This is a genomic window from Myxococcales bacterium (genome assembly GCA_016703425.1).
Lineage (GTDB): Bacteria > Myxococcota_A > Polyangia > Polyangiales > Polyangiaceae > JADJCA01.
Map to the genome: position 1 here is coordinate 1 of JADJCA010000030.1, position 115,099 is coordinate 115,099.

The window sequence follows — 115,099 nt, forward strand, 5'->3', positions numbered from 1 at the left end:
CAGGCGATGCGGGAAGCGACGCGTAGTCGATCCCCGTGCGAGCCCGAGGCCGTTTTCCGCGATGGCGCGCACCACGTCGAAGCGAGGGGGCACGCGGTTCTGGCAAACAGCACCGTCCGCCATGCCGCGTTGCTGCAAAAGATCCGTCGACCGTCGCCATCGAGATCCGCCAGCTGGATGCTGAAGCGGTCGATGGCCTGCCGCTCTGACGTGGTCCGCCGTTTGGCAAACCGACCCAATCGATGACGTCGCCGGCCGGATCGAAGTGCCGCGCCGACGCGTCCTAATACCCTGCAATCCCGCGACGCCACGGTCTCCCACCGGCGCCCGGCGGCCCGCCATACGGATCGGAGTGGACCCGATCGCTGGGCCCGCCAGCACCATCGCCGTCCGGGGACGCAGAAGCGATGCGCCACCGGCGCCGCCCGGATCATCCGACCAGACGACGCAGCGGTTGCTCGCTGCAACCACGGCGCGCTCAAAATACGCGGCAACTAAGGCTGATTGCCGTCGCAGCTCAAGAGCTGTTGCTTGCGCGTCGCCGCCGCCGTCATCGAGCCGAGCCCCGCGCAAACCTGCGCCGCCCCGCCCGTCGTGCGCAACGGATAGCCCCACGGGTTTGCGCGCGCGGATACACGCGCGCCGTCCGCACCGCGTCGGCGCCTTGCTCCGGTCCCGTGAGAATGACGAGTGCGTCGAAGCCGCTCCCGCCGTTCGAGAGCGACGTCGAGCCGCGTCCCCGTCGCGTCGCATTGAAAGAGAACGTTTCCGGCGTCGCCGCTGTCCAAGTCAGGAGCTTTGCGCCGGCCCTGCTGTACACCGCCCAACCCCAAGAGCCCCCTTGCGGAAGAAACGACTGTCTCGTGCCAAGGTGCACCTTCGCCGTGCCGCCCCCTGATGAGCACCAGATCGGCCTTTAGCGCGGCCGTGCGCTGGCTGACGTCGCCCCTGCGCAGCCGCCTGCGCCCGCGCCGGCTGCGTCGCCGGCGCCCCGCCAGCTCCGTCGTAAACGCCGGCGGCGGCGCCGGCGGCCTCGCGCGGTCGCCCCGGCAACGGCTCGCCACCAAGCGATCGAGCGACGTCCACGGACACCCCGTTGAAGGCGCGGTGGTGCACCAAAAACACACCGCCCTTCATTGCCTGCAGTAAGTCCGCGCGCCCGTCGCCATCCAGATCGCCCAGGCGCAGGTTGTCGAGCACCAGCCCGTAGGGGCCGAGAGAACGGGGGCGCGCGTCGTCCCGGCCTTCGGAGAGGGGTGGAAACACGCTTGGCCGCTCGGTGTCAGGAAGAGACGCTCCGGCCGTCGCCGTTGAAGTCCGCCACGCGAAGCCGCCTGGTGTCGCTGATGTCTTCCCGCGAAGAGCGACGTCGAAGCCTGCGCCGCTCGACGTCCACGCGCGCATGCCGACCCGTCGCTGGCACATCGAGCAAAAGTCGGTCTTGCCGTCGCCGTTCCACCGCCGGCAACACCCCTGAAGAAGCCCGCGCCCCACGACGTCCACCTGAGAAATCGCCGCCCATCGGCCACACCCGCGGTTGACCGAGACCGTGCCCTTGGAGCTGCGCCATGCCGCCGAGGCCGTCGCCGTTGAAGTCGCCGCTGATGGCCGTGCCTGCAAGAGGTCCGTGACGTTCGGCGCCGTCCCGAGCGGCATCGCCCACAGCGAGTGCTGCCCCGTCCACCCGAAGCGCCTTGGGCGGCAAGTACGTCGTCTGACCTGGTGCCGGGCCGCCGCTTGCCTGATGCGCACCTTGTGCCGACACGAGGCGCGCGCGGCCGCGTTGGCCCGTCGCGCCGTATTCGAAGTTGACGCTACTCGAAACTCTGTGCCCCCTCAAACGACGCGATCGATTGAAGAAGCTGCGTCGTCGTCACCGTCGCGCCAGCCACGTACGCGGCCGTGGCGTCTTCTCGCGGTCGGTAGCGAACTCACCTTCGACGTCGGCGCGATGCCCGCCGCGAGGTTCTCCGTGTACTGATCGTCGTCGGCCAGTAGTCGCCGTTGGCCAAGTCTTGCGCGTAGCGTACTTGATCGCGTTGCCGAAGCGATCGCTCGAGCGCGAGAGTGCCCAGCCGCGCATCTTCAACGGTCCCGGCGACGCCTACGACCGCGATGCGCGCGTCCGACGTCGTGCCGTACTCCGAGCTTCTGCCCGCTCATCGTCTCGACGATGAAGCTCTCGCCGACTCCGCCGAATGCGCGAGAACGACTCGCGCGCCGTGCGGTATTCGGCGCCGTCCACGTTGTACCGGCCGTTGACGCCTTCACGAGCCGCCGCCCGTCGAGGCAAACTGATCGCTGCTCGCTAAAGGTGACGTCGGCGCCCACGCCGTCCTCCGCCACCGCGCGGGCACGGCGCGATGACCGATAGGCCCGACAGCGAGAAGCCCTGACCGAGAATCCCGTTGGCGCCGTGGCTCGAGTACTGAATCGACAGCGACGGCACCTGGCCGGAGATCCCAGGCGCCAGCGTGACGGGCATCGCGTACGAGACCGAGCCCGCGGCGTGACCTCGAGCTGGCCTGAGCTCGTGCCGGGAACGAGCACTGTCGAGCTGAGCGCGGCTTCGTTGGCGCGTTGCTCGTCGCCGTCGCAGCCCACCGCGAGCGGCACGCACGAGACGATGAGCGCGAGCAGGCCGAGACGGTGCGGGACGAAGAGGCGGCGGGAGCCGTCCACGGGCTCGGGCACGTTCACGTTTACGGGGGGAGGGGGAGAGGTTGACTCTCGTGCTTGAACCTTCTCCACCAACGATTCACTCACGCGTGTGCGGCCCATGGGCCCCACGCTGCAGAAGCGGTGCCCATGGTGCGCCACTAGCGCACCTCGCGTGTCGTCGCGAGTCCACGACAGCGCGATCGCCGCGCGAAGACGACCCCGAGGTGCCGTAGACCGCCTCGGCGTGGACTATGTCGCGCGCGCGCGTGTTCTCACGCGCCGCGTCTTCCGACTGCGTGGGCGCCGCGATGGCAGGGCGAACCCTGCCGATGGATCAGTGCTGCGTCGGAAGCATTCCGTCGCCGATAACGCACGGCAACCGGCCGTGGAGGCTCTCTCAGTGCTTCGGCGCGGAGCTCGCCGGAGCGGCCGCCTTGTCGTGCCCAGCGGGAGCGCCCGTCTGGCCGTGACCCGCCGCGCCGGCGGCGCCGTGGTCCTTCTTCTCCGGACGCGGCGGCATCCCGCCCGGCGCCGGTGTCCCATCGGCCGGCAGGATCTTGGTGCCCTGCGTGTCGCTGTATTGCTTCGTCCGCCACTCGGTGTCGGTGAACGTGAACGCGAAGAAGATCCCAATAAAGCCTAGCGTGCTGACGAGGATCAGCGAGTTGAACTTCGCGTCCCAGCGCAAGTGCATGAAGAAGAGAACGACCAGGGTCGCCTTGACCGAGGCGATCGCAATGGCGACGGCCAGGTTGGCGGGGCCAAGGTGGACGTACGAAACGGCCACCGTGACGACGGTGAAGAAGACGAGAGCGAGGAAGATCCCCGCGTAGAACGCCGTCGATGAAACGTGACTGTGAACGGCGCCGTCGTCTGCGTGCTCGTGGTCGTGATGGCTCATGGGACTCTCGTAGGCGGGTACTTCTGACGGGGAACTTCGAACGGTGACGAAATGCGCCGTCAGTCGATCAGGTACAGGAGCGGGAACAGGTAGATCCAAATCAAGTCGACAAGGTGCCAGTAGAGCGCCGTCAGATCGACCGGCGTGAAGAACTCCTTGGAGAAGTCTCCACGCTCGTTGCGGATGAGGATCCAAATCATGATGCCGATGCCGATGGCCACGTGGATGCCGTGGATGCCCGTCAGCACGAAGTAGATCGAGAAGAAGATGTGCGCGTTCGACGGCAAGTGCGGCACGTGCGCGTCGGCCGGGATCGGCAGCGTGAAGAAATCGTGCTGCGTTCCAAAGAATGGACCCGGCAGGAGGCCGTCGTGGAACTTGTGCCCGTACTCGAAGTATTTGACGACGAGGAAGATGAACGCGCAGACGATGGTGATGAGCAGGTAGTTGCGCGTCGCGATCTTCTGGCTGAGCTGCGCCGAACGGACCGCCATGGCCGCCGTGAAGCTCGAGAACAGGAGCACGATCGTGTTCGCGCCACCCATCACGCGGTTCAACTGGTGCGACGCCAGACTAAACATCTCCGGGTACCAGCTCCGGAAGACGCCGTAGGCCACGAACAGGCCGCTGAAGAAGAGCAGCTCCTGAGCCAAGAAGGCCCACATGCCGAGCTTCGCCGTGTCGAACTGCTGCGTCGGCGTGTCGAAGTGGTGGGCGAGCCACTTGGGGCCGTGATGCCCGTGGTGCCCATCACCGTGTCCGTGTTCGGCCGCTGTTTCAGTTGAGCTCACGTGGTCTCCGTTTCAAGAGCGTGTCGTCGTCGGTCTGAAGGGTTGAACCGCAGGGCTCAGTCCTCGGCGAGCTCGGCGTCGGTTGCGAGGTGGTAGTCGTACGGTCCGCGGGTGATCGTCGGGACCTCGTGGAAGTTCGCGAGCGGAGGGGGCGTCGGTGTCTGCCACTCGAGCGCGCATGAGCCCCAGGGATTACGCGGCGACTTCTTCCCGCTCATTAGCGACTGGATGAGGTAGCCGAGCATCAGGAAGAATCCGACGCCAAGGATGTAGGCCCCGATGGTCGAGATCTTGTGGAAGAGCTCAAACTCCGGGAGGTAGTCGTAGTAGCGCCGCGGCATGCCGCGAGAGCCCATGACGAACTGCGTGAGGAACGTCACGTTGAAGCCCACGAAGACGAGCGCCCAGGCGACCTTCGCCTGAGTCTCGTTGTAGAGCTTCCCCGTCATCTTCGGCCACCAGTAGTGAATGCCGCCGATGAAGCCCATGACCGTTCCGCCGACCATCACGTAGTGGAAGTGCGCCACGACGAAGTATGTGTCGTGAAGGTGGATGTCGGTCGCGACGACGGCCAAGAAGAGGCCCGTCAGTCCGCCAATGGTGAAGAGGAAGAGGAAGCCCAGGGCCCAGAGCATCGGGGAGTCGAGCCGAATGCTCGACTTGTAGAGCGTCGCGACCCAGTTGAAGACCTTCACTCCGCTCGGGATGGCCACGAGGAACGTGAGGCCCGAGAAGACCATCGCCGCGTACTCGCTCATGCCGCTCGTGAACATGTGGTGAGCCCACACAACGAACGAGAGGAGCGCTAGGCCGAGCGAGCTCATCGCGACGGCGAAGTAGCCGTAGATGGCGCGGCGGCAGAAGGTCGCCAAGAGTTCGTTCACGACCGCCATGCCCGGCAGGATCATGATGTAGACGGCGGGGTGAGAGTAGAACCAGAAGAAGTGCTGGAAGAGCACCGGGTCGCCGCCGAGCTTGGGATCGAAGATGCCGAGCCCGAGCGAGCGCTCAAGGATCAGCAGCAGCAGCGTGATGGCGAGGACCGGCGTCGCGAGGACCTGGATGATGGCGGTCGCGTAGACGCCCCAGACGAAGAGTGGCAGGCGGGTCCAGCTCTGCCCCGGCGCGCGCATCTTGTGCACCGTCGCGATGAAGTTGACGCCCGTCAAAATGGACGAGAAGCCCATGACGAAGGCGCCGAGGATCATCGGGATGACGGCCGACGTCGTGGTCGTGCTGTACGGCGTGTAGAAGGTCCAGCCCGTGTCGACGGCGCCGGCGACCATGCTGTAGACGGCGAAACACGCGCCGAAGACGTAGATGTAGAACGACCAGAGATTGAGGCGCGGGAACGCGACGTCCTTGGCGCCGAGCTGGATCGGCAAGATGAAGTTGCCGAGCGCCGCGGGCACCGACGGAATGATGAACAAGAACACCATGACCACGCCGTGCAGCGTGAACATGCGGTTGTACGTGTCCGCGTCCATCAGGGTCTTGCCGCGCGTGAAGAGCTCGGTGCGAACCAGGAGCGCGAACACGCCGCCGATGAGGAAGGCCGTGAGGACCGAGATCAAATACATGACCCCGATGCGCTTGTGATCGAGCGTGATCAGCCAGGACTTAAGGCCCCGCTCACACGTGATGTAGTTCTCGTTCGGATCTGCTGCTCCGTGCGCCGGAGCCCCGCTTGTGGTGGTCGTTGCTGCCATGGTGTCCTCGGCTCGCCTTGTTCCGTTCGCGGTGCGGGCTACTTGAGCGTCTTCATGTACGCGATGAGCGCGTCAATGTGCTTTTCGGTTAGGTTCGGGTAGGTCGGCATGACGGGCTGGAAGCCCGCGACGACCTTGGCGTTGGGCTTTTGAATCGACTCGCGGACGTAGTTCTCGTCGACCGTGATCTTCACGCCGTCAGCCATGGCCTCTTCGCGACCCCACATGCCCTTCCACGTTGGGCCGGGCATCTTGGAGCCGTCAATCGAGTGGCAGGTGTTGCAGGCCTGCTTCTTGTAGAGCTTCTCGCCGACCTCGGCCGTGGGCTCAACCTTGTCGCCCTCTTTCATCCACTTGTCGAACTCGTCTTGCGAGACGACCTTGATGGTCCCGAGCATGCCCGAGTGCGACGTGCCGCAATACTCAGCGCAGAAGATCTGCATCGTGCCGATGGTGTTCGGGGTGAACGCCATCGACGTGTACATGCCGGGCACTGCGTCCTTCTTGAGCCGTGCACCGGGGACGAAGAAGCTGTGGAGCACGTCTTCCGACGAGATGATGAACTTGACGGGCTTGTTAACCGGCAAGACGAGGTCCGCGGCTTCAGCGCGGCCGTTCGGATAGACGAAGTCCCACTTCCATTTCGCGCCGAGGACGCGAACCTCCATGGCTCCCTCGGGCGCCACCGCCATGTGGAGGTAGGCGCGGAAGCCGAGGTGGAAGAGGACGACGATGAAGACCAGCGGGAGCACGGTCCAGACGATCTCGAGGATCGTGTTGTGTCCCGGCGGCTCGGACTTCACGCCGGGCCGCCTACGGTACTTCACGGCGAAATAGATGATCGCGCCCGTGATGGCCGTCGTGAAGACGACGCTGAACCAGTAGATGAAGTTGTACAGCCCGTCGATTTCGGCGGCGTTGGTCGAGAGCTGCGGGGGGAGCTGGAATGACTCGGGGTTGATCATGAGAGGGCGCGCTCGCTCAAAGAGGAGAGACGTGTGTGCTCACGGTGGAGCTGCCGGTCGGGTCTGGGACTGGGACGAGGACGTTGGCGACGGCGGCGCGGCTTCGACGCCGCTCCTGCGCCCACATCAACGAGAGGAAGGCGCCCAGGACGAGCACCGTGAGGGCTCCACCGAGCTTCATGACGCGGGTCGCCATGACGACGTATTTTCCGTCGTGCGGATTGTATTGGTAGCAATAGAGAATCACCTTCTCGAGGGCGCCGATGCTCTTGCCGTTGGCCGCCTCGTAGAGGGCGATGCGAACGTCGTTCGGATCGTATTCGAGGCCGTAGAGGTAGCGGGACATCTCGCCCGTTGGCTTTACGAACATGATCACGGCCGGGTGGCCGTACTGCTGCTGCTCGGCGTCGTACTCGTACTTGAAGCCGATGGCGTCGGCGACGCGATCAATTTCCGGCTTGGCGCCGACGAGGAAGTGAAAGCCGTTGGCCGCTTCCGGCCGGCCGTAACCGGTGAGGATTGCGGCGCGCTTCTCAGCGGCGCGCGCGGGCGTATCGCGGGGGTCGATGCTCAGAACAACGACTTCGAACTCTTTGCCGGCGGTCCACTTCACGGCCTTGAGCGCGGTGGCGGCGGCGCTCTGCACCATGCCGCACAGGACGGGACAGGAGTGGTAGGCGAGCACGAGCAGCGTCGGTTTGCCGCGCCCAACAACGTCCCCGAGGCGCACCGCCTTGCCCGTGTGATCGAGAAACTGAGCACCGGCCGGCAGCGGGACGTCGAGCTTCTCGTCGACGTTCACGTGCTGCAGGACCTGCTTCGCGACACTGCTGGCGCTCGCCGCGGAGGACCACGCTACGACCATGAGGCTCATCACCGCGACCGTAACGAAACGCTCAAGCGCGCTCGTTGAGGCGCGTGAGCGATGTTGGGTCGGGCGGCGAAGCGATGTCATGGGAAAGTCAGACTCAGTGCGCGCCAGCGTCAGTCTTGACGGGCGCCTGGGCGCCCGCGTCCGTCGCGAGGGCGATCTGTCCAGCGTCGGCGACGACGGTAAGTGAGCCCGCGTCTCCCGTCCCGACCGCGCCGCCATCAACGGTCGACGCTGCAGCGTCGACGTCGGCGCTTGCAGGCGGAGCGGACGGCACGGCACGGGGCGTCTTGGACCAGCCGACGAGCGGCCCGTCGTCGTTGGACGCCTGCGGTTGGATGAGCGAGTCACGGCCCTTCGACATGCCAACCATGGCCTTGTCGATGGGCATCGGACCCGCGCCAAGGCGCTGCTGATCCGCGAGCTTCGCGGCTTGAAGCTCCACGGGCGGCAGCGATTTGGCGGCCACTTCGAGGGCCATCATGTCGTGGTAGTACCAATCGAAGATGAACTTCAGCGCCAGTAGAACGATCACGGACGCGAAGGCAATGCCGAGGATAAGGCCGTTGCGGGGGGGGGTATTGTCGCTAGCCACGGGGACTCCTTAGGCGTTCTCGAAGGCCAGCGCGCGCGGCAGGCGCGGGTCGCCGACCGGGATGAGAGACGTCTTCTTCAGCTGGAAGAGGACGACGGCCATGGTGACACCTGCGACGCCGAGCACGCAGGCGAGGTCGAGCCAGTGGAAGGCGAAGCCTTCTTGGCCGTAGTTCGGCATGACGAGCCAGTAGCAATCGACGGCGTGCATCACGAGCAGAAGCACGGCACCGCCGGCCAGCATCGGAAGGCGACGCTTCACGTTGCGAGAGATCAGGAACACGAAGGGCAGGGCGAAGTGCAAGACGACGAGGGAGATGCTCACCGTCGCCCACGGGCCTTCATGCCAGCGCATGTGGAAGAACGGCGTCTCCTCGGGGAGTGCCGCGTACCAAATGAGCATGAACTGCGAGAAGCCGATGTACGCCCAGAACACGTTGAAGCCGAACATCAGCTTCCCGAGGTCGTGGTAGTGCTCCACGGTGATCTCCTTGCGAAGGAGGCCCGACGAGCGGATGCCCATCGTCACGAGGATGAGGACCGCGAGACTCGACACGACCGACCCGGAGAACAGATAGACCCCGAAGATCGTGGAGAACCAGTCCGGCTTGAGCGACATGATCCAGTCGAAGCCGGCGAAGGTGAGCGTGAGCGCAAAGACGAAGGTCGCCGGCGGCGCAAAGCGCTGCATCGCCACCGTCGCCTTGGGGTCGCGCGACTTGTCTTGCGCCGTCGAGAGCTGGAAGAGCCGAAGCGCCATCAAGATCCATGCGGCGAAGTAGATGGCCACCCGCGCGTTGAAGAAGCTCTCGTTCAGGTAAGGCTTCTTGTGCGCGATGAGCTCGCCGTGGGCGATCTCGTGCGGGTCCCCGTGGGAACCCTGATGGGCGCCCGCGTGGCCTTTGGCTTTGGCTGCCGTGGGGCCGCCGTGCGCGTCGTGGTCGCCGCCGGCACCGCTGCCGCCGCCGCCCTTGCCGCCGCCCTTACCGCTGCCGTGGGTGCCCCCGTGTTGCGTGGGAGGTTCGGCGGCCGCCGCTTTCGGGGCCTCACCGTGGGGAGTCGCGCCGCCGTGCGCCTGCGTGAGTTCGGTAGTTCCGACGGCCCCGTTGGCGGCATGCCCGTGCCCACCATGGCCGCCCATCCACGGGAAGAGCTGCTGCCGGCTGATCCAGACCGGAGCGAAGAGCACTGCGAGAGCGATGAAGCCGGTCCCGAAGATCTCCGCCGTGCGGCGCACTGTCACGCTCCACCCGGCGCTCGTCAGGTGCTGCACGAGCACGAAGAAGAGCATGCCGAGGCAGATGCTCAGGCAGAACTGGAACGCGAAGAGGTACGAGAACGCGAACCGCTTCGGATCGCTACCGTAGCCGACGAAGGCTCCCACGATGCCGAGACCACCGACGGCGGCTGCGTACTGCCATGCCTTTGACCAAGGGTTCTTCTCGGGCACGAGGAACGCTTCGCGCTCTGCGGCTCGCTTTTCGGCTTCCGGAGGCATTGTCGGGGTGCCCTTCTTTTGCGTCCCGCTCACTTCTTCATCTCCGCGGCGAGAGGTGCCTGGCTCACTTGGAGCGCCCGCACGTAAGCGACGATGCCCCAGCGGTCGGCTTCGGGGATCTGCGCGTGGTACGCGGGCATGTTGCGAATGCCGTTGGTGATGGTGGCGTAGATTTGGCCGTCAGGCGCGCGACGGAGTCGCTCCTGGTGGAACGACGGCGGCGCCAACATGCCGCGCTTCACCACGAGGCCAAGGCCCGCGCCCGTGCCGTCGTGGCACGGAGCGCAGAAAATGCCGTAGCGCTCCTTGCCTCGCTTGGTCAGCGGCTCCATGCCGCCGGCGCTGCGGACGATCTCTTCCGGCACCGTAAGGACGTAACCGGAGCCGTCCTCGAGGCGACCTTCGCCGAGTCGCGGATCGATCGTCTGGCTCTGCGACACGACGCCTTCGATGCGGGGCCGCATCGTGCGCTTGTCGGCGTAGAACTCGCTCTCGCTCTGCATGTTGTAGCGAGGCTGGTGGTACATGTTGCGGATCGGCACGATGGGCGGATCCTCAGAGGTCTGACCCCGGCAGCCGGAGAGCCCGGCGAGGGCGACGGTGCCGGCCAAGAGCGCGGCAGAGACGTGGCTTCGCTTGTTCATGTCGCGACCTCTTCGTCGTGCACCAACTCGACGGAAGCGGGGTGCGTGCCGAGGAGCAGCTCCTTGGTCTTGTCGAGGCGGAACTTCGGATCGTGCGCCTCCACGGAGACGAAGAAGCGGTCATCGCTGAACTTCTTGAAGTTCTCCGACTCGAAGAGCGGGTGATGATGCCGCGGAAGCTTGTTGAGGCCGAACATGCCGAAGACAGCGCCGAAGGCTGACAGAAGCACCGTGAGCTCGAACATGATCGGGATCATCGACGGGATGCTGAGCGGGGGCTTTCCTCCGATGATGATCGGGTAGTCGACGGCGTTCATCCACCAGATCATGACGAAGGCCGCCGTGGTGCCGGTGAGGCCGCACACGAAGACGATCCAGCCGAGCTTTGAGTCGGGGAGACCCATGGCGCGGTCCATGCCGTGGACGGGGAAGGGCGTGTGCGTGTCGAACGCGGTGTAGCCGGCGTCACGAAGCTTCTCCGCCGCGTGCATGCACGCGCCCGGCGTCTCGTATTCAGCCAGGTAAAGCGCCGGCTTCTTGCCGTCGATGTCGCTGTCACTGGCGCGCTTGAGGGCCTCTTTGGCCGCGTTGGCCATGCCCTCTTTGCGCGTCGCTTTTTGGTCTTCGTGGGACATGGCTCACTCTCCGGGGGCGAGCGCAGGCTCCGCCGCGCCCTCGTGGTGCGTGTCGTGATCGTGACCCGCGTGCGGGTCGGCCTCGGGCAATACGCCCTTGATCTCCGCGATGGCGATCATGGGTACCCACCTGATGAAGAGGAGGAAGAAGGTGAAGAAGACGCCGAGCGTGCCCGCGTACGTGCAAATGTCGACGACTGTGGGGCGGAAGTAGCCCCACGACGACGGCAAGAAGTCTCGATGCAGCGACGTGGCGATGATGACGAAACGCTCGAACCACATGCCGACGTTGATGACGATGGAGATGACGAACATGAGAGGGATGCTCGTGCGGAGCTTCTTCGACCAGAAGAGCTGCGGCGAGATCACGTTGCACGCGATCATCGTCCAGTACGCCCACGCGTAGGGTCCCGTCGCACGGTTGATGAAGACGAAGAGCTCGTACTTGCTGCCCGAGTACCAGGCGATGAAGAACTCCATGCCGTACGCGTAACCAACGAGTGAGCCCGTCACGAGCATGATCTTGTTCATCAGCTCGAGGTGCTTCATCGTCACGATGCTGCGAACGCCGTAGGCGACGCGCGCCACGAGGATGAGCGTCATGACCATCGCGAAGCCGCTGAAGACGGCGCCGGCGACGAAGTACGGCGGGAAGATCGTGGTGTGCCAGCCTGGGACGAGCGACGTCGCGAAGTCGAAGGAGACGACGCTGTGCACCGAGAGAACCAGGGGCGTGGAGAGCGCGGCGAGAATCAGGTACGCGCGCTCGTAGTTCTGCCAGTGGCGGTTGCTGCCGTGCCAGCCGAGGGCGAGGGCGCCGTAGACCTTCTGGCGTGCCGAGAAGTTCTTGGCGCGGTCGCGTAGCGTCGCGAAGTCAGGAACGAGGCCGACGAACCAGAAGAGCAGCGAGACCGTGAAGTAGGTGCTGACGGCGAAGACGTCCCAGATGAGCGGGCTCTTGAAGTTCGGCCAGATCGACATCTGGTTGGGCAGCGGAAGCATGAAGTATGCAATCCAGATGCGGCCGACGTGGATTCCCGGGAAGATGAGCGCGCAGATGACCGCGAAGATGGTCATCGCCTCGCTGAAGCGGTTGATGCTCGTGCGCCACTTTTGACGGAAGAGAAAGAGCACGGCGCTGATGAGCGTGCCGGCGTGGCCGATGCCGATCCACCAAACGAAGTTGGTGATGTCCCAGCCCCAGTAGACCGGCGAGTTGTTGCCCCAGGCGCCGACGCCCTGCCAAAGCAGCCACGATACGGCGACACCGAAGATGCCGGTCCAGCTGAGGGCGACGAGGAACAGGACCCACCAGCCCTTCGGGGCCGCCGTCTCGGTAACCCGTGACACCTGCTCGGTGACGGTGTGGAAGGTCTCGCCCGGTCTTACGAGCGGGCCCTCACCGATCTCTTTGATGGGAAGGTTGGCTGAGCCCATGGTCAGGCCATCTCCTTGTTGAGGTTCCGAACCTTGCCTAGGTAGGTCGTGCGGGGGCCGGTCCCGAGCTCCGCGAGCAGTCCGTAGTTGCGAGCGCTCTTGGTGGCCTCGGCGACGCGCGCCTTGGGGTCGTTCAGGTCGCCGAAGCTGATGGCGTCAGCGGGGCATGCTTGCGCGCAGGCCGCCATGACGTCGCCGTCCTTCATGGGCTTGCCGGCGCGCTTGCTCGCGAGCTTGCCCTCTTGAATGCGCTGGACGCAGTACGTGCACTTCTCCATGACGCCGCGGAAGCGCACCGTGACGTTGGGGTTGAAGAGCATCTTCTGGGTCTCGGGCATCGACCCGTAGGTCGACTTCGCTTGCTGCTCCATGGTGGCGTCGTCGCCGCCGGCGAAGTTGCCGCTGAACTCGAGGTAGTTGAAGCGACGAACCTTGTAGGGGCAGTTGTTGGCGCAATACCGCGTGCCGATGCAGCGGTTGTAGGCCATGTCGTTGAGGCCGTCGGGGCTGTGTGCCGTCGCGTTGACGGGGCACACGTTCTCGCAGGGTGCCTCTTCGCATTGCACGCACGCGACGGGCTGGTACGCGACGGCCGGCTCGTTCTCGTCGGCGCCGACGAAGTAGCGGTCGATGCGGAGCCAGTACATCTCGCGGCCCTTGCCGACCTGCTCCTTGCCGACCGTCGGGATGTTGTTCTCCGACTGGCAAGCGACCATGCAAGCGCTGCAGCCGGTGCAGGCGTTGAGGTCGATGTTCATGCCCCACTTCTGGCCCTTCGAGTAGTCGACCTTGTCCCACAGCGGCAGGACCCGCGGGTTGGGGCTCTTGTACTGAACGAAGTCGGGCTCCTTCTTGTACTGCTCGAGCGTCGTGTCGATGGCGAGCGGGCGGCCCTCCATCGATTGGTGCTCTTGCGTCTGCGTGACTCCGAGATCCTTGATCTGGGCGAAGCCGCGGTCGACGTGCGTGAGCCACTTGCGGCCGAGGCCGCGGACCGCACACTCGCCGAAGTCGAGCGACTGACTTGCCCGCAACGGGTAGACGTCGACGCCGCACTTGTTGCCGAAGCGGCCCGCCTTCTTGCGGCCCCAACCGACGTTCAAGCCCACAACGCCGTCGGCGTGACCTGGCTGAACCCACGCGGGAAGCTCGACGCGGGCCCCCTCACGGATGACCTCGACGGCGTCGCCGCTCTGGACACCGAGCTCTTTGGCCGTCTTCGGCGACAAGAGCGCGACGTTCTCCCAGACGACCTTGGTCATCGGGTCGGGCAGCTCGAGGAGCCAGGGGTTGTTGCCGTGGCGTCCGTCGAAGAGCTTCGGGCACGGCGAGAAGACGGCCTCGAGGCCAGCCCCGCCCTTCGGCGAAGACTTCGCGAGGGCCGCGGAGATGTCCGCCGTGCGCACATCGCCCGGCGCCATGGTCGGCGGCCTGAGCGGCGCGCGATCGCCGACGAAGCCCGACTTGAGCGAGCGCTTCCAGGTGGTCTCGAAGCCGAGGCCACTGTCGAGGGTCGCCTTGACGGTCTCTCGGACGAGCTCGTAGGCCTTCTTCGGCTTCGCGTCCGCGCCAGTCAGCGGCAGCATCATTGCGAAGAGCTCGAGGTCGCTCTTGCCACCATGAAGCGGCTCGATGAGCGGCTGTTGAATCGACCAGGTGCCGTCGAGCGAGCGCTGATCGCCCCAAGCTTCGAGCTCGTGGGCTCGCGGCAAGTGCCACGAGGCGAGCGACGAGGTCTCGTCGACGTGCGACGAGAGGTGAATCGTGTGCTTGGCCTTCTCCACGCGCTGCGCGAACTTCGCATCCGCGGGCGCGTCGTGCGCCGGGTTGCCACCGACGATGATCAGCGTGTCGACCTTGCCGGCTTCGAGATCTTGGCCAAGGGCCATGATGTCTTGCGGCGCGTTCGGCTCTTCCGCGTCGGCGACGGGGACGTAGGAGAGGACGGGACCCACGGCGCCTAGTGCGCTGTTGAGCGCGCAGGCCAGGGCGGGAACGGCCGCCGGCTGACGGGCACCGGCGACGATGACCGCTCGACCGCGATGGGCGAGCAGATCCTTGGCGACGGCCTTGAGCCACTTCTCGGGGATGCCCTCGGTGGGCGCGTCGCCAGGCGTGAGACCCTTGAGATCGAGCCCCTGAGCGGCGAGCTCTTTGGCGAGCGCGCGCGCGTAACGTTCGACGTGGCGCGCCGGCAGGCGGAGTCGGTGATCGGCGTTCGAGCCGGTCGTGGAGTGCACCGGCTCAACCACGTAGAGCCGGCTCATGTTGTCGGCGGGGCCGCGGAGACGTCGGCCCTTGGCGAACGTGCGGCTGGCGCGGACCGAACCTGACTCGGTCTGCAGGAAGTCCGAGTCAAGGGAGAGGATGACCCGTGCCCGGTCGTATTCGACGATGGGGGTGACCGACTGCCCGAGGGCGAGCTTGGTGCCTTCGGCGGAGCTCGACTCGGTGAAGGGCGCCCAGGTGTGGAAGCGAGCGTTTGGGAAGCGAGCGCGGACCTGGCCTCGAACGCGCATGAGCGTCGGCGAGGTGGTCGGCTGCATCAGGACGCGGAGCTTCGCGCCCTTGTCGGCGTCGTGGGCCTTCAAGAGGTCGGCGAAGGCGGCCTCGAATTCAGGCCAAGAGGCCTTCGCGCCCTTCGCCTTGAGCGGCGTGGTGGAGCGATCGGGATCGTAGAGGTCGAAGATCGACGCTTGCGTGATGAGATCGGTTCCGCCGCGGCTCGCAGGGTGCTGCGGGTTGCCCTCGATCTTCGTGGGACGGTTCTCGTGGCTCTCGACGAGCAGGCCCAGCGATTCGCCGCGTCGGCTCGTGACGGTCGCGAAATATTCGCTGATGCCGGGGACCGTGTATTCGGGCGACTTCGTGTACGGCAGGATCTTCTCGGCGGGGCGGCGAATGCAGCCTTCGAGGCCGAAGAGCGCCGTGACGCCGACGCCGAACTTGAGGAAGCTGCGGCGCCCGGCTTCGACGTTGCCGAGCGCTCGCGCCCCGACGTCCGCACCGGACGCCATCGGGTTTCGCAGCGCGAGCTCGCCGGCGGCGCCCTCGGAAGGACCCACGCCGAGGGGGAACTCAGCCTCCTTCGCGGCGAGGTTTCGCTTCGGGTCTTCCTTCTCCTCGAGGCTCCGCCAGAACAGGTTGGAGCCCGACGAGGCTTCGGGAGACGTGTCTTGGAACGTGTACGGACTGCGACGGCTCATCGGTGGCACCCCGAGCAGTGCTGCGGCGGATTGACGCTGGGAGGTTCGAAGCCCGGCGGGTTCATGGCCGCCGTCCACTCCATGTTGGTGATTTGATCTTTCGGCCTGAGATTCGGCTTTGGATCGCGGTGGCAGTCGAGACACCAGCCCATGCTGAGCGGCTGCTCTTGGCGGACGACTTCCATTTGATCGACGCGGCCGTGGCAGCTCGTGCAGCCAACGCCGGCGTTCAAGTGAACGCTGTGATCGAAGTAGGCGTGCTCCGGGAGCTTGTGGACCTTGACCCACTCCACGGGGAGGCCCGTTTCCCAGCTCGCGCGAACGGCGGCGAGGCGCGCCGACTCGGGCTTGACGACCGAGTGACAGCCCATGCACGTCTGCGTGGGAGGAATCATCGCGTGCGCGGCGCGCTCGACGTTGGCGTGGCAGTACCGGCAATCGAGGCCGATCTGACCGGCGTGCAGCTTGTGGCTGTACGGCACCGGTTGCCGCGGGGCGTACCCGACCTGCAGATGCCTCGGCGAAAAGTAGTACCAGACGGCGAATGTCGCGCCGCCGAGGGCCATGGCGAGTCCTGCCGCGGCGATGAAGGGGAGCTTGTTGAGCGATCGCGGGAAGATTTGCATGCCGGTTCCCGTTGGTACCTCGCGTGAGAGCCACCGCGCGCTAACCCCAAGAGGGAGCGCACCGTCCGCGTCGGAATCGACACGGAGACCCGGGATCACCAACCGCGTGAGGCCCGCAGCCGGGCGTCCTTATAGGGGACATTGGCTATCCCGCACAACCCTTTCCGCTGACCGCGTGTGCACGCAAATCTTGCGGGATCCTACCGCTCAAGGACGTTCACCTCATCCTCTGCTGAACGAGGTCGGCGGCCTCCTTGCGGTGGATGGGGCAGCTCCGCGCGATGACCGTCAGACGCACCGGTCCTTCGGCCGTTCGGTCGCGAACGATGACGGCCGAGTCGGAGAGCTCGAAGTCGCTGCCGCGCGCCGCCGGGTCGCCCTTGGGAACGTCGGCGCGGATCGCCATGAGGACGCCCAAGTGGAACTCGAAGGTCGCGGCGATGGGGCCGTCGCGGGTGGCGTCCGTGGGGCGCCACGAGAGGATGAGGTCGTCACCGACCCGCGTGTCCCATTGCCCGAGGCCGGTGGCATCGAAGCGCGCGCGCACGTCCCGCACGGTCATGCCGAGCCGTACGCCCCGTAGCTCCGTGAAGGTCGACGAGCGGCCACGCAGCAGCGCGCCGGCGAGCAGCAGGACAAGCAAGACCGCGGCGGCGATGGCCGGCGCGATCCAGCTACGACGCCCCTTCACGGCCGGAAGGCGACGAGCAACGCGAAGAGCGCCAGGAGGTAGACGATCGAGTAGGCGAAGAAGGACTTGGCCCAGCGATCCTTCGAGGGAACGGGCACGTCAGCACGGCCGAGGCCGTAACATGCCCAACCGAGGAAGACGCAGCCGATGATGAACGCGCCGACCAGGTATCCCTTGCCGGCGAGACCGAGCGGGAAGACGAGGAGGCTCGTGGCGACGAGCGCCGCCGTGTAGTTGACCATCGCGCGCTTGGTCGCGGCGACGCCCGCCTCGTTGGGCATCACCTTGAGGCCCGCCGCCGCGTAGTCTTCACGGCGGAACAGGGCGATCGCCAAAAAATGCGGAATTTGCCAGAAAAACAGCACCCCGAAGAGGACGAGCCCCCCCACGTCGACGCGCGACGTTGCGGCCGTCCAGCCGAGAAGCGGAGGGATCGCGCCGGGCACCGCGCCGACGAACAGCGAGAGATGCGACCGCGGCTTCATCGGCGTGTAGGCCAGCACGTAGCTGACGTTGGCAAGGGCCGCGAGGAACGCCGTCGTGAGGTTCACGCCGATGGCCAAGATCGGGAGGGCGACGATGCTCGCCGCGAGGCCGACCCAGAGGGCCACGCGCGGCGACATGCGACCGGCGGGGAGCGGGCGGTTCCGTGTTCGCAGCATGAACCGGTCTGAATCGCGCTCAAGGAGCATGTTGAGCGCGTTGGCGCCCGAGACCACGAGCGTGGTGCCGATGACGGTCAAGAGCGCCGCCATGAGCGGCACTTTTTCCGGCGCGAGCCAAAGGCCGCCGGCGGTGGTCACGAGGACCATGGCCGTGATCCGGGGCTTCGTCAGCGCGAGCAAGTCACGCAGCGACGTGGTCTGTTCGGCGACGCGAGCTTCCGCCATGGCCGTGCCCTTACCACAACCCGTGGCAAGGGGCACCCGCGGTTCATAGGGCACGCGGCTTAAGGCGTCGCAGGGCGCCCAGGAGGCCGCAGAACGCTACGTCGGCCGCCGGAGCGCCGGGTAGATCGCTCGGTAGCGCTCGTAGAGCGCGTCGTAGCGGGCCGCGTCGGCGGTCGGTTCGAAGGCGCCACCGGCGCGCGCCATCGCGGTCGCCGCGGCGAAAACGCCTGCGTGGAGGCTCGCGCCACCGGCCGCCAGCATCGCGGCCCCGAGGGCGGTCGCTTCTGGCGTCTTCGTGCGCGCGATGCGTCGAGCCATGACGTCGCAGACGATGCGGCAGAAGAGGTCGCTCTTGGAGCCGCCGCCCATCACGACCAACTCGCGGAGCGGGTGGCCGAGGGCACCTTCCACGGCGCGCGTGTGGAGGCGCTGTTCGAAGGCGAGGCCTTCGAGGATGGCGCGGTAGAGGTGCGCCGGTCCGTGCTCGCCGGAGAGGCCCACGACGATTCCGCGAGCGTCGTCGTCCCAATAGGGATTCATGACGCCGTTCCAGTAGGGCACCACGAAGAGACCGTCGGTCCCCAAGGGCAAGCGCGCCGCTTCATGTTCCACCTCGCGGAGCAGCTCCGCCTCCGTCGCGCTGTCGTTGGCGCTCTTTCGTCGCAGCCACTTCTCTGCGAGCCATGACAGCGTGAAGGTCCCGCCCTTGAGATCCGTTTCGAGGAAGTACGTTCCTGGGAGCGCGCCGTAGAGCGTTCGAAAGGCGCGATCGACCCGGTAGTCGCGCAGCGTCCCGTGGGGGGAGCCCTGTTCGGTCGGCCACGTGGCTGCGCAAAGCGCCCACCGGCGCGCCCGGCTCGACGAGGGTCGGAACGCTCCCGCGATCGAGCGACAGGTAGCCGAGCAGCTCGTCGGACCAATCGCGCGCCTTCATGTCGACGAGTCCGAGCGGATCGGCCGACGCGAGCGACGTCACGAACTCGCCCGTCAGGCGCTGCACGAGAAACGCGTGGACGTCGAGAAGGCGAGGGCGCGCGCGCGTAAGCGCCGGCGCCAAGCGCGACAAGAGAAACGACGCCTTGTAGAAGGACGGTGTGACGCACGGCGGTTTGCCCGTCACCGCGTGGAGATGTTCGGCGCCGAGCGTGGTCGTTGCCCGCGCGACCTCATCCTTGCATCGTGCGTCCATCCACACGAGGGCCGGGTGGAGCGGGGCGCCCGCCGCATCGGTCATGACGAAGGTCTCCCGTTGGTGGGCGACGGCCATGGCGCGAACGCGCTCTCGGTCGGGCCCCAACGCGGTCGTGAGCTCGCCGAGCGCTTCAAGGGTTGCCGTCCACCACGACTCGGCGTCCTGCTCCCAGCCGTCAACGCCTCGCGAGACGAGGGCGAGCGCGCGCCGACCTTCGGCGACGGGCGTTCCGTCGAGCTCGAAGGCGATGGCCTTGCAAGCCGTGGTGCTGGCGTCGACGCCGACGACGAGCGGACCGTTCACGAGGGCCCGCCAAAAAACGTCTCGAAGGGAACGGGGTGCGCGGGGCGCCCTTTGGCGACGCCGATCAGATGTCGCAAGAGCGGAAGCTCGCGTGGCTGGAGCTTGCCTTGCGCCTCCCAACCGGCAACGGCCTCCGCCATGACGTCGAGGATTTCGAGGCACTCGAGCGTCGCGCCCTCCATCTTGAGGATGGCGTCGGGAAGCGTAAGGCCAAGGCCGAGCCAACGACCGAAACGGCCCGTCCTTCCTCCGTTGCAGGTGACGTTCAGGTCGCCCACGCCGGCCAGGCCTGCGGCGCTCTCGGCGTGGCCGCCGGCCAGCGTCACCACGCGCGCCATCTCCACGGCGGCTTCCGCGAACACCGCGGCCTCGTGGTTGTGCATCGCGACACTGCCCGCTGCTCCGCCGGCTCGTTCGTGCAAGCCCGCGGCGAAGCCGACGCCCATGGCGAAGGCATTCTTCAGCGCCGCGGAGACCTCAACGCCGACGACGTCAGCGCTAGGAAAGATCCGGTAGTAAGGGCCCCGAGCGAGGGTCGCGAGGGCCGACACGTGGCGAGCGTTGCGGCCCGTCATGACGACGCAGGTGTCGACGCGTCGTGCGAGCTCGCCCGCGATGCAAGGGCCGCCGACGCCAACGGGCGCAAAGGTGGCGCCGCCGCGCTCCGAGAGGACCGTCGCGAGCACATCGGGCAGCGAGACGAGCTCGCGGCCGTTCCACGCGAGGCCTTTGGAGATCATGCCGATGGGGACGTCATCGCGCATGACGTCGCGCAGCTTCTCGCCGGCCCAGCGGACGCCCGCTGAGCTCACGCCAAGGACGATCGCGTCGACGTCGCGGGCCGCGACTTCGAGTTCGTGGGAAGCGAAGGGTGTGATGCCGGTGGGCACGGCGAGCTTCAGCTTTGGGTGCGGTTCGCCAGACTTCAACGCCGCAATGATGGCGTCGTCCAAGTGCGTGCCGACGAGGCGCACCGTGTGGCCCGCATCGACGAGGGGCCAAGCGAAGGCAGTCCCCATCATGCCGGCGCCGAGGATCAGGATGTTGGCCATGGCGCATCTTCGCGAACCGATGCGGCAAACCCAACGAGAAAACATCCCGCGACGGGTTGCCGCACGGGCCGCCGAGGCCTCCCTTCGGCCGTTGACACCGAGGCTCGGGCTTACTAGGAAGTGAGAAGTTCGACTTCCCACTTTATGACCCTGCCCGCGAATCCACAAAAACCGGTAAAAATGTCGGCCCTCGCGCGCCTGAGCGGCGTGCCGGCGGCGACCATCAAGCACTACTTGCGCGAGGGTCTCCTGCCGCAGCCCGAGCTCAAGACGGGCCGGAACATGGCGTTCTACGACCCGGCGCTCGCGGGCCGCATTCGTCAGATCAAGACGCTCCAGCGAGAGCACTTCCTCCCGCTGCGGGTCATCAAGTCGGTCTTGTCGGACGGGCCCTCGGCGCGCGATGACGTGCACGCCCGCGCCGCCATCGCGCAGACGCTCGCGTCCATGGCGTCGTCTGAAACGAGAACGCGAGCGGAGCTGCTCGGTGCCGGCGCAAAGCCCGACGACCTCGCGTTCTTCGAGGCCGTGGGCCTGATCTCCGGCGCGAAGGTCGGCGACGACGTGGTCTACGGTGGCGAAGACCTGGCGCTCCTGCGCGTCCTCGCGGACTCGCGGCGCGCCGGCATCACGCCGGAGATGTTGCCGCCGGAGATCGTCGCGCCCTACGTCCGCGCCATTCAGGAGCTCGTGAAGGTCGAGCTCGAGATGTTTCGCCTCGGCGTCGTTCCCCGCGCCGGCGATCGCCTGGGCGAGGTTACGGAGGCGGCGACGCGCCTCTCAGAGCGCCTTGTCGTCCTCGTGCGTCGAAAGATGCTCTTGCCGATGCTTCAGGCGCTTGTCGAAGCGGAGCTGGTGGATGGGGCTCGTCGTGGCCCCAGTGCTCCGTCGCGGCGCGCGCGAGGGGCGCGGCCCTCCAAGCCCCCGGTCCGACGAACGGAAAGGAAGACCTCTCGATGAACGCTCTCAAGCTCATTCGCCATGGCCTCGCGCCCTGGCTTGCCGTTGTCGTCGCCGCGGCCTGCGCGGCCCCATCGGGCGATCGCGAGGAGCTCGGTGCGGGGGCCCAGAAGCCGCCGGGGGAATTGGCCGTCGCCGGGGACGCCAGCGCGACGCCCGACGCAGCGGGGGCGACCGATCCGTTTGCGCCGCAGCCCGATGAGAGTGAGGGCCTCACGAACGTTGCTGCCGATCTCGACGCCATCCTCGAGCATGGCGCCCTCAAGGGAGCGTGCGACCGCTACCGCGCGGGACAGGTTGATCGCAAGACGACGCTTCTCTGCGGCAAGTGGATGTACTTCTACGAGTCGTTCGGTACATCCGGCGTGCCGTCGGCGATCTTGAAGTTTCTCGCGCAGAACTTCCCCGACGAACTCGGCTACGGCTTTGAGAAGCTCGGGATGATCCTCGACCCGTCGTCTCCCGACAAGTTGCCGCTCGGCCTCGCGCCGACGGCGCCCCTCGAAGGCAAGTTCGAGTCGCTCGCGTTCACGTGTGCGAGCTGCCACTTCGGGCGGCTACCGGACGGCCGCTACGCCGTTGGAGCTCCCAACCACGACTACGACTATGGGCGTCACATCCTCTCGATTTCACTGGCGCCAAGCGTCGGTCTCGGTCGCTCCAAGGCTGCCGACCACGACGCGAGCGCCATCGCCAAGGTGCAGCCGGTGCTCGACAAGATCGCCGGTAGCTTGACGTTGAAGGCGAAGTTTGGCCTCGCCCTCCTTCCGCTCGCGTCGCTCAAGCAGCCGGGCATGAGCCCCGAGGTGGAGCGCCAATACGCGTCATGGGGACCGGGGACCCTAGACTTCGTGATCGCGCCTTTGCCCATCGACGATGGCGTCCACGTCGTCGGCAAGATGATGGGGCTCTGGGGGATCCCGCGTGAAGCGGAGATCAAGTCTTCCGGTATGGCCGACGCGATGCTCGCGTGGACCGGCGACACGGGCTCGCTGGAGGAGTTCTTGCGAGGCTTTGCGATCTTCGGCGGCGTGACGCCACCCACGCCACAGACCTTCAAGCCGCTCGTCGAATACGTGCACTCGCTGAGGGCTCCGGCGAATCCAGCGCCTCCCGCGCCCGCCCTCGTAGCGGAGGGTCAATCGCTCTTCGCGAGCAAGGGCTGTGCGACGTGCCATGACGGTCCGCGAGGGAGCGGCAAGCGCGTCTTTTCGTTCGATGAGATCGGCACCGACCGAGCCCTCGCAAAATGGATCGATCCGACGACGTCCGGCGCCGCGTGTTGCGGTCTGTCTTCGGAGGTGCCGCCGGGCATGCTCAAGCACGGCGTCAAGTCGCCGCGCCTCGTGGGCACATGGGCGCTAAGGCGATTCCTCCACAACGGCTCGGTCTCGCTCGATGAGCTCTTTTGCCTGAAGGATCGCCCAAAGGTGCAGGAGGAGTCGCTCCGCGCGGAAGGGCACGCGTTCACGTGCGACGGACTTACGAAGGTCGAGCGAGAGGCTCTCAAGGCGTACGTGCTGGCGCACTGAATTCGCATCACTGCCAATCGAGGGCCACGTTGTCCGTGCGGAGTCGGTGACCGGGCGTGACGCCGCCGGGCGACCACGTGATGCCTGGGCGAAGCTCGGCCGCGCTGGTCACGAAGCGCGCGTCGAGCGCAAAGTCGACGACGCCGCTCTTGCCGTCGGGGCGCGTCACTTCGCCGTGGGCCGTGCGGGTCGCGAAGTCGACGCGTATCGCGACATGGTGCCAGCCATCGCCCGGCTCGATGGCGATGGCGGCGTGGTTGTCCTGCAAGTAGCCCACGCTGCCCTCGCAGTATTGGTTGATGTAGAGGGTCGCCTGCATGATCGTGGGCTGGATGGCGCAGCCGCTGCCGCCGCCGTAGTTGAACGCAAGCTCGCCGAACTCGACGCTCTTCGTGGTCTGGACCTCGTCGAGTCGAACGTCGTAGGACCACGCGGCGCGCGTCGGCGAGCCGCCTTGGAGCGGCAGGCGAAGGTAGGCGGCCCCCGAGGAGCCGTCGTTCATGCTCGAGAGCAGCACGGCCTCGTCGACGGCGAGAGTTCCCGCCACGAGGAACGGCGCGAGCGCCGGGAGCGAGCCGCTGTCGAAGTCGACGCACGAGCGTGGCGCGGGGCTCCAGGTCGAACAGGGCCCGCTCTTCTTGGCGCCCAGAGGCGTCGGCGGGGCTGCGGTGCTCGGCCCAGACGCGGCGGTGTTCGATGGCGGGGGATCGGTCGCGCCGGTGGCGGTGGCGCCCGACGCCGGCGAGCCGGGCGCTGCGCTCGCGGCGCCGCTCGCGCGACCGGGATCACCCGCACCCGCCGAGCCCGCTGACACGAGTCCGTCCGCATCCGTGAGGACGGTGCAACCACCAAGCGCTAGCGCGGCGGCGGAGGTGACGAGAAGGGCGAGCGGGGCCGGCATGCTCTTGGGTGCGCTTTGGTGGGCCCGAGCTCCACCGCGCGGGCGCAGGCCCTGTCGCAAAGGTCACGCCGCAACAACGCGGCGCAATCTTGGTTCGTTCCGCGGTGGCTCCCCGGATCAAACGGATCCGATGACTGGAGCGCGGCCCACTCGGGGGCCGTGGAGGCCCGTGTGGTTAGAAGAACCCGCCGCCCTGGAGGCTCGGATCGGCGCGGCCGTTTTCGCCAACGGTGGGCGCGTCGACACCGCTCTTTAGCGCCATCAACTGGGCGTCGATGACGTCCTTGAGAACGCCCGTCGCGGCGTCGAGCAGCGGGTTGTGGCCGACGAGATCGGAGGGCCAGTGCATGAACACACGTGGCGTCTTCCTCAGATCATGAGACACGCTGATCTTGACGTAGTCGTCTTCGGGGCCCGAGCGGTCGAGCGCCTTGAGGAGCGTGACCTGACGCCGCGGATTCTCCATCAGGTAGTTGGTCACGTAGGTGACGTTGTTGCAGAGGTACGTGTTGCCGCCGCGGGGAAAGCCGGCGAGCTTCGCTCCCGTCAAGACGTCGCCGAGCTTGAGGTCCCCGTCGCCGACGTCGGCCCTCTCGCGAATCGAGAGCGCGGCCGCGGCCTGCACCGCGTCCCAGGACATCCGAAGGCCGCGCGTCGGCAGCGCGCGTTGGATGATCTCCGGCTCGCGCCCTTCCGGCGCGTAGGGGACGAGGATGTCGGAGCCGTCGGAGCTCCGCATCGCGCGGTTGACGGAGCCGAGCTCGATGTAGAGCTCCTGCCGCGAGCCGGCGACGCCGTTCATGATGACGAGATCGGGCTTGAAGGCCTCCACCTCTTTCGCGATGAGGATCGCGGCGAGGTCCCAGAAGACCGGCAAGATCATCCCGCAGACGTCGACCTCGCCAATCTTGGGCAGACGCATGCGCATGAGCGTGCCGGAGCGTGCCTGCGCGTCGGGCGGGTCGATGGCTCCCGGCTCCGGCGCGTTCGTCATGGGGTACTCGAGGCTCGAGAGCCGAGAGACGATTCGCCCCGTGGCGTTGTCTTGAATGTGCATGAATCGGCCGAAGCCGGTGACGAGCACACGGGGACGAGTCCCCTCTGTTCGGAGGCACTTGGCGGCGTAGCTCTTCGCGAACTGGACGTTGGCTTGGTACTGAGCCCTTGCGAGCGGCGTGCGGTTGTCGATGACCACGGCGTCTTCGCTCTCCTCGTCGCCTGCGCTCGTGGAGGCATCGGCGCAACCGGCGCCGACCAAGGCCAAGAGGAGAAGCGTCAGGGCGGCGCGCATGTGAGGCTGCAAGCACGGACCAGGCCAGCGATCAGGCGTGCCGCGCCGCCGAAATCAGCCCCGCCTCCTCCGCGCTGGTGACACGACGATCCAGCGCGAGGTCGAGCCGTGCGTCGCCCCGTCACCGGCCACCCGCCTCAACATGGATCGATCACGCGGCCCGCACCGAAGCTCGCTTCGAGGGCCTCGGCGGCCGAGAAGAGCGTGTCCTCTCGGTACCGACTCGCGATGAGCTGCACGCCGAGCGGCAGCCCCGCGGGGGTCGACTCGTCGCCGGCGGTGAGCCCCACGGGGACGGTCAACGCGGGCAGACCGAGCACGTTGACGACGCGGAGCGGGCGCTGCGCGGCGCCGCTCGCGCCATGCGCCTCCGGCGTCGTGCAGTCGAAGCCAAGGCGAAACGGCGGCGCGAGGCTGACGGGCGTCAGCACGAGGGGGTACCGCTCCATGAAGACGAGCCACTCGCGCAGGTAGCGGGCGCGCTCGGCCAAGGCTGTCATGTACTCCGGTAGCGCGAGCGGTCGCGTCACGTCGAGGTTGAGGGCGATGGCTCGCGCCAGCTCGGCGTCTCCCATCTTCGTCATGTCAGCGGCGAAGAGCTCACGAACCTCCGCCAGCACCAGCAGCAGAAAGAGCTCGTCGATGCGCTCGAGGTTCGGCGGTTCGATCTCGTCGACCTCGTAACCAGCGCTTGCGAGGGCCGTCGCCGCCGCGCGAACCGCCGCCTCGACGTCCCGATGCACGCGCGATCGCTGGCCGCCGAGCGTCATGGCTACCCGAACGGGGGTCGCCAGCGGTGGCCCCTCGAGCGGCGCCGGTACCCACCAAGGATCGCGGGCGTCGAACTTCGCCATGGCAGCGAGGCCAATGCGGAGGTCTTTGACGTGACGCCCCAAGAGTCCTTGAACGCTCATGACCTGGGCCGTCGGGGGACGCTCCGTCGTGGCGGTCCCGTTGAAGGTAGGCACGCGGCCCATGGTGGGCCTTAGGCCGAGGGTGCCGCAGCAGAAGGCGGGGTAGCGAATCGACCCGCCGTAGTCGTTGCCGTGGGCCAAGGTAGAGGCGCCCGTCGCGACGGCCGCGGCGGCCCCTCCCGACGAGCCGCCCACGGTGCGCTCGCGGTCCCGCGGGTTCCAGGTGCGGCCGTAGACGTCGTTGTTGGTGTCGTAGCGAAAGCTGAAGGCCGGTGTGTTCGTTCGTCCGAGGATGATGGCTCCGGCGTCGCGCCAGTGCCTGACCACGGGATGATCGCTCGTCGCCACCACGGTCTTGAGTGCTGCGACGCCGTTGACGTTGGCGAGCCCCGCTTGGTCGATGTTGTCCTTCACAGTGCCCCGGACCCCCGCCAGGATCGGGGGTCGCTCGCCGCGAGCCAGGGAGCGGTCGAGGGCGTCGGCGTCGGCGAGGGCCGCTTCGCGAAGCGTCACGACGACGGCGTTGGTGCGCGCGTTGACGGCGTCGAGCCGCTCGAGCGCTGCGAGGGCGACGGCGCGCGCGCTGAGTTCGCGCCTCGAGACGGCGCGCGTGATCTCCGCGGCACTCCATTGCCAAGTGGGGCGACTCATGACGCCGTCGTGCCAGTGCCGCGGCCTCGCGTCCACCCCGCTCCGAGGCTGGTGCGCGCCGCGGTGCGGGCGCGTCGCCACGTCGCGCCTCGCGCCATGGATTCGCGCGGTGTATAGCGTCGTCGCATGGATGCCGTGGACTACGAGAAGCTCGGGGTGTTCTACCTGGGACGATTGAGCGGCGAGGCCGGCGAGATTGGGGAGGCCGTGGCGGAGAGCGCCCTGCCGTTCCTCTACGAATCGAAGCACTTGCTGACACACGCCTTGTGCGTGGGCATGACGGGCAGCGGAAAGACCGGTCTCTGCGTGTCGCTCTTGGAGGAGGCGGCCATCGACGGCGTGCCGGCGCTCATCATCGACCCAAAGGGCGATCTGTCGAACCTCCTCTTGACGTTTCCCAAGCTCGAAGCGTCGGATTTCGCGCCCTACTTGGAGGAAGAAGAGGCCCGACGCAAGGGCAAGACCGTGGCGGCGCTCGCCGAGGACGTCGCCGCCGGCTGGCGCGACGGGCTCGCGGCGTGGGGCCAGGACGGAGCGCGGATCCAGAAGCTCCGCGAGGCGTCCGACGTCGTCGTCTACACGCCCGGCAGCAGCGCGGGGATCCAGCTCTCGTTGCTCGGTGCGTTGGTGCCGCCACCGGCCAACGTGCTCGAGGACGCCGAGGCCTTCGCGGGGCTCGTCGAGGGGGCTGCGTCGAGTCTCCTTACGCTCGCAGGTGCACCGTCTGAGCTGCGTGGCCGTGAGCATGTCTTCGTTTCGCAGCTCGTGGCGACGGCCTTCACCGAGGGACGCGAGCTGGATCTGCCCCGCCTGATTCAGGCGGTCCAGAAGCCTCCGTTTGCGCGCGTCGGAGCTCTAGACCTCGAGACCTTCTTTCCGGCGAAGGCTCGGAGCGAGCTGGCCACCCAGCTAAACGCGCTGGTGGCGTCACCGGCGGCCGCGATGTGGGCGCGCGGCGAGCCCCTCGACGTAGGGCGCATGTTGACCGGCGAAGGCGGGAAGGCACGGCTGGCCATTGTGAGTCTGGCGCACCTGTCCGACGAACAGCGCATGTTCTTCGTGACGCGTCTTTTGGGCGCCGTCATCGCTTGGATGCGGCAACGCTCCGGCACGACGAGCCTGCGGGCCATTCTCTACATGGACGAGATCTTCGGCTACTTCCCACCGACGGCGGCGCCGCCATCGAAGCGACCCATGCTGACGCTGCTTAAGCAGGCGCGCGCCTTCGGCCTCGGCGTCGTGCTCGTCACGCAGAACCCCGTCGACCTCGACTACAAGGGACTCGGCAACTGCGGAACCTGGTTCTTGGGGCGCCTCCAAACGGAGCGCGACAAACTCCGCATCCTCGACGGCCTCGAGAGCGCGCTCTCGGGCTCAGGCCACGCCCTCGACCGTGCCGCACTCGATAGCGCCCTGTCATCGCTGAAGAGCCGCACGTTTCTTTGCCACGACGTGCACGCCGCCGGCCCCGTCGTCTTCGCGTCGAGGCACAGCCTCTCGTACCTTCGCGGTCCGCTCGCGCGCGAACAGCTGACGGCGCTGATGAGCGCGCGGCGCGCCGGCGGCGAAGCCGAAGCCCACCAAGCTCCTGCGACCAACGACGCGGGCGGCTTCGTCAAGGACCGACCTGCGGTAGCCAGTGATGTCGCGGAGGCGTTCTTCTCGCCCCGCGTCACGACGGAAGGCGTCGTCTACCGGCCCGGCGTTCTGGCCGTGGCAAAGCTCCACTACGTCCACGCGAAGTCGAAGCTCGACGAGTGGCGCACGTTGGCGCTCGTCGCACCCTTCGTCGACGGCCTGCCGCGTTGGGAGCACGCCACGTCGTTGACCTTGCCGTTCGTCGCCGCTGCTGGCGGTGAGCCCGTCACGGGAGCTCGCTTTGAGGTGCCGCCTCTGGTGAATGGCAAGCTCGCCGCCGCGTGGCAGAAGCAGCTCTCCGCCCACGCGTTTCAGGAGCGCGGCCTCACGCTCTTTGAGTGCGAAGCGTTGGGGGAATGGTCACGGGCCGGCGAGTCGCTCGCTGAGTTTCAGGCAAGGCTCGCGCATGCGCATCGCGAAGCGCGGGACGTTGCGATGGCCAAGCTCGATGCCAAGTACAAGCCCAAGTTTGAGCGCCTCGCAGAGAAGATTCGAGCCGCCGACGCGAAGGTCCAGAAGGAGCGCGCCGACGTTCAAGGACAAACGGTCAACACGGCGGTGGCCATTGGTTCCGGCGTGCTCGGGGCCGTCTTCGGGCGCGGCGTCTTGACGGGCGCCAACGTGTCGCGAGCCGGGTCCGCTGTTCGCAACGCTCAGCGCATGACGAAGGAGCGGGACGACGTGCTGCGAGCGGAGGAGACCGCCGAAGAGCTTCGGGCCAAGTGGACCGAGCTCCAAGGCGAAGCGAACGGCGAGCTCGCTCTGTTGCGGGAAGGCGCGGGCTCGCTCCCCTCGATCGTCGAAACGCGGGTTGCTCCCCGCAAGGGCGACATCGCGGTGGACCGCTTCGCGCTCGCGTGGGTACCGTTTGCGCCCGGCGAAGCGGGCCTCGTTCCCGTCTGGTGAGGCGGGAGGGTGCCTCGCGCTCAGTGCGACGCGAAGAAGCGAAGCTCGGTCCCTAGTGGCGCTGCGACGACGCGCTCGAGCTCCGCTCGCACGACGACGGCCACGACGGGGTATCCGCCCGTCGTCGGGTGGTCGGGCCCAAGCACGATGGGCACGCCGTCGCCAGGGACTTCGATGGCTCCTGCGACCATAGGCGTGGAAGCACGCGGACCGGGTCGCGCACGCCACATGAGCGGCGGACCTTCGAGACGCGCGCCGATGCGGTCCGCACGCGCGCTGACGATGTAGCGCGTCGCCAGGAACTGCGCGAGGAGGTCGGCGTCGCCATCGGGCCCCCCCACAACGCGGACCGCATCGCTCGGTTGAACGCTCGCGGTCGGTGCTCTCGCATCGCGGCCCGACAATTCCGGCGAGCCAACGGGCAAGACGTCGCCGCGCCGAAGGATACGACCTTCGAGGCCCCCGAGTCCCGCGACGAGGAGCGTGCCGCGACCCCCAAAGACCACGGGCACGTCAAAGCCGCCGCGCACCGCGAGGTACCGTACGCGAGCAGACTTTGAAGACCCGACCGCGAACTCCTCTCCCGGTCGCAGACGCGTGGCGGCGTCGCCGTCGGCGGCGACCCACGCTGGCCCGTCTTGCGCGCAGACCATGAACTCGCCGATGACCTCCACGCACGCGTCGCCCGGTCCGTTGCCCACCGCCGCGTTCGCCAAGCCGAAGCGAGACGGGGCGAGGGGACCACCAGGCGGAAGGCCGAGGTGCATGAAGCCGGGTCGGCCCTCGTCTTGGACGGTCACGAGTCCCTGTGCGCGTCGGACGACGAGGGAGGTCACTGGGCCTCGAAGCGAACACGATCGCCGAGCGCGAACGCGAAGGGAACGAAGTCGATGGCGGTTCCGAGGAGGTGCCATCCACCGGGGCTCGCGAAGGGGTACACAGCGGTCATCCTGTCGGCGATGGCCACCGAGCCGGCGGGAACCCGAGCTCGCGGGGTGGCCATGCGCGGAAGGGCCAGCGCCGACTCCAGCTCGCCGAGGTAGGCGAAGCCCGGCAAGAAGCCAACGAGCAAGACCTCATAGACGCTTTGCTGGTGGCGCCGCACAAGCTCGGAAACCGCGAGCCCCAGCGCCGCGGCGCTCTTGGCGAGATCGGCCCCATCGTATCGAACGCGCACGACGTGGACCGGCCGGGCGCGCGGCCCATCCACGCGCGACGCGGCGCGAGCGAGGGCACGTTCCAGGACACCTTGGCGACCCACCGCTCCGACGTGGAACGTCACGCCTATGTGCTCCTTCGTGATGATCACGTCGACGACGCCCGCCTCGGCTCGCAGGGCATCGAGCAACGCCTCGGCGGAGACGCCGTCGGGGCGAGGAAAGCGGAGCATCGTGTCGCCCATGGCAACGGCGCTCACGGCGGCCTCACGGCGGCATCGAGCTCGGCGCGAACGGCCCGGGCAACGCTTAGTGACGACGGCATGTCCCCGTGGACGCAAATCGTGTCGACCTTGCCGCCTCGCACGAGGGCGCGGGTCCGAGCCGCGGCCGCTTCGGGGTCGACGATGAGAGCGCCCGGCTCGCCGCGAGCGATGAGCGAGCCGTCGGCGCGAACACCGCGGTCGGCGAAGGCCTCCGCAAGGAAGCGCGCGCGCGCGTCCGCCGCGGCTCGGGCCAGCGCACCGCGAGCCGGGCCGATGACCGCGAAGGTCGGCCCGAGCAGGCGCCGCGCCACGTCGACGACGAGTGCGGCGAGCGCTGGATCGCCGTCGGCGGCGTGGTAGAGGGCGCCGTGCGCCTTGATCCCCTCGACCGCGAGACCGGCCCCGCTGGCCGCGTCTCGCAACGCGCGGAGCTGCTCCTCAAGGGTCTTGGTCAAGACCGCGGCGGGCAGCGTCATCGGTCGTCGGCCGAAGTGTTCGCGATCCGGGAAGGACGGGTGCGCGAAGAGCCTTGCACCGGCGGCCTTCGCGAGCGAAACCGCGCGCGCGATTGAAACCGCGTCACCGGCGTGGCCACCGACCGCGACGTTCACGATGTCGGCCAGCCGGTAGAGCTCGGGGGACTCAGCCGGGAGCTCGCCCGCGTCGATGTTGAGGAGAAGCACGTCCGTCACGTGGCGCCAAAGATACCTGGCCGCAGCGCGGCGGGAACCTTCTCCACTCGGACTTGTCAATCGAACGGGTCAGCGCGTCGCTCTAGCGATCACGCGCGGCTTAGGAGGCGGAAACCATGGCAGGAGTGAGTGTTGGAGGAGGGGGCGGTGCGAGGCGGGCCCTCGACGCGGAAATCAACGCCGTACCGATGGTCGACCTCATGATGGTGACCATTTCGTTTCTTCTCATCACGGCGGTGTGGTCGAACATGCAGCGGCTCGACGCCACGGCCAACGCGCAAGGCGAGCCGACGCCGACGCCGGAGGTGCCTCAGCGCATACTGGAGGTCGAGGCGAGGGGCGAGAAATTCGTCCTCCGTTGGCGTCGCGGACCCGAGGTTCAAGCGCCCGTCGACGTGCCCGTCGAAGAGCGGGCAGGGCGCTTCCCTTTGCTCGCCGAGAAGGTTACCGAGATGTGGCGCGAGGGCGGCGAGCATCGCGCTGCAACGGACCGAGCCTTCGACCGAGCCGTGCTTAACGTGCCTGACAAGATGCCCTACCACCAGGTGGTGGCGATCATGGACGCCGTGCAGACGCCGCGGCGTCCCGTTGTGCGAGGGACCCAGAGCGTCGACGCGCCCGCCTTCGAACTGGTGATGGGCAAGTAGTCGTTCGTCGCCCACGCGGCCCACAAAAGGCGAAACGCCCGGGGGGACGCCCGGGCGTTTCATGGGCCGAGCGAACTTGTCGCCCGCGCTCGCGTCAGAGCGGCTTGCCGGGCGAATCCTCGACGGGCACGCCGCCGCCACACCCGGGGTAGCTCGCCAACACTGGTGCCTTGAGCGTGTAGGATGCAAGCGAGGAGAGCGTCGTCGCGTCGTTCGCGATGACGCCGCCGTAGCTCACCGAGTACACGACGTTGTCGAGGAAGATGCCGCGACGGACCGAGGGCTCGTAGTAGCCGCCGCAATACCCGCGGTTGACCGTGTTGCCGAAGAAGCTCGTGTGGTCAACGGCGCCGACCCGCTGGATGCCCGCCGCGGCGTCGATCTTGAAGAGCTCGAGCGTGCTCTTCATCGAGGTGGGGCCGTAGCCCGTGAAGGGGAAGGCCAAGAGCTTCTTGTCGGCGAAGTACGTGAACGCCTTGTGGTTGCTCTCCGCTTCCGAGTAGCCGTAGTCGTTCGTGTAGACGAACTTGTGCGACTGGGTCGGCGCAGCGGGGTTGGTGACGTCGAAGATTTGGAGCGCGAGACCGCCGTCACGCCCGATGGTCAAGAGGTGCGTGTCGTCGATGGGGTGCATGTACGAGCTGAAGCCGGGGATGGTCAGCTGCCCGAGGACAGACAACGCGCGTGGGTTCTTCATGTCGATGACGAAGAGCGGATCCTTCTGGAGGAACGTCACCACGTAGGCCGCGTCGCCCACGAAACGCGTCGACATGATCGATTCGCCGGGGGCGAGGTCGCCGACGTCGCCGACGGTGACGAGGGCGCCGCCCTTCTCCTCGAGCGCGAAGACGTGGTTCGCCGTTCGCGGCAGGTTCGCGTTCGGCGGGAGCGTCGTGCCCTTTGCGACGGCGTAGCCGCGTTGCTCGGTGGTGGTGACGCGGACGGCGCCAGCGCGTTCGTCGAGCGAGAACTGGTCCTTGATGTTGCCCGCCACGGTACCGGACGCGACGTAGAGGGCCGTGTCGGGGTTGGCTCCGATGTCGAACTTGTGGAGGTGCGTGAGGTTCATCGAGAGCGTCGTGACGCCGCCGATGGGGGCCGGCATCGTCTGGAGGCCGACGCTGCGTGTCCCGACGCCGCCGGCGGTTCCGCCGCCGCTGCTGCTGGTCGCGTCCGGCGGCGGAGCCACACCGACCGTGGCCGTGCTTCCGCCCGTGACGCCCACGTTCGCGTCGGCCAAGAGCTCGTAGATCTCAGGTCCGATCCAGCCGCGCGACGCGAGCACGAGGGTCTTCTCGTTGGCGTAGACGGTGTCCGCCTGGCCGACGATGGCGGCGGCGTGAACCGCCGACGCGCTGCTGGTCGCGTCAAAGGTCTGCACGTGCGTGAGGCCGTATTGCGTGGTGCCCGGCGTCGGAAGGTAGAAGTCTTCGCAGGCGATCGAGCCGGATTCGACGGCCCCGCCGTTTTTCGTGAAGGTGTAGGGCACCCAGTCGGTCACGGTGCTCGCTTGGATCTTGGCGGCGTTCTCGGAGCGCAGGCCCTCGTACGCCGTGATCCACGCGTCCTTGAGCTGCGCTTCGGTCGGCGTCGAGGCCGGCGTCGGCGTCGGCGTGCCGCCCTTCGTCGGCGTGCCCGGCGTCTCGGGTGCCGGGTAGGTGGGGTACGTCTGCGACTGTTGGACGATGGCCGGCGTCTCCGGGTAGCCCTTGAGCACAGGACCGGGTGCCGCGCCGTTCAGCACCGTCCGGACTTTGCCGGCGATGCGTCGCGACGAGAGGTAGCTGCCTTCGAAATAGAGCTCGCGAGAGACCGTCCCCGCCGCGCCGTTCAAGTCGATAACGGTGATCTTGGTGAGCGGGTTCGACATCCAGCCGGAGCCGCCGGGGTACGGCATTGCCGCGTCGGTCATGCCGCCTCCGGCGTAGGCGTAGTCCTGGAACTGCGAGCGCGGCTTCTTGCCCGCGGCCGCGTAGATGGGCGCGCCATCGACGCGCGAGTAGACGACGACCTTGCCCTCCCATTGGAACATCTCGGTCGGCTCACCCTCGATGTCGATGGCAGAGGCTTCACCGAGCGTCGCGGCGGGCCAGGCGTTGAGGATCTCGAGCTTCTGCCCGTGGATGAGATAGATGTACTTTCCATCGGTCTTGACGAAGTCAGCCTCGTCGACGCCGGCGACCTGCTTGTTCGTCTCGGAGAACGAACTCGCCTTTGATGCGTCGGTGGCAGCTTGCGGCGCGGCGGTGCCGCCCGTGGCTTCAGCGGCGCCGCGGGCGCCCACTGAGGCGTTCAAGGCGATGCCGCCGCCGTAGCCGTACTTGCGGATGCTGCGGATCTGGGCGTCAACGGCCTTGTTCATCTTGCCGAGCGCATCAGCCTTGAGCGACTGCTCGAGGTCCGCGCAGCTCGAGGCGCGGCGGAGGGTCGCGCGAGTCGACGCGGCGTCGCCACCGGGGGTCGTGCTCGAGGAGCCCGAACAACCTACGGCAAAGGCGCTGGCAGCGAGGACGAGTGACATTCCAAGGGTACGCATGGGATAGCCTCCGAACGCTCGTAGAGCAGGCAGCGTGCCACGCGATAGTCCGGAAATGACCGCCAATTTGGATTGCCAGTGTGCCGTGTTGTGCCGTCCGCCGGGAAACCGTGCCCCGCTTGCCCGTCTCGCGGGCGGCTCGCGTCGGCGGCAGGTCGAACCGTTCGCTCTCGTATCGCCCTCCGCGCGCGCGCCAGCGCGACGCCGCTGTCAGGGCGTCGAGCGGGTCCCGGGCGCACAGGCTCGCAAATGATGCGTCGGCATGCTTGATGCTCCGCGCGGCGGCTGCGATGGTCGCGTCCCTTGGGGGCCCCTATGAACGAACGGCTTGTCTCACTCCTCCTCTCCGCTGCCGTCCTGCTCGCGTGCAGCTCGGGCGGCCTCGTGGTCAATGGCAACCTGGATGGCGGCGTCATCGGTACTGGCGCGACGGAAGGAGGAACGCAGTGCGGAGCGAAGAGTCGCTTCTTCAACGGCGAGTGTCGCGCCACCTGCAGTGCAACGACGCGATGCAAGGCTGACGAGAACTGCGTTGAGATCGACAAGCAGCCCGACGGCGCTGTTTGCCTCCCGGTGGTCGACTCGACGCAGTGTGCGTACCTCGGAGACGACAGCCAGTGCGTCGCGTCAGGCGGTTTCTTCCAGTACTCGCGCGGCGGCGGAGCGACGTTCGTTCCCTACCTGTCGACGCCGGGCGCGAACCCAAACGACGTGACCGGCCATGCGGATCCCTATTTCTATGGCACGTCGGCGTACGGTGCCTCCGGCCCGTGCGACGGAAACGCCGACTGGGTCGCCGTCAGCGCCGCCGGCCCCGTCGCCTGCAACAAGCGACACGCCGTGACGCGCTGCCGCCTCCAATACGATCGATGCGTCTTGATCCAAGGGACGACGCAGGAGTTCGTCCAGCCTTAGGGCGCATTCACAACGTGACCGCGCTTCGAAGCGAGGATGAGGGGGCCGCCGCGATGTCACGCGCGTGGACGCTCATCTTTCGAGTCATTGCGCTCGCCGGCGCCCTGCCGCTGGCGCTGACGAAACACCTGCCGTTCGCCGACCTTCCCGAGCACGTCGCGGTGATCGCCACGCTCCGCCACTGGTGGACGCCGAGCTGGCGCTCGCAGGAGAACTTCGTCGTCGAGGGACTGCTACGAACTCAGTACTTTCTCTACGACCTCGTTGGCGCGGCGCTCGCTTTCCCGCTCGGCACCGCGGAGCGGGCGAACTTCGTCATCGTCGTCGCGACGGCCATCGGTTTTCCGTACGCGCTGGCGGCGCTTCTCCGCTCGCTCGGTCGTGATCCACGGCTCGGTCTCTTCGGCGTCCTTCTCTTCTGGAACCGCGCGCTCGCCGAGGGGCTCTTGCCGTTCGTGACGTCGATCCCCGTGACGCTCTTCACGCTCTCGCTCGTCGTGAAACGAGCTCGCGCCGCGGCGCCGCTCGCCAAGGACGGGCTGCGCCTCGCCCTCCTCACGCTGGCGATCTTCTACCTGCACCTCTCGAGCTACCTGCTCTTCGTCCTCGCGGCGGGCGTCGTCGTTGTCGGGCTCAGGCGACCCGACGCGCCCGTGTTTTGGTCCCTCAGCGGGGTGCGCCAACTTGCGAGAGGCTCGTCGTGGCTTGCGCCATCACTGCTCGTTGCCTTGCTCTTCGCGGCGTCGAGCAGCGTGACGCATCCGGATTTGCGTGAAGGCGCTCACGCGGAGACCGTGCGGTTTCTGCCGAAGATGCACCTCTTAGGGCAGCTGCCGCTGTGGATGCACGACTTCTGGACCACGACCTTCGATGACGTCTTCGCGCTCGTCGCTTGGGTCGGCATCGGCACGGCCATCGTCGCCGCGCGTTCGAGCGTGCGGGGCGAGGTGGAGCGCGCCGATGGACGCGTCGCCGCCTCGCTCGTGCTCACCGTCGGGCTCCTCTACTTCACGTTGCCCACGCAGGTGGGCTTTGCGTTCATCCTCGACCTGCGCATGGCGCCGTTCGTAGGCGCCTTCTTCGTCCTGCTCGCGGCGCCGCCGCCGGGCCGCTGGCGCGAGCTCTCGGTGGCGACGGTGGCGGTGGCCGCCCTCGGGCTCGCCGCGACGAGCGCCGTCGAAATGGTTCGGCTCGAGCGCGACGAGGGGCGCCACATCGACACGGTTCTGAGGAACCTGCCGGAAGGCAAGCGACTCTTGTCGCTGATCTTCGACCCTCGTTCTCGCTACACGAAGATCGCTCCGCACCTCCACATCGGCTCCTACTACCGCGCTCGGTACGGCGGCCTCGCCTCGTTCTCGTTCTCCGAGCTCCCCCATTGGCCTGTCCGCTACCGCAAGGGGGCGGCTCCGCCAGCCAAGCCCATCGTGTTTTGGGACTTCGATCCCTGCCAGTATCGGAACACCAGCGACGGGCCGTACTACGACTTCGTGCTCGTGCGAGGTCGCGAGCGCCCGTTCTTCGAGGGCCTGCCCGGCCCGCGCTTTCGGTTGATCGGGGGCGCGCGCGACCTTCGCCTCTACGAGCGCCTCCGCGACGCGCCCTTCGTTCCAGGGACCGATCTCACGGGGCCGTGTGTGCATGCTGACGGCGCCTCAGAGCCGGCGCTGCCATCGGTGTACCCTTAGCGGATGCGCGGCCGCTGGCTCCTCCCGCTGCTCTTCGTCGGCGCGATGACGGCCGACGCTGCCACGCAGACAGGGCGCGCTGTCCGCACGCTGACGCGCCTCGCGGGAGAGGCGGGGCCCAATGAGCGCCTGGCCGTGACGGAACTCTCGCTCGATGTCGGCGACCAATCTGTGCCGGCACGCCTCTACGCGTCGGTCGACGCTCCGGCGTCGGCGCCCGGTATCGTGCTCTGTCACGGGATCCATCGCCTCGGCATCGACGAGCCACGGCTGGGGCGCTTCTCGAGGGCGCTCGCAGCCTCGGGCCTCGTCGTGCTGACGCCGCGCATCGAGGCGCTGACCGACTACCGAATCGACGCGGCGAGCGTGCCGACCATCGACGTCGCGACGCGTACGCTCGCGAGTCGCCTTGGTCGCCCTCGCGTGGGCCTCATGGGGTTCAGTTTTGCGGGGGGCCTCGCGCTCGTCGCCGCGTCGAACCCCGCGACGAGCCGTGGCATCGGCGTCGTCGTGGCGGTTGGCGCGCATGATGACCTCGGTCGCGTGACGCGCTTCTTCGCGGACGGGGCCACGACGACGCCGGACGGGCGGTCCGTCACCATGCGACCGCACGAGTACGGCCCCCTCGTCGTGGCCTACGGCAGCGCCGAGCGCTTCTTCTCCGCCGAAGACGTCCCTCGGGCACGGGACGTGATGCGCCTTCGCCTTTGGGAGAGAGGCGGCGACGCGGACCGCCTGGCAAAGGGGCTCTCCGAGGCAGGGCAACACCGCTTTGGTGAGCTGATCGCCGGCGATCGGGCCGCGCTCGCGCCGCTCATTGCGAAGGTCACCGAGGAGCGCGCGCAAGACTTTCGTGCCGCCTCACCTCACGGCAAGCTCGGCGGGATTCGGGTGCCCGTCTACCTCTTGCACGGCTCCGGCGATTCGGTGATCCCGCCGACCGAGACCGCGTGGCTGGCGAGCGAGGTGCCGGCGACGCAGCTTCGCGATGCGCTCGTCAGCCCCATCATTCAACACGTCGAAATTCACGGCGAGCCGTCGTGGCGCGAGCGCGGCGCCGTCGTTCGCTTCCTCGCGCGTATCCTCGGCGAGCTCGAGACGACGTAGCCGCGCCTTGAGTCGTCCCGTCGATCGTCCGCCTATTGCATGAGCGCGATACGAAAATAGAGCGACCGCTTGGCGCCGCACGGGTGACAGTGCACACGTACGACGCGCAGCATGTCGCCTCCGTGGCTCTCCGCCGCGTGTTCGTCGACGCGCAGCTCGCCGCCGCAGAGCGGGCAGGGGGTCTTCTTCGCCGTGACCTCCACGAGCGACGCCGTGGAGAGCGGCACGGGGCGCGAGGGGGCGCCGCCGGGCAGCAGCGCCGCGAGCCGCTCGCGCTCTCGGACGAGCTTCGTGACCTCGCGCTCCTGTGCGCGGCGCTCGCGGCGGGGCGGTCGCTTCGACATGGGACCTCCTGTAACACGCCGCGTACCACGCCGCGTAGCACACGGCGATGCCTTGGTCCGCGATCACGGCTACGCTCGCGCCCATGGAGACGCGAACCGATCTCGAGGCGACGCTGCGCTTGATGCGACCCATCGTTCGCGAGCGGCTCTTGCCGCTTGAGGCCACCTTCTTTCGCACCGGCAGCTTCAAGGCCGTCGAAGACGAGCTCGGCCGCGTTCGGCAAGAGGTCAAGGCTCTGGGGCTCTTGTGCCCGCAGCTCGGCAAGGCGCACGGCGGCGCGGGATTCTCGCTCGTAGACTTCGCGCGCATCAGCGAAGAGCTGGGGTGGAGCGCGTTGGGTCATGTGGCGTTCAACTGCCAGGCGCCCGACGCCGGCAACATGGAGATCCTCGCGCTCTTCGGTACGCCAGCGCAGAAGGCGGACTACCTCGCGCCGCTCGTGCGCGGAGACGCGCGGAGCTGCTTCGCGATGACGGAGCCCGATCGACCCGGGTCGAATCCCACCGAGCTCGCCATGACGGCGTCGCTCGAGGGGGACGAGTGGCTGCTCTCGGGCCGCAAATGGTTTACCAGCAGCGCCGACGGCGCCGCCTTCGCCATCGTGATGGCCGTGACAGACCCGGAGGCGCCGCCGCACCTGCGGGCCAGCCAGCTCATCGTCCCCATGGGCACGCCCGGCTTTCGCATCGTTCGAAACATTCCCGTCATGGGCCACGCGGGCGACGGCTGGGCGAGCCACGCGGAGGTGCTCTTCGACGGGTGCCGCGTTCCCAAAGACGCGCTGCTCGGTGGCCGTGGCGCCGGCTTTGCGATCGCGCAAGAGCGACTGGGGCCGGGCCGCATTCACCACACGATGCGCTGGATGGGCATCGCGGAGCGCTCTTTTGACCTCATGTGCCGCCGCGCGGCGTCGCGGCACATGGAGCCGGGCTCGGTCCTGGCCGACAAGCAACTGGTTCAGGCTTGGGTGGCCGAGTCGCGCGCGGAGATCGACGCGGCGAAGCTCCTCATCTTGCGAGCGGCCACCGAGCTCGAGGAGGGGGGCGCAAAGGCGGCGCGTGACTCCATCGGCCTCGTGAAGTTCTTCGCCGCCGATGTCCTCTCGAAGGTCGTCGATCGCGCCGTGCAGGTGCACGGCGCCCTCGGTCTCACCGACGACACGCCGCTCGCGTATTTCTACCGCCACGAGCGAGCCGCTCACGTCTACGACGGCCCCGACGAAGTCCACAAGGTGTCCGTGGGACGCCGCATCCTCAAGCGTTACCGCGGTGAGGCCAAGCCGTGAGCCTCGTCGATGAAGCGCGCGCCGTGAGGCCCGGCGAGGAAGTCGACGTCGCGAAGCTCGAGGCCTTCTTGCGGGAGCGAGCGCCGGAGTTTGCCGGCCCCGTGACCGTCTCGCAGTTTCCCGGCGGTCACTCCAACCTGACGTACCTCGTCACAGTCGGGAGCCGCGAGCTCGTCTTGCGGCGCCCGCCCTTCGGCAATCGCGTGAAGAGCGCTCACGACATGGGCCGCGAGTTTCGCATTCTGTCGCGCCTCTCGGCGGTGTTTCCGAAGGCGCCGCGCGCGCTCGTCTACGAAGAAGCGGACGCGGTTCTCGGGGCGCCCTTCTACCTGATGGAGCGCATTCGTGGCCTCGTGCTCCGGGGGCGGGCGCTCCCGCAAGGGGTCTCGCTCGCGGCCAGTGACCTGCGGGCGCTCGGCTTGGCGGTCGCCGACACGCTCGCCGAGTTGCACCGCGTCGACGTGGTCAAGGCCGAGCTCGCCGAGCTGGGGCGCCCCGAGGGCTACGTCGAGAGGCAGGTGAGAGGGTGGATCAAGCGGTACGCCGACGCGCGGCCCGACGACGTGCCCGAAATGAACGAGGTCGAGGCGTGGCTCCAAGCGGCGCTCGTCGCCGGCGTCGGCGCGACGGCGCCTGGCCTCGTGCACAACGATTTCAAGTTCGACAACCTCGTGTTGGACGCCGTAGCCCCTACGAAGATCGTCGGTGTCCTCGATTGGGAGATGGCGACCTACGGAGAGCCCATGACCGACCTCGGCACGGCCCTCGCGTATTGGACGGAGGCCACCGACCCGGAGGAGATGCGCGCGCTGCCTTTTGGTCCCACGATGCTCGAGGGGAGCCTGTCGCGCGCCGACTTCGTCGTCCGGTGGGCCGAAGGCTCGGGGCGTGAGCCCGTTTCGCTGCCGTTCTTCCACGCCTTCGCGCACTATCGAACGGCGGTCGTTGCGGCGCAGATCTACTGGCGCTACCGCCACGGGCACACGAAGGATGCGCGCTTCGCGGCCTTCGCGCCGGCGGTGGGCATCCTGGCGCGAGCCGCCCTTAGGGCCCGCGACGAGCGCTGACGCCACCGCCGCCGATGGCGTTTGGCGGCGCGCCCCGGGCGCGTTCCGCGACCGCTTCTTCGCACCGACCGATCGACGACAGCCGCGCTTCGTGACAGATTGAGGCGCAATGAGGGGCATCGAGGCGCTTGCCACGTTCGCCGCGCTCACCGGGGCGCTGGCTGCCTGCGCGGCGATCGCCGGCATCGACCGCTTCGAGAGCTTCACCCCTGACGACGCAGGTCTCTCCACCGATGGCGCCGCAGTCGATGCCGCTTGCGTTGGCGACGCGTGCCCCACACCGTCGTGCGTGGGACCCGACTGCCCGGAGCTCGTCGTCACGGGCCTCGTGCAGCCGCGCGCGTTGGCGCTCGTCGAGCCGCTGCTCGTGTGGACTGAGCTGGGCGTCGCCGATGCTGGCGCTGACGCCGAGGCTGGCAGCGACGCGGGCCCTGACGCGGGGCGGGGCCGAACCCTGCGAGCGGTGGCCAAGACGGGCGGCGTCCCGAGCACGTTGGCCGAGGCGTTGACACTACCGGCGCTGAGGCAATCGCGCGGCGACGGAGGAGTCACGCTTGCCTTTGACACGAGAGCCGCGGCGAGCTCGCTGCCAGTGTCCGAAGTGAAAGCCGACGGCGGCCTCGCGACCGTCAGCACGACCAACGACTTGACGGCCGCCGCCGCGTCGCCCTCGTGGTTTGCCGTGGCCACGACGTCGAGCGTTCAAGTGGCGCCGCGGGCCACGGGCACCTTGGGACCCGTGGCCGAACCGACGACCGCCAGCGCCATGGCGGTTTCAGGGACGACGCTCTTCGCGTCCTCGGTGGGCGCCACGCAAGTCTTCATCTACGACCTCTCCGTCGTGGACGACGGGGCTGGCACCCTTACGTCTACGGCCACGGCCGTGGGCAAGGCGACGATCCTCCCGCTGCAGGAGTTCTACCTCGACGGCGATCGGCTCTACGTCGCGAACCAAGCCGGGTCCGTCGAGTCGGTGCTCTTTGACGCTGGCAAGGGGCCGACGATCCCGTCTGTCGGCGGTTCCTCGGCGGTCGCCATGACGGCCGACGCGACACACCTCTACGTGGCCACCGCCACCGGGATCTACGCCGTCGAGAAGGCGACGGGCGTCGCGGTCCTTCGCCACGCGCGTCGCGCCTTTGGCATCGCCGTCGACGCGACGCAGATGTACTGGACCGAAGAGGGCGCGATCTTTCGAAGTCGAAAGTGACCGTTCGCCGACCAGCAAGCGCGTCGCTCGTCGCCGCTACGCGCGCACCACGAAGCCCATCCGCGCGCCGCCACCCTCGCGCGCCTCCGCGAAGGCGTGGCCGCCGTGGGCTTCGGCGATTCTCCGCACCAAGGTGAGACCGAGCCCGACGCTGGCGCCGTAGCCGCCCCCTTTTGCGTCGGGGCGCCGGTAGAACGGCTCGAAGAGGCGAGCCTCATCGCCCGGCGCGATGCCCGGGCCTCGATCGAGGAAGGCGATCGACACGTGCTCGCCAGCGCGGGCTATCTCGACGCGGTCGATGCCGCCACCGTGCTTGATGGCGTTCTGGACGAGGTTGGTGACGGCGCGGCCCAGCAGCGTGGCGTCGCCGATGACGGAGATCGCGTCGGGCGCCGAGAGCCGCGAGAGGTCGACGCCTTCGCGCTCAAGGACGCCGCGAACGAGGACCGTCGTGTCGATGGGGACGGGCTTTAGGGCGCTGAAGTCGATGCGAGCGCCGGCCAAGAGATCGGCCACGAGGGCGTCGAGTTCCACGATCTCGCGGTCGATCTCTGGAAGCTTCTGGGGCGCCGTTTCGGCGAGCTCGACAAGCAAGCGCATGCGCGCCAGCGGCGTCCGAATCTCGTGCGATACCGCGGCCAGCAGCGCTCGTTGATCGGCGAGCTGCTTGTCGATGCGGGTCGCGGCCTCGTAGAGCGCGTCGGCGACGATGCCCGTTTCGTCCCGATGGCGCCGCCCTGCGAGGCGTTCTTTGCTCTCGAGGTGGCCGCGACCGATCTCACGGGCCACCTCGGCAACATCGGCGAGGGGACGGGACAAGCGCCGGGCGAGGATGCCGGAGGCGGCCCACAACGTCACCAGCGCGACGCCGAAGCCGAGGAGCGCTCGCTGCGTCGTCGGCAGCATCGCGCCGGTGGGGCACACGTCTGCGCGACCGAGGCGAACGCCGGTGCCGGGGTCGAAGACCTTGACCTGAATGGCGCGGCGCGTGCACACGCCGCCGGCGCTCTCGAGGAGCGCTCCGTTTACGTCGTAGAGCGAGAGGCCGAGCTCGAGGTCGGCGGCGATGCCACCGACGAGGACCCTTCGCCTCGGCGGATCATTCCACACGGCGGCCAACTGGCGGCTCGCGAAGCGGCGCGCTCGATCCACGTCGTGGCGCCATGTCCCCGAGACCCCTGCCAGCTGCATGACCGTGAACACGACGAGGCTGGTCATGAAGATCGTGACGCCGAAGGACACGAAGATGCGCCGCTGCAAGCCGCGACGAAGCGCCCTCGGTACGCGGGTCCGCGCCGGCTCCGGCGCGCAGAACGGCGCCTTCGGATCCGCGCCCGGCGCCCTGTGCCTCAAGGCGCCTCGAGGTCCTTGACGAGGACGTAGCCAATGCCGCGCACGGTCTTGATCCATCGCGGGGACTTCGGGTCGTCGCCGAGCTTCTGGCGCAAGTGCGAGATGTGCACGTCCACGGTGCGGTCGCCCACGCTGACGTCTCCGCGCCCCGCTTCCTCGAGGAGCGCCTCGCGGGGCACCACGCGGCCGGCACGCCTGGCGAGGCCCAGCAGGAGATCGAACTCGAGCCCCGTGAGGTCGAGGGCTCGCCCCTTGAGCGTCGCGGAGCGCGCGCCGGGGTCGAGCGACAACTCGCCGACCTTGACGTCGCTTCGTTCGCGCATGTCAGCCGAGGTTCGTCGGAGGACCGCGCGAAGGCGGGCCAAGAGCTCACGCGGGCTGAACGGCTTGGGCACGTAGTCGTCAGCGCCGAGCTCAAGGCCCACGACGCGGTCGGCCTCGTCGCCGCGGGCCGTGAGCATGACGATGGGGATCGCGTTCTTCTCCCTGATTCGGCGGCAGACATCGAGGCCGTCCATGCCAGGCAAGGACAGGTCCAAGAGCACCGCGTCGAAGCTCGATTGGGACAAGAGCGCGATGCCTCGTGGACCGTCGTGGGCGCCGGTGACCGAGAACCCGTTCTGCTCCAGGTAGCTCGTGAGCAGCTCGTGGAGGCGGACGTCGTCGTCGATGAGGAGGATGCGCGTCATGGTGGCAGCTGGCAGGTGACGGTGGGCCGGTGAGCATCATCCCACGACGCCGGGCCCTGCGTCAGGGTTCGGTGGGGCCCCGCGATCGGGAGCGCAAGGCGGCTTCGGTGCAGACGTCGGCAATGTGACGTTCGAAGGCGGCGTGGCGGGCGTGAGCGCGAGCTCCGAGGCTGAAGAAGCCAGCCCCAAACCCTGCGAGCGCGCCGAATGACAAGAGGCCGATGGCAATGCGTCGTTTCATGGTCGTTGTTCTCCGCTCAGAGCCGGTAGGGATGCGCGTGCTGCATGCCGCACGCTGGCGCACCACGTTCTACGAGGTCGGCGAGGAGCCCGCGCTGGCGTTCGTCGAGGACGCCATGGACGGCGGCGAACGCGTCGAGCGAGGCCTTGCGCATGGCGTCCACGGTCCCCTCGACGCGTCCCAGCGTGGTGCCCAAGAGCACTTCGTCGAAGGCGTCGCTTCGGAGCGCCGTCGCGACCTCGCCGCGGGTGCCGGCGAGTCCCTGGCGCGCCTTCGCCGCCTCGTTTCGGAGCGCCTCCACGGCGCTCACAATGACCTTCTCTTGCCCCGCCGTCGTGTCGAGGCGACGAAAGACGTGGCGCAGGAAGCGATTGCTGCGGGGATGACGAAAATGGCCGTGAACGCCGCCGCGGCGGAACGTCATGGCGAGCCCGAAGAGGCACGCCGCACCGATTGCAAAGCCCAACATGAAACCTCCTTGGCGCGGCCCGTCCACATCGGCGGGCTCGTGCACAGGCCTCATGTTGGGGGGGCCATGTAAAGGTGGCACCACGCGGGGCGTGAAGAAGTGTGAAGACGCACGCGACGTCGGCGGCTCTGAAGCTCTGGCCGGGAGCCGAAGTCATGTACGTTTCGAGGGGTGACCCTCCAGGTGCCCTACCGCTCCGTGCAGCGCGTCTACTTCGACGATCTCGACGCGCTGAACATCCTGCACAACGTCCGCTACGTCCTCTTCATGGAGCGGGCCCGCGGTGAGTTCTTCAATGAGCTGGGCTTTCGCTGGGCCGACGACATCAAGACGAACCCGGACAAGCACCACGTCGTCGCCGAGCATCACATCCAGTACACGTCGCCGTTTCGCGGCGAAGGCGAGGTCGTCGTGGAGCTCATGCCGAAACACCTCGGCACCTCGAGCCTGAAGATCGCCGGCGAGGTGAAGGCCCTCCACGGGACGACGGTCTACGCGCGCGGCGAGAGCCGCATCGTGCGGCTCGACCCGGTGACGAACAAGCCCTGCAGCTGGAGCGAACGCTTTCGCGGCCTCGTGACGCCGCTCGTGCAGGCGCCGTGAGAGCCAGCGCTACTTCTGCCGCGACTTGACGAGGCGGAAGTAGCGCAGCGCGAGCCCCGACGCCTTGGCGGCCGCCGAGACGTTGCCGTTGTGCTTGGCCAAGACCGCGGCCACGTAGCGACGCTCGAACTCCGAGAGCGCGAGGCGTCGTGCGACGGGGAAGGGCGCTCCCTGCGCGACCAAGGACTCGATCCATTCGGTGCCGGTGGCGCTCGGTGGCTCGCGAGCCACGAGGAGCTCGAGGCCCGGCTCGTCGCCGGCGTCGAGGCCGAGGGCCACGTGCCGTGCGACGAGGTTGCGGAGCTCGCGAACGTTGCCGGGCCAAGAGTAATCCGCGTATCGCGTGGTGAGCGCTTGCGCGAGTTGCGCGTCGCCGCCCATCTCGAGGACGAACTGGCGGATCAAGAGCGGCACGTCGCCGTAACGCTCTCGAAGCGGAGGCAACTCGATGCGGGCCACCGCGAGGCGGTGGAAGAGGTCGTCGCGGAAGCGCCCGGCGGCGACCTCCTTGTCGAGGTCGCGGCGCGTCGCCGCGAGGACGCGGACGTTGACGTTGATCTGCTTCTGGCTACCAACGCGTCGAATCTCACCGCGATCGAGCGCGCGCAGAAGCTTCGCCTGAAGCCCCAGCTCCATGTCGCCGATCTCGTCGATGAGCAGCGTGCCGCCGTCGGCTTCTTCGAAGACGCCGGCCCGGGCGCGCTCGGCGCCGGTGAAGGCGCCACGCTCATGGCCAAAGAGCTCCGCTTCGATGAGGTTGCTCGACACGGTTGTGCAGTCGAAGACGACGAAGGGACCGCGCGAGCCGCTCATCTCGTGGAGCGACTCGGCGAGGACCTCTTTGCCGGTACCGGTCTCGCCTTCGATGACGAGGGGCACGCGGGCCTTGGCGAGCTTCTCGCAGAGCGGGAAGAGCCGGCGCATGGCGACGCTCGCGCCGAGCGTCTTTCCAAAGCGCATGGCGCTCGGGAGCGGCGTCTGCTCCGGCACGACGCCCGCCTCGAGGCGCACCACAGTGCTCCCGAAGCGCGCCGTCTCGCCGCCGCGAACGAAGACTTCGACGATGGGCACGCCTTCGACGAACGTGCCGTTGGTGGAGCTGAGATCGGTGAGGCGATAGGTGCCGCGCGTGGTGGCTTCGAAGGCTGCGTGCCGGCGAGAGACGGAACGATCGGTCAGCAAGATCTGGCACGCGGCGCTCGTCCCCACGAGCGTTCGCGTGGGCGCGTTGGCGTCGAGATCGAAGGAGAGTCCCTTGTCGGGGCCCTCGACGACGACCAAGCGGCGGAGCTCGATGGGGCGGCCGGCGGCGACTTGTTGTTCGTAGGTCGCGACGTCCGTCGCGTTCGGATCGGGCGGATCAGCAGTCACGCCGCTAGGCTAGCCGTTCCGGCGCCGCGCCGGGGCGCGAAGGTGCGGCGAAAGCGCCGCTTGCCGGCGCGGTTCGATGGTTCTCTACGGCCGGGGCGCCGCCGGGCGACCGCGCGCGTCGAGCGCGAGAACCGTGAAGATCACCGTCGCGACGGCCGCCGTTACCGCGACGCCGACCGAGACGTTGGCCAAGAGCTGCTGCTGCGCCCCGCGGTCGGCCTCCGCGCGATCGGCGGGGCCGCAGCGGTTGGGCCCGCAGCGAGCGTCGAGCCGGTCGTAGGTGCTCTTCGAGGCGCTGCCAAAACCTACGAAGAGGCCGAGGCCCGCGAGCGCCACGCCGCCGGCCACGATGGCCGCCGGCTCGGCCCATGAGCCACGGCTTGCGGGCACCGGCGCTACTTCTGCCGGTGGCGGCGCCGCGACCGTGGAGGCGCCTTCGGCCGAGAAGGTCATCGCGACCGACGCGCCGGCGCCGAGGGTGGCGCTCTGACGTTGCTTGGCGCCGCTCGCAGCGACGAAGTCCACGGTGACGGCGCCGGGGTCGCGCCACACGACGGCTTCGCCGCCAACCAACGGCAGCGCGCGGCCGTCGACTCTTACGGCGGCGCCGTCGCCTTCGACACGGACGCGCAAGGTGCCCAGGGCGGCGCGGAGGCGTTGCCCCTCGTCGGCGGCGGCGTCGGCCGTGGGCGCGTATTTGGCTTCGCCGAGGCCCACGCGTCGCTTCGCCTCCGCGAGGGCTCGCTCGAAGGTCACGACGGCGTCGCCCTTGCGGCCGAGTTCGCGCTCGCAGCGAGCGATCATGAGCAGCGTGTTGGGGCTCTGGACGACGGCCTGCGAGCGCTGGAACGATGCGAACGCCTGCTCGTAGCGCTTGCCCTCGAAGTGGGAGGACCCCTCGGTGAAGGCCCACCGGGCATCTTCAATGGGCGCGGAATCTTGCGCTCCTGCTCCTCGGCTAGAAGCGAGTACGGCAGAAAGCAGCAGGACCGAGCAGAGGCCACCAGGGCGCCAACGCATGAAACGGCAGCATACACGGCCTGATGCGGCCCGGTTGGCGGTACGTGCTAGCTTGGAATGACGAAGATGGCGGGCCCTTCGCACGCGCTTTTCGCACTGGCGCTCCTCTCCGCCGGGTGTGGACACGACTTCGACGCGCTCTTTGAGGCGGCCGACGACGGGGGCGTACGTGGCGCCTCGCCCGATGGCGGACGCGACGCTTCCGCGGGACGGGCCGAGGGGGGAGCTGCGGCGCTCGGTTGTCCGACGCCGCAGAAGCAGTGCGCCGTCCCCGCCTGCACCACTTCGCCTTGCAACCAGACCTGCGCCGACTGTTGCGCGTGCACGGCGCCCAGCTGCGAAGACCGAGATTGCACGCTTACCTGCGGCAACAACGCCAACTGCGACATGAGTTGTGCCCGCGACGCCGACTGCAAGCTGAGCTGCGACGGTTGCGACGGCCGCCTCGTATGCAACGACAAGGCGAAGTCCTGCGCCGCCACCTGCCAACGGGGCGCGGCCTGCGACGTGACTTGCAGCGCCGAAAATCCCTGCAACGTGACCTGCGACGCCGCGTCGAGCTGCATCGTTCGATGCCAAGACGGAGGAGGCTGCGACCTCACGTGCGCCAGCGGACCAGCGACGAAGTGCGGGAGCAACGTACTCGTCTGCAATCGAGCCTGTCCGTGAGCGCACCGTATCGCGTCCTCGGCCCCATCGCGTCGGGCGGCATGGGTGAGGTCTCCTTGGCCGTGAAGCGCGAGGGCGACGGCTCGCTCAAGGCGCTGGCCGTCAAGAAGCTCCACGCTCATCGCGCCGAGGACCCCGATAGCGTCGCCATGTTCGTCGATGAAGCGCGCATCGCGTCGCGCCTCGTCCACCCCAACGTGGTGCGTATTCGCGACGTCGAGATGGTGCAGGACGAGCTCGTCATCTTGATGGACTACGTCGAGGGCATCACCCTTGCGGACCTCCAGCGCGCGCTCCGCGACCAAGGCAAGACGCTGCCGGTGCCCGTCGCCTGCCGCATTCTCCACGACGCCCTGCGCGGGCTCGACGCCGCGCACAACCTAAAGAGCGAAGCCGGCGCGCCGCTCGGCATCGTTCACCGAGACGTCTCGCCGCACAACCTTCTCGTCGGCAGCGATGGGGTGACCCGCATCGCCGACTTCGGCATCGCCGTCGCGAGCGGTCGGCTCTCGAACACGGCGGAGATCCACGTCAAGGGCAAGCTCCGATACCTCTCGCCGGAGCAGATCTACCGAAAGGGCGTCGACCTCCGGACCGACATCTTTGCCGCCGGCATCGTCCTTTGGGAGTGCCTCACGGGGCAGAAGCTGTTCGGCGCACAAACGGAGGGTGAGACGCTCGCGATGATCTTGCGCGAGCCCATCGCTCCGCCGAGCGCCCATCGCTTCGAGGTGCCGCTGGAGCTCGACGAGGCTTGCCTGAAGGCACTCGAGCGGGATCGCGACAGACGCTACGAGAGCGGTGCCGCGTTCGCGGAGGCTCTCGAAGTCGTGAAAATGGCGGCGCGCGAGGAGGTCTCGCGCGTTGTCGAGGCGTCGGTGGGGGAGCAGTTTCGCGGGCGCCGTGAGCTCTTGCGCGCCGCCGAAGCCAAGGCGATGGAGCCGCCGCCGCCGCCGCCGGCCGAGTCCGCTAGCGCGACGCCGGCGACGACCGCCGCCGCCGCGCGGCGACGAACGGAGATGCTGCCGACGCAAAAGCGTCGGCGTGTCCGCGACGCCCTCGTCGCGTCGGCGCTCCTCGTGGGCGCGGTGGTGGGGGCCTGCGGCGCGCGGCTCGCCGAGACGACGCGCGCCGAGCCCGCCGCGACGCGGCCCGTCGAGTCGGCGCGGGCAGCCCCGCTGCCGAGCGCCGCGCCTGAGGATTCACGGCAGGAGGCGACGTTGGTCCCTTCGCCGTCGGCCTCGCACCCCATCGATCTGGATCTCGAACCGCCGTCGGCTCCGCCTACGCCCCGCAACGCCGAGGCCCCCAAGGCCTCGCGCCCTCGGCCCAAGGCTCCAGCGGGCGTTTCGTCATCGGCGAAGCGTGGTCGCCCGTTCATGCCGAGCGATCTCTGAGCGCGTGCCTATTCGGCGGGGGCCGGCTCGGCGGTGGCTAGCTCCGCGCCCGTCACCTCGGGCAGCCGGCGCTTGCGCACTGCGGCTCCCCGGTCGCGGATCTTTTTGGGCACCGTGTGCAGGTCCCAAACGAGCCCCACGGCCGCGAGGCCACGGAGCACGTAGTACGTGATGTCGATCTCCCACCAGTAGAAGCCCTGGTTCACGGCTCGCGGGTAGTAGTGATGATTGTTGTGCCAACCTTCACCCAGCGTCACGAGCGCCAGGATCAGGCTGTTCTTGCTCTCGTCGGTCGTGGCGTAACGTCGCCGTCCCATCCAGTGGCAGAGGCTGTTGATGGTGAAGGTGCCGTGCCACAGCGCGGTCGTCGAGACGAAGAAGCCCCAGTAGAGAGCCCAAGTGCCGCCCGCGAGCCAGAGCGCCGCCGCCAGGGCGAGAGACGGGACGAGGTGGAAGCGGTTGAGCCAACGGAGCTCTGGGTAGCTGGCAAGGTCGGGGAGCGTCGCCAAGTCCGTCGCTTCGTGCTTCGTCGAGAGGATCCAGCCGACGTGTGACCAGAAGAAGCCGTCGAGCTTGAGCGAGTGCACGTCGCCAGGCTTGTCGCTCAGCTTGTGGTGCAGGCGGTGGTGACCGGCCCACCACAAGACGCCCTTCTGTGTCGTCGTCTGGGCCATGACGGCGAGGACGAACTGAAAGGCCCGACTCGTCTTGTACGTCTTGTGGGCGAAGTACCGATGGAACCCGGCCGTGACGAAGAACATGCGCACGTAGTAGAGCGCCACGGCCAAGAGCAGGCCGGACCAGCTGAAGCCGACCCAGAAGACGCCGAGGACGGCGACGACGTGCACGGCAAAGAAGGGAATCGACGTGAAGAGCTGCGGGCGCTTCGACGCGTCTTCGGCGGCGGCCGGCGCGTGGGCGGATGCGGGGGAGTTCACTCCCGTCACGCTAGGCGGCTCGTGTCAGGATTCGGTCATCCGCGAATCATTTCTTTCCCCACAGCAGGAGTTTTCACCACTCCTTGCGCTGCACGACGGGCAGCTGGAGAGCGCGCTCGCGGTCGAGGTCAAGGTTGCCTACATGAAGGGAGAGGGGCGTCTGGACCCATTTGTAAATGGACTGCACGAACAACCGCCCAAACTTCTTCGCCCACTCGTCGAGCTTTGCCGGAGCGTGCTCCGGGAACATCGACGTAAGCGCCGTCGCCACCTCATCCAGCGCCATCTTCTCGCCCGCGTAGAGCGCGAAACACGCGTCGAGCACGGGGAAGGGCATGAGGTCGCGCTCGTCTTCCATGTCGGGGGCGAGCTCCGCCGACGCGGGCTTCTTGAGCGTCAGTCGAATGGCTTCCGAGCCGGTGGTCTCGAGCAGGTAGTCGAGCATCGCGTTGACGACGGTCTTCGGGACGTTAGCGATGACCGAGAGCGCGCCTTCCATATCGCCCCCGATGGTCGTGTAGCCGGCGGCCTTCTCGCTCATGTTGCTCGTCTGGAGGAACAGTCCCCCGGCGCTGTTGGCCCAGTTCCACATGCGTGCCGCGCGGACGCGCGCTTGGATGTTCTGCTTCGTCAGCGCCGTGAGGGTCTCTCCCTGGCGGAGCATCGCCTCCGCCGCCAGGACCTCGCGCTCCACGGCGTCGTCAATCGCGACAACGGAGAACGGGACACCAAGCTCCTTGCTGGCAGCCTCGGCCGCGGCCTGAGTCTCCGGTGACGAGTAGCGGCTGGGCATAAAGAACGCGCGAAGGATCTCGGCGACCTTCGCGGCACGCGTGTCGGGCCCCAGATGGGCGAAGCGCCGCGCGACGTAGCGGTGGGCGATGAGCAAACACAGGAGGCTGTCGCGGCCACCGGACAGCGCAACGCCGATGGTCTTGAAGGCGCCGGTCTTTTCGAAGTAGTCACCCACGCCGAGCGCAAGGGCGTCGAGGAGCTCCTCGAAAAATTCCGCCCGCGCACCGACGCGCGGCGTCTCGTGGGGAAGAAAGAAGCTGCCCGACGCGGGCCTCGGGTAGCGAAGGAGCTCGCGACCGCTCGTCTCGCCGGTCACCGCGACACGTCGTGCTTTGGGCCGGCCCTCGGCGACGTAGGTCTCTTGATCCGTGCGCCACGTCGTGTTCTCGACGCGCAGGCGCCGCGTCCGATCGAGGTCGACGGTCATCGCCGCGAAGCCCTCGGCGAAGCGGCGGGCCTCGAGCAACATGCGACCGTTTTGCGCGACGTAGCCGCCGCCGTCAAAGACGAGGCCGTCGTTGGCGCCGACCATGTTGGCGTAGACGAGCGTGGCCTGGTTGTCGCCGGAGCGCGTGGCGATCATCTCGCGGCGTGTCGCCACGACGCCGACGCGGAAGGGCGAGGCTGACACGTTCACGACGAGCTCGGCACCGGCATAGCAGCGCCGCCGCATCGGGCCGTCGGGCGACCACATGTCCTCGCAGACCTCGATGGCGAGGGTGCCAAAGTCCATGGCGAAGATGAGATCGCCAAAGGGGACACCGAGCGCCGTGTCATCGAGACCGGGAGCGCCCCGTGCGAGCGTTCGCCCCTCGTAGAAGACGTTGTACGAAGGGAGCTTCTCCTTTGGAACGAGGCCTCGCACGGCGCCACGAAACACGAGTGCGGCCGCGTTGTAGAGCTGATCGGCACGGGCGACGGTGACGCCGAGTATGACGGCGCAGCCGAGGTCCGCGGTGCCGGCGGCGAAGCGAGCGAGCTCGCGGCCTTGTGCGTCGACGAAGCTCCGCCACTGGACGAGGTCTTCTTGCATGTACCCGCCGATGAGTTGCTCCGGCAGTGCGACAACGGTGGCTCCGTCGGCGGCGGCAGCGCGCACCAACTCGAGCGCGCGGTCGACGTTCGAACGGACCGCGCCCACGGTGGTGTTGACGCTGACGACGGCGATCCTGACGAGCCTCATGGCGGCGATACTATCGCAACGGCGCACTCGTCTCGTTCGATCTCCAGGAAGGTCTTGCGGCGAAGGCCACCGCGTGGCCCAATGCGGCCGCTTCAACGATGGATGCCTCCAGCAGCCCGCCACGGCCGCCCGACAGCTTGCGCCAAGTTCGTCGCCTCCCGCTCAGGAGCGCGCGCAGCCTGCCTGGGCCCGAGGGGCATCACGGGCCGTCGGGCAAGCTCACGACGCTCACACTTGCGGCGCTCGGTGTCGTCTACGGCGACATCGGCACGAGCCCTCTCTACACCATCAAGGAGTGCACGAGCGGCGAGCACGGCGCCAAAGCCGACGCCCGAGAACATCTTCGGGATCCTCTCGCTGATCGTTTGGTCGCTGACCATGGTCGTCGCTTTCAAGTACCTGCTCTTCGTGGTTCGCGCCCACAACCGGGGAGAAGGGGGCATTTTCGCCCTCTTGGCGCTCGTCCCGGACGGCCTGAAGCCGAAGCGGCCGACGAGCATCGGTTGGATCGGGGCGCCTGTCCTCATTGGCGCTTCACTGCTCTACGGCGAGGGCACCATCACGCCGGCGATCTCGGTGCTCAGCGCCGTTGAGGGCTTGGAGGTCGCGACCACGAGCCTGAAGGGCGTCGTCCTGCCGCTCACGTGCGCCATTCTCGTCGGAGTCTTCGCCATTCAGAAGCGGGGAACGGCGAGCGTGGGGCGCTTCTTTGGCCCGGTCATGATCGTGTGGTTCGCGACGCTCGGGATCCTCGGCATCACCCATATCGCGAAGAACCCGGCGGTGCTCGCTGCGTTGTCACCGCACCACGCCGTCTCCTTCTTCATGCGGAACGGCACGCACGGCTTCTTCGTGTTGGGGTCCGTGGTGCTTGCGGTCACCGGCGGCGAAGCGCTCTACGCCGACATGGGGCACTTTGGTATCAAGGCCATTCGCCTCGGGTGGTTCGCTGTGGCGATGCCGGCGCTCATCCTTAATTACTTCGGGCAAGGCGCGTTGCTGCTGTCGAACCCGACGGTGCCGCACCCGTTCTACGCCATGGTGCCGAAGGGGCCGCTCACCTACGCGCTCGTTGCCATCGCGACGGCGGCCGCCATCATCGCCTCGCAGGCGCTCATCTCCGGGGCGTTCTCGCTTACGGCCCAGGCCGTCCAACTGGGTTACTTCCCTCGCGTCACCGTGAAGCACACGTCGGAGGAGGCGGAAGGTTAGATTTACGTCCCGCAGATCAACTGGATGCTGATGATCGTCTGCCTCCTCTTGGTCCTCGGTTTTCAGCATTCCAGCCGCTTGGCTGCCGCCTATGGCATCGCCGTCACGGGAACCATGGCCATCACCTCGACCATGTTCTTCGTCGTGGCGCGGACGACATGGCGCTGGCCGCTCTACAAGGCGCTCCCGCTGCTCGTCATCTTCCTCGCTTTTGACGTCAGCTTCTTCGGCGCGAATCTCGTCAAGTTCGTGGATGGCGGCTGGTTCCCAATCTTCGTCGGGGCCGCGTTCTTCCTCCTCATGGTCACCTGGAAGATCGGCCGGGGGCACCTGGCCAACTGGTTCGGCACCCACTCGCTCCCGCTCGACGAGTTCCTCGCGTCGTTGCCGACGCGCCTTCACACGCGGGTGCCCGGCATCGGCGTCGTGATGGCTTCGAACTCGTCTCGCGTCCCGCCCATCATGCTGCACCACGCGCAGCGCATTCGGGTGCTCCCAAAGATCGTGATCCTGTTCACGTCGACCACGGCGCACGTGCCCTTCGTGGACCCCGACAAGCGGCTGGAGACGTCGGCCATCGGGTCGGGCTTCTTTCGGGTCATCGCCCACACGGGCTTCATGGAGCAACCCGATGTGCCGTCGCTCGTGGCGGACGCCCTCGAGCAGTTTGATCTGGAGTGGAAGCAAGAAGACATCACCTACTACCTCGGGCGCGAGACCTTCTTGGCGTCGGGGGCGGGCAAGATGGGGCGCTGGAGCGAGACGCTCTTCGCGTTCTTGGCGCGCAACGCCCAGCCGGCCACGATGTACTTCAACATCCCGCCCGATCAGGTCGTCGAACTCGGGACTCAGATCGATCTGTAGCGCGGTGCTCCTCGTGGCTCCCTTCCGTGACCTGGTGCCGTCGGCGCTGCGTGCCGTCTCGTTCTTCGGTCACGAAGCGTGGCAGTGGGGCGCCCTCGTCGTCGCGGCGGTCCTGGCCTATCCCGTGGGGCGCTTCGTGGCGTTCCTCGTTGGCACCGTCGCGCTCTTCTTCGCGCGTCGCACCAAGCCGCCGCTCGACGACGCTCTTGTCTTGGTGGCGCGGCGGCCGCTTCGGCTCGGCCTCGCGGCTGTCTTCTTCGGTGAGGTGGCCACAGAGCTCGAGCTGGTGAAGAGCCTGGCAAAGGTCGTCGGTCACGTCCGCTTCACGCTGCTGCTCATCGCGTTCGCGTGGTTCTTGTCGGGCGCTCTCCGCGCCCTCGCCGAGTGGGCGGAGGCGCGGGCGGAGACGAAGGGCGACGAAGTCTCGACGCGGGCCTTTCGCACGCAGCTCATCTTGCTCGACCGCGTCGGGACGGCGGCCATCGTCATCGTTTCGTTGGCCATGTTCCTCTTGCAGTTCGAGGTGGTTCGGAACGTCGGCATCTCGCTGCTTGCCTCTGCTGGCATCGTGGGCATCGTCTTGGGGCTCGCCGCGCAGAAGACCATCGGCGCTGTCATCGCTGGCGTGCAGCTCTCGATCACTCAGCCCATTCGCATCGGCGACACGGTCTTCGTCGACAAGGACTGGGGCGACATCGAAGAGATCAACCTGACCTACGTCGTCGTCAAGCTTTGGGACGGGCGGCGCCAGGTGATCCCCATCGGCCGTTTCTTGGATCAACCCTTCGAGAACTGGACGAAGGCCGACACGAAGCTCGTGGGGGCTGTACTGCTGCCCGTCGACTACATGGCGCCCATCGGCCGCCTTCGCACCGAGCTCGCGCGGATCTGCAAGGACAACGAGAACTGGGACGGGCGCGTAGCAGAGCTGCGCGTCGCCGACGCGTCGGAGAACACGATGACGCTCCGGGCGACGGTCTCGGCGGCGAACCCCGACGCTGCGGCGGCCCTCAGGCTCGACGTGCGCGAGGGCCTCTTGACGTTCCTCCGCGAGCTCGACGGAGGCGCCTATCTGCCGCGTCGACGCGTCGAGGGCGCCACCGCCAACTGTAGATGCTCACCGGTCGTGAAGGCCTTGTCCGCCGAGGCGGAGGCCCGGTGGGGGGGGGGGGGGGGGGGGGGGCCCCCCGGGGGGGGGGGGCAGGGGGGGCCCCCCCGGGGGGGGGGGGGGGGGGGGGGGGGGCGCGGGGGGGGGGGGGGGGCCGCGTGGCCCAAAACCTCGAGGCTCCAACCGTCGCTTGGGCCGCACGGGCCGCTCACGTGTTCGATGCGGATCGAAACGAGGCGCGTGTCCGACGAGAAATTCGAGTCGTTCCAGCCGAGGCGGACCTGGTCGTCGGTGCCGGCGGCGTTGTTGGATTGCCCCGTGACGGTGGCGCAGGCGCGGCTCGTCTTCGTGCCGCTCGGGTCGACGTAGCCGTAGAGGTCGTAGTTGGTGCCCGCGGGGCCGGTGAGCTTGAGGCCCACCGAGAGGTCGTTGCGAGAGACTGAGGAGCTGTCTTCGGTCACCTCGAAGAAGAGCCACGAGCTTCCCGTGCCCGTGTACTTGATGGTGTTGATGGCCGGGTCGGTGTCGCCGCTGACGCTGCCGAGGTCTGTCGCCGTGGGGCAGGTGCCGCCCGGTTGCGCCGTGATGAAGCCGCACGCGAGGGACACGGGGCCGCCGTCGTCGGGCGCGGCGCCGTCGGTCTTGCTGCCGCCGTCAAAAAGGGTGGCCGCGTCGTAGGCCACCGCGCCGTCGATCTTGCCCGGATCATTCACGATGACGCGGCGCGGCCCGCCGTCACCTTCCGGCGCAGATGGATCCACGTCGTTGCCGTGCGCCGAACAGCCGCCGTAAAGCAGGGCTCCGCCCGCTGCCAGCCACACCATGCGCGCAAGTACGAGCCGCATTCCCTACGCATACCACATGGCTCGCGGAGCGCTTCCGCCCTTTACGGGCCTCTTGCCTGCGTTTTCGCCCACAGCTCGGTGGCGCCCGCGACGCCCATAGGCAAGACGAAGAGGCCGAGGCCGGGGATCAGCGCCACAGCGGCGAGGGCGAGGCCGAAGGCGAACGCCGCCATGCCGTGGCGCGAGAGCCAAGCCAGCCTCTCGCGGACGCCGAGCGCGCCGAGGCCGAAGGCGTAGTCGAAGACATCCCAGGTCGCGAGCCAAGACGCGACGAGGAACTTGGCGGGCAGGGTCAACGCGGCCGCTGGCGGCACGAGCAGCGTGATGAGCGAGAGCGCGAGGAGGATCGGGAGGCCCACGAGGAGCGCCAGCGACACGACGCGAAGCGATCGAAAGACCGACGCCGCGGGCCCGCTCTCGGTGAAGTTTGAAACGCCGAGGGCCCTGGCGCGACGTTTCGCGAGGGCGTCGAGCGCTGGCGCCGAGAGCGGCTGCGCGAGCGACAGTCCAACGACGAGGCCGACGATAAGGCAGAGGACGAACAAGAGAACGTCGGCCAGAACCTTGAGGACGGAGCCCGCCACGCCGCCCGTCGGCAGGTGCGGCAGAAGGGCGTCGGCCCCGAAGGAATAGCCGGCCCACGTGCACGCGGTCACCGTGGCGATGCACATGAGGACCGGCACGATGGCCAGTGGCCACACGCTCGGCGAACCCATGACGTAGCGCACGCCGCCGAAGAGGGCGCGGGCGCCGTCGCCGAAGGTGAGCTCGGCCTCTTTGGTTGCCGCGGGCGTTATGGGCATCATGGGCGACGCCTCCCGCGGAGCCGCAGCGCCAACAGCGTCGCGAACAAGAGCCCCGCGCCCTCGGCCGCGCCGGTGGCGCCCTGCCCCAGTGCGCAGCCCGTTGGCAACGGGGAGTCGTCGCCCTCCGGTGCCGCCGCGGGCGTCGCCGGCGGCGGGACGTCGACGACGCGCAGCTGGAGCGCGTCGTAGGAGCCGGCCATCTCGCCTTTGTTTGCGATCTGCACGTAAGCCACTTGCGCCTCCGCTGGAACGTCGACCTGGGCCGCGAGCCGCTTGTCCTCGTTCGTCGTCTCGAGAGTGACCGCGTCGTGGCCCACGCCGCGGTAGCGCATCGGCGCCCCGAACGTCACGAGAGCCACGGGCGAGAAGGGCGTACCGCCGCCGGAAAGGAGGCTCGTGCGTTGCGCCCGGGTTGTCGCCGTGATCTCGAGGCGCCTTGCGCCGCTTCGTTGCGGCAAGGTCACGCGAAAGGTGACGGCACCGGGCACCAGATCGCGGCCGACTTCAAGGGTTCCTGGCGACCAGAAGCCGATGGGCCCTTGCGCGTCGCGTTTCGCCATCACTGCGCCGCTCGTGGCGTCGATGAAGCGGCGGCAGTCGCGGAGGCCGCGCGCGTCGAGTTCCGCTTCGAGAGCCCGCGCGGAGAGCGACGCCCGCATCTTGAAGACGGCGAGCATGACGTCGAAGAACTCGTTCCATCGCGGCGCGCTGGCGCGCGGGTGCGTGAGCAGCGTCTCAACCAACGTGCGGTCGAAGACGACCTGCTCGATCCTGGGCAACGAAGCCCGCACGGCCCAGAGCGCGCCGGAGAACGCCGTCGAGTCGAAGTGCACCTCGCCCACGGCCCCGCTGGGGCATCCGTCGTCGTTCGCGAGGGTTCTTACGAACGGGGCGCCGAGGTCGCCGGCGGCGTATTCGCCGATGTCCGGATCACCCGAGAGGGCCGCCGCGAAGAGGTCGGCGATGCCTTCGTTGAGCGCGCCGGGCGCCGCCGAGAGGCCGTCTTCGTCAAACGTGTAGGCGCCGAGGCCGATGGTGGCATCGACGACCGCGTGAGAGAACTCGTGGTAGACGACGTCGCCATCGTAGGCGTAGTCGCGCTTGGGGCCTTGGCCGAACCAAAGCCCATCGGCGTCGACGCCAAAGATGGAGCCGAAGCCATCGCCACCGGGCGCGAAAAAGGCGTTCGAGAAAGGCACCAGCGAGAGGGATGGGTCCCCGACGCGCGCCGCGTCCAACCCCGTCTCGAGGCCGTCGGCGACGCGGAGGTTCGCGATGGCGACGAAGGGGCGGCCGCGGAGCAGCGTCGCGCGGGAACCACTCGGAGCCAGCTTCTCGAAGTACGAGAGAACGCGTGTCGTGTGGTGGTACATCGACACTTCTGCGAAGGCGTCTTCGTTGTGCAGGTTCGAAGTGACGTCGTCGTTGGGCGTCACGTCGTAGTCGCCTGACGCGTTGGGGTGCGCCGTGGCCTCGAGCTCGCATACGCGGAGCCCCGAAGGCAGCCCCGGGACCGCGGCGACCTTGCCCCGGTCGACGCAGGTCTTGGCGACGACACTGTCGCTCTCCAAGCGGTCCGGCACCGACGGCGCGATGGTCAACGGTGCGGTGACGAGGCCCGGCGATCGCGCCGGGTTGGTCTCGTAGACACGCGCGGTGGCGCCGAACTGGAGCGCACGGTCGCGCGCCGCGAGCAGCGCGCCACTGTGCGCATCGACGATGAGCTCCGGAGCCATCGGCATGCCCGCGAGGCGCGGCGTGTAGCGATAGGCGAGGACGCCGCCCTCCGCCGTCGGGAAGATCACGAGCGTGGGAGGCGCGGTGACGGGGAAGCGCAAGCGCCCCGCGAGCGCCTCGCGCACCTTCGGCTCGTCGACGGTCGGAACGACCTGGGCGGGCAATCGCTCTTCGAGGGCGGCGGACGCGATGGCGATCGGGCCCCGGAATAGGGTCGCTCCACGCCCGAGCACGGGGATGCCTCGATGGGTCTGACGGTAGCGTGCGACTTCCCCGCTGCCGTCGAGGCGATGGCCTTCGAGCGCCGCGAGCTCGAGGCCCGACGCCGCCGGTAGGAGCCTGCGGAGCTCGTGGAGCGGCGGCCCTTCGACCCTCGCTCTCGCCGCGACCCTCGTGATCTGGTCCGCCGCCGCTGGCGCCGCGACGGAAAGCGTCGTCGCGAGCGCGCCGAGGGCGACCGATGGCAGGGCGGGGAAGGTACGCATGGGGCTGAGCTGCGAAGGACGCCGGCCGCGACGAGGCGGGGCGTTCCGTCGCCATCATGCTACAAGAGCCCTCTCATGTGTCCCCACTGCGGTCGCGATGCTCCGGTGGTTTTTCGCGGTCCCATCCCGCATTGCTCTTCGTGCGGCAAAGTGAGGCCGCCGACGGCCGGCCCCGCCGTCCACCTCACGGGCAAGCCCAGTCGCCTGAGCGGGAGCGTGGCGCGTTTCGCCGGCTGGTTCTCGCTCGCCTTCGGCACGTTCATGGCGCTCCTTTTCGGGGCGCTCTTTCAATGGATCTTCCCCGCCGGCATCGTCGGTTGGGTCTTGGGTGGTGGCATCTTCGCGCTCGCCGCGCTCATCGGCTTCGGGCTCCTCCGCGGCGGGAGCGCTCTCAAAGCAAGTGGCTCCCGCGCCGAGGCGCGGACCTTCGAGCAGGCCGTGACGGCCATGGCCGAGGCCCGCGGCGGCGTCGTGTCGATGCTCGATGTCGCCCAGATGTTGGGCCTCGATGAGGTCGAAGCCGATCGGCTCCTCACCGACTTCGCGAAACGCAACCCGGAGCGCGTCCGCGTGGAGCTCGATGAGAGCGGCACCCTCGTCTACCAGTTTCCGCAGCTCATGCTCGGGACCGCGCGGACCGAATACAGCCAGCGAGCCGTCTCGGAGGCCGAGGTCGAGGCCGCCGCGGAGGTCGAGGCGGCGCAGTCGCGCATCGCACCGACGCGTCGCAGCGGCCGCTGATCGCCGGTCGGCGCGCCGTTCCGAGGAGACGCGTTACGCGAGGCTGGCCCCTGCGTTGGCCCGCGGCGCGTCCTTGGCGGGGTGCGCGCTTCCGTAGTGCTTGCGCATCTCTGCGCCCATCTTGCCGCGGACCGCGAGGCCGAACATCTTGAAGTCGGCCAGGAGCGACCAGCGAGGGTAGGTGAACGTCGCGGGGCGGTTCTTCTCCACGACGAAATGCGCGAACCACGCCGGCCCGTAGCCGGCGATGGGGGCCACTACGAGCCAAAGCGGGTTCATCGTAAGGACCGCGGCGGCCACGCTGCCCAAAGCCATCGAGGTGCCGACGTAGTGGAGGCCGCGGCACAAGGGGCTCCGATGCTCGCCGAGGTAGTAGGGCCAAAACTCTTCGAAGGTGCCGATGCGGGCCGCGCTCATGGGCATGGTATGTAGCTGACCTTGAGATGAGCGCCAGCCTGCGAGAACTCCGCACCCTGTTCCCCGAGATCACCCCGTTTCGCACCGGCAAGCTCCGCGTGTCGCCCGTGCACGAGCTGTACTTCGAGGAGTCGGGGAACCCCGAGGGCAAGCCTGTCGTCTTCCTCCACGGTGGGCCCGGCGGCGGGACGGACGCGCGGCAGCGACGCTTCTTCGACCCAGCCCGCTACCGCATCGTCCTGTTCGATCAGCGCGGCTGCGGCAAGAGCACGCCCTACGCTTCGCTCGAGGACAACACGACGCCACACCTCGTGGAGGACATTGAGCTCCTGCGCCGCGAGCTCTCCATCGAGCGGTGGCAAGTCTTCGGTGGCTCTTGGGGCAGCACGCTCGCGTTGGCTTATGCGGAGACCTACCCGGCTCACGTGACGGAGTTGGTGCTTCGCGGGATCTTTCTCTTGCGGAAGAGCGAGATCGATTGGTTCTACCAGAAGGGAGCGAGCGCCCTCTTCCCCGACGCTTGGGAAGACTTCATCGCGCCCGTCGCCCCCGGCGACCGTCATGATCTTGTAAGTGCATACTACAAGCTTCTGACCGAGAGCGAACCCTCGACCCAGTTGAACGCGGCGCGAGCCTGGAGCGTCTGGGAGGGGCGAACCAGTTGCCTCTTGCCCAACGAGGAGCTGATCCGGCGCACCGCGGGCGACGTCTTCGCGCTCGCCTTTGCCCGCATCGAGTGCCACTACTTCATGCACGGCGGCTTCTTCGGCAGCGACGACGCGCTCTTGCGCGGCGTCGAGCGCATTCGTCACATCCCAGCGACGATCGTTCAAGGGCGCTACGACGTGGTTTGCCCCGCCGAGTCGGCGTGGGCGCTCCACCGCGCGTGGCCCGAGGCGGACCTCAAGCTCGTCGCCAACGCGGGGCACTCGGCCTTCGAGCCAGGCAACGTCCACGAGCTCGTTTCGGCGACGGACCGTTACGCTGGCCGGCGTCATCATTCTGGCGCCGAGGGTCACTAGCCGTGGAGGAGTTCGACTTCGTCATTGTCGGCTCCGGCTTCGGCGGCAGCGTTTCGGCGCTGCGTCTCTCCGAAAAGGGCTACCGCGTGCTCGTCATCGAGCAGGGGAAGCGCTGGAACGCCACCGACTTCGCGAAGTCGACGTGGGACGTGAGGAGGTACTTGTGGAAGCCGGGGCTTGGGCTCCACGGGATCCTGCAGATGACCCTCCTCAGGGACGTGTTCTTCTTGCACGGCGCGGGCGTGGGCGGCGGCAGCCTCGTGTACGCGAACACGCTTCTGCAACCACCGCCCCAGGCCTTCGACGATCCTCGCTGGGTCGGTCTCGACTGGAAGTTGGAGCTCGTACCCCACTACGAGACAGCGCGGCGCATGCTCGGCGCCGTGCCGAGCGAAGTCCTCGCTCCCACCGACCTCGTGCTCAAGGAAGTCGCCGACGACATGGGCCGTGGTCACACGTTCCATCGAGCGACCGTCGGCGTCTACTTCGGGGAGGCCGGCAAGCGCGTCGCCGATCCGTTCTTCGGCGGCGAAGGCCCCGAGCGCACCGGCTGCATCCGTTGCGGTGGGTGTATGGTCGGCTGTCGCCACGACTCCAAGAACTCGCTCGACAAGAACTACCTGTACCTCGCCGAGAAGCGCGGGGCGGTCATCCGCGCCGAGACGCGCGTCACCGACATTCGCGTCGACGGCGCCGGCTATGTCGTCGAGACTGCCCCCTCCACCAGCGCCTTTGGCAAGGCGGGGGCCGTGCGCGCCCGCGGGATCGTGCTCGCGGCGGGCTCCTTCGGTACGGTCGACCTCCTCCTCCGGTGCAAGGAGAAGGGATCGCTTCCGAACATTTCCGACCAGGTCGGCAGCTTTGTCCGCACCAACTCTGAAGCTCTGCTCGCCGTTCGCTCGCGTCGCAAGGACGTGGATTACTCGAAGGGCATCGCCATCAGCGCCGGCGCCTTCGTCGATGACAACACGCACATCGAGATCGTTCGTTACCCCGACGGCTCCGACGCGCTGAGCGTCTTGACGACGCTACTCACCGGAGGCGGCGGCTCGCTGCCGCGGTGGGTCCGTTGGCTTGGCCGCGTCGTCTCGAGCCCGCTCCAATTCTTGCGCATCAGCGTGCCCTTCGGTTGGGCCCGCCGAACGGCGATTCTGCTCGTGATGCAGCCCGTCGACAACTACCTCAGGTACGTGCGTCGTCGCCGCTGGTACTGGCCCTTCGGCAAGAAGACCGACACGGCGCTCGCGACCGATCGACCGGCGCCGGTCTACCTGCCGATGGCCAACGAGGTGGCGAAGCGCATGGCGGTCAAGATGGATGGCATCGCGCAGAGCGGCATCGTCGAGGTGCTCCTGAACCGCGCGTCGACGGCTCACATCCTAGGCGGGTGTCCCATCGGCGAGGATGCGAAGAGCGGCGCCGTTGACCCCGCCGCAAGGCTCTTCGGATACGAGAATTTCTACGTCGTCGACGGGTCCATCATTCCGGCCAACCTCGGCGTGAATCCGAGCCTGACCATCACGGCCATGGCGGAGCACGTGATGGCGCGGGTGCCGCAGAAGCCGGGAACGGAGCCCAAGCCGGCGCCCGTCCCGGCGCTTTTGCCCACGAAACACGCCGATGTTCGCCCGCCAGGCCTCGCATTCGACGACGGAGACCGTCATGGAGTGGGCGAAAAAGGTCGGCCAGGCTAAGCTCTCCATCGCAATATGTGCCGTCTCCTGGGCATCGCCGCGTCGGAGCCCACCGACTTTCGCATCGTACTCCGCGACATGCCGCGCAGCCTCGCGGCCCTCTCGGAGAAGCACCCCGACGGCTGGGGGCTCGCCGTGTTCGCCGACGAGACGACCCGCTGGTCGGTCAAGCGCGGCACCGAGACGGCGCACAAGGACCAAGAGTTTCACGCGTGCGCCGGCGGCAGCCGCGGTGTCCTCCTCGTCTCGCACATTCGTCTGAAGACGGTGGGCCCCACGTCGATCTGCAACACGCATCCCTTCGAGAGCGACGGCTGGGTCTTCGCCCACAACGGAACCATCAAGGACCTCCCGTTCTTGCGCTCGCGGGTCTCAGAGGCCCGCCTCGCTCGCGTTCGCGGCGACACCGACAGCGAGCTGCTCTTCGCGTGGCTTCTGACAGAGCTCGATCGGGCCGGCGTGACCCAAATCGAAGGCGGCGAACCCGAGTCCGTGGACGGGCGCGGGAGCGAGGGCCTCGTCGACGACGTTGTCGCGCGCGTCGTACGCGAAGTGCAGGCGCACACGGACTTGGGCGCCGTGAACTTCCTCCTCTCCAACGGGCGAGTGATGTACGCGCATCGGCTAGGCCGAACGCTCTTCATCCTCTCTCGTGGTCCTCACGACGAGGTTCGCCGCGAGCGGACGAGCGAGGACGGCATGACCGTCTACACGCCCTGGTCGCAGCGTCGCCAGGCGGTCTTCATTGCGTCCGAGCGTATGACCGACGAGCCGTGGGAAGAGGTCGCCGAGGGACAGCTCCTCCGCATCGACCGGTTTCCGCAGCCTTCGCTGCGCATCATGGCCGTGGCGGAGCGCCGCGCCGGGCCAGTCTCAGCGGCGTAGCCCGGATATCGGCATCAGTTGCAGAACGAGTCGTCGCTCTTGCACCCGGGGCCTTGCTTCGTGCAGCTCTTCATTGGATCGATGGTCGTGCAAGCGGTGCCGTCTTGGCAGTCGAGCGTCACGTCAACGCACGCCGGCGGCGCGTGACACGAGACGTTCACCTTGACGAGCTTGACCAGCTCCCCTTTGTCGGGGGCCGCGAGCCGTAGCACGTCCGCGTTGGTCTGCGCTTCGTCGAGGTTGTTGGAGCCGTCCTCGTCGATGTGGAGCACGAGGTTGAACGCGTCGTTCTCCTCGCTCCACATGGCGGTCCCCATCGCGCACATGTCGATGGCGAAGGTCACGGCGCCGCTCTCGGGCTTCTTGATGGGGACGTTCTTCCAGCCATGAAGGCGACCGCCGATCGCCTCCTCACCCTTCTTGAGCACGAACTGGTGACGCAGCGTCACGCGCAGCACTGGCGCCGACCCCTTCGGAAAGCGAGCGGCGTCGAAGCGCACGGTGCCGCGAACCCAGGCCCCGTCGTTGCCGCAGGCGCTGCGCGTCGACGGCGTTCCGCACTGGGGCGCCGGCGCCGCGTCAGGCTCGCCGCCGCCGGCGTCGGTATCCGTGGCCGTCGGTGCGGGGGTCGCTGGGGGCGCCTCAGGACTGGCGGCGTCCGCCGAGCACCCGGCGACGAGGAGGGCTAGCGCGAAGGCGACGGCAGAGGCGGCGAGGCCGCGGTCGCGAACGGGGCTATTTTCTGCCGCAACGGCGAAGCCAGTGGATGAACTCATGACGGTGACTCTTCCACGGACCTTCCGCCCTTACGCATTAAGGTTGATTAAACTTCCCGGCGGACCGCCACTTGGTCGGCGAAGAGGTAGCCGTCGCCGCGGGTCTCTAGCACGTCCGCCAAGCCAAGCTTGCGAAGCGTGGCCACGGCCACCCGAACCCGTGTGGCGCCGGCCATCGCAAGGACGCGTTCGTCGGGCCAACCGGCCGCGAGGAGCACGGTCCACGAGCTCGTGCGCCCTGGGTTTGTGAGCCGCTCTCGCGCGAGGTGGTCGACGAGCCTTGAGAGGGACGCGCGCCGCGTGAGATCGACGGCCGGCGCTTCGCCCAGGCGGAACCACAAGGCGCGCGGGCCGATCACGAGGGGGCCACGGGTCGGTCGCGCTGCCTTGGGAGCGTGGCAACTGGTGATGGCCCGCTCGAGGAGGCGCACGGCGAAGCGCACGTCCTCCGAGGACTCGGCATGAGTTACCGCGAGGAGGCGCGCGCGCGCCGTCGCCACGAGGCGCTCGCCCTCGCGCTCTCGCTCTGTCTCGTCGCTTCGGGCGTCGGCGCGCGCGCGCGCCAACTCCAGGTGGCCGCGGTGCAGCTCCAGCGCGGCGCGCGCGAGAGGCGCTTCGACGCGTTCGAGGAGCAGCGCGGCGCGCTCGAGGGCGAAGGACGCGTCGACGAGGTCATCGCGGCCAGCGGACGCCGCGCCGAGGCAAGCCCAAACGAGCCCCTCCGCGTGCGGTGCATCGAGGCTGCCCAAGATGTCGAGCGCCATGCGATAGCCCACGACGGCCCCGTCGAGATCGCCCCGCTCGTGCGCCAGCGCCGCCTGGTATCCCGAGTATCGCCCGAGGTAGGGGCGGTCCCCGAAGGTCCGGAAACGCTCGATGGCCGCGTCGAAGCCTCGCGCTGCGGCGTCGAAGTCACCGCGGGCTTGGTCCAACTGGGCGAGGTTCGCGAGCGCCAACGCCTCGGACCAGGTGTCGCCGGCGAGGGAAAAAATCGCCAGGGCGCGCTCGTTCTCGACGCGCGCCTCGGTGTGGCGGCCGAGCTCCCCGAGGAGCATTCCGAGGACTACACGGGCCGCGCCTTCCACGCGCGGCGCGGTGCCACCTTGCACCAGCTCTGCGGCGGCCGTCACGAGGTCGACGGCCTCATGCACGAGCCCGCGCTGGCGGAGGCGCACACCTCGGTGCACTCGCGCCTCGGCGACGACCGGAGTGAGGCCCATCCCTTGGGCGAGTTCCTCAGCGTGACCGAGGTCCAAGAGCGCATTCGCCGCGTCGCCGCGGATCCCGTACGCGACGCCCCGCGCGACGAGCAGGCGAGCGACGAGCTCGAGCGACTCCGCGTCGCCCGCCGCGCGACCTGCTTCGAGGCCAGCCGTGAGCGTCGTCGAGATCTGGGCGGCGTCGGCGCTCGCGCCGAGCACGGCCTCCATGGCGAACACGCAGCGAGCGAGGTCGCGCTGCCGCTCGGGCCCCTGGGCCTCCGCTCCGAGTCGATCGAAGATCGCGCGAAGGTCTTGCCTCGCCGCCTCGAGTTGCTGTCGCTCCGCGGCACTTCCGCTGATCGCATGACGTAGCGCGATGCCCACGCCGCGCTCCACAAAATAGCGAGTGTGGCGCTCCTCGGCGGCGGCGGTGCCCTGCGCCCGCTCTAGCTGGCGCGCCGCGAAATCGCGCAGGCTCGCATAGAGCGCAAAGGAGGCCGCGCTCTCGGTGGAGCTGTCGTGAACGAGTAGCGATTGATCGCGCAACGTGGAGAGGTGTTCGAGCACGTCGGTCGTGTCGTCGAGCCTGACGACGGCTTCTGCCGCCTCAAGGGAGAAAGGCCCGCGGAACACCGAGCACTGCATCAAGGTCGCCGCGTCGGATGGTGCAAGCAGGGCGAAGGAGCGCTCCACGGCCCGCTCGAGCGAAGACGAGCCGCTCCGGTTCGGCGAGAGGATGAGATGGCTGGCGCGGAGCGCCGCCCTCAGTTGAGCGACGCCCAAGACGCGGCAGCGCGCGGCGGCGAGCTCGATGGCCAAGGGCATGCCCTCGAGCTCAAGGACGAGCGCTGCGACCTGCGCGTCGTCAAGGCTCTCGCGAGGCGTCCCCAGCGCCACCGCACGAGCGACGAACAACTCCGCGGCGTCGGACCTCCCGCCCTCGTGGGTCGTGTGCGCCAAGGCAAGCGGGCGGACCTCGACGATTCGCTCGCCGTCAATGGCGAGTCGTCGTCGCGAGGTCACGAGCGCGCGGCAACCCTCCGCGGTGCCGAGCAATGCGGCGAGGGCGCCGGCAGCTTCGTCCTCAAGTTGTTCGAAGTTGTCGGCGACGAGCAAGAGGTCGCCGCGCTCGGCGAGGGTCTCGGAGACCTGGCCAAGCAGCGTCGCTGGTTCGAGGTTCGCGGGGGTGCGCAGCCCGAGGCTCTTGGCGACGGTGCGGAGCATGTCGCCGGCGGTGCGGCAGCTCGAAAGGTCACACAGCCAGACGCCGCCGCGCTTGCGAAAGGTGTCGCCGTGGAGATCGGCGAAGCGCGTCGCCACTCTCGTCTTGCCCACGCCCGGGGGGCCCATGAGCACCACAAGCCGCGCCGCGCGAAAGGCGCTCTCGATCTCGAGCAGCAAGGCGCCGCGTCCGACGAACGTCGACAAAGAGGCAACGAGGTTGGTGTTGCGGCGGCGCGCCTCGGCGATCGGAGCGACGTTCATGACGCACCGTTGGCGGGGAAGGTGGAGAGCGCGGCGAAGGCGTCGAGCCCGACGTTGCCGCCGCACACGAGGACCCCGACGCGCTCCCTCGGGGCCGGTCGGTACGCGCCCGCGAGGAGCGCGCCGAGGGCAGCGCCACCGCCCGGCTCGGCAACCAGGGCGAGCTCTCGTAGGAGAAGCGCCATGGCCCGCCTGATGGCATCGTCTGGCACGAGCACCGAGGTAACGCGCCGCTCACGCAAGATCTGGAACGGCAGGGCGCCCACGCGCTTCGCTCCGAGCGAATCGGCGGCGACGGACTCAACGGACACGTCCACCGGCGCACCGGCCTGGAGCGCAGCGTGGAGGCACCGCGAGCCCTCCGGCTCTACGGTCACGATCTGCACGGAGTCGGGGAGATACGCCGCGAGGCCGGCCGCGAGGCCGCCGCCACCGACGGCGACGAGCACCGTGTCGAGCGGGGCCTCGGCGCGTGTCGCGAGATCGTGCTCCCACTCGGCGGCGACGGTGCCAGCGCCCGCGACGGTGCATTCGTCGTCGTAAGGGTGAATGCCCATGGCTCCGGTCTCGGCCATGTACGCGTCGCAAGCGAGCTGTGCGTCCGCGTAACGTTCGCCGACGGAGATCACGTCCGCGCCCGCATCCCGAATCTTTTGGACCTTCACCGGCGAGGCAATGGTGGGGACGAAGATGGTCGCCCTGTGGCCCAGGTGCTGCGCGGCAAGGGCCGTGGCGACGCCGTGATTTCCACCGGATGCGGCCGCAACGCCAGCCTTGGGCACGGTCCGTGTAAGCAGGTGGTGAAAGGCGCCGCGCGTCTTGAAGGACCCTCCACGCTGCAGGAGCTCCAGCTTAAGCGAGATCGCTCCCGTCGTTCCTAGCGTCGAAGCGGAGGCGCTGAGCTCAACGAGCGGCGTTCGCCTGACGAAGGGCGCGATGACGCGCAGCGCCGCGTCGACGTCGCTACGACGGACCGACATTCACGCGCTCCTTGGCGCGTCTTCGCGCCCATTCAAAGTCGCTCAGTCGAGCATCGCCAGATCGTTGCACTTGACCGTCTCGCTGCGACCGTCGGGGAGGGTGAACTTGCCCGTGTACGTGATGCCCGCGCGATGCTTGAGCTCGAGCTGCCGGCCCTCCCACGCGCCCTTCACGGCCTTGGTGGTGCGCGAGAGATCGTCCGAGGCGGCGATGGACTCGAAGCGCTCCGTCGCGCGAACGCCGAAGTGGTCGTACCAACGAAGGCGAATCTTCGCCGCGTCACTGCTGGTCTGTTGAACGAACATGTCGGCGAGGCAGGTCTCGCCGGGCGGCGCGCCGGCGCCGCAAAGGATGCGGTCGAGGTCGCACGCGAGGCGACTCTTTACCGCGGTCTTGACCGTCAGAAGACTCGCCTTCTTCGTGCAAGTGGCGCCGTGCGTTGAGCCGCCGTGGCCCGACATCCGAATCCAGAGCTTCCCGCTCTCCTCGCCGCCCTGAACTTCGGCGGAGACGATCAGCTCGATGCTGGCGAGGTCGCTGTTCATGTCGTTCACGAGATCGCCGAAGCCCGCGTACCGACTCGCGCCCGCGTATTGCGCCGTAGGGTTGTAGTCTGCATCAAGTCGCCCGGTGTCCGGCACGAGCGCGTCCTTGCTGAGATCGATGACCTTGGCTTGGCCGTTCTTCAACACGAGCTCGAAACGCTTGAGGGTGTCGTCTTCCATCCCCGAGCAACGACACTCGTAGATCTTCGAACCGCGGAGCTCCTGCTCGTCGGTGCCGCCGTTGACGCTGACGCCGTCGTCGTCGCCGCCGCAGGCAGGGGTCAAGACGGCGCAGAAGGACGTGGCAAGAAAGGTCGCGAGCATCGACGTGCGCATCAGCAGAACCTCCATGAGCGGGCCGAAACATGGTGTGCAAACCGCCCACATGCACGCCCTTTCGTACACATGACGATGGGTTCGCGAAAAAGGTAGTTATATCAAGGTCGAGGAGCGGATCGCTCGGCGCCGAAATGAGCCGCAAGGCCCGGTTGGTGAACCCACGCGGCCCGGTCCTCCCGGATCGCGGCCTCGAGGCGGGCCTCCTCCGTCCGCACCAGGGTGTTCCCCGACGCGTGCGCGGGGCGGCTCGTCGGCGTTCTTGGGCGCGGCGTAGCTTCCGTGGACGGCCGCCGAGGCGCCTCCTTGTGGCACGTTCGACACTGCCGCATGTCGGCCTCGAAGCGATGCGACGCGCCGTGCTGCTCTCGGCTCGCCATGTGGCAGCCGACGCACCCGATGCCCTTGTGCGGCGAGGACTCGTTCGGGCGTCCCGCCCACACCGTTGCGGCGTCGCCCTCGTGACAGGGAACGCAGATGCGACTCGGGCCGTCGAGCGATGCAAACGCGGCTGCCAGCGTCACGTCGCGGACGAGGTGCGCGCCGTGCGGTCCGTGGGGCGCGTGGCATGCGGCGCAGGCGATGCCTACGGGCCGGGCAGACGCCGGCGGATCCTCACGGCGCGCCGCGGAGAGCGAACGCAAGAAGCCCGCGGTCGTGTGGCAGCGTTGACACTCAGGCTTCGTAGCGGCCTCCGGATCGAGGTCGGCGTGACTCATCGCGCTCTTTTGCCAGGCCGCGACGTGCCCGTAACGCGGCGGCGCGTCGTGGCATGTGGCGCAGACGTCGCTGCGCAGCACCGCGAAGCGCGCCGTGGGCTCCGGGATCGCGGCAGGCCCGTGGCAGCTCGTGCAGCCGACGCCGCCGAGGCGTCGCAACGTTCGCGGCAGCTCGTCCCAAGCGCCGCGGTGCGCGGAAGGGAGCGGCGCTCCGAGCGCCGCGAGTCGGTCGACAAACCCGTGGTCCAGAAGTCCCGGCTCGCCGACCGCGTGGCAGGCGAGAGCGCACGGAGCGCCGCCGAGAGGACCGAGGTCACCTTCGAGGCCGTTGCGAAGCACGTGCGTCATGGCGCTCGTCTGTGCCGCGCGTGCCGTCTCCGCGTGGCAGTCGCTGCGTCCGCAATCGAGCGGGACCTCCTCGTGCAGGCCCGCGCGTATCGAGAGCGCCCCCTCGGCGCTCATGAACACGAACTGACCCGTCGTCGAGGCGCGAAAGCGCGAGAGGTCGCTCCGACCCGGGATCGGCGAGAGCGTCATGGCGGCTTCCTTCGGGATGGCGCGGACGAGCGTCCAGTGGGTCCCCGAGAGGAGCACGTCTTGGCCCCGCGCAATCGACGGAATGCCCGTGGCGCGAGGCATCGCGGCGATGTCCACGTGGCGAAGGAGCGTGGCTCCCCGGGAGCTTCGCCATTCGGCGGCGAGCCGTGCAGCGCCCCGCGTGCGCGGCGAGAGGGGCACTACGCCCCACGGCAGCGGGCCTTGGGGCGCCGCCACCGTGACGACATCGATGGCGCGACCGTCCGGCGCCACCGTGAGTGAGGCCACCGCTCCATCGATGACGCTCCATGAGATCGTCCCGCCTCGCGCCTCCGCGCATTGCTCCTTCACTTCGAGGCGAACGTGCGTTGACCATCCGACCGCAGCCATGGCGGCCGGCGCTTCGACGACCGCCGCGAGCGCGACGTTGGCGGCCTCTGTCGTGCTCGGGCAGGTCACTTCGCTGGTGACCGAGACGGGGCGTGTCGTCTCGAGCTCCAAGACGCCGTCACTCTCGCGCCGCCGAACAACGGCGTCGGCGGGCCTCACGGTCAGCTGACTAGGCGAGACGCCGGTCGGCACGGTGAGGCGGCGGGTTTGCGTCTGCATGCGCGTCGCCGGCTTGGGCTCGCAAGCACCGGTCGCTGTCGCGAGGGCAAACGCCAAGGCTGAAGCCGCGAGCCTCTTCGATGTCCCGCTCATGGACGGCAGCTTCCGAACGTGCACGCCCTGCCAGCGCCGCACTCGTCGTCGAAGAAACAACCCACGTCGGGTTTCGGCGGCACGCAGCGCTCGCTCACGCAAGCGGAGCCGGGAGGGCACGCGCCGCTGGCGCAGCGATCCCCCACGCGAGTGCTTTGGCTTTGCGCGCATCGCCTCACCGGCATGTTGGACACGTACGCGTAGCGGCAAGACCAGCGGGCACCCGCGTCGCGCTCCGCGCCTGGCGTCTCCGGCGAAAAGTCGACGCACACGCGCGGGTACGCGCCGGCGTCTTCTACGCGATGGTCCCCGCAGAGCCAGCGGCCATCGGGGCTGCCGTGGGACACGCCGGCCGCCATGAGTCCGCCGCGGCAGACCGTGACGCCGGTCCCTTCGCCGCACTCCCATTCGCCGTCGTCGGGTTGCCTAGGCCGCTCTTGCTCGCACACGCCGCCGTCGCAGGAAAACGGCGAAGCGCCTCGAGGTCGCAAAGCAGGGGGCCGCGGTGCTTCAGGGATGCACGACGGTCCGACGCAGTGAACGCCGCCGTCTTTGCCCCAGCACACCGACTCGGGACCAAGCCGTGTGCACAAGGTTTCGGTCGACGAGGCGCTGGCCGTTTGGCTGGCGGCCGTGTGCCGCCGCTCGGCGCGGCCGCAGCCGGCGAGCACGAGAACCAAACCGACGGACCAAAGGCGCGCTGCCACCAGCGCTTTTCTACCTGAAGCCTGCGTGAAGCTCTCAACCTTCGCGCGCGAGGCCGCGCCAAGCGTCGCTGCGTCGCCGTGTCCGCGCAGCCGCGACGAATCACTGGCAGGTGGTGACGATGCCTGCGCAGTTGCCCTCGGACTTGGGGCTGTTCACGCCGCCGACCTGGCAGCAGAAGCCCTTCTGTTTGCAGCAGTCCTCGTCGTAGATGGCCGGGAAGCCGGGGAATGAAATGATCGGCTCGCAGCCCGAGGGCGGCTGCGTCTCCTTGCACGGTCCCCAGCTGCCGCCCCCTTGTCCGTTCGGCAGGCAATCCTGTTTGCCCCACGCGCAGAACTGAGCCTCGTCGCAGTAGCGCCACTTGCCAGGCACGCACTCGCCCTTGCAAGTGGATTGGCAGCTCGCGTCGAGGCCTTGCGATCCGGGTAGCGTCTCTCCCGTGCACGCGCCCCAGCGCAGGAACTCTCCGGCCCGGATGCACTTGGCCGTACCGTCCTTGCAGCCGCCGACCTTGCGCAGGTTGGTTGGGCCCGACCAACAGGGCGCCTCGGCTCCGTCCGTTGGGCAGCCGCAGCCTTCGAGCGCGTTGGCCGTATCGGTGCACCGCTCGCTTCCCGTCGGGCCGCCGGTCGTGGCGCCGGGGCCGCCGCTGCTTGTTGATGCAAACACGCCGCCCTCGGCCACCTTGTTCGAGGTCGGACCGCCGCTTGTGCCTTCCGGCAGCGCTTCGCGCCCGTCCTCGGAGCCACAAGCGAAGATGACGAAGCCAAAGGCGGCGACGCTGACGGCGCTAACGAGCGGGGTTCGCATGCTCCTTGGGGTGTAGCAGCACGCCCGTTGCCTCTAGCGAACAAGCCCGTCTCAGGCCGGTCCGGTACACAGGTCAACGGATTAGTCCTCCTACAGCAGCGGTGCAGGTGTCGGTGGCAGGTTTTTTCGGCCGGTACGGCGCTAGAAGTCGCCGACGGCGCTCACCAGCTCGGGGTGAGCGACGAAGGGGTTTTCGTTGCCTTGGAGCGCCGCGATCGCCGCGTCGCGCGCGTTCGCGAGCGTCCACCGGATCCTCATGGTGCCACGCGCGCAGGACCGCCTCCTCTTCGGCGCCGATGGCCTTGTTGTAGCGAATCGCGAAATAGAAGTGCGCCCGCGCCACGTCGCCTCGTCGCGCGCGACGCACCTCAAAGACGAGCTCGTCGTGCGCGTCTTCTCCCAGGACGGAGCCGCCGGCGGCGAAGCTGCATGCGCGGTCTGTCGTTCGGCAGCGCGGTGTGCCGTAGAGATGGTTGTTGCGCGCGCTGTTGGCGCGCTCGTCGACGGGGAAGAGGTGGTGGAGATCGCTTCGTGCCGGCTCGTGCATCGCACCCAGGCTCTGCGGCCACGTGTGCTCCGTGTTGAACGTTCGCCCCGGCGAGCGGGTGCCGTCGGGCGCCACGCGGCGCCCGGTGTACACGCACTCCAACGTCCCGTCGGCTTCCGTGAAGGCCGCGTCGTTCAAGAGGGCGTCTCGCGCGCGGTCGTAGCCGAGCGACATGTGCCCGCCGACGAAGGCTGCGAGCGCTCGCTTCAGCGCGGCGCCCTCCAGCTTCTCGAGGTCCGCGTACGTGGGCTTCTGCGCGGACGTGGTCGACGACTTGCGTCGAAGCTCACTCTCGTCGATGCCGTCGTCGTCCGCGGGCCCCGCGCCGCAGCCGAAGAGCAGCGCGCCGACAACGAAAGGCCGCATCACGCGTTCGAGGCGTGCGAAATGAGCGAGGGTCATCCTCCAAGGGCTATCGGGTCATCGTCGAGAGGCCCGCGTCTCGGCGGCGCATCACCCCGAGATAGGTGGCGGCAAGAACCACCTCGTCGCCAATCGTTGCGTCGCGAGGGGAAACGCGCAGCGATGCGCGACGGGTCGAGTGCCGATGCCCCCACGAACCGCGTCTCTCGCGGGCGACGCGTCGCTCAACGGAGTGCGCCTCGGTCGTCCTCCGCCGCCGAGCAGGAGAAGCGAACGCCACGTGCCGCGCAGCTCCCGCTCAGTATTTGACGGAGCAGCCGTAGGCTTTTGACGTGCTCACGGACACCGAGCGGCCGGCGGCCAGCTCCGTGAGCGCTTGCTCGACGTAGTTGACCAGCTTGCCGCCCTGCGGCGACTCACCCTCCGGCGTCGGGCGAGTTGTCGATGGCGCCCGCGTAGCGGAGGACACCCGTCCCATCGACGACGAACATGTGCGGCGTGTTGGTGGCGCCATAGAGCTTGCCGGTCTCGCCGCTCTCGTCGAGCAGGACCGGATGGGCAAGGGCCCACGCGGTCTTTGCTTCGGCGTTGCGCGCGGCGCCGTGGCCTTGCTTGCCGACGGCGCCCGAGTTGATGGCGAGCCACACGATTCCTTGCTTCGTCTTGTCGTTCGCGAAGCTCTTCAGCGATCCCTTCTCGTGAGACTTCTTCACGAAGGGGCAGTCAGGGTTGAACCACTCGAGCACGACCGTCTTGCCCTTGTGCTCCGACAGCGTCACGGTCTTGCCGCTGGTGTCCTTCAGCGCGAACGCAGGCGCCGGACGTCCGACCTCCGCTCGGGTCGCGGAGACCGGTGGCGCTGCGGACGCTGGCAATGCGGCGGCCGGCGGGGCCTCCACCGCGGTCGCCTTGGTTTCGCCGGTCTTGTTGCACCCGAGGACGAAGGAGGGGGCAGCAAGAACAAGGAGGAGGGCGCGGCTGATCATTTGGCAAAGGTAGGGCTCGTGTGCCCGTGAGGAAAGTCTTCGCGAGAGCCGCGCAACCTCGACGCGCAGTCTCAACGTAGTGCGTGCGCGGGGCGCGGTCGCTCTGCGCCGGCAGCTCGAGAAGCTCGGTCTCGGGGCCATCGAAGTGCGGAGGGCACCTTAGCGTCGCCTCCGCCGCAGCGCACCGCTTGCCCCCCGCCGATCGCGATTTCGCCGTATGGAATTTGCCCAGCGCGCCCTATAGTCGCGCGCCGGATGTACCGGTGCCGGCTGTTACGCGTGCTCATGGTGCCGCTCTTCACAGCTTGCCTCGCGGGCGTGACGCATTGCGAGAAGGACGTCGTCTTGCCGAGCGTCGGCGGCCCGCGGGCGACGTGCGGTGACGGAAAGGTCGACGCCGACGAGGAGTGCGACGTCGCGAGCGTTGGCTGCGTCAACTGCCGGGTCGTGCCCGGATACGCATGCGACAGCGCTCGATGCGACGCGGCCTGCGCCGACGGCATTCTCGGCACCGGTCCCAACTGCGACGGCCCCCGGAAGACCGACGCGTGCGACATGACCGGGTGGTGGGCCGCGCGAGAGACCTCCTTTGCGCGCGACGCCATCCTGTCGGAGGTGCAGACGTCGAGCAGCTTCTTCCTCTATCGATTCTCCCAGGCGGGACCGACCTTCAAGGTCGAGGAGATGCTGCATTGTGGCGTGGAGGTCAGCGGGTCCGCCGACATCGCGTACACGGAGGGAACCTTGCGCGGCCTCATGCACCTCAATCGTCAGGACGCGACCCCTACGCGCCCGGCTCGCACCGGGACGTTTCGCGAGGAAGGTGGCGGGTGCGCCGTGACCTTCGAACGGTTCTACAACGTGCGCGGCGTTACCGAGAGCTACCTCCCGGCATCGTTCGCCGACGAGCCGGCGCTTGCTTCTCTCACGAAGCTGCCAAGCGTCATCGACCCGCTCGTCCCGAGCGGCGTCGTGCCCGGCACAACGGACCCTGACGGCGACGGAATCCCCGGCGTCGCGTATCGCATTCGTGGCGTCGTCAGCGGCGTCCGCAACGCGGCGCAGCGCGAATACAAGGAGTACGCCACGGCCGCCGGGGCACCGGTGCCGTCGCACGCCGTCGAGTTCGTTGTGCCCGGTGACATCGACGTGGAAGAGAGCGCGCTTCGCATCACCGAGTGCAGCGTCGGATGTTCGCTCCTCGCCGCAGCGGCGGTGCCGGCGCGCGACTTGCGTCACCGGATGACGCTGCGCTTTCTCGGTAAGGGCGCGCCACGTGGCTTGCCCGGTGGTGCCCTTCGGGCGGACGCCATGCGCGATCTCGAGACCTGCGCCGGCGTACGGCGAATCCTCCCACACGATCCGAGCAAAGAGTGAGCCCGCGCCGCGTTCGCCTCGGGTTGACGATCGTCGCTTCCGTCGCGTCATGGAGCGTCGCGACGCAGGCGTCGCCGTTGCTGGAGACGGTGGGCGCTCAAGGCGGAAGCGGTGGCCTCGCGGCCGCCGTGACGGGACCGTCGTCGGCGTCGGCCTACTTCAATCCTGCGCTCCTCACCGAGGCGAGCGATGAGGTTGTGCTGGGGCTCACCGCGGTGAGCGAACAGGTCGGTGTCACGCTCGACGGCCGAAGCGGCGGTGACGTGCCGCTGGTGGTCGGCGGCCGAGCGGTCACCGCGCCCGATGGAACGCCGTTGGACGGCGCAGCCGTACCCACCGAATGGCTTGAGCGTGGCTGCACGGAAGGCACCGCACCAGGCCAGTGCCGAGCGCCCATGGCGGCGGCGAGGCCGCGGCAAGGACGCGGCTCAAGTCAGGTGACGCGTAGCGTTCTCGTCCTTGGCGGCGTCAAGGGGCTCTGGCCGGGGCGCGTCACGCTCGGCGCGACGCTCGTTGCTCCCTTGGCGCGCTTGACGACGGCCCGCAGCTTCTACGCTGACGAGCGAGAGGCCCTCTTCTCCAACAGCCTTCATCCTGAGCTCTACGGCGATCGACTAACGACCGTCGCGGCGGTGGTCGGCGCCGGCGTGAAGGTCGCGCCGGCGCTCTCCGTCGGCCTCGGTGCGAGCCTCAGCTTGGCGAGCGGTGCGTCGGCAGAGACGTACGTTCGCGACTCGACCAACTACGACACGCTGCTCGTCAACAACGACGTCGGCGTGCGCGCTTTCTTGTCGCCTCACGTCGGCTTTCGCGTAGCACCGACGCCGAGGGTGCGACTAAGCGGTTCGGCCCACGCTCCCCAATCGATGGTTCTCGAGACGGACATCGCGGCGACGCTGCCCAACGGCGCCTCGTCGAAGACGCACCGTCGTCAGGTCTTTGGGTTCTTGCCATGGACCGTTCGGCTAGGCACAGAGGTCGACCTCGTGACGACACGCCGCTACGCGATGAGCGCCGTCGCCGTCGCGAAGTTCGCCGCTTATGGCACCTACGAGGATCGGCAGGGCCAGCGGCCGTCCGCCTATGGGGTCGCGGCGAAGGACACGCTCACGTGGACGGCCGGCGTTCGTCATCGCATCGGCGAGGTGCGCGGTCGCATCGATCTCGAGTATGCACCGACACCCTTTCCCGCGCAGACGGGCCGGTCCAACTACGTCGATTCGGATCGCGTCGGCATCGCGGCGGGCGTCGAGGCGCCGGTTCCGCGGGCGCTCTTGCCGAAAGGTCCAACCGTTGTCCCGGGGCTCTCGTTCCTCGTTCATCGACTCGCTTGGCGCCATCAGTCCAAGGACGACGCCGCCGTGGTCGATGAGGTGCCCGATGGCGCCGTATCGGCCTCGACGCGCGCGCCGATCGCTGGGAGTCAGGGGCTGCAAACGAACAATCCGGGCTGGCCCGGCTTTGGCTCGAAGGGTTGGATCGTAAGCGCCGGCGTCACGGTGCGCCTCTTGTGGCCGTGACGTGCTGCGCGCGCCGTCACTCGAGACTTCGTTTCGCTAGCGGCCGAAGAGCGGCAACGTAGCCGGCGCGACGCCTTCGATGGCGAGCATGCGCAGCTTCGTGTCGGCGCCCCCCGGCGCGGAGAACCCGCCCAGGCGACCTCGCGCGGCGACGACGCGATGGCAGGGCACGACGATAGGAAACGGATTTCTTCCGAGCGCTTGGCCGACGGCGCGGGCCGCGCCGGCGTCGCCGAGGGCGCGGGCGACTTCACCGTAGGTCATCGTCGTGCCCGGACGAATGTGGCGCGCCAGCTCGTAGACACGCGTGTGGAAGGGGGGCACGTCTGTGAGGTCGAGGGCGGCGAACGTGAGGTCCTCGGGCACGCCGGCCAGAAGGCGCTCGATGGCCGCGATGACCCTCTCGACGGACGGCGGCGCCTCGCGGGACGTCCCACCGTCGCGCGAGAGCGCGGCTGCCAGGCCCTTCCCCGGCAGAAGCACGCGCGTGAGCCCGCAGTCGTTCCACGCGATGCCGCAGGTTCCAATGGCCGTCGCGAATTGTGCGTGCCCCGTCGTGGCCATCGCTACTTGCGATCCAAGATGAGCGGAGCAGGCTCGGTGGGCGCCGTCGGTCGCGGCGTCGCAGCCTTCCGTGGGGGGGCGTTGCGGAGTGCCTTCGCGGAGGGGGCTCGACGGTGCGGCGAGCGGCGACGCGGTGCCAGGCTCGAGCTCGAGCGGGGCGATGGCCTCCGCCGCGGCTTCTTGCCGTGCTGGAGGCGCGAGCGCTCTCGAGTCGGCGGTCACCGGCGATTCAACCTCACCGCCCCCGGAGGTCGCCGCGCGGATCACGAGCTTCCCCTCGCCCTCGGAGCACATGGCCAAGACGGGGGTGGTGCCGCCGGCCGGGTCGAGCTTCTGGCTCTCCGCGAGCTTCGGGCACGCCTCTGCATAGCGCCGCGCGTCGATGAGCTTCTTCGCGTCGTCGAAGAGCGCCTGGGCGGCGGCCGGGTCTCGCGTGTCAGCCGACGCCAGTTGCGTCCACAGGCACGCGCCAAGGACGACGAGCCGCGGCATCACGATCGCTCTCGGTCGCAAGGCCTGCAGCGTAGCGGCTGTGGTCAACCTTCGTCACCCCTGTCTCCGCGGTCGGGAGAGGTGGGCGGATGCGGTTTCACGATTTCTCGATCCCTTTGAGCGCGAGGCGACATGAAGCACGAAGAGGTCAATGCATGCGAGGACTCGGTTGGCTCGCCCTGTCGGCGTTGGGAGTGGCGGCGGCATGCGGCGCAGGCGCCGACCCGGACGCCGAAGAAGCGAGCGCTTTCGATGGCGGGGCCGTTGACGGCGCAGCGAGCGCTAGCGACGGAGACCTGACAGACGCTGCCGCCCTCGACGCCGACGCCGACGCCGGCGTCGTGGTGGACGCCGCGGTCGCAGAAGCCGGCTCCGACGTCGGCCCTGTTCCCGCCGACGCCACCGAAGCGTCGCCTGATGCGATGTCTGACGCGGCCGATGGTGGCGCTTGCATCGATGTCGACGGCGACGGCTTTGGGGTCGGCGTCGGGTGTTTGGGTGCGGATTGCAACGATAGCGACCCGCTGGTGAATCCAGCCATGGCTGAGCTGGCCGACGACGGTCGCGACAACGATTGTTCGGACGGCGACCTCGTCGCGGCCACCGCCAACGGGATCTACGTCGATGGAGCGTCGGCGAGCTGCTCGGACACCGCGCTGACTCGCGGGACGAAGGCGAAGCCCTATTGCTCCCTTGAGATGGCCGTCATCGAGGCCTACCAGGCGACCGGCGTCGGTGATCCCGTCGGGCGCTCGCTCTTCGTTGCCAAAGGCCTCTACCCACGGGTCGTCGGCTTCCCGAAGTCGACGAGGCTGTACGGCGGCTACGACAGCGCAACGTGGTCCTACGACCCGTTGGTCAACGAGACCGTCATCGGTGGCGCGGTGACGCTCGAGGACTCGGATTCAAGAGCCTGCCGCGTCGGCGCCGGTTGCGGCAACGGGTGCGCCTGCATCGACTGGGACTCTTGGATGAGCATCAACGCTTCCGCCAACGCCGTGGTGCAGGGCTTCACCTTCAAGGAGGGCGTGAGGGCTGGCAAGCCCCTCTTCGCGGTCGTCGTCAACTCCAGCGGTCGCGTCGTTCTGGCGCACAACTCGGTTCGCGCCGGCAGCGGCGCCCAGACCATCACCGTCAGCATCAAGCCGACGGCGACCAACGTGTGGTTGCTGCACAACCGCATTCACGGCGGGGCACCGCAGACGAGCACCGTCTTTGCGGTGAACAACCTGGGCAACGCCACGCTCTTTGGCAACGTCATCGACATGGGGGTCGGCGTCGCCGGGCAATACGGCGCAGCCGTGCAGAACTACGGGACCATGCGTCTCGTGGCCAACGTGCTCAACCCTGGCGACACCGGAGGCGACGCCCTCGCGAGCTACGGGCTTATCAACCAGACGACGGCCGGCTCGGCGGGCACCGCCCACGCGGCCCACAACGTGGTCTTCGGAGGTGCCGGCACTGGCGCCTCCCGAGGGATCCTCTCGAATTCACCGCTTACGCTCGTCAACAACGTCATCGGCGACCGCACGAGCGTGCCCATCGCGTGGGCGCGCCGCCCAGCCACCGACGCCATCGCCCTCGACGTGGGCTTCGCGTCGACGACGACGCTGGAGCACAACCTCTTCGTCCAAACGAGCTACCCCGACGAACCCTCGCCGCCGAACGTCCTGGCGGGGCGCTTTCTCATGGCGCACAGCTTGGCGACGACCACGAAGCTCAGCTCGCTCACCGACGTGAACGCGTGCGCGTGGACCGGTTGCCTGGCCGCTGCGCAAAACATCCTCGGCGCTCCGCTCTTCCTTGACGCGGCCAACAACTTTCACATCGCTGCCGGCAGCCCCGCCGAAGGGAAGGGGAAGGACTCGGCGCCCTACGTCAGCGGTGGTCTCGGTCGCGTGGACGTCGACCGGGCGCTTCGGCCCGCGTTCGCACCTGACATCGGCATCGACGAGAGGCCCTGACCGCTCACCGTCTCTCTGCGTTCTGGCCTACTCGCTCGGGCCGATGAGACCGTAGTGGCGGGCGAACCAGTACAGGTGGAGGAAGTCTCCGCCGGGGTTCTCGTAGCCTTCGGAGTTCAGGTACTCGCCACCGGTCATCCAGTAGTTGATGCCCGGTCCCGTCTCGAACAACGGGTAGAGGTTGAGGGCCTGCGTCCGGTTTTCCTCTGGGTACTTCATCCAGTCGCCCTTCCAGGGCACGGAGGGGTAAGGCGACATGCAGAAGTCCGGCGAGAGCCGCCGATCGATGGTGTACGAGACCTTCGGGTATTGGGCCTCGAGGAGGCGCGAGACGCCGTCCTTGATGAACGGCGATGACGGACCGGCCCCCGTGCCCATGGCGGCCTTCAAGAGGTGCCACGTAGGGAAGCGCTGCTTTTCGAGGTTCTTGTGGCTTGCGTCGATGTGCGCGCGGTAGACCGACGTCGCGTCTCCACCGAGGTTCATGCGCTCTGCGAGGAGCATGTTGATGGTGTCGCCCACGAAGGTGAGGTGCGTGCCGCTCCAATCGACGATGCCCTGGGAGTAGAAGACCGCCGTCGCCGGTAGGCTTAGCTTGAGCAACGCCCACGTGCCCTCCGCTTGCGCCTTGTAGGAGAGGTCGCCGGTCATCACCGCGTACATCCAGTTCGCGATGTGCTTGTTCGTCTGTTGGCTCGCCAGCGCGTTGGACCCGCCGAGAACGACATCGTCGGCGAGGTGCTTGGTGTTGGTACGAATCCGCGCGCACAGGGCGTCGTGGCCCGTCTTGCCGCCCTCGCAGAACATCGACCACCCGAGCAGATACCCGTAGAAGAGGCCCTTGATCATGTCGTTGTTGCCGCCCTCGAGCCACTCAAGGTTGGCGTAGGCCCCGGTGCCCGCGTGCCAGCCGGCGCCAGGGCCCTTGGGCTTGCGGAGCGTTCGCGCGAAGTGCGCCCAATCGCCGCCGGTGATCTCTTGGAGCTTCAAGAGGGCGTCGAGCGTCAAGAGGACGCGGTCCTTCGCCTTGGCGTCGCCGTTCACCTTGAAGTGGAAATACTGGCTCGCGAGGTAAACGGCGGTCCATAGAGAACCGTCGCCGGACTCCCACTGTCCCGTGTAGGGTGCACCGATCGGACCGCCGTGGGGAATCATGCCGACGTCCGGGTCAACGAAACGCGCGTCGATGTCGGCCTCGTAGCGCTCCGCCTTCTCGGCGAGCGTCCAGCGGTACGAATCGGCGCGGACGCGGGCCTCGGCGAGGCTGATGTCGTCGATGACCTTGTCGTAGACCCGGAGGGCGTTCTTGTTCGCTCGGTAGAAGGCGAAGTCGGTCATGTCGAGCACGTTGCCGTGGACCGCCGCCTGGAACTCGGGACGCGACACGAACGGCTTGACGACGTCGAGCGTGTGGTAGTTGGCGTAGAGGTTGAAGTTGGTCTGCTTCGTGGTGGCGTCGGGTGGCGCGTGCGCCGGTAGCGTGACGCGCTCGTCGATGAAAATGGGGGTTGCCGGGAGCGCCTTCCGCCCCGTCCAGCGCTCCGACAGGGAGAGGCCGGCGCCGCTGATGGTTCCCCGAAGCTCACCGCCCGTCTCGAGGGTGAGGCTCCCGGTGAGGGCCAAGGGGCCGTCTTGGGCGGTGCGCTTGAAGGTCCCCCGCCGCGTGATGAAGTCCATGCGCTTGAGCGAAGACGACAGCGTCAGCGCGGCGCCTGCCTTGGACAGCGTGCCGCGAAAGAGCCAATGAAGCTCGCGGCCGTCTTCCACGGTCGACTTGGGGTACCGCACGCTCCGAATGAAGCGGTATCCGCCCTTGTCGGGGCGCACGTCGACTTCGCCGACGAATTCGCCGCGCGCGTCGGTGCCCTCGACCGACCAGAGGCCGACGATGGGGTCGGCCGCGAGATCGGAGGGTGACGCCGGCGGTGGCTTCCCCGGAGCGGACGTCGGCGCGGGGCCGGTTGTGCCGTCGGGCGATGTCCACGAGCCTCCTCCTCCTCCTTGTTCGTACGACCCGCAGGCGAAGAGGAGCGACAGCAAGGACGTGGCCACGAGCGCGCGAGACATGCGCGCCGTCGTAGTCGAGTGGTGCTCCCCCGCAAGCGTGCATCGGCGCGAGACGTCGTCGATACGACCTCGTTTCACCAGCGAGACATGTGAACTCCGAGGCCACACTCGCCTCGTACAGGCAGCGTCAGTTGCACTCGCTCGTGCAGCTCGCCTCGACGCAGGCGGAGATTGCGTCGTATTCGCCTTGTCCCTTCGGGTACTGCGTGCCGCACGCTGCGGTGCAGGCTTTGACGCCACCGTCGGCCGCCGACGCATCGGCCCCCGCGTCATCGGGCAAGAGGACGCACGCCAAGATGCAGTTGACGTAGCCGTCGTCGCAGTCGCCGTCGGCGTAGCAGGCGTTGACCTCCGCGCAGCAATTCGCCTCCGCGCACGCGTTGCAGTCCTGGTCTTTCGTCGCGTAGGGCTTCGAGAGCTTGCACGCGGGGCCTGCGTCTGCGGCGCCGGCTTCGGACGGCGCGCTGTCGTTCTTGCGGGCCGCGTCGGCGGCCGTCGCCGCGTCAGCACCGGTCGCGTCGCCGGCGGCCGAAGGCTCTGCCGTCGCGCAGGCTACGAAAGAGACGAGCGCGGCGGCGCCGAGCCACGAGGCCGCACGCGTGAAGACGATTTGGAATTGCACGAACCTACCTGCGATTCAGTTCTTGGGGACCCACACGCGGGAGCTCGCGGGGTCAAAGACCATGGCCTGGGCGTCGACAAAGAACGAGGAGCCGACCTGCGCCGCAGGGACGGTCCAGGTGCCGATGCCGCCGCACTTCTCAGTCTCGGCGGTCTGCTCCTTCACGAAGATGGCGACGGCCGTTTCGCGACGTGCGACCGAGCCGCCCGACGCGATGAAGTCGACCTCTTGGCCGTCGGCCAGCCGATAGGCGAGGACCTTCTCGCTGAAGCCGGGAATGCAGGTCGTCAAGTACACGTCGGCGAGTTCGTCGCGCACGAGCTTCTCCGGGCCCTTTTGCGAGAGCAGCGTGAAGAGCGCCTGGTTGACGTTGATCGAGTGACGAATGAGGCGATCGTCGTAGCCCGTATCGAGCTGCGCGAGAGCGCTCACGCCGGCGACCGTGATGGGCACGGTGGGGACGTTCGGCACCGTGAAGCCGGCGGTGCCGCCGTCAGGTGAGTTGAGGACGTCTGACAGCGGCCGCAGCTTCGACAGGTCCGTCGTGTAGAAGCCCTCCGACGGAAGCGGCGAGAAGCCAGCGCCCAAGAGCTGCGGATCGGTGCAGAAGGTCTTCGGATCGCTTCGCCAGATTTGCCCGCGGGTGTAGTCGAGCGTGTACGGGTGGAGCGCCAAGAAATCCGTGCCGAGGATCCCCGCCTGCCGCGTCAGCGACGCGATCGTCGAATAGTCCGAGCGGCGCAGCGTGACGAAGCCCCAGTCGCCGAAGAAGTCGAAGCCCTGAAACGTGTGGTCGGCTCCCAGGCCGCCGTCGCCGGCGTAGCTCGCCGGCACGGGGCCCGCATCGGCGGAGAAGGCGCCGTAGTCGATGGTGGACCCGGTGGTGCCGAAGTCGACGACGAAGTTTCCGGATACGCCGGGTGCGCCAGCTTCTGCGTCGCCGGCGTCGTTGGCTCCGATGCGAATCGAGACGTACGCGCGCTCGCCCGCCACTTCGAGCGGGAGCGCGGTGCCGACGCAGCCGGGAATCGTTGGCGGCGGGGGCTTGACGAAGGGGACGTCGGCCGCGGCGTCGGACGCCGTGCCGCCGGCGTCGCGCTTGGGCAAGATGACGTATTCGTCGCCGGCCTCCGCCGGAGGAGCGGCCTCTTCCTTCTCGCCGCAAGAGGCGGTGGCGAGGAGGCCCGGTGACGCGAGCGTCACGGCACAAAGCAAGAAGCCGCGGAGCCTGGTCATGGTGGCGAGGCTATAGCCCTGCGGGGCGGCACCGACAAGGAACCCTCTCTCGGACTATCGGACTCAGTCGGCGCGGTGTTCGATCTCCGGCTGCTGACGGAAGAACGCGTTGAACTCGGGCGCGTTGAACGTCTTGTAGTCGGGGGCGAACGGCGTGAACGTCGTGCCGTCGGGACCGAGCCGGATCGTGAGCGCCATGGGGGTTACGGTGCGGTAGCTGCTGTCGGCCGGCAGATCCTCGTTGTCGGGGCCCCCCGCTGAGAACAAGGTAAAAAGCTGCGCGTCCTTCTCCTTGATGACCTGCTCGAAGCCCGCGTTGGTCTTCTCGTGGCCGCGGACGACGGTGTGGGTGCCGACGCGTTGCATGAACGAGCGCAGCTGGTGGCGCCCGAAGGCGAAGCGCGCCGAGGCGTCCTGCAACGCTGCCGGTACCACGTCGGCGGTGCTCGGGTCGCTCCACATCATTTGAAAGCGGAGGTCCGGGTCGTTGAGGCTCGAGAGGTCGGTCCACTTCTCCTTGATGCTGCGGTCGCGCGGGATGCCGCCGTGCACGAAGAAGAGCTTGTCGAACAAGAATACGTTCGGCATCGTCTCGAAGAGTTGGGCGTACTTGCGAAAGACGTCCAGCGAGACGTGTGGCTTGAGCGTGTTGATGGACTCGGCCGGCTTCACGCCGCCATAAACCTGACCCTTGAACTCCACGTAGTACTCGTGGTTTCCGCGGAGCACGACCACGTGCTCCGGCGCCGCCACGAAGAGCGACATGACGGCCCGCAGGACGCCGTTCAGGCTGAAGAGTCCGCGGTCGATGTAATCGCCCAAGAGGACGAGCAGCGGGTAGGGCTCGGTCTTTGGGGAGCGGCGATAGGCCTCGACGCGATCGAAGAACTTGGTCTGCAGAATGGTCGCCTTGAGCACGCTGTAACACCCGTGCAAGTCGCCCAAGACGGTGAGCTCGAAGCGCGCCCCCGGCGCCGGCATCATCACGTACGTGTGACTGTCCAAGACAAGCGGCCCCGGCGAAATGTCCGCGACGGTCTTCTTGCCGGCGAGCGTGCCTTGCCCCTTTTCGCGGAGCGCGTCGAGGGAGGCGAGCGTCTTCTCGATGAGCGTGAGGTCGGCCCCGATCTGCTCCTTGATGACCTCCGGGTCTCGCGAATAGTGAAGCTCGCTGGGGGCAAAGAACGGATGCACGATCTTTGCCTTCGGTAGCTCGGCGGGGCCATCGACGCGGACCGGCGGCGCCGCTTCGCCGTCCTCGTCGAGCTCGATGCCGAGATCTTCTTCGAGGAGCGCTGCCAGCTCACCGCGGAACTCCAGCTCCGCGGGGTGGGCCTCGCCGTCGGCCATGATGAGCTCGTCGACGACGCTCATGAGCTGATCCTGGTTCTCCCGCGGGAAGCCCTTGAAGATCTCGAAGCACCGCAGCTTCAGCCGACTGAGGACAAACTTCTTCGGGTCTTCGTCCTTCGACACCGGCTCGCTGAAGAGCTCGCGGATGCGCGTGTCGACGCCCTCGAAGACTTCGTGAAAGTGCTTGGTGAACTTCTGCGCGATCTCGTCGCGCGCCTGCGGCGAGGCCCCCTTCATGGCGGCATCGGCGCGGTCGCGCACGAGCTTGCCGATGGTCTGCCGGACGAACTCCTTCTCCTTCGCGTCGAAGTCACCGTCCACGTACCCGAAGGTCGTGAGGTAGAAAATGACGGCGTTCATCTGCTGTTCCGCTTCGGTGGGGTCTTTGCTGAACATCATGGCGACGGGATGATAGCGAACATCCCTCGGCACCTCGGGCGTTTCTCGACCTCGCCGGGGGCGCTAGACGAGGCCGGTCGGCCGGCGCCGTCCGGGCCGGGGCCGGTCTTGAGTTCTCAAACGCCCAAAGGGGTGCGATGCTTTCCGCCCCCATGAGCGCGTCCAGAGCGTCCGCAGCAAAGATCGCCAAGTGGCTCGTTGAGCGAAATCGCGTCGATGAAGCCGTCGACATCCTGTGCGCCTGGGCGGCGAACGGGCCCAACGACGTCGAGGGGCAGCAGCTCCTCGCGGAGGCGTTGCGTCACAACGCCGCGGCGCCGATCACGCGCATGGCCTTCGAGCGCATGGAGGGGATCGCCGGCGACCACGGCGCGCTCGATGTCGCCATCACGAAGTTCAATGACGACGCCATCGCCCGGTACCTGAAGGAGATCGCCCCGCCGGCGTTCCGCCGCGCGCAGCTCGGCTTCAACAACAACGTCAAGTACAAGGGCCGCACCTACCACGCGCAAACGGAAGACTCGGGCCTCGACAAGCCCCACGTCATTACCCACCTTTTCGCCGACGGTGGCCGCATCATCAAGAGCCACAAGCGAACCTACGCGGAGCACGTCAATCGGCCCGACGTCGGCCCCTTCGTCCGCGAGTACATGAAGCAGCAGCACATGGAGATGCTGCTCATGCTTCGCGAGGGCCGCTTCGACCTCGTCATCGAAGGCAAGGCCATCGGCGGTATCGAGACTCTGACGGAGCCGCCGAACGTCGAGGTCAAGAAGGTCTCGGGCCAAAAGAAGACCGAGCTCGGCGGCAGCATTCCGCCGCCGCCGCCGTCGGTGAAGGCGCCCGTCGCGCCGGTGGTACCGCAGAAGCAGAAGTACGGCTCGCTGTCGGTCATTCGCAGTCTGACCGGGGGTCCCGAGAGCTACCCGATCGAGGGCGAGGAGAACGTCATTGGCGCCAAAGGGGCCATCACCCTTGTGGGTGAGAAGTTCTGCCACCCGACGGAAGCCGTCATTCGCTTTCACGACGACAAGCTGTGGGTCGACGATCTCGAAGGCGGCAATGGCGCCTTCTTGCGCATTCGTTCGCGCGTCGAGCTCGAGTTCGGCGACGAGTTCATCGTCGGCGATCAGCTGTTCCGCGTGGAGCAGAACCCGGGCGCCGACGACGAACCGGGCCCGGGCCCGACGTATTTCTATTCGTCACCGAAGTGGCCTGCGACGTTCCGCGTCAACCAGGTCTTCGAAGGTGGAGCCGTCGGAGCGAGCTGCATCGCGCGCGGCGGCATGGTGCTCATCGGGTCCGCCGTCGGCGACATCGTGATCCCGACCGACCCGCTCGTCGCGGAACAGCACTGCATGGTCGAAGAGCAAGCCGGTAGCCTCCTCTTGACCGACCTCGGCTCGCGCACTGGCGTATTCGTGCGCTTGCGCGGCGAGGCCGAGATGGCTCACGGCGACGAGCTGCTGTTTGGCCGCACGCGCCTCATGCTCCAGCCGGCGTCATGACCGTCACGTCAAAGGCAAGAGCCGTCGCCAGCACGCTGCTCCTCGGGGTTCTCGTCTGGGGCGGTCGCGCCTCGGCCGACGAACCAGCGGAGGCCGTCTACCTGAAGGACGGCGCCGTCATCCGCGGAAAAATCACCGAGATGAAGGAGGGCAGTCACGTCAGCGTGGCCCTCGCGGGTGGCCAAGTGGCTCGCGTCCGTTGGGACGTGGTTCTCCGCATCGAAAAGGCGGGGGGGCCGCCGCCCGCGGCGCCGACGCCGGCTGCGCCAGCCGCGCGCGCGGTCGGGCAGAGCGCCGCGACGGCGCTGGTTCACATCGAAGCGCCGGAGCCGGTGCAGCTCGAGCTCGTCCAAGGCCGTGAGGGCCGCATCGTGTGCACGTCGCCTTGCGACATCGCGCTGCCGCTCGACGGGGCGTACCGGGTCACCGGCAGCATGCGAGCGTCGAAGACCTTTGCCCTCGCGGCGAGGGCCGGGGAGCGCGTTGTCCTCGAGATCGATCCGTCGTCGCGGGGCGCGTTCGCCGGTGGCATCGTGCTGCTTTCCGTTGGTGGCGCCACGTTCCTGATCAGCGGCCTCGTCTACTTGGTGGCCTCCGCTGCCGACGCCATCTCCGGCGGCGTCAGCGGCGTCAAGACCGGGAGCCTCGCGGGGATGGGCATCGGCGTGGCGGGCGTTGCTGGTGGCATCGTGCTCATCGCAACGAACGGCAGCTCCGGCGTCGATCAAAGGCCCGGCGGGGCAGCTCCCGCGAGCGCGAAGGTTCGCCGGCCTCTCTGGGCCGACGCGCCGACGCGCGAAGCGCCTTCCGCTTTCACGCTGCCGCTCACGTTCTCCTTCTGACCTGCGTCTACTGCTCGTAGTCGACGACGCGGACCCCGCGGCGCCGCTTCTCGTCTTCCGTCGCCTTGCGCAGCGCCTCGTAGAGCGCGACGACGTCGGTGGGGAGGCCCCGGAGCGTGAGCTCGCGGCTCGTCTTGTCCATGGCCTCGAGCGTCAGGTTGCCCGTGCCGACGATGCGCTGCATGAGGGGGCGGTCGACCACGTAGTCGTTGATGCGGTAAAGATCGATCTGGTCCATGCGCTTCGAGAGAATGCCCCGCTCAACGATGACGCGCTGGGTGGTGATGCGGTAACGAACGCCGCGGGCTCGCAGCCAATACACGAGAGCTCCGATGCCCAGCGTGACGATGGCCACGAGCCACGCGCCGAGCGACGGCAACGTGGCCGGGTGGCCTTCGAAGAGGACTTGCTCGTCTTGCGCGGAGGTCACGGCCGTCGACATCGCGCGAGGTTATCAAAGTATCAAAGGGGCCGCCTGCGGGGCGGGAGGCTTTACACTGGCCGACGATGCGCTTCGGTCGCTTGTCCGCCCTCGTGTTCACTCTCGGCGCGTGCGCTGCGGCGCCGGAGGTGGCGCTGACGACCCACGTCGCGCCGCCGACTGCCAAGGGCGCTCCGGTGTCGCCCGAGCCCAAGGCGACGCCGCGGACGGAGGCGGCCTTTCCGCCGGCGCCCGTCGCGCGCCGCGAGGCGAAGACGTTCACCGTGCACGGCCGCACCTTCACGGACGACTACGCCTGGCTCCGGAAACGAGACGACCCGGAAGTCCTCGCCTACTTGCGGGCGGAGAACGCCTACGCCGACGCCGTCGTGGCTCCCATGAAGCCCTTCACCGACAAGCTCTACGACGAGATGGTGGCGCGCGTGCCCGAAGACGACGTCTCGGCGCCGGTCCGCGAGGCGGGCGCGTTCTACTACCACCGCACGCTAAAGGGGAAAGAGCACATCGTCCTGTGCCGGAAGGTTGGGCACCTCGACGCGGAGGAGCAGGTCCTCATCGACCTGAACGCCGTGGCGAAGGTCTTCAAGTTCGCCGGACTCGGGGAGCGAGCCGTCTCGCCGTCGGGCAAATACGTGGCCTTCGGCGTCGACAAGGCGGGGTATCGGCAATACCAACTGCAGATCGTCGAGGGAGCCACGGGCCGCGTGCTCCAAGACACCGCCCCGCGCGTCACGAGCCTCGCCTTCGCCGACGACGACACGCTCTTCTACACGGTGGAGGACGCCGTCTCGAAGCGCTCCCATCGCCTTTACCGCCACACCATCGACAAGGCGGGTGGCCAGAAGGGCGGCGGGGAAGGTGGTGCCTCCGACACGCTCGTCTACGAAGAGCCTGACGAACGCTTCGAGATCGAGATAGAGCGCCTTCGCGGCGGAACCTTCCTCGCGCTCAACATCGAGAGCCACACCGCCAGCGAGACGCGGCTCATTCGAACGCAGACACCGCGGCAGGCGCCGCTCGTATTCCGCGCGCGCAAGGCGGACCTCGAATACACGGTGGACCAACAGGGTGACCGGCTCCTCGTTCGGACCAACGACCGCGGGAGAAACTTCCGCGTCGTCGCCGTGCCCGTGAACAAGCTCGACGCCGAGCCGAAGGAGCTCATCGCGCACTCCGATGACGTCATGCTCGAGTCGTTGGAGGCGTTCCGAGATCACTTTGTCGTGAAGGAGCGTGCGCGCGGCTTGCCCCGGCTGCGCGTCGTCGGCGCCAAAGAGACGCACGTCGTCACGATGCCCGAGGCCGCGTACGAGTTGAAGCTCGACGGCAACCGCGAATACGACACGAGGCTCTTGCGCTTCGTCTATCAGTCGCCGACGACGCCCGCGCAGACCTTCGACTACGACGTCGTCACGCGCGAGCGAAAGACCGTCAAGCGCGCCGAGGTTCGCGGCGGCTTCGACCGCGAGCGCTACGAGGTGCGGCGCATCGAGGTGCCCGTTCGCGATGGCGTGAAGGTCCCCGTCACGATGCTCTCGCTTCGCGGGACACAGCCCGACGGCAAGAGCCCCGCGGTCTTGTACGGCTACGGCGCCTACGGCTACCCGACGCCCGCGAGCTTCTCCTCGGCTCGCCTTTCGCTCGTCGACCGTGGCGTGACCTGGGCCATCGCCCACGTCCGCGGCGGCGGTGAGCTCGGCAAGCGCTGGCACGACGATGGGCGCATGGCGCACAAACACCGGACCTTCGAAGACTTCGTGGACGTGGGCGAGCACCTCGTCAACGCTGGCTGGGCCAAGCGCGGCGCCCTGGGGGCGTGGGGGGCGAGCGCCGGCGGTCTGCTCATGGGCGCCGTCGCCAACCTGCGGCCAGACCTCTTTCGCGTCATCGTGGCCGAGGTGCCGTTCGTCGACGTCGTGAGCACCATGCTCGACGAGACCTTGCCGCTGACCGTGGGCGAGTTTGAGGAGTGGGGGAATCCCAAGAAGGCAGAGGAGCTCGGCTGGCTCGCCGCCTACAGCCCGTACGACAACCTGGCCGCCAAGGCCTACCCCGCGATGCTCGTCCGCTCGGCGTACAACGACAGCCAGGTGATGTACTGGGAGCCCGCTAAATACGTCGCCAAGCTCCGAACGCTGAAGCAGAGCTCTGAGCTGCTCCTCATGCGGATGATGCTCGACCCGGCGGGCCACGGCGGACGCTCGGGTCGTTACGAGAAGCTGAAAGACACGGCGGCCGACTACGCCTTCGTCCTGTGGCAGCTCGGCGCCTGGCCCGGCTGAGCGCGGGAGCACTCCGGCCAGGACACTGGCGCCGGCCTGGCTCGTCGCGCCTGATAGGCTCAAAACGACATGATCCCGCGCCCCGGGCGTCGAGTGTCACCCTCGAGCGTCGCGCTGGGCCGCTCCTGAGACGGTAAAACGATTGCACGTGGCGGCGTTTCGACTAAAAGAGGCGTGCCGAAGGAGTGTGAGGGTCATGAAGCAAGCGCATTACGCCATCTCCAGCCTGCTGATTGTGGGCGCCCTCGTGGCGGCTTGCGCGTCGAGCGAAGAGACCCCCGCGGACCAAGCTCCGGCACCCGACGCCGCCCCGTCGACGTCCATCAAGACCGACGCCGGCCAGGTCGTTGAGACCTCGACGACCAAAGTCTGCGCTCCGAGCTGCAAGACCGACAACGAGTGCCAAACGACCTGCGATCCGAAGGCCGGGAGCCTCTGGTGCTGCGACACGGGCAGCGGAACCTGTTACCCGCCGTCGGGGTCCACGTGCCCCGTCCCCGACACCGACTCGGGCGCTCCGGCCTACTGAGCGTCGCTCGCTGTCCTGGTTCGGTCTGTCAGTCTGGTGCCATCGGCCTGCTTCAAGCGGCCCGGTTCAACGCGCCTGCCACGGCCTCGGCGCCATGGTGAGCGGGCCCTCCGTGTGACGTGAAGAGCTTCTTCGGCCTCGAGCTCCTCGACAACCGGTACGCGACGCTCCACGGGCTTCGCGTCTTCGCGATCCTGTCGGTCATCCAGTTTCACGTCACGTGGGTCTTCGCTGGCGAGCAGGGCATCCGCATCGACCGTGACATGTCAGCCTTCTCGCTGACGATCTTCTTCGGGATGGACCTCTTCTTCATCCTGAGCGGGTTCCTCATCGGCTCCATCTTGCTCTACTCGCTCGAGCAGAGCGGGACGCAGAACCTTCGGCGCTTCTACCTCCGCCGCATCTCGCGCACCTTTCCGTCGTACTACCTGGTGCTCACGGTTCTCGTGCTCGCGACCACGCTCACGCCGATGCAGCGGCAGCACGTGCCCTACGAGTACCTCTACGGCACGAATTTCGTGTCGCTACGGCGCGAAGACATCGTGATGTTTTGGGGGTGGTCTCTCGCCCTCGAAGAGCAGTTCTACCTCACGGTTCCGCTCTTCTTCTTCATCCTCTATCGGCTCCGGAGTGATCGCGCCCGCGTCGCCTTGCTCGTGAGCGTCTGGGCCCTCGCGCTCGTCATTCGGCTGTTCATCTACGTCAAGCGCGGCCCTTGGACCGATCTGGCGCTCTACGAGGCGCTCTACTTCCGTCCCCACACGCGCTTCGACACGCTCGTCTGCGGGGTGCTCTTGGCGTTCGTCCATCGTCGCTACGGCAGCCTCATCGGCGACTGGTTCAAGGCGCCGCTCCACCGGGCGCTCGTGGCCATGCTCTCGCTCACGTGCCTCTGGCTCCTGATGCGACCGCAGATGTTCGGCTCGGCGCATGTGCAGCTCGTCCATGTCTTCGCGTGGGGCTCGGTCACGAGCGTCATGTATTTCGGGTGGCTGCTGCTCCTGCTCCACAGCGACGGGGCGCTGCATCGTCTGCTCTCGCTCGGGATATTTCGGCGTATCGCCACCTTGGGGTACGGCGTTTACCTCGTGCACATTCCGCTCCTCGACCACGTCGTCGTCCCCGCCGCGCACGCCCTTCAGGAGCGCCGCGTGCCCATGTTGCTCATCTGGCCTGTCTCGCTCGCCGCCGTCTCCGCGATGTCGCTGGCGGTCGCGTACCTGCTTCACATCTTCGTCGAGAAGCCGTCGCTGAAGATTCGCGATCGCATCGCCGCGTAGTCCGCGGCTGGCGTGCCCGATCAATCGATGGGGAGGCCTTTGCCGATGGGCGGCAGCGCGATCTCGACCATCTCTTTGTAGGTGTCGGCGACCCAAAGCATCTCTTCCGGGTTCTCGTCGAAGTCGACGCGGATGCGCCAAGGGCCGATATCGTTCATCTCCAGCACCGTGACCTTGATGCCGGGACCGGGGAGCACGTCGCCGACCTTGAAGGGGCGCGTGTCGTCTCGGTAGAGGTTGCGCTCGCCGGCCGGGTAGAGCGCGCCGGTGCGAGCGGTGACGAGATCGATGGAACGCTCCCCAGTGCGCAGGAGCAGCACGCGCCCAGATTGCGACAAGACCGTCCAGGAGGTCGCCGGGGCGCCGCGCACCTCGAGCGCGAAGGGCGCGAAGTACACGAGCGGCGAGCCGCGGACGACCACCAGCGCGCGGCCTCCCTTCGGGTCCTTGGCCTTGGCGAGCACGTCGACGCGATCGGCGAAGTCTTGTGCCGCGGCACGATGGTGACGCGCCTCCAGGAATGAGGTCCCCGGGCCGTGCACCAACTGGGCAAACCCAAGGAGCAAGGCCGCCCCGCTCGCGAGGGGGTCGAGCTTTGCTGCGCCTTCACGCGGGAGCCAAGCACGCTCGATGACGACGGCGCTCGTGAGCGCGATACCAACCATCGACGCCCCAAGCAGGCGCATGGCAGGAACGACGGCCAACGTTGGGACGAGCGCGAAGAGCGAGCCCAAGAGGAGCCGCGTGGCCTCCTCTCGCTGGCGCTCCGGTAGCGAGCGAAGCGCGTCGCGTATGGGCCGCGCGACGACCATCGCAGCCATCAGAACGATGGCCACGAGTCCCCAACGTTCGGCCGTCGTCTGGAAGGAAACGGAGCCGATGGTGAGCCAGCCGTCGGAGAGCTGGGCCACGAAGCGAAACGGCGCCGAGCGAAGGAACGTGAGCGGCTCTCTTAGCGGGTCGGCGTAGAACCCCGAGCCCGCGGCGCCGTAGTGGAGCGCCGTGCGCGCACCCATGTAGACGCTGGCCGGGATGAGGAAGGCGAAGATGCCGGCGGCTCGCCGCTTTGGCGAGGCGCTGCGAACGACGAGGGAAGCGAGCACGTAGCCGAAAAACGCGAGCCCGTATTCGCCGCCGCCGAGCAGCGCGAAGAAGAACGCCAGCGCTGCGAGCGCCGCGTGTTTGAAGCGCCCTCCGTCGAGCAGCGAACGATGCGCCGAGAGGCCCAGCGTCCCGAAGGTGATGGCCAGGAGCGCCTCGCGGTTGGCGATCCAGGCGAGCGGCAACGAGTGACACGGTGAGAGCGCGAAGATGGCCGTCGCCAGGGCCGCTTGGCGCGGGGAGAACGAGCGCAAGAGGAGCCCGCGGACCGAGAAGATCGCGAGGACCCACCAAAGGAGCGAGTGAAGGTGAAACGGCAACGGCGCGTGCCCGAAGAGCCGGTGATCGGCGTAGAGGAGCGCGCTCGCGAGCGGCCTGAAGAAGCGAATCTGGAGGTCGGGATGGAACCACCAAGGCAGGAGCCCCCGCGGGGCGAGGAGCGCGTGCGAGCTCGGCTCGACGAAGTCGTAGAGGTTGGTGGGCCCGCGAAGGGCGGGGAAGCGACCTTCCACCATGAGCGACTGGGAGAAGTCGTCGAGGAAAAACCCCGTTCGGAGCGACGCATAAAAGAGAACGATGCCGAGCGGGATGACCACCGAAAGGCGGAGCACCCACGGGACGGCGTCAGGGGCGTCGGCTTCGCGGCTCGCGCCGAGCGCCGGAACGTTGTCGTTTAGGGGAGCCGTCATCGACCGTGAAGAGGCGCGCGCGAGGCGCCAGCGGAGCGTTCCCGCAGGGCGAGCATACGCGCGACGGGTGCCTTCGGGCCATCACGACGAGCGACTTGTCGCCTCATCGCGTGAAACGGACGTGCCGCCGCAGGTTCATGAAGGGCCGCTCGATCGCCATGGAGACGACGAAGGCCGCGGCGAAGGTGAGCGCGAGGTCGGCGGGAATGAACCACACCATCGGCGACGGCGCCGCGGCGGCCCTCGCGGCCAACATCGGGTGGACCTTCATTGCAACGATGGGGTTCAGCAAGTAGGCGGCGTAGGCGAGCTGCGCGAAGGGGAAGAGCAGTCGCGACGACAAGGCTCGGCCGATGCGCCGGCCAAGGGGGTGGGACGACAGGGAAAATAGCAGGACGAAGGCCGTCGAGAGTCCGAAGACCGTCCGGTAGCTCGCCAAGAAGAGGATCTCCAGCGGGCGGGGCGAACCGAAGGCGAGGGGCCAGTGCGTCGCGAGAGCCGCGAGGACCAGGGCCACCAAGAAGACCCCGCCGCCCGCGGCGCCGGTCTTCGCGAGCGCGTTCATGACACGCGGCCTTCGGTAGAGATCCGCGGCGATGACCCCCGCCACGAGGGGCCCCACGCGCATCCAGGGCTTCGAATAGAGGGCGTCGTACGCGGGCGCCCAAAACTCCAGCGGCCTCGTCAAGACGATCTCCGAGTCAGCCACATGAAAGCCGCGGAGGTGAACGACTGCGCCGGCCACCGCGACAAACGCCAGCAGCAGTAGCGCTAGCACGAGCAAGCGTCGCGCCGCGCTCGCGCGAAAGAGCCACGGTGCCGCGAGGTAAAATTGCTCCTCGATGGAGAGCGACCAGGTCCAGCCCATGTTCACGTTCAAGATGGGCAAGAGGTTCGATACGTAGAGGAGGTTGGCCCAGGCGCGGCCCGGCGGTTCGCCAAGGACGACGACGTCGAGCAGGGTGGCGACGACCAGCGTGGGCCACAGCCGCATGAGGCGGCGGGCGAGGAAGCGCCCGACGCGAACGGTTTTGGAGGCGCGACGCTCGTCGTGGAGGATGCCGCCGATGAGAAATCCCGAGAGGACAAAGAAGACGTCGACGCCAAAGTCGCCGCGCCAAAGGGGCAGCATCCACGGTTCGTGAAGCAGCTCCACGTAGCGCGGCAACGGCAAGGCGATGAACGCGTACCAGCCGGCGTGGAAGAGAAGGACCCAAAGGACCGAGAGGGCTCGCAGGCCGTCGAGCGGGCGAAGGTGCGCGTCCTTGTTCGGCGCGACGAGAATGTGGCGCGCGTTTTCGCGGAGCGAGAACGACTCCCGGACAGCGGCAAGAGAGAGCGGCACGTTTCGCGTGGAGTTTCGCAGGGGTTTCCGACTTTCGCCACGACCATCGCCGTTGGCCGGGCCCGCGCGGAGGCCTCACGAAGGCATCGGGCCACCGACGCGGGGGCTCGCCAATCGCGCGGGGACGCCTTAGGTTGACCCGACCGCGCGACCCTCGCGCAGAACGCACGGGGCGAGGCGCCCGTCCCGGATGTTAGCCAAGGCGCTCGGTGTTTCGATGACGCAGCAAATCACTTCGGAAAATTTCGAATCGATCGTGGCCAAAGAGGGACTTGTCGTCCTCGACTTCTGGGCGAGCTGGTGCGGCCCCTGCCGCACCTTCGCTCCCGTGTTTGAAGCTGCGTCGGAGCGCCATCCGAACATCACCTGGGGCAAGATCAACACCGAGGAGCAAGAAGAGCTCGCCGGGGCGCTGGCCATCAAAGCCATCCCCACGTTGATGGTCTTCCGGGACGGTGTCCTCATCTTTCGAGAGTCGGGCGCGGTGCCGGGACCTGTCCTCGACGAGATCGTCGAGAAGGTCTCCGCCCTCGACATGAACGAGGTCCGCCGACAAATCGCTGAGCACGAAGCGGCTCACGCGCGCGGCGAATGCAGCCACGACCACGGCCACGAGCACTGAAGCGCGTCGTTCAAAAAGTGACGTGAAGAGAGAGGCCCGGCGTTGGGAGCACGTCCTTCGCCGTGGCCCAGGTGCCGCGCTCGGCGTGACCGACCTTGGCGAGCGCCAGCGCTGGTGGCGCCGAGAGCCCGGTTACTCCGGGAACGAGCTCCACACGCGCGCGGTCCGGCCGCGTCGCCAAGATGGTTCCCACGATGCTGCTCGCGACCACGATCCCGGTGCCGATGAAGAGCGGCGCAAAGTCGAACTTCTTTGTGCAAGTGCCCTTGGAGCAGTCTTCTGACGGGTTGAGTAGGGGCAGGAACATGAGCGTGAGGCCCGCCCCCAGGCCGGCGATCAAGACGACGATACCGGCGGTTCGTAGCCCCGCGCGCGAGCTGTATTCGCCGTTCAGTTGGCTGGGCCCGCTAGGCACAACGACGCGCCGCGCGATGATGGGTTTGCCGTCTCCGCTCGAGAGCGCAAGCTCGTAGGTGCCGGGAGCAAGCTGGGCCGTGCAAGGCGCCGTGCACAGAGACTTGAACGAGTGCTCCTCCGAGATGCCTGAAATTCGGTAGCCCGTAACGACGCCGTAGGAGCTCCCGGTGACCACGTGCAGCGTCAAGTCGGAGGTGCCTCGAAAGGCGAGCGTGGCGCCGCCTTCTGGGGCGCTGGCGGGCGCGGCCGCCGCCTTGTCAGCGCCGGCGTACTCGACCTCAGAGAACGCGAAGCGCTTCTTCTCGCCAGCGAGGACCACGATCTCCACGTGGTCGCCGGGGACCAGCTCGCTGATGGTTCCCTTGTAGATGGCGCCGCTCTTGAGGCGCACGACGTCGGGCGCGCCTTGCGCGGAGGCCGTGGTCGAGGCGAAGAGCGAAAGGGCGAGCGCTGCCGCGGAGAGGACCGTCTTCATCGTGGCGAGCCTACCTCGACTCGTAACCCTTGTGACCCTCTCCAAACGCGCGAAGCCCTCGCTCCCGAGGGAACGAGGGCCCGCGGGAACGAGGGCTCGCCAGCGCTAGCTTCGGCGGTCAGTCGTCACGGACCTTGATGGTCCACTGGTTGAAGTGGGCGCCGCCCTCCTTGCAAGCGGGGCAATTGTAGATCTCGTCGGCGGAGGCCGTGGAGACGGCTCCCTTGTCGACCATCGTCATGCTCACGAAGGCCTTCTTCTTGGGAATGACGCGGGAGATCTCGACGCTGTCGCCGGTCTTGCGCCAGCCTTCCGCACCTTGCTCAACGACGGGGCACTTCATCTTCGTGTCGCTCGTGATCTTGCAGACGCCGTTCGGACCGACCAGGTCGAAGGTGAACGTGGTGTCCCACTGCTCGCCGTTGGCCTCGGCTTCGTGGCGCTTCACTTCGCGCGAGTCTTTGGTCTCGAGGAGAACGCCGCGCTTGGGCGCGCAGGTGGCGCGGGCGCCGGCCGCTTCTCGGTAGAGCTTGGTGCAGGCCTTGTCGTAGTCCTTCACGTTGAGCGCCTTCCACTCATCCTTGAGGCCCCCCGCGCTCTCAGCGGCGCCGTTCATCTCGGGCGTGTGGAAGACGAACATGAGGTCCTTCGACTCCTTCGTCGAAGCGCGGACCGAGACTTGCGTCCCCTGGCCCATGCTGCGCTCGCCGATCTCACGGCGGTTCTCGTCGATGCCGTTCGAGAAGGGGCTCGCGTCGAAGCGCCGGTGCGTGCGCTCGCGCCCGTTGGCGACGGCGTAGTGATCGTAGGTGCTGGTGTCGGCGCCGCCTTCTTTCCATTCGCGGAGCTTGCCACCGAAGCCGGCGCAGGCGCTCTTGCGGCTGCCATCGGCGGCCGTGAGGATGTCGCAGTTGACGACGGTGCCGACGTAGATCATGTCGACGTCGCCCTTGGCCGGGAGCATCGGCAACATGCGCGGGTCGGCGGCCCATTGGCGGTGGTCGGCCTCGTCGAGCCAAATGCGCGGGCCGACGAACTTGTTCTTCACCGTCGCGACTTCGAGATCGCGCAGGACCTGCATCGGCGCCTTGTCGGCGGTGGCGATGCGTTCGCTCTCGACCTCGGCCTTGATCTCAGCGTTGCGACCGAGCCAGGCGGCCGTGTCGCTCGCTTTGAGAGCGTACGCGTCGGCCCAAGCCTTGAGGCGCGCTGCCGTGACGACCGGCTTGTCGGTCGCCAAGTGGGCGCGCCGCTTCTCGGCGTTCTCCGCGTCGCTGAACTGGAGCTCTGCGAAGCCGTTCAGGATGGCGCCCTGGAGCCCCTCGCTGGAGATGATGGCTTTGCGCGAGGGCTTACCGGCTTCTGCCACCGGCGGCAGCGCGGCGTAGATGTTGTCGACGAACGACGTCGCGAGCTCCGTCGGCGTGTACGGCTCGTAGATCAGCCGCTCGGTGGCCGGTGCCGCTAGGCCTTGCGTCTCGGCGGGCGCCAGGATGTTCGCCTTGAGCACGTTGCCTTCGACGTGGCCCGTCTCCTCGCGCGAGTAGCCGGCGGCGCGAAGCATGTTGGCCTTGAGCGGGTAGTTCACGCCCAGGTTCAAGTTGGTGTACGCGAGGCCCGAGCAGTAGACCTCGGGGATGTCTTCGCCCTTGAGCGCCTTCTCTTTGAAGGTGCGGAGGTCGGCGACGGTCTGCAGGCGAAGGTCGAAGAAGTCGGCGAAGGGCGAGCGGTCGTCGGTGATGAAGCCCCAGTTGCGGGCGTTGAGGCCGTAGGCCTTCGACGTCTCCGCCGACATACCCTTGGGGCGATAGCGGAAGATGTGGAAGGGCGTCTGCCGGTCGGGGCTGTGGTTGAACTGCGGCCCGTAGTTGTTCGGGTTGTCGATGTGGTGCCGGGCGATGACCTTGCCCTGCGCGTCCTTGTACTCGTAGTACATGGCCACGTGGCTCGTGCGCCGATCCATGAGCGACTTCTGGTCTGACTGCTCCGGGTGGAAGTAGACCATCACGTCGCCGTTTTGCATCCACTCGGCGATGTGCTTCTGGTCGAGCGGGTCGGTCTCCTTGAGCATCGGGATGATGTTCAAGCGAAGGCCCTTGACGCTGGTGTTGGCCTCGGCCCCTTCAAGCCTGACGACCGGCGTCTCTTCCGTCGGTGCGACGAGCGAGTGGTCATCCTTGTAGCGGAACGCTTGGTCCCACACGATGAGGCCCTGTTGCTCCATCGCAGCGCACGCGGCCGCGGGCTGGCCTTGCGCGTCCACCTTGCAGAGGCCGGCTTCGTGGGGCGCGAGGCCGAAGAAGTACTTCGACGTGCAGCTCTGCCCACCGCAGTAGGAGGCCTTCACCTTCTTCATATCGACGATCCAGTCGCCGGGCTTGCTGATGGTGACGGTGCTGAGCGCGCCCTCGTCGTCCTCTTCGGTTGCCTCCTCCGTCGACGAGCACGCGGGTGCGAGCGTCGCGAGAAGTCCCATCGCCCAAAGAACCGAACTGTTGCGGAGCCAGCTCATGATCATCCCCTATTCAAGGTCGTCTGTAGCGACGACACCCACCCTGGAGCACGTTCCGGGCCACGCCTTCTGCGGGGAAAATCGCTGAGAAACGTTGGCGGAAGGTGGATCGACGGCGACTGGGGGCTGGTCGGTGTAGGTGACACCCGAAGGCCACACTGGTCATTTCAGGAGCTTGCGGGCGCGGGCTGACCCATGAGGAAAGCGCGTCCACGGGCACGGGCACGTTCACGTTTACGGGGAGCCACCCAGAGGGGCTCTCCGCGGGTGGTTCAGTCCTCGCGCAGGGGCCGCCCTTGTGCGTCGGGGACCTTGCCTTCGAGCATGCGAATGCCGTCGACGATGGGCCACAAGACGCCAGCTCCGCACGTCCCCCAGGTCACGAGGATCTGGAGGAACCCAAGCTTGGTGTACCCGAGGTAGAAGCGTCCGGCGCCAAGACCACCCAGGAGAATCTGGAGGAGGCCCGCGGTCCGACGACCCTTGTCGGACACCACCAGGCCCGTCGACGCCTGGATGACGTGTGGGGCCAGGTCGGGGGCCAGGTCGAGCGGGCCCGCGCGCGGACGCGTCGCGTCCTCCGCAGGAAGGCCTCGCCCGTCGTCCCCCGCCATGTTCGCGCTTGAGCCTCGCCCGCTACTTGCGCTCCGGCGGCGAGACGATGATCTCGACACGACGGTTTTGCGCTCGGCCTTCCGGCGTCTTGTTGTCGGAGATGGGGCGGTCGGGGCCGATGCCCGCGGCCTTGACGCGCTCGGGCTGGATGCCGCGCGACACGAAGTGAGCTCGCACCGACTCGGCGCGCTTCAGGCCCAGGTCCATGTTGTAGCCGCGTGCGCCTTGCGCGTCGGTGTGCCCCTCGACGACGACGTCGCGATCGGGCGCCGCCTTCAGCGTCGTGACGACGTTGTCGAGGGCGCTGATGGCGCCCGGCAAGAGGACCGATTGATTCGACGGGAAGAGCACCGCACCGGAGATGGTGATGACGGTTCCGCGGCTCTCTTCCTTGATGGCCGCCAACTTCGCGAGTTGCTCCAGGGCTTCCTTGTTGCGGCGCTCGAGGTCGACGCGCTGCTGCTGCTCCATGGCCAGCTTGTTCTTGGTCTCTTCGAGCGCCTTCTTGGTGGCGTGGAGCTCCGTCTGCGTCGCTTGACCGACTTCCTTTTGCGCGAGCGACTTCTGTTGGTCGGCGCCGAGCGCACCGGCACGCGCCTCGGCGATCTGCGCCTTGCGGAGCGCTACGTAGGCCTTGTCGCGAACGTCGGGCTCGTCGCCGCGGTCGTCGAAGGCGCGCTCGGCGTCGTCGAGCGACTTCTTGGCGACGTGCACCTGCGCCGGCGCGAGCTTGCCGGCGACGCCGCTCTCGGCGCGCTGGTAAGCGGCACGGGCTTCGACGAGCTCCTTCGGCGGCTGCGCCGAGCCACAGCCGAGAGAGAGCGGCGCTGAAGATAGAAGGGCAAGAGAGAAGAAGGCCGGAGCCCAGGGCCCGTGGAGCATGCGTTTCATTTCCCGTCACCCTTGAGTCGTTGTTTGGCGGTCTTCGCCTCGTCGAGCGCTTGCTGCGCCTGGTTCTTGAAGTTCGCCTCGCGAGCCAAGGCCTCGGCGAGCTCGGCGTCGGCCTCCGCGCGCATGAGCACGAGCTCGGCCCGCTGGTTGTTGCCGTCAGCGATCATCTGTTTGGCCTGCTCGACCTGCTCTTGCGCGAGCTTGAGGTGGAGCGACGCCTGCGGGACGGCCGTGGCGTTGACCTCTTGGGCCACGCGAACGGCGGCCTGCGACGATACGAGGCGCTCGGTGGGGGCGGGGTAGGAGCCGCACGCAAGAAAGCCGAGTGCGGCGGCCGCGATCGCGAAACGTTGTCTCATGAGGGATCTCCGAAAGTCCGCCAACGCGGACGTCGCAGTTTACCCATTTCCGAAGGCCACGTGCGCGACTTCCTGCCGGTAGCGACGGGACCGCCAAAGTATCCGCGAAGGCGCTAACCTCCGTTGCGTGCGGCCGGAAGACGAACTTGCGCTCCTCATGAGGCCTGCCGGCGGTGGTGTCTACCTGGTGTCCACGGGCCGACGAGAGCAAGTGGCGTTGCAGCAAGCGGTCTACGGCGCTGCCACCGAGACCGCCGTCGACGCGGCTTGGCGCGCCGACCTCGAACGCATCAAGGATGCGCGCGTGGCGCTCTTGGCGGTGCCCAGCGATGTCGGGGCCGGTTTCTTGCGCGGTGCCAACATGGGGCCTGCCGCTCTCCGCGACGCCATGCTCGCCGCGCACCCCAACCTTCGCGAGCGCTCGCGGGCAGCGCGCGTCGTCGACGTCGGCGACGTCTTCGTCGTGCCGCAGCTCTTGCACGACGAGATGCTCTCGCAGGCGCAGCTCGAGCGCTCGCGCGTGGCGCTCTACCCGGGCGTCGCGGAGGGGGCCCGCGCGCTTCTGCCGGTGGCACCGCTGTCGATGGCCGAGCGGGTCATCGACCTGCTCTTCACGCTCAACGCGGGCCTTCGCCTGATGGTCTTCGGTGGCGATCACTCGGTGGCGTGGCCCGTCGCATCGGCACTGGCGCGCCGCGACCGACGAGGCCTCGCCATCGTGCAATTCGACGCGCACACCGACCTGCTCGAGGAACGGCTGGGCGTGCCCTACTGTTTCGCCACGTGGTCGCGCCACGCGGCGCGGCTGCTCGAGCGCCCCGACCGGATGGTTCAGGTGGGCATTCGCGCCACGAGGCACGAGCGGAGCCATTGGGAACGCGAAACGGGCGTTGTGCAGGTGTGGGCCGACGAGTGCCGTCGCGATGGCGCCTTGGCGGCGCAGCGCATCGTCGAAGCGCTGGCGGCGTCGGGCGCGACGCGCGTGTACATCTCCAACGACATCGACGGCACCGACGAAGCCTTCGCCGACGCGACGGGGACCCCGGAGCCCGACGGCCTCGCTCCCGAGTTTGTGGTGGACGTCATTCGCAAAATTGGTGAGCGCTTCGAGGTCGTTGCCGGTGACGTGATGGAGGTTGCACCGCCGCTGGAGCGGACGCCCGGCGGCCGAGCGCGCACCCTTGCGACGGCGATGCGCTACATCGACGCGACCCTCGAGGGGCTCCTGCGTGCGCCGTAACGGAAACGGACCGCCGCGCATCAGCCGGGTTTGCAGTCGTCGAGCCGGTCGATGCGGCGGAGCGACGGAAAGAGCACCGACCAAAGCGCAACGACGCCGCAGGTGATGAAGCCACCAACGGCGGCGGCACGCTCGAGCCCGAGCCAGCTCGCCGTGAGGCCCGACTCGAACTCACCGAGCTCGTTGGAGGCGCCGACGAAGATCATGTTCACGGCGCTCACCCGTCCCCGCATCTCCGGGGGCGTGGCGAGCTGCAGCACCGTCGAACGCACAACGACGCTGATCATGTCCGCCGCGCCCGTGACAGCGAGCGCCGCGACGGAGAGCCAGAGGCTGCGCGAAAGCGCGAAGACCACGGTCGCAGCGCCGAAGACCATGACCGAGAGGAGCATCTTGATGCCGGCACGACGGCCCAAGGGGAAGACCGCGAGCGACGCGGCCATGAGCGCCGCCCCGACCGACGGCGCGCTCCGGAGGAGCCCGAGGCCAAGAGGCGACGCAAAGAGCACGTCGCGTGCGAAGGCTGGCAAGAGGGCGACGGCGCCGCCGCAAAGCACGGCGAAGAGGTCGAGCGAGATCGTCCCGAGGATCATCTTGTTTCGAAGGACGTACGAGACGCCGGCGAAGATCGTCTTGGCGTCGATGGCGCGACGGTCCAGGCCCTCGGGTTTGACCCGCAGGAGCGCCGTGAGGAGGAAGGTGATCACGGTCAGGCTCGCCGTGGAGACGTAGACGAGCGCGGCACCGCGCGCGGCGTAAACGATGCCGCCGAGCGCTGGACCGACGATCGCGGCCAACTGCCAGATGGCGGAGCTCCATGCGACGGCGCTCGGCAGCGTCTTTGCGGGCACCATGAAGGGTAGAAACGACTGCGCGGCGGGGCCGATGAACGCCCGCACGCAGCCGAACAGGAAGAGCACCGCGTAGATCGGTTCGAGGCTCCGCATGCCGCTCTGGGCCATCAGCGCCAAGGTCACCGCGGAGGCGCCGATGAGGACGTGGCACGTCATGAGGATCTTCTTCCGATCGAAGCGGTCCGCGACGCTGCCGGCCACGAGCGACAAGAGAAAGAGCGGTAGGAACTGCGCGAGACCGACGTAGCCGAGGTCGAGCGGCCGCCGGGTGATGTCGTAGACGTGCCACCCAACGGCGACGCTCTGCATCTGGATGCCGATGGTCAGGAGCGCACGCGAGCCCTGGAAGAGGGAGAAGTCGCGAAAGCGAAACGCTGCGAAGGCGGGCTCCTTGGCGCGGTCGCTTTCTGGGCGGCGGGGCTCCGAGTCTTGGCTCAAGAGGGGAGCCGCTTCTTACGCCCTTTGTGCCCTTGTCGCCACGTCCGACTTGGGGCGCACTTCACCCCGCGAATGCGCTCCAAAGCTGGACAAGCCTTGCCTAGCCCTTCGCGATGAACTGGACCTCGAGCTCGATATCGACCTTTTCGCCGACAAGGATGCCACCGGCCTCGAGCGCTTGATTCCACGTGAGTCCGAAGTCGACCCGGTCGATGGTGGTCTTGCCGGTGAAGGCCACGCGATCGTTGCCCCACGGATCTTTCGCCTTGCCGAGCAGTTCGACGTCCATGGCGACCTCTTTCGTCGTGCCGCGAATCGTCAGGTTGCCCCGAACGACATAGCGACCGTCGTTGCGCTGCTCGACGCGCGTGCTCTCGAAGGTCATCTTCGGGTGTTTCTCCGAATCGAAGAAGTCCGCCGACCGAAGGTGCGCGTCGCGCTTGTCTTCGCGCGTGTCGATGGAGCCGGTCTCGATGCTCGCCGTGACGGCCGAGAAGCCGCCGTCGTCTTTGAGCTCCGCCGAGAAGGCGCCGAAGCGACCACGGACCTTCGAGATCATGAGGTGACGAACGGAGAAGCCGATGGTCGAGTGTGAGGGATCAACTTGCCAAGTGCGCATGGGGGACCTTCCTTCAATGCTGAGCACTCAAGCAGGCGCCGTGCCGCGACGCTTCAAGGGCACATCGGCGGGCCCCGACCACGTGAGCGTGAACGTGAACGTGCCCGCTCCCGGGGGGCAAAGTGAACGAGGAATACCGGGAGGCGGCGCGCCGGGACGCGTTCCGCAGGGCACCGACTACCTTGACGATTGGAGCGTCTGGCACCAAACGTACGAGTTCGCGGTCTCTCGAATTGAGCGACCCGCCACTCGAAAGGATAGTCGCATGCGCCTCGACGACCTCGACCTCCGCGAGCTGCTCGCCTTCGCTCCCGAGGGCGGGGTCTTGCGTTTCGGCGGACGGCGCGCGCTGCTCTTCGACGCGCTCGCGGTAGGTCTCCTGAACAAGGAACTCTTTGACACCGTGGGGGCGACCGTTGCTCGCGGCATCATGACCCGCTTCGGCTACGTCGACGGCTGGCGCAGCGCCGACGCGATGCGGACCGCCTTTCCGTGGGACAGCGAGCGCGAGTGGCAGCTCGCCGGCGGCCGCCTCCACATGCTTCAGGGTCACGTCGTCTTCGAACGCGACGCGAGCCGCGAGTCACCGGAGGCGGAGCCGTCGCCTTTCGCCGAGGGCGTCTGGCGCGAGTCCTACGAAGCGGAGCAGCACCTCCTGCACTTCGGCCGCTCCGACGAGCCGGCATGTTTCTCCCTCGTTGGCTTTGCCAGCGGTTGGCTCAGCAGGGTCCACGGCCAAGAGATCCTCTGCATCGAAGACGAGTGCCTCGCCAAGGGCGACGCGCGTTGCCACTTCGTTGGCAAGACGCGCGAGGCGTGGGGCGAGGAGGTCACGCGACACATCCCGTTCTATTCGCGCGAGTGCATGGAGGCGACGGCCAAGCACCTGTGCGACGCGCTCAAGGCCACGGAGCTCGCGCTCAAGCGGGAGCGCCGCGCCTTGGCTCGCGCGTCCGGCGGCGAAGAAGAGGTGTCCGGTCTCATTGTTCGCAGCGACGCGATGCGCAAGGTCGTCGAGCTCGCGAGGCGCGTCGCGAAGGTCGACACGACGGTCCTCGTCACGGGCGAAAGCGGCGTCGGCAAGGAGCGCGTCGCGCGCCTCATTCACGACGAGTCGCCGCGAGCCGGGCAAGCCTTCTTGGCTATCAATTGCGGCGCGGTGACAGAGACGCTCCTCGAGAGCGAGCTCTTCGGGCACGTGCGCGGCGCGTTCACCGGCGCCACCCACGATCGCATCGGGCTCTTCGAGGCGGCTCATGGCGGCACTCTTCTGCTCGACGAGATCGGCGAGATCTCGCCGGGCATGCAGGTGAAGCTCCTGCGGGCCTTGCAGGAGCGGGAGGTTCGTCGCGTCGGCGACACGAAGACCAAGAACGTCGACGTGCGCGTCCTCGCGGCCACCAACAAGAACCTCGGTGCCGAGGTGGCGGCGGGGCGCTTTCGCGAAGACCTCTACTACCGGCTGCGCGTCATCGAGCTGGCGATTCCACCGCTAAGGGCGCGCGCCGACGACATCCTCCCTTTGGCGCGCGCCATTCTTGCGCGTACGTCGCGACGACTCGATCGCAAGCTCGTGGGATTTTCGCCGAAGGCTGCCGAGCGGCTCCTCGGCCACCGTTGGCCAGGCAACGTGCGCGAGCTCGAAAACGTCATCGAGCGCGCCGTCGTCCTCTGCGATAGCCCGACCGTCGACGTGGAGCAGTTGCCGCCGGAGCTCTTGGGCCAGCCCGCGCCCGCGGTCGCTACGCCCGGCGCCACGGTGCCGCTCGACGAGGTGGAGCGGCGTTACATCCTCGCGGTGCTCGATGGGAACGCGGGCAATCGAACGAAGACGGCGGCGGAGCTGGGCATCGGGCAGGCCACGCTCTACCGCAAGCTCAAGGAGTACGGCGTCACCGAGGGTCGCGTGGACGCCTCCCGCTCCTGAGCGTCCGACCCGTGGCCGACATGTAGGTGGGGCCCGTTCGCGGGCGCGTCGTGAGCAGGGGCGATCGGGTCGTTCATGGTTTGGCGGACCTCGAACTTTCCGTTGCAGGGGATCGGCGTCGCCGGCCGGTGACGCTCGCCGCCGCTGGCGGAACGGTGCAAGTCCCGGTCACCACGAGCGTTCCTCACAGGTTGGAGCCGCCCGCCGCCACGTGGGCGCAACGTCGGGGCCTGGTCCCCGGCTTGCACCATGGGGGTCATGCTCCGCTCGCTCCTCCTGGTCTCCCTCGCCGGCGCGCTCCTTTGGGGTTGTTCGGACCACGCTGGCGACCTGGACGCCGCTCGCAACAAGCAGGCGCCCAAGCGGCCCGACGGAGGCGTCGAGGCGCCCGAGGTTACGCCCGGTGTCACGCCTGGCTCGACGCAGACGCCCCCGCCCGGTTCGGTGACGCCCGGCGGCGCTTGCGCTCCGCAGGCCGTGGCGCAACTCAGCGTGCCGCCGTGGCGGCCGCCGCGCGCCCTTCACGCGCAGCAATGCTCGGGCGCCGAGGCGACCAACCTCGTCAATTGCTACATTGGCCAGCAGCAGCAGGCGTGCGATGCGCAGGTCACGCTGCCTTGCCATCGGTGCGTCGTGTCGGACCCCACGCTGGACCAGACCTTTGGCCCCATCATCTTCGATCCGGCCCGGCCTCAAGACGTCGAGATCAACGTGGAGGGGTGCGTCGCGGCGCTCGCGGGCGATCCGTCGGCGGCGGGCTGCGGCCCCAAGCTTCAAGCCGCCAACGCGTGCCGCCAGCAGGCATGCCGCGCGTGCGAGGGACAGGCGGCGTACTCGCAATGCCTCTCCGCTGCGGCCACCGGCCCCTGCGCGCAGTACGAAACGCAAGCGCGGGCGTGCTCGGGGAATTTTCTCGCCAGCTGCCAACAAGGGCAAAACGCTGTGCAGGTTGCGCTGGCCTTGACCCAGCAGTTTTGCATGTGACCGCTCGTGCCGCCGCCGAAGGGGGCCGAGCGACCTTCATTTCCAGCTAGCGTCGGGGCGCCTTTCGATCAGAATGGTCCCTGCATGGTTCGCTTGTGCCTCGCGACGCTCGGGGTAGCGTCGGTCACTCTGGCGCTCGCTTGCTCCGTCGGCTTGCCCGATAACGCCGATGTTCCGGGGCGCCCCACGACCCCCACGAGCGCGACGGCTGATAGCTCCACGGCGCTTCCGCCGTCGGGCGATAGCGGCACTGGCGCAGTTCCGGGCACCGATGCCGCCACGCCGTTGCCGCCCGTTTGCCCGCCCAAGGTTGTCGGTTCGGTGCCGCCCGATTGGCATCCACCGCCGGCGATTCACAGGAACGCGTGTTCCGCCTCGCAAGCGACGACCTTGACCGAGTGTCTCTTCTCCACCGCCGTCCCGGTGGCAACCTGCGATCAGTTCTTCAACGCGGCCGGCAACGGCAACTGCATCTCGTGCGCCATCACGAGCTCCATCGCTCCCAACCACGGCGCCATCGTCGACGACGGAACGGGCTACTACGCCAACATATCCGGCTGCGTCGCGGCCTTGAGCGGTGACAGCAGCCAAGCGGGCTGCGGTGCCAAGACGGAAGTCTTCTACGACTGCCTCTACGCGGCCTGCCAGCACTGCATGAACCCCTTCGACTACGCCGCCTGTACCGACGCGGCGGCCCGTGGCACGTGCGCCGCCTACGCCGGCCCCGCCGACTGCAACAAGCCGTACCTCGACGCGTGCACGTCAGCGACCTCCCCGCTCGACGAAGCCTTCAAGTTGGTGAAGCTGTTCTGTCAGCCCTAGTGGGCGCCGCTGTGAGCGACGGTGCTGCGCACCGTTGCGCTGCTGCGCAGCGCGGGCTCGCGGCGCTTGGTCGAGGGAGCACCCCGTCGGGTATCGCGAGGCGCGTCGTTCCCGCTCCCTCGAGCTCCCACGAGGAATCGAGAAAGTGCGAGGGTGCCGTCGTGACGTCGCTCACAGTGGCGCCTTAACCAGAGAGCTGATCTGGGCAAAGTCGGCGTCGTCAACGGCGCCCTCGAAGGCGCAGCGAACGAGGCCGCGCGAGTCGACGAGCGCGTGCGCCGGAAGGCTTGTGCCGCGGGCGAGCCGAAGGCCGTCCAAGAAGGTGTCGCGCGTCGCGCCAGGCTTGAGCCAGAGCGCGCCCTTAAGCCCGAGCGCCGGCTGGTCTCCAAAGAAGCGCTCGAGTTGCCGCTCGTCGTCATCCAAGGAAATGAAGCGCACGCGCAGCGACGCGCCGAGCTTCTGCTCCCAGCCGCGCAGGCGCGGGATCTCCTCCTTGCAGGGGCCGCACCACGCCGCGAAGAAGTTGATCCACGTAAAGCGGCCGCCGGTCTCGAGCCTCGTATCGGGAGGCGTCGCTCCAGCGGCGGCGCGCGCGTCGAAGGCTACCTTGGGGAGCGCGCGGCCGGGCTTCGACCACTCGGCTTCGCAGAGCTTCCGTGGCGGCTTGGGCGGCGCCTTGGCCGGTGCGTGGGCGTTCGCGACGGCGCTGCTCGCGACGGGCGGCGCAGGCTTGCTCGTAGGCGAGGCGAAGACGACCTCCGCGCGGCCTTGCGGCGGCGAGGGCGCCTTCCCGTCGTCGCAAGCGAGGGCGCCCGCGCAGAGAACAAGAGCGGTCGCGGCGGTCCGCCGCGCCGATCGCACGGCGCGTCGCCGCGACTCTACAAGCGGCAATCGACCCATGAGACGAAGGCACTCCGGTTGATGGTGTCAGGGCCACACTTTGGCGCCTTTGCGCCCGCGCTTGCGCGGGAGCTGGGCCAGTCGCAGAACTCGGTGCCGAGCTGCGCGAACTCCTCGCCGAGCCAAAGGAGGCCGACCTGCTTGTCGAGCTCCGGGTCCTTCGTCTGCTCTTGCAGGTAGAAGTGGACCGAGTTGGCTCGCTTGTGGGAGAGGGCGCGGTTCTTGTCGGGGGGGCCTGACTGCGACGCGCGCGCGACGACGAAGAAGTAGCGGGCGCCGCGACGATCGAGCCATCGCTCCTCGAGGAGCTTCTTCCCTGCGGCGTCGAGATCGGCCGAACCCTCATCGAAGAGGACGACGGCGCCCCGCTCCTTGAGCGGCGAGAAGAGCGCGTTGAAGTCGCTGTCGGTGATGCTCGCGAAGGTCTTTACGTCGGCCGGTTGGCATCCGCGGCGCGCCTCGCCGCCCACAAGACCGCAAGCGTTGAGGACGCGCTGGAGCACCTGCTTGAAGGCCGGCGTGCAGTACTTCTCCTCCGACTCGTCGGCGATGGCGACGGAGCCTGCCGTAAGTGTCTGCGGCTTGCCGATGCGGTTCTCGGCGGCGCGGACCGTGGCGCGCACGAAGACGAGAGCCCCGAGGGTCAGAAGCGCCGTCGCTCCCACGCCGACGATGGCGGCGGCGCGTGGATGAGCGGGAGGGCGCCGCGTCGCGAAGCGCGACGGATCCGGCATCAGGTCGGTCGGCGGGCTCGGGCCCTGGTCCGAGCTCATCGAAGGACCTCCGGGGCGAGCTGCGTCAGCGTGTACCTTAGGCCCAAGTCCGTGTCCTCCTCGCAGATGCGCGTGTCGCCGAGGAACATCTGCGGCGTAGAGATGGGGATACGGTTTTTTGATGCAAAATGCAGGTGTTGGTTCAGCTTGACGGCCGTGCGCTTGTCGTCGACGCAGGCCACGAGTTCGGGGCCGAAGCGCGCCTCGACCTTCTTCTTGACGCTCGCGACGCCGGCGCGCCCGGCTTCGCGCAGCTCATCCTGATTCTGAAACGCCCACTCGAGCATGGCGCGTCCGTCGCCGGTGGCTTGCGCGCTGCACAGAATCGCGCGCGACAAGAGGCAAGCACCCGGGTGAAGCGAGCGATCGAGCATCCAGTTGCACTCGGTGTCGAGCGGGAAGAGCGCGAGCGTCACGTCGAGCTGCTCGAGGGCGCCCTCAATCTTGAGCCGGTCGTGAAAGCTTTTGCACGTGGGGCAGAGCGGATCTTCGAACAAGAGGACGGGGCGCGTCGCCCGTTCCGTCTTGAGCTTCAGGAGCGCGCCGTGGGACTCGGTCTTGGTCGTGAGCGTGCCGCAGGTCGTGAGCTTGGCCTTGTAGTCGGGGAGCGAGGCCGCATAGAGCATGGCGGGCGAGAGCGAACACAGCCCCAGCGTCGCGAGCCAGGCGAAGGGCAGGCCGACCGATTCTCTCGGGCCGAGCTGGCTCAAGTCGAGTCGCTGCGAGCCGTCGGTGGGGGCCGGCGGGAGCTTTGCGCGACGAAACATCGTGAGGGAGAGCACCGAGGCCACCGCGAGGACCGTCGACGCGACGTAGACGCCGACGCAAAGCTTGCAGAAGGTACCGAGCTTCGTCGCGGAGATGACGGCCATGAAGAGCGATGCGACAAGCGGCAGAAGTCCCGTGGTGCCCAGAAAGAGCCAGGCGAAGCGTTTCGCTCGTTCGCGGGCGAGGCTTAGGTAAAGGCCGAAGCCAGCGAAGAACGAGAAGGTCCCGACGGCGAACAGCGAGATGGGGATTCCGCCCCAATAGGCCGAGCGGAAGAGGGCCGAGTAGGGGCTGAAGAGCGCAGCCTTGCAGGCGTTGTCCGCGTCTTCCGAGATGGGTGCGCCGGGGACAAAGCTGCAGTGGACGGCGTGCACCTGGCGATCGAGGTGAACCGCGTAGTCGTACGTGGAGTAGAGCGCGAAGACGAGCCCGAGGAGGGCCGCGGCCGTCGCCACAGGACCGACAGCCCGAGCGAAGCGTGCGTGTGAGGGGCCTTGGGAAGACGTCATCGGCGTTGGTGGAGGCGGAGGCCAAACGCACCGCTACGAGAGGGTGCCCCGAATCGGAAGCGCCCGTCAAACGCGTTGGGCCAACGCTACCCGGCCCCCCAGCGAGGCGCGAACCGACCGAAGAGCGGCGCAAACCTCGCCTTGGTGCGTGCAGCGCTTGAGATACCCTGCCGTTGGCCCTACCCGCGACACCTCATGCCCATCTGGCGAATCGTCACCTTCCTATCGGTCGTCCTCGGGCTGACCTTCGGCCTCCACTACTTCCTGTGGGCGCGGCTTGTGCGCGACACGGGGATGTCGGCGCCCTACGGCCGCGCCCTGACCGCGCTGATTGCGCTGCTCGGCGTGTCATTGCCCCTCGGCTTCGTCTTGATGCGTGGCCCTCGCTCCGTCTCGGGTCCCGTCTCGTGGATCACCTTCACGTGGATGGGCCTCGTCTTCCTCTTGTTCGTCTCGCTGCTCTTGGGCGACGTCGTGCAGTTCGCCCTCAAGGTGTTTCGCCAGGGCGCTATCGACGGAGGCCGGCGAGAAGTGCTGGCGCGAACGGTCGGCGGCGCCGCGGCCGCGCTGGCCTTCGTCGCCGGAAGCGTGGGCGTCGCCAACGCGCTCGCCGAGGTCCGGGAGCGCCGCGTCGCCGTGCGACTCAAGAAGCTGCCGGCTCATCTGTCGGGGTATCGCGTCGTGCAGCTCACCGACGTTCACGTCGGACCGACCATCGGCCGAGCCTTCGTCGAAGAGCTCGTCCGCCGCGTGAACGCGCTCAACCCCGACCTGGTGGCCATCACCGGCGACCTCGTCGACGGCTCCGTCGCTGAGCTGGCCCACCACGTGGAACCGTTGTCGCGGCTCCGCGCTAAGGACGGGGTCTTCTTCGTGACCGGCAACCACGAATACTACTCGGGCGCCGACGAATGGATCGCCCACCTCGGGTCGATCGGCATTCGCGTGCTGCGTAACGAACGTGTCGCGATCCGTGGTGCGGAGGGGTTTGACCTCGCCGGCGTCGACGACGTCCACGCGAGCCAGTTCGGCGGCGATCACGGCATGGACGTGAGGCGCGCGCTCGCCGGTCGTGATGAAGCGCGTGCCTGCGTCCTCTTGGCGCACCAGCCGAAGGCCATCGAAGCGGCGGCCCAACTAGGTGCCTGCCTCCAGCTCTCGGGACACACCCACGCGGGGCAGATCTTTCCCTTCACGTACCTCGTGAAGCTCGACCAGCCGTACGTCCGGGGCCTTCATCGCCACGCCGCCACCACGCAGATCTACGTGAGCGAAGGCACCGGCTATTGGGGACCGCCGATGCGCCTCGGGACGTGGGCCGAGATCACCTGCCTCGAGCTCTCGCGCGACGCGTGATGAGCGGCCTCGCTCGCGGCGGCTCGCGGCCCGAAGAGGTAGACGAGCGCGGAGCCGACGAGGAACGCGCCGCCGACGACTAGCGCCACGTCCGCGACCTGCATGCGATCGCGCACCGCGTCGGTGTCGGCCTTCGTACAGGCGCCGGCGCACTCGCGCTCGAGCCGCCGGTAGTCGGCCGACGCCCCGAGGCCCAGGGCTACGAAGCCGCCCAGCGAGAGAACACCGACGCCGCCCAAGGTGGCCGCGGCGATCTTCGTCCCGGTGCTCGCTTGGCCGTCGTGCGCCGCAGGGCGCAGCGCCTGCGGCAGCACTCGCGGTGGTGGAGGAGAGGCCGGCGCAACTGTCTTGGCGAGGCGCACTTCAACGACGCGCCCCTTGATGCGCTCTTCGACGACGATGGCTCGCTCGACGTCGTCGAAGCCCTCGGCCCGGATACGGACTCGGTGCGGTCCGGGGTCGAGGGTGGTGGCCCGCCCGTCGAGCGGCGCGAAGGGACCGTCGTCGAGGCTCGCCGTGGCGCCCACCACGTCGCCCGTGGCTGCCGTGACGCGGACGACGATGCTTGGCGTGAGGGCGTCGAGCTCCTTGGCGCCGGCGTCACAATCGGCTCGAAGGACGGCGGGGCACTCGGCCGCCACGCAGACCCTCATGAGCTCGCTGGCCGAGCGGAGGCGCCCTTGCCGTTGCTCGATCTGGGCGCGTTCGAAGGCCGTGGCGCATCGCTCCTTCGCGTCGCCGCCCTTGTCGGCCGCGGCGACGGAGGTCGCGAGCGACATCGCGACGAAGAG

The 115,099-nt window shown here is 68.0% G+C and carries 94 protein-coding genes and 3 pseudogenes (1 of these 97 cut by a window edge); 34 read left to right on the forward strand and 63 right to left on the reverse strand.

Annotation, left to right across the window (positions count from 1 at the left end):
* Positions 1-2,308: 2,308 nt before the first annotated feature.
* The 18 genes from IPG50_36585 to IPG50_36670 all read right to left on the reverse strand — a co-directional run bounded on the left by IPG50_36585 (position 2,309) and on the right by IPG50_36670 (position 20,666).
* On the reverse strand, positions 2,309-2,485 hold the full coding sequence (locus tag IPG50_36585; protein MBK6697664.1) for a hypothetical protein: 177 nt from the start codon (positions 2,483-2,485) through the stop codon (positions 2,309-2,311).
* A gap of 573 nt (positions 2,486-3,058) precedes the next feature.
* A complete protein-coding gene (locus IPG50_36590; protein ID MBK6697665.1) occupies positions 3,059-3,562 on the reverse strand; it encodes a cytochrome C oxidase subunit IV family protein in 504 nt (167 codons plus the stop codon).
* 59 nt (positions 3,563-3,621) lie between these two features.
* Positions 3,622-4,227: a cytochrome c oxidase subunit 3 family protein gene (locus IPG50_36595; protein MBK6697666.1), complete on the reverse strand. Its 606-nt coding sequence runs from the start codon at positions 4,225-4,227 to the stop codon at positions 3,622-3,624.
* Positions 4,228-4,409: 182 nt separating this feature from the next.
* Positions 4,410-6,062: a cytochrome c oxidase subunit I gene (ctaD, locus tag IPG50_36600; protein ID MBK6697667.1), complete on the reverse strand. Its 1,653-nt coding sequence runs from the start codon at positions 6,060-6,062 to the stop codon at positions 4,410-4,412.
* Between the two features lie 38 nt (positions 6,063-6,100).
* Complete coding sequence (gene coxB / locus IPG50_36605; protein ID MBK6697668.1) at positions 6,101-7,027, reverse strand: cytochrome c oxidase subunit II; 927 nt, start codon at positions 7,025-7,027, stop codon at positions 6,101-6,103.
* 16 nt (positions 7,028-7,043) lie between these two features.
* Positions 7,044-7,901 (reverse strand): SCO family protein, encoded by an 858-nt coding sequence (locus IPG50_36610; GenBank protein ID MBK6697669.1) that lies wholly within the window; start codon positions 7,899-7,901, stop codon positions 7,044-7,046.
* A gap of 94 nt (positions 7,902-7,995) precedes the next feature.
* On the reverse strand, positions 7,996-8,493 hold the full coding sequence (locus tag IPG50_36615; protein MBK6697670.1) for a hypothetical protein: 498 nt from the start codon (positions 8,491-8,493) through the stop codon (positions 7,996-7,998).
* A 9-nt stretch (positions 8,494-8,502) separates the two neighbouring features.
* Positions 8,503-10,023, reverse strand: a complete 1,521-nt coding sequence (locus IPG50_36620) for a hypothetical protein (GenBank protein MBK6697671.1) — start codon at positions 10,021-10,023, stop codon at positions 8,503-8,505.
* Positions 10,020-10,634, reverse strand: coding sequence for a cytochrome c (locus tag IPG50_36625; GenBank protein MBK6697672.1), 615 nt, complete (start codon positions 10,632-10,634; stop codon positions 10,020-10,022). The genes IPG50_36620 and IPG50_36625 overlap by 4 nt, the downstream gene beginning before the upstream one ends.
* Positions 10,631-11,230 (reverse strand): DUF3341 domain-containing protein, encoded by a 600-nt coding sequence (locus tag IPG50_36630; GenBank protein MBK6697673.1) that lies wholly within the window; start codon positions 11,228-11,230, stop codon positions 10,631-10,633. The genes IPG50_36625 and IPG50_36630 overlap by 4 nt, the downstream gene beginning before the upstream one ends.
* 42 nt (positions 11,231-11,272) lie before the next feature.
* Entirely contained in the window at positions 11,273-12,706 is a 1,434-nt protein-coding gene (nrfD, locus tag IPG50_36635; GenBank protein MBK6697674.1) for a polysulfide reductase NrfD, read from the reverse strand.
* Between the two features lie 2 nt (positions 12,707-12,708).
* Positions 12,709-15,912, reverse strand: coding sequence for a 4Fe-4S dicluster domain-containing protein (locus IPG50_36640; protein MBK6697675.1), 3,204 nt, complete (start codon positions 15,910-15,912; stop codon positions 12,709-12,711).
* The gene (locus tag IPG50_36645; GenBank protein MBK6697676.1) at positions 15,909-16,538 is read right to left on the reverse strand and encodes a cytochrome c3 family protein; all 630 of its coding nucleotides are present in this window, start codon (positions 16,536-16,538) and stop codon (positions 15,909-15,911) included. Before IPG50_36645 ends, IPG50_36640 begins: the two co-directional genes overlap by 4 nt.
* Positions 16,539-16,755: 217 nt before the next feature.
* A complete protein-coding gene (locus IPG50_36650) occupies positions 16,756-17,229 on the reverse strand; it encodes a hypothetical protein (protein ID MBK6697677.1) in 474 nt (157 codons plus the stop codon).
* Positions 17,226-18,119, reverse strand: a complete 894-nt coding sequence (gene cyoE, locus IPG50_36655; protein MBK6697678.1) for a protoheme IX farnesyltransferase — start codon at positions 18,117-18,119, stop codon at positions 17,226-17,228. Before cyoE ends, IPG50_36650 begins: the two co-directional genes overlap by 4 nt.
* 96 nt (positions 18,120-18,215) lie before the next feature.
* Complete coding sequence (locus IPG50_36660) at positions 18,216-18,731, reverse strand: hypothetical protein (GenBank protein MBK6697679.1); 516 nt, start codon at positions 18,729-18,731, stop codon at positions 18,216-18,218.
* Positions 18,721-19,614 (reverse strand): hypothetical protein, encoded by an 894-nt coding sequence (locus IPG50_36665; GenBank protein MBK6697680.1) that lies wholly within the window; start codon positions 19,612-19,614, stop codon positions 18,721-18,723. Before IPG50_36665 ends, IPG50_36660 begins: the two co-directional genes overlap by 11 nt.
* Positions 19,611-20,666, reverse strand: coding sequence for a glycerol-3-phosphate dehydrogenase (locus tag IPG50_36670; GenBank protein MBK6697681.1), 1,056 nt, complete (start codon positions 20,664-20,666; stop codon positions 19,611-19,613). Before IPG50_36670 ends, IPG50_36665 begins: the two co-directional genes overlap by 4 nt.
* Before the next feature lie 180 nt (positions 20,667-20,846).
* Between IPG50_36670 and IPG50_36675 the strand changes: the two genes are divergently transcribed.
* On the forward strand, positions 20,847-21,626 hold the full coding sequence (locus IPG50_36675) for a MerR family transcriptional regulator (GenBank protein MBK6697682.1): 780 nt from the start codon (positions 20,847-20,849) through the stop codon (positions 21,624-21,626).
* On the forward strand, positions 21,623-23,158 hold the full coding sequence (locus IPG50_36680; GenBank protein ID MBK6697683.1) for a hypothetical protein: 1,536 nt from the start codon (positions 21,623-21,625) through the stop codon (positions 23,156-23,158). Before IPG50_36675 ends, IPG50_36680 begins: the two co-directional genes overlap by 4 nt.
* A gap of 7 nt (positions 23,159-23,165) precedes the next feature.
* Here the strand turns inward: IPG50_36680 and IPG50_36685 are convergent, their stop codons facing one another.
* The 3 genes from IPG50_36685 to IPG50_36695 form a co-directional block, all read right to left on the reverse strand.
* The gene (locus tag IPG50_36685) at positions 23,166-24,059 is read right to left on the reverse strand and encodes a hypothetical protein (GenBank protein MBK6697684.1); all 894 of its coding nucleotides are present in this window, start codon (positions 24,057-24,059) and stop codon (positions 23,166-23,168) included.
* A gap of 175 nt (positions 24,060-24,234) precedes the next feature.
* On the reverse strand, positions 24,235-25,350 hold the full coding sequence (locus IPG50_36690) for a hypothetical protein (GenBank protein MBK6697685.1): 1,116 nt from the start codon (positions 25,348-25,350) through the stop codon (positions 24,235-24,237).
* 137 nt (positions 25,351-25,487) lie between these two features.
* Positions 25,488-26,915 (reverse strand): amidase, encoded by a 1,428-nt coding sequence (locus IPG50_36695; protein MBK6697686.1) that lies wholly within the window; start codon positions 26,913-26,915, stop codon positions 25,488-25,490.
* A 126-nt stretch (positions 26,916-27,041) separates the two neighbouring features.
* Between IPG50_36695 and IPG50_36700 the strand changes: the two genes are divergently transcribed.
* On the forward strand, positions 27,042-29,459 hold the full coding sequence (locus IPG50_36700; protein ID MBK6697687.1) for an ATP-binding protein: 2,418 nt from the start codon (positions 27,042-27,044) through the stop codon (positions 29,457-29,459).
* 20 nt (positions 29,460-29,479) lie between these two features.
* Here the strand turns inward: IPG50_36700 and IPG50_36705 are convergent, their stop codons facing one another.
* Together IPG50_36705 and IPG50_36710 are read right to left on the reverse strand one after the other, a co-directional pair.
* A complete protein-coding gene (locus tag IPG50_36705) occupies positions 29,480-30,259 on the reverse strand; it encodes a biotin-dependent carboxyltransferase family protein (GenBank protein ID MBK6697688.1) in 780 nt (259 codons plus the stop codon).
* Between the two features lie 32 nt (positions 30,260-30,291).
* Positions 30,292-31,574 (reverse strand): annotated as a pseudogene (locus tag IPG50_36710) (LamB/YcsF family protein).
* 116 nt (positions 31,575-31,690) lie between these two features.
* Here IPG50_36710 and IPG50_36715 point away from each other — a divergent pair.
* Positions 31,691-32,221 (forward strand): biopolymer transporter ExbD, encoded by a 531-nt coding sequence (locus IPG50_36715; GenBank protein MBK6697689.1) that lies wholly within the window; start codon positions 31,691-31,693, stop codon positions 32,219-32,221.
* 94 nt (positions 32,222-32,315) lie between these two features.
* On the opposite strand, the gene IPG50_36720 is transcribed toward IPG50_36715, so the two are convergent.
* Complete coding sequence (locus IPG50_36720) at positions 32,316-34,757, reverse strand: beta-propeller domain-containing protein (GenBank protein ID MBK6697690.1); 2,442 nt, start codon at positions 34,755-34,757, stop codon at positions 32,316-32,318.
* 315 nt (positions 34,758-35,072) lie between these two features.
* On the opposite strand from IPG50_36720, the gene IPG50_36725 reads away from it, so the two are divergent.
* The 3 genes from IPG50_36725 to IPG50_36735 are packed head-to-tail and all read left to right on the forward strand — an operon-like array spanning position 35,073 to position 38,467.
* Positions 35,073-35,672, forward strand: a complete 600-nt coding sequence (locus tag IPG50_36725) for a hypothetical protein (protein ID MBK6697691.1) — start codon at positions 35,073-35,075, stop codon at positions 35,670-35,672.
* A 14-nt stretch (positions 35,673-35,686) separates the two neighbouring features.
* Positions 35,687-37,360: a hypothetical protein gene (locus tag IPG50_36730; protein ID MBK6697692.1), complete on the forward strand. Its 1,674-nt coding sequence runs from the start codon at positions 35,687-35,689 to the stop codon at positions 37,358-37,360.
* A 3-nt stretch (positions 37,361-37,363) separates the two neighbouring features.
* On the forward strand, positions 37,364-38,467 hold the full coding sequence (locus IPG50_36735) for an alpha/beta hydrolase (GenBank protein ID MBK6697693.1): 1,104 nt from the start codon (positions 37,364-37,366) through the stop codon (positions 38,465-38,467).
* Positions 38,468-38,499: 32 nt separating this feature from the next.
* Here the strand turns inward: IPG50_36735 and IPG50_36740 are convergent, their stop codons facing one another.
* Entirely contained in the window at positions 38,500-38,811 is a 312-nt protein-coding gene (locus tag IPG50_36740; GenBank protein MBK6697694.1) for a hypothetical protein, read from the reverse strand.
* Positions 38,812-38,894: 83 nt separating this feature from the next.
* On the opposite strand from IPG50_36740, the gene IPG50_36745 reads away from it, so the two are divergent.
* The 3 genes from IPG50_36745 to IPG50_36755 all read left to right on the forward strand — a co-directional run bounded on the left by IPG50_36745 (position 38,895) and on the right by IPG50_36755 (position 42,374).
* Positions 38,895-40,097, forward strand: a complete 1,203-nt coding sequence (locus tag IPG50_36745) for an acyl-CoA dehydrogenase family protein (GenBank protein ID MBK6697695.1) — start codon at positions 38,895-38,897, stop codon at positions 40,095-40,097.
* Positions 40,094-41,164 (forward strand): phosphotransferase family protein, encoded by a 1,071-nt coding sequence (locus tag IPG50_36750; protein MBK6697696.1) that lies wholly within the window; start codon positions 40,094-40,096, stop codon positions 41,162-41,164. The genes IPG50_36745 and IPG50_36750 overlap by 4 nt, the downstream gene beginning before the upstream one ends.
* Before the next feature lie 109 nt (positions 41,165-41,273).
* Positions 41,274-42,374: a hypothetical protein gene (locus IPG50_36755; GenBank protein ID MBK6697697.1), complete on the forward strand. Its 1,101-nt coding sequence runs from the start codon at positions 41,274-41,276 to the stop codon at positions 42,372-42,374.
* 36 nt (positions 42,375-42,410) lie between these two features.
* Here the strand turns inward: IPG50_36755 and IPG50_36760 are convergent, their stop codons facing one another.
* From IPG50_36760 to IPG50_36770, 3 genes are all read right to left on the reverse strand, one after another.
* Positions 42,411-43,727, reverse strand: coding sequence for a HAMP domain-containing histidine kinase (locus IPG50_36760; protein MBK6697698.1), 1,317 nt, complete (start codon positions 43,725-43,727; stop codon positions 42,411-42,413).
* Entirely contained in the window at positions 43,724-44,416 is a 693-nt protein-coding gene (locus IPG50_36765) for a response regulator transcription factor (protein ID MBK6697699.1), read from the reverse strand. Before IPG50_36765 ends, IPG50_36760 begins: the two co-directional genes overlap by 4 nt.
* A gap of 257 nt (positions 44,417-44,673) precedes the next feature.
* Positions 44,674-45,126, reverse strand: a complete 453-nt coding sequence (locus IPG50_36770) for a hypothetical protein (GenBank protein ID MBK6697700.1) — start codon at positions 45,124-45,126, stop codon at positions 44,674-44,676.
* 171 nt (positions 45,127-45,297) lie between these two features.
* Here IPG50_36770 and IPG50_36775 point away from each other — a divergent pair, with 171 nt between their 5' ends.
* Positions 45,298-45,729, forward strand: a complete 432-nt coding sequence (locus IPG50_36775) for an acyl-CoA thioesterase (GenBank protein MBK6697701.1) — start codon at positions 45,298-45,300, stop codon at positions 45,727-45,729.
* A 9-nt stretch (positions 45,730-45,738) separates the two neighbouring features.
* On the opposite strand, the gene IPG50_36780 is transcribed toward IPG50_36775, so the two are convergent.
* Together IPG50_36780 and IPG50_36785 are read right to left on the reverse strand one after the other, a co-directional pair.
* Complete coding sequence (locus tag IPG50_36780) at positions 45,739-47,100, reverse strand: sigma 54-interacting transcriptional regulator (protein ID MBK6697702.1); 1,362 nt, start codon at positions 47,098-47,100, stop codon at positions 45,739-45,741.
* An 84-nt stretch (positions 47,101-47,184) separates the two neighbouring features.
* Positions 47,185-48,120 (reverse strand): hypothetical protein, encoded by a 936-nt coding sequence (locus IPG50_36785; protein ID MBK6697703.1) that lies wholly within the window; start codon positions 48,118-48,120, stop codon positions 47,185-47,187.
* Positions 48,121-48,177: 57 nt separating this feature from the next.
* Here IPG50_36785 and IPG50_36790 point away from each other — a divergent pair, with 57 nt between their 5' ends.
* Both IPG50_36790 and IPG50_36795 read left to right on the forward strand, forming a co-directional pair.
* Positions 48,178-48,789: a hypothetical protein gene (locus IPG50_36790; GenBank protein ID MBK6697704.1), complete on the forward strand. Its 612-nt coding sequence runs from the start codon at positions 48,178-48,180 to the stop codon at positions 48,787-48,789.
* Complete coding sequence (locus IPG50_36795) at positions 48,786-50,186, forward strand: protein kinase (protein ID MBK6697705.1); 1,401 nt, start codon at positions 48,786-48,788, stop codon at positions 50,184-50,186. Before IPG50_36790 ends, IPG50_36795 begins: the two co-directional genes overlap by 4 nt.
* 8 nt (positions 50,187-50,194) lie before the next feature.
* Here the strand turns inward: IPG50_36795 and IPG50_36800 are convergent, their stop codons facing one another.
* Positions 50,195-51,124 (reverse strand): acyl-CoA desaturase, encoded by a 930-nt coding sequence (locus IPG50_36800; GenBank protein ID MBK6697706.1) that lies wholly within the window; start codon positions 51,122-51,124, stop codon positions 50,195-50,197.
* A 73-nt stretch (positions 51,125-51,197) separates the two neighbouring features.
* The gene (nadE, locus tag IPG50_36805; protein MBK6697707.1) at positions 51,198-53,102 is read right to left on the reverse strand and encodes an NAD(+) synthase; all 1,905 of its coding nucleotides are present in this window, start codon (positions 53,100-53,102) and stop codon (positions 51,198-51,200) included.
* 98 nt (positions 53,103-53,200) lie between these two features.
* Here nadE and IPG50_36810 point away from each other — a divergent pair.
* From IPG50_36810 to IPG50_36820, 3 genes and pseudogenes are all read left to right on the forward strand, one after another.
* Positions 53,201-55,178: pseudogene (locus IPG50_36810) on the forward strand (KUP/HAK/KT family potassium transporter).
* A 13-nt stretch (positions 55,179-55,191) separates the two neighbouring features.
* Positions 55,192-56,655, forward strand: coding sequence for a mechanosensitive ion channel (locus IPG50_36815; GenBank protein ID MBK6697708.1), 1,464 nt, complete (start codon positions 55,192-55,194; stop codon positions 56,653-56,655).
* 60 nt (positions 56,656-56,715) lie between these two features.
* Complete coding sequence (locus tag IPG50_36820; protein MBK6697709.1) at positions 56,716-56,964, forward strand: hypothetical protein; 249 nt, start codon at positions 56,716-56,718, stop codon at positions 56,962-56,964.
* Between the two features lie 208 nt (positions 56,965-57,172).
* On the opposite strand, the gene IPG50_36825 is transcribed toward IPG50_36820, so the two are convergent.
* Positions 57,173-57,937 (reverse strand): EI24 domain-containing protein, encoded by a 765-nt coding sequence (locus tag IPG50_36825; GenBank protein ID MBK6697710.1) that lies wholly within the window; start codon positions 57,935-57,937, stop codon positions 57,173-57,175.
* On the reverse strand, positions 57,934-60,159 hold the full coding sequence (locus IPG50_36830) for a hypothetical protein (GenBank protein MBK6697711.1): 2,226 nt from the start codon (positions 60,157-60,159) through the stop codon (positions 57,934-57,936). Before IPG50_36830 ends, IPG50_36825 begins: the two co-directional genes overlap by 4 nt.
* Positions 60,160-60,234: 75 nt before the next feature.
* On the opposite strand from IPG50_36830, the gene IPG50_36835 reads away from it, so the two are divergent.
* The gene (locus tag IPG50_36835; protein MBK6697712.1) at positions 60,235-60,900 is read left to right on the forward strand and encodes a hypothetical protein; all 666 of its coding nucleotides are present in this window, start codon (positions 60,235-60,237) and stop codon (positions 60,898-60,900) included.
* A 33-nt stretch (positions 60,901-60,933) separates the two neighbouring features.
* On the opposite strand, the gene IPG50_36840 is transcribed toward IPG50_36835, so the two are convergent.
* Positions 60,934-61,317 (reverse strand): DUF962 domain-containing protein, encoded by a 384-nt coding sequence (locus tag IPG50_36840; protein MBK6697713.1) that lies wholly within the window; start codon positions 61,315-61,317, stop codon positions 60,934-60,936.
* Between the two features lie 26 nt (positions 61,318-61,343).
* Here IPG50_36840 and pip point away from each other — a divergent pair, with 26 nt between their 5' ends.
* The 3 genes from pip to IPG50_36855 are packed head-to-tail and all read left to right on the forward strand — an operon-like array spanning position 61,344 to position 64,918.
* On the forward strand, positions 61,344-62,339 hold the full coding sequence (gene pip, locus IPG50_36845; protein ID MBK6697714.1) for a prolyl aminopeptidase: 996 nt from the start codon (positions 61,344-61,346) through the stop codon (positions 62,337-62,339).
* A 2-nt stretch (positions 62,340-62,341) separates the two neighbouring features.
* The gene (locus IPG50_36850) at positions 62,342-64,033 is read left to right on the forward strand and encodes a GMC family oxidoreductase (protein MBK6697715.1); all 1,692 of its coding nucleotides are present in this window, start codon (positions 62,342-62,344) and stop codon (positions 64,031-64,033) included.
* A gap of 15 nt (positions 64,034-64,048) precedes the next feature.
* On the forward strand, positions 64,049-64,918 hold the full coding sequence (locus IPG50_36855; GenBank protein ID MBK6697716.1) for a class II glutamine amidotransferase: 870 nt from the start codon (positions 64,049-64,051) through the stop codon (positions 64,916-64,918).
* A 14-nt stretch (positions 64,919-64,932) separates the two neighbouring features.
* Here IPG50_36855 and IPG50_36860 read toward each other — a convergent pair whose 3' ends face one another.
* From IPG50_36860 to IPG50_36900, 9 genes and pseudogenes are all read right to left on the reverse strand, one after another.
* Positions 64,933-65,694, reverse strand: coding sequence for a hypothetical protein (locus tag IPG50_36860; GenBank protein ID MBK6697717.1), 762 nt, complete (start codon positions 65,692-65,694; stop codon positions 64,933-64,935).
* A 47-nt stretch (positions 65,695-65,741) separates the two neighbouring features.
* The gene (locus tag IPG50_36865) at positions 65,742-68,381 is read right to left on the reverse strand and encodes an AAA family ATPase (GenBank protein MBK6697718.1); all 2,640 of its coding nucleotides are present in this window, start codon (positions 68,379-68,381) and stop codon (positions 65,742-65,744) included.
* A complete protein-coding gene (locus IPG50_36870; GenBank protein MBK6697719.1) occupies positions 68,378-69,361 on the reverse strand; it encodes a serine/threonine dehydratase in 984 nt (327 codons plus the stop codon). The genes IPG50_36865 and IPG50_36870 overlap by 4 nt, the downstream gene beginning before the upstream one ends.
* Before the next feature lie 42 nt (positions 69,362-69,403).
* Entirely contained in the window at positions 69,404-70,294 is an 891-nt protein-coding gene (locus IPG50_36875) for a hypothetical protein (GenBank protein ID MBK6697720.1), read from the reverse strand.
* A 50-nt stretch (positions 70,295-70,344) separates the two neighbouring features.
* Positions 70,345-72,201 (reverse strand): hypothetical protein, encoded by a 1,857-nt coding sequence (locus IPG50_36880; protein MBK6697721.1) that lies wholly within the window; start codon positions 72,199-72,201, stop codon positions 70,345-70,347.
* Complete coding sequence (locus IPG50_36885; GenBank protein ID MBK6697722.1) at positions 72,198-72,908, reverse strand: hypothetical protein; 711 nt, start codon at positions 72,906-72,908, stop codon at positions 72,198-72,200. The genes IPG50_36880 and IPG50_36885 overlap by 4 nt, the downstream gene beginning before the upstream one ends.
* Positions 72,909-73,008: 100 nt before the next feature.
* Entirely contained in the window at positions 73,009-73,719 is a 711-nt protein-coding gene (locus tag IPG50_36890; protein MBK6697723.1) for a hypothetical protein, read from the reverse strand.
* 73 nt (positions 73,720-73,792) lie between these two features.
* Complete coding sequence (locus IPG50_36895; GenBank protein ID MBK6697724.1) at positions 73,793-74,668, reverse strand: endonuclease; 876 nt, start codon at positions 74,666-74,668, stop codon at positions 73,793-73,795.
* Between the two features lie 259 nt (positions 74,669-74,927).
* Positions 74,928-75,615: pseudogene (locus IPG50_36900) on the reverse strand (thioredoxin family protein).
* A 285-nt stretch (positions 75,616-75,900) separates the two neighbouring features.
* Between IPG50_36900 and IPG50_36905 the strand changes: the two are divergent.
* Both IPG50_36905 and IPG50_36910 read left to right on the forward strand, forming a co-directional pair.
* Complete coding sequence (locus IPG50_36905) at positions 75,901-76,992, forward strand: hypothetical protein (GenBank protein MBK6697725.1); 1,092 nt, start codon at positions 75,901-75,903, stop codon at positions 76,990-76,992.
* Positions 76,989-78,512, forward strand: a complete 1,524-nt coding sequence (locus IPG50_36910; GenBank protein MBK6697726.1) for a hypothetical protein — start codon at positions 76,989-76,991, stop codon at positions 78,510-78,512. Before IPG50_36905 ends, IPG50_36910 begins: the two co-directional genes overlap by 4 nt.
* A gap of 36 nt (positions 78,513-78,548) precedes the next feature.
* Here IPG50_36910 and IPG50_36915 read toward each other — a convergent pair whose 3' ends face one another.
* On the reverse strand, positions 78,549-79,076 hold the full coding sequence (locus tag IPG50_36915; protein ID MBK6697727.1) for an MGMT family protein: 528 nt from the start codon (positions 79,074-79,076) through the stop codon (positions 78,549-78,551).
* 647 nt (positions 79,077-79,723) lie between these two features.
* Between IPG50_36915 and IPG50_36920 the strand changes: the two genes are divergently transcribed.
* Entirely contained in the window at positions 79,724-81,532 is a 1,809-nt protein-coding gene (locus tag IPG50_36920) for a putative metal-binding motif-containing protein (protein ID MBK6697728.1), read from the forward strand.
* A 27-nt stretch (positions 81,533-81,559) separates the two neighbouring features.
* Here the strand turns inward: IPG50_36920 and IPG50_36925 are convergent, their stop codons facing one another.
* The 4 genes from IPG50_36925 to IPG50_36940 all read right to left on the reverse strand — a co-directional run bounded on the left by IPG50_36925 (position 81,560) and on the right by IPG50_36940 (position 87,209).
* Positions 81,560-83,599, reverse strand: coding sequence for a hypothetical protein (locus IPG50_36925; GenBank protein MBK6697729.1), 2,040 nt, complete (start codon positions 83,597-83,599; stop codon positions 81,560-81,562).
* A gap of 127 nt (positions 83,600-83,726) precedes the next feature.
* Positions 83,727-84,221: a hypothetical protein gene (locus tag IPG50_36930; protein MBK6697730.1), complete on the reverse strand. Its 495-nt coding sequence runs from the start codon at positions 84,219-84,221 to the stop codon at positions 83,727-83,729.
* A 15-nt stretch (positions 84,222-84,236) separates the two neighbouring features.
* Positions 84,237-85,457, reverse strand: coding sequence for a hypothetical protein (locus IPG50_36935; GenBank protein MBK6697731.1), 1,221 nt, complete (start codon positions 85,455-85,457; stop codon positions 84,237-84,239).
* A gap of 63 nt (positions 85,458-85,520) precedes the next feature.
* A complete protein-coding gene (locus IPG50_36940) occupies positions 85,521-87,209 on the reverse strand; it encodes a serine/threonine protein phosphatase (protein MBK6697732.1) in 1,689 nt (562 codons plus the stop codon).
* A 152-nt stretch (positions 87,210-87,361) separates the two neighbouring features.
* On the opposite strand from IPG50_36940, the gene IPG50_36945 reads away from it, so the two are divergent.
* Together IPG50_36945 and IPG50_36950 are read left to right on the forward strand one after the other, a co-directional pair.
* Positions 87,362-88,717 (forward strand): FHA domain-containing protein, encoded by a 1,356-nt coding sequence (locus tag IPG50_36945; protein ID MBK6697733.1) that lies wholly within the window; start codon positions 87,362-87,364, stop codon positions 88,715-88,717.
* Positions 88,714-89,559, forward strand: a complete 846-nt coding sequence (locus IPG50_36950) for a hypothetical protein (protein MBK6697734.1) — start codon at positions 88,714-88,716, stop codon at positions 89,557-89,559. The genes IPG50_36945 and IPG50_36950 overlap by 4 nt, the downstream gene beginning before the upstream one ends.
* A gap of 7 nt (positions 89,560-89,566) precedes the next feature.
* Here IPG50_36950 and IPG50_36955 read toward each other — a convergent pair whose 3' ends face one another.
* The gene (locus IPG50_36955; protein MBK6697735.1) at positions 89,567-90,001 is read right to left on the reverse strand and encodes a PH domain-containing protein; all 435 of its coding nucleotides are present in this window, start codon (positions 89,999-90,001) and stop codon (positions 89,567-89,569) included.
* 65 nt (positions 90,002-90,066) lie between these two features.
* On the opposite strand from IPG50_36955, the gene IPG50_36960 reads away from it, so the two are divergent.
* The 3 genes from IPG50_36960 (at position 90,067) to IPG50_36970 (ending at position 94,092) form a co-directional block, all read left to right on the forward strand.
* Positions 90,067-92,283 carry a S9 family peptidase gene (locus IPG50_36960; protein ID MBK6697736.1) on the forward strand — a complete coding sequence of 739 codons (2,217 nt, stop codon included), beginning with the start codon at positions 90,067-90,069 and terminating at the stop codon, positions 92,281-92,283.
* A 196-nt stretch (positions 92,284-92,479) separates the two neighbouring features.
* The gene (locus IPG50_36965) at positions 92,480-92,812 is read left to right on the forward strand and encodes a hypothetical protein (protein ID MBK6697737.1); all 333 of its coding nucleotides are present in this window, start codon (positions 92,480-92,482) and stop codon (positions 92,810-92,812) included.
* A 119-nt stretch (positions 92,813-92,931) separates the two neighbouring features.
* Positions 92,932-94,092 (forward strand): acyltransferase, encoded by a 1,161-nt coding sequence (locus tag IPG50_36970; GenBank protein MBK6697738.1) that lies wholly within the window; start codon positions 92,932-92,934, stop codon positions 94,090-94,092.
* A 20-nt stretch (positions 94,093-94,112) separates the two neighbouring features.
* On the opposite strand, the gene IPG50_36975 is transcribed toward IPG50_36970, so the two are convergent.
* Together IPG50_36975 and IPG50_36980 are read right to left on the reverse strand one after the other, a co-directional pair.
* Positions 94,113-95,882: a hypothetical protein gene (locus IPG50_36975; GenBank protein ID MBK6697739.1), complete on the reverse strand. Its 1,770-nt coding sequence runs from the start codon at positions 95,880-95,882 to the stop codon at positions 94,113-94,115.
* Between the two features lie 103 nt (positions 95,883-95,985).
* The gene (locus IPG50_36980; GenBank protein MBK6697740.1) at positions 95,986-97,227 is read right to left on the reverse strand and encodes an acyltransferase; all 1,242 of its coding nucleotides are present in this window, start codon (positions 97,225-97,227) and stop codon (positions 95,986-95,988) included.
* Between the two features lie 217 nt (positions 97,228-97,444).
* On the opposite strand from IPG50_36980, the gene trxA reads away from it, so the two are divergent.
* Entirely contained in the window at positions 97,445-97,849 is a 405-nt protein-coding gene (trxA, locus tag IPG50_36985; protein MBK6697741.1) for a thioredoxin, read from the forward strand.
* 10 nt (positions 97,850-97,859) lie between these two features.
* Here trxA and IPG50_36990 read toward each other — a convergent pair whose 3' ends face one another.
* From IPG50_36990 to IPG50_37010, 5 genes are all read right to left on the reverse strand, one after another.
* Positions 97,860-98,741 carry a hypothetical protein gene (locus IPG50_36990; GenBank protein MBK6697742.1) on the reverse strand — a complete coding sequence of 294 codons (882 nt, stop codon included), beginning with the start codon at positions 98,739-98,741 and terminating at the stop codon, positions 97,860-97,862.
* A gap of 118 nt (positions 98,742-98,859) precedes the next feature.
* Entirely contained in the window at positions 98,860-101,253 is a 2,394-nt protein-coding gene (locus tag IPG50_36995; GenBank protein MBK6697743.1) for a hypothetical protein, read from the reverse strand.
* A gap of 272 nt (positions 101,254-101,525) precedes the next feature.
* Positions 101,526-101,867, reverse strand: coding sequence for a TM2 domain-containing protein (locus IPG50_37000; GenBank protein ID MBK6697744.1), 342 nt, complete (start codon positions 101,865-101,867; stop codon positions 101,526-101,528).
* Between the two features lie 22 nt (positions 101,868-101,889).
* On the reverse strand, positions 101,890-102,759 hold the full coding sequence (locus tag IPG50_37005) for an OmpA family protein (GenBank protein MBK6697745.1): 870 nt from the start codon (positions 102,757-102,759) through the stop codon (positions 101,890-101,892).
* Entirely contained in the window at positions 102,756-103,118 is a 363-nt protein-coding gene (locus IPG50_37010) for a DUF4398 domain-containing protein (GenBank protein ID MBK6697746.1), read from the reverse strand. Before IPG50_37010 ends, IPG50_37005 begins: the two co-directional genes overlap by 4 nt.
* 127 nt (positions 103,119-103,245) lie before the next feature.
* Here IPG50_37010 and IPG50_37015 point away from each other — a divergent pair, with 127 nt between their 5' ends.
* Entirely contained in the window at positions 103,246-104,358 is a 1,113-nt protein-coding gene (locus tag IPG50_37015; GenBank protein ID MBK6697747.1) for an arginase family protein, read from the forward strand.
* A gap of 20 nt (positions 104,359-104,378) precedes the next feature.
* Here IPG50_37015 and IPG50_37020 read toward each other — a convergent pair whose 3' ends face one another.
* Positions 104,379-105,650: an MFS transporter gene (locus IPG50_37020; protein MBK6697748.1), complete on the reverse strand. Its 1,272-nt coding sequence runs from the start codon at positions 105,648-105,650 to the stop codon at positions 104,379-104,381.
* A gap of 100 nt (positions 105,651-105,750) precedes the next feature.
* On the reverse strand, positions 105,751-106,269 hold the full coding sequence (locus IPG50_37025) for a YceI family protein (protein MBK6697749.1): 519 nt from the start codon (positions 106,267-106,269) through the stop codon (positions 105,751-105,753).
* A 265-nt stretch (positions 106,270-106,534) separates the two neighbouring features.
* Here IPG50_37025 and IPG50_37030 point away from each other — a divergent pair, with 265 nt between their 5' ends.
* The 3 genes from IPG50_37030 to IPG50_37040 all read left to right on the forward strand — a co-directional run bounded on the left by IPG50_37030 (position 106,535) and on the right by IPG50_37040 (position 110,002).
* Positions 106,535-108,196 carry a sigma-54-dependent Fis family transcriptional regulator gene (locus IPG50_37030; GenBank protein ID MBK6697750.1) on the forward strand — a complete coding sequence of 554 codons (1,662 nt, stop codon included), beginning with the start codon at positions 106,535-106,537 and terminating at the stop codon, positions 108,194-108,196.
* A 258-nt stretch (positions 108,197-108,454) separates the two neighbouring features.
* Positions 108,455-109,180 carry a hypothetical protein gene (locus IPG50_37035; GenBank protein MBK6697751.1) on the forward strand — a complete coding sequence of 242 codons (726 nt, stop codon included), beginning with the start codon at positions 108,455-108,457 and terminating at the stop codon, positions 109,178-109,180.
* Positions 109,181-109,264: 84 nt separating this feature from the next.
* On the forward strand, positions 109,265-110,002 hold the full coding sequence (locus tag IPG50_37040) for a hypothetical protein (GenBank protein MBK6697752.1): 738 nt from the start codon (positions 109,265-109,267) through the stop codon (positions 110,000-110,002).
* Between the two features lie 171 nt (positions 110,003-110,173).
* On the opposite strand, the gene IPG50_37045 is transcribed toward IPG50_37040, so the two are convergent.
* From IPG50_37045 to IPG50_37055, 3 genes are read right to left on the reverse strand one after another with little or no spacing between them, the layout of a single operon-like run.
* The gene (locus IPG50_37045; GenBank protein ID MBK6697753.1) at positions 110,174-110,863 is read right to left on the reverse strand and encodes a TlpA family protein disulfide reductase; all 690 of its coding nucleotides are present in this window, start codon (positions 110,861-110,863) and stop codon (positions 110,174-110,176) included.
* 17 nt (positions 110,864-110,880) lie between these two features.
* A complete protein-coding gene (locus tag IPG50_37050) occupies positions 110,881-111,636 on the reverse strand; it encodes a hypothetical protein (GenBank protein MBK6697754.1) in 756 nt (251 codons plus the stop codon).
* A 35-nt stretch (positions 111,637-111,671) separates the two neighbouring features.
* Positions 111,672-112,952, reverse strand: a complete 1,281-nt coding sequence (locus tag IPG50_37055; protein MBK6697755.1) for a hypothetical protein — start codon at positions 112,950-112,952, stop codon at positions 111,672-111,674.
* Between the two features lie 195 nt (positions 112,953-113,147).
* Between IPG50_37055 and IPG50_37060 the strand changes: the two genes are divergently transcribed.
* The gene (locus tag IPG50_37060) at positions 113,148-114,308 is read left to right on the forward strand and encodes a metallophosphoesterase (protein MBK6697756.1); all 1,161 of its coding nucleotides are present in this window, start codon (positions 113,148-113,150) and stop codon (positions 114,306-114,308) included.
* Here IPG50_37060 and IPG50_37065 read toward each other — a convergent pair.
* On the reverse strand, positions 114,236-115,099 hold the 3' portion of the coding sequence (locus IPG50_37065) for a carboxypeptidase regulatory-like domain-containing protein (GenBank protein ID MBK6697757.1). It continues 21 nt past the right edge of the window; the window shows 864 of its 885 coding nt (coding positions 22-885); its start codon lies beyond the right edge, outside the window; it ends in the stop codon at positions 114,236-114,238. The two genes, IPG50_37060 and IPG50_37065, sit on opposite strands and share 73 nt — an antisense overlap.

What these genes read in the sequence shown, in the direction of transcription:
- IPG50_36905 (MBK6697725.1), top strand. Translation starts at nt 75,901, where the DNA reads ATGGTGCCGCTCTTCACAGCTTGCCTCGCGGGCGTGACGCATTGCGAG.
- IPG50_36590 (MBK6697665.1), bottom strand. Translation starts at nt 3,562, where the DNA reads ATGAGCCATCACGACCACGAGCACGCAGACGACGGCGCCGTTCACAGT.
- IPG50_36945 (MBK6697733.1), top strand. Translation starts at nt 87,362, where the DNA reads ATGAGCGCGTCCAGAGCGTCCGCAGCAAAGATCGCCAAGTGGCTCGTT.
- IPG50_36745 (MBK6697695.1), top strand. Translation starts at nt 38,895, where the DNA reads ATGGAGACGCGAACCGATCTCGAGGCGACGCTGCGCTTGATGCGACCC.
- IPG50_36835 (MBK6697712.1), top strand. Translation starts at nt 60,235, where the DNA reads ATGTGTCCCCACTGCGGTCGCGATGCTCCGGTGGTTTTTCGCGGTCCC.
- IPG50_36700 (MBK6697687.1), top strand. Translation starts at nt 27,042, where the DNA reads ATGGATGCCGTGGACTACGAGAAGCTCGGGGTGTTCTACCTGGGACGA.
- IPG50_36670 (MBK6697681.1), bottom strand. Translation starts at nt 20,666, where the DNA reads ATGGCCAACATCCTGATCCTCGGCGCCGGCATGATGGGGACTGCCTTC.
- IPG50_36645 (MBK6697676.1), bottom strand. Translation starts at nt 16,538, where the DNA reads ATGCAAATCTTCCCGCGATCGCTCAACAAGCTCCCCTTCATCGCCGCG.
- IPG50_36790 (MBK6697704.1), top strand. Translation starts at nt 48,178, where the DNA reads ATGACGAAGATGGCGGGCCCTTCGCACGCGCTTTTCGCACTGGCGCTC.
- IPG50_36920 (MBK6697728.1), top strand. Translation starts at nt 79,724, where the DNA reads ATGCGAGGACTCGGTTGGCTCGCCCTGTCGGCGTTGGGAGTGGCGGCG.
- IPG50_37010 (MBK6697746.1), bottom strand. Translation starts at nt 103,118, where the DNA reads ATGAGACAACGTTTCGCGATCGCGGCCGCCGCACTCGGCTTTCTTGCG.
- IPG50_36720 (MBK6697690.1), bottom strand. Translation starts at nt 34,757, where the DNA reads ATGCGTACCCTTGGAATGTCACTCGTCCTCGCTGCCAGCGCCTTTGCC.
- IPG50_36865 (MBK6697718.1), bottom strand. Translation starts at nt 68,381, where the DNA reads ATGAACGTCGCTCCGATCGCCGAGGCGCGCCGCCGCAACACCAACCTC.
- IPG50_36825 (MBK6697710.1), bottom strand. Translation starts at nt 57,937, where the DNA reads ATGATGCCCATAACGCCCGCGGCAACCAAAGAGGCCGAGCTCACCTTC.
- IPG50_36595 (MBK6697666.1), bottom strand. Translation starts at nt 4,227, where the DNA reads ATGTGGGCCTTCTTGGCTCAGGAGCTGCTCTTCTTCAGCGGCCTGTTC.
- IPG50_36685 (MBK6697684.1), bottom strand. Translation starts at nt 24,059, where the DNA reads ATGCCGGCCCCGCTCGCCCTTCTCGTCACCTCCGCCGCCGCGCTAGCG.
- IPG50_37050 (MBK6697754.1), bottom strand. Translation starts at nt 111,636, where the DNA reads ATGCCGGATCCGTCGCGCTTCGCGACGCGGCGCCCTCCCGCTCATCCA.
- IPG50_36855 (MBK6697716.1), top strand. Translation starts at nt 64,049, where the DNA reads ATGTGCCGTCTCCTGGGCATCGCCGCGTCGGAGCCCACCGACTTTCGC.
- IPG50_36640 (MBK6697675.1), bottom strand. Translation starts at nt 15,912, where the DNA reads ATGAGCCGTCGCAGTCCGTACACGTTCCAAGACACGTCTCCCGAAGCC.
- IPG50_36840 (MBK6697713.1), bottom strand. Translation starts at nt 61,317, where the DNA reads ATGAGCGCGGCCCGCATCGGCACCTTCGAAGAGTTTTGGCCCTACTAC.
- IPG50_36960 (MBK6697736.1), top strand. Translation starts at nt 90,067, where the DNA reads ATGCGCTTCGGTCGCTTGTCCGCCCTCGTGTTCACTCTCGGCGCGTGC.
- IPG50_37030 (MBK6697750.1), top strand. Translation starts at nt 106,535, where the DNA reads ATGCGCCTCGACGACCTCGACCTCCGCGAGCTGCTCGCCTTCGCTCCC.
- IPG50_36915 (MBK6697727.1), bottom strand. Translation starts at nt 79,076, where the DNA reads ATGGCCACGACGGGGCACGCACAATTCGCGACGGCCATTGGAACCTGC.
- IPG50_36765 (MBK6697699.1), bottom strand. Translation starts at nt 44,416, where the DNA reads ATGACGCGCATCCTCCTCATCGACGACGACGTCCGCCTCCACGAGCTG.
- IPG50_37055 (MBK6697755.1), bottom strand. Translation starts at nt 112,952, where the DNA reads ATGACGTCTTCCCAAGGCCCCTCACACGCACGCTTCGCTCGGGCTGTC.
- pip (MBK6697714.1), top strand. Translation starts at nt 61,344, where the DNA reads ATGAGCGCCAGCCTGCGAGAACTCCGCACCCTGTTCCCCGAGATCACC.
- IPG50_36895 (MBK6697724.1), bottom strand. Translation starts at nt 74,668, where the DNA reads ATGACCCTCGCTCATTTCGCACGCCTCGAACGCGTGATGCGGCCTTTC.
- IPG50_37000 (MBK6697744.1), bottom strand. Translation starts at nt 101,867, where the DNA reads ATGGCGGGGGACGACGGGCGAGGCCTTCCTGCGGAGGACGCGACGCGT.
- IPG50_36740 (MBK6697694.1), bottom strand. Translation starts at nt 38,811, where the DNA reads ATGTCGAAGCGACCGCCCCGCCGCGAGCGCCGCGCACAGGAGCGCGAG.
- IPG50_36585 (MBK6697664.1), bottom strand. Translation starts at nt 2,485, where the DNA reads ATGCCCGTCACGCTGGCGCCTGGGATCTCCGGCCAGGTGCCGTCGCTG.
- IPG50_36610 (MBK6697669.1), bottom strand. Translation starts at nt 7,901, where the DNA reads ATGAGCCTCATGGTCGTAGCGTGGTCCTCCGCGGCGAGCGCCAGCAGT.
- IPG50_36715 (MBK6697689.1), top strand. Translation starts at nt 31,691, where the DNA reads ATGGCAGGAGTGAGTGTTGGAGGAGGGGGCGGTGCGAGGCGGGCCCTC.
- IPG50_36965 (MBK6697737.1), top strand. Translation starts at nt 92,480, where the DNA reads ATGAAGCAAGCGCATTACGCCATCTCCAGCCTGCTGATTGTGGGCGCC.
- IPG50_36955 (MBK6697735.1), bottom strand. Translation starts at nt 90,001, where the DNA reads ATGTCGACGGCCGTGACCTCCGCGCAAGACGAGCAAGTCCTCTTCGAA.
- ctaD (MBK6697667.1), bottom strand. Translation starts at nt 6,062, where the DNA reads ATGGCAGCAACGACCACCACAAGCGGGGCTCCGGCGCACGGAGCAGCA.
- IPG50_36785 (MBK6697703.1), bottom strand. Translation starts at nt 48,120, where the DNA reads ATGCGTTGGCGCCCTGGTGGCCTCTGCTCGGTCCTGCTGCTTTCTGCC.
- IPG50_36680 (MBK6697683.1), top strand. Translation starts at nt 21,623, where the DNA reads ATGAACGCTCTCAAGCTCATTCGCCATGGCCTCGCGCCCTGGCTTGCC.
- IPG50_36755 (MBK6697697.1), top strand. Translation starts at nt 41,274, where the DNA reads ATGAGGGGCATCGAGGCGCTTGCCACGTTCGCCGCGCTCACCGGGGCG.
- coxB (MBK6697668.1), bottom strand. Translation starts at nt 7,027, where the DNA reads ATGATCAACCCCGAGTCATTCCAGCTCCCCCCGCAGCTCTCGACCAAC.
- IPG50_36625 (MBK6697672.1), bottom strand. Translation starts at nt 10,634, where the DNA reads ATGAACAAGCGAAGCCACGTCTCTGCCGCGCTCTTGGCCGGCACCGTC.
- IPG50_36735 (MBK6697693.1), top strand. Translation starts at nt 37,364, where the DNA reads ATGCGCGGCCGCTGGCTCCTCCCGCTGCTCTTCGTCGGCGCGATGACG.
- nadE (MBK6697707.1), bottom strand. Translation starts at nt 53,102, where the DNA reads ATGAGGCTCGTCAGGATCGCCGTCGTCAGCGTCAACACCACCGTGGGC.
- IPG50_36630 (MBK6697673.1), bottom strand. Translation starts at nt 11,230, where the DNA reads ATGGCCAACGCGGCCAAAGAGGCCCTCAAGCGCGCCAGTGACAGCGAC.
- IPG50_36695 (MBK6697686.1), bottom strand. Translation starts at nt 26,915, where the DNA reads ATGAGTCGCCCCACTTGGCAATGGAGTGCCGCGGAGATCACGCGCGCC.
- IPG50_36725 (MBK6697691.1), top strand. Translation starts at nt 35,073, where the DNA reads ATGAACGAACGGCTTGTCTCACTCCTCCTCTCCGCTGCCGTCCTGCTC.
- IPG50_36890 (MBK6697723.1), bottom strand. Translation starts at nt 73,719, where the DNA reads ATGCGAACCCCGCTCGTTAGCGCCGTCAGCGTCGCCGCCTTTGGCTTC.
- IPG50_37060 (MBK6697756.1), top strand. Translation starts at nt 113,148, where the DNA reads ATGCCCATCTGGCGAATCGTCACCTTCCTATCGGTCGTCCTCGGGCTG.
- IPG50_36940 (MBK6697732.1), bottom strand. Translation starts at nt 87,209, where the DNA reads ATGATGTTCAGCAAAGACCCCACCGAAGCGGAACAGCAGATGAACGCC.
- IPG50_36995 (MBK6697743.1), bottom strand. Translation starts at nt 101,253, where the DNA reads ATGAGCTGGCTCCGCAACAGTTCGGTTCTTTGGGCGATGGGACTTCTC.
- IPG50_36975 (MBK6697739.1), bottom strand. Translation starts at nt 95,882, where the DNA reads ATGACGGCTCCCCTAAACGACAACGTTCCGGCGCTCGGCGCGAGCCGC.
- IPG50_36675 (MBK6697682.1), top strand. Translation starts at nt 20,847, where the DNA reads ATGTCGGCCCTCGCGCGCCTGAGCGGCGTGCCGGCGGCGACCATCAAG.
- IPG50_36880 (MBK6697721.1), bottom strand. Translation starts at nt 72,201, where the DNA reads ATGAGCGGGACATCGAAGAGGCTCGCGGCTTCAGCCTTGGCGTTTGCC.
- IPG50_36770 (MBK6697700.1), bottom strand. Translation starts at nt 45,126, where the DNA reads ATGTTGGGCTTTGCAATCGGTGCGGCGTGCCTCTTCGGGCTCGCCATG.
- IPG50_37025 (MBK6697749.1), bottom strand. Translation starts at nt 106,269, where the DNA reads ATGCGCACTTGGCAAGTTGATCCCTCACACTCGACCATCGGCTTCTCC.
- IPG50_36690 (MBK6697685.1), bottom strand. Translation starts at nt 25,350, where the DNA reads ATGCGCGCCGCCCTGACGCTTCTCCTCTTGGCCTTGGTCGGCGCCGGT.
- IPG50_36875 (MBK6697720.1), bottom strand. Translation starts at nt 70,294, where the DNA reads ATGTGGGCGGTTTGCACACCATGTTTCGGCCCGCTCATGGAGGTTCTG.
- cyoE (MBK6697678.1), bottom strand. Translation starts at nt 18,119, where the DNA reads ATGGCGGAAGCTCGCGTCGCCGAACAGACCACGTCGCTGCGTGACTTG.
- nrfD (MBK6697674.1), bottom strand. Translation starts at nt 12,706, where the DNA reads ATGGGCTCAGCCAACCTTCCCATCAAAGAGATCGGTGAGGGCCCGCTC.
- trxA (MBK6697741.1), top strand. Translation starts at nt 97,445, where the DNA reads ATGACGCAGCAAATCACTTCGGAAAATTTCGAATCGATCGTGGCCAAA.
- IPG50_36870 (MBK6697719.1), bottom strand. Translation starts at nt 69,361, where the DNA reads ATGTCGGTCCGTCGTAGCGACGTCGACGCGGCGCTGCGCGTCATCGCG.
- IPG50_36925 (MBK6697729.1), bottom strand. Translation starts at nt 83,599, where the DNA reads ATGTCTCGCGCGCTCGTGGCCACGTCCTTGCTGTCGCTCCTCTTCGCC.
- IPG50_36860 (MBK6697717.1), bottom strand. Translation starts at nt 65,694, where the DNA reads ATGAGTTCATCCACTGGCTTCGCCGTTGCGGCAGAAAATAGCCCCGTT.
- IPG50_36950 (MBK6697734.1), top strand. Translation starts at nt 88,714, where the DNA reads ATGACCGTCACGTCAAAGGCAAGAGCCGTCGCCAGCACGCTGCTCCTC.
- IPG50_37035 (MBK6697751.1), top strand. Translation starts at nt 108,455, where the DNA reads ATGCTCCGCTCGCTCCTCCTGGTCTCCCTCGCCGGCGCGCTCCTTTGG.
- IPG50_37005 (MBK6697745.1), bottom strand. Translation starts at nt 102,759, where the DNA reads ATGAAACGCATGCTCCACGGGCCCTGGGCTCCGGCCTTCTTCTCTCTT.
- IPG50_36990 (MBK6697742.1), bottom strand. Translation starts at nt 98,741, where the DNA reads ATGAAGACGGTCCTCTCCGCGGCAGCGCTCGCCCTTTCGCTCTTCGCC.
- IPG50_36830 (MBK6697711.1), bottom strand. Translation starts at nt 60,159, where the DNA reads ATGCGTACCTTCCCCGCCCTGCCATCGGTCGCCCTCGGCGCGCTCGCG.
- IPG50_37040 (MBK6697752.1), top strand. Translation starts at nt 109,265, where the DNA reads ATGGTTCGCTTGTGCCTCGCGACGCTCGGGGTAGCGTCGGTCACTCTG.
- IPG50_36935 (MBK6697731.1), bottom strand. Translation starts at nt 85,457, where the DNA reads ATGACCAGGCTCCGCGGCTTCTTGCTTTGTGCCGTGACGCTCGCGTCA.